The sequence below is a fragment of the Agromyces sp. GQ35 genome (assembly GCF_059758475.1).
The window spans coordinates 624523-737317 of the sequence record NZ_JCAXEO010000001.1; the positions used below are offsets into that span (position 1 = coordinate 624523).

Sequence of the window (112795 nt, forward strand, 5' to 3'; positions counted from 1 at the left end):
GATCTCGATGCCGTCGATGTGCACGGTGCCCGACTGCGGGCGGAGCATGCCGAGCGCGAGGCGCATGAGCGTCGTCTTGCCGGCGCCGTTGAGGCCGACGATCGCATGGATCTCGCCCGGTGCGATGGTGAGGTCGACGCCGTGCACGCCGGCGCCGCCCGCGAACTCGCGCACGAGACCCCGCGCGTCGAGCCGCAGGTCAGTCATGGCGCACGTCGATCACGTCGAGGGCGCGCTCGATCGAGTCGGCGAGGGTGTCGGACTCGCGCTCGGCCCACGAGAACATTCCGGCTACGAGGGCGGCGAGCACGGATGCCGCGGCGACCCGCGCGACCTCCGGCGCCGCGCCATCCGCCACCAGCTGCTCGACGATCGACTGCTCGGTGTTGCCCGTCGAGCGCCACATCGCGCCTCGGAGCGACGGAGTCTGCGCGACGAGACGCACGCGACGCCGGATCAGTGGCGCCTCGGGCTCGGGCACGGCGCGCCAGGCGGCGCGCACCCCGCGAGCAGCGCGCAGGAACGGGGCATCCGTCCGCGGTTGCGTGCCGATCGCGGCGATGAGCAGCGGGTCGTACGGGTCATCGAGGAGCAGGTGCTCCTTCGCCGGAAAGTGCCGGAAGAACGTCATCTCGGTCACGCCGGCGGCGCGAGCGATCTCGTCGACGGTGGTCGACTCGTAGCCCTGGCGTTCGAAGAGTTCGAGCCCCACCTCGATGAGCGCCGCATGTGTTCGCTCGCGCTTCGACGGGCGCGGCGACGGCGCATTCTTCGCGAGGGTCATCCCATAATGTTAGTCGCTCACATTCTCTGGGACAACGGCCGGAGTCCGTATCCGGGCGGGGCTGAGGTTCCGGTCGCCGGCATCGTCGCGACCGGGTACGGCTGGGGATGGGATTCACCGACCCGTTCGCTGTGAGCCCCGGCCGGCCTCGGCGCGGCCCGTCGACCACGCCCAGGCGGCGATCGCGACGCGGTTGGGCGCGTCGAGCTTGCGTCCGATGTTCGCGACGTGGTTCTTCGCGGTGCCGGCGCTGATGAACAGGTCATCGGCGATCTCCGCGTTGGTCCTCCCCTGCGCGACCAGCCGCACCACCTCGAGCTCCCGGTCGCTGAGGTTCGCATCATCGCCGGCCGGAGTCGGCGGGGCCACCACATGGCGGAGCAACCGCACGGTGAGTTGTGGGCTGATCAGGGTGTCGCCCGACATGGCGGCACGGATCGCCTCGACCAGCAGCGCGGGCCCGGAACGTTTGAGGAGGAATCCCGACGCGCCATTGCGCAGCGCGGCATAGACGTACTCATCGAGATCGAAGGTGGTCACCACGATCACGCGAGTGCGCTCGACGACCTCGGGACCGGCGAGAGCCAGTGTCAGGTCCAGCCCGTCGAGCCCCGGCATGCGAATATCGGCGAGCACCACGTCGGGTCGCAGTCGCCGCGCCAACTCGAGGGCGGCGGTGCCGTCGGGGGCCTCGCCGACCACGGCCATGTCGGGCTGGGCGTCCAGCACCATGCGGAAGGCATCCCGGATCCCGCGCTGGTCGTCGGCGATCACGAGCCGAATCGTCACGCTGTCGCTCCTCGGTCGATGTTCTGTGACAGTGGCAGGGCGACGGTCACCTGCCAGCCTCGCGGTGGCCGGGGCCCTGCCTCCACACTGCCGCGGAGGCGCTCGACCCGATCGGCCATGGCGGCGAGGCCGAGTCCGCCGACGGGTGGGCGTGCAGTCGCCGATCGCCCATCACCGTCGTCGATGATCGACACGAGCAGTCGCGCGCCGACTTCGTTCAGAGCGACGGTCACCTGCGTCGCCCCGACGGCATGGCGGCGTATGTTCGTGAGCGCTTCGACCACGGCCCGGTACGCTTCCGCGCCGATCGTCGCGTCGACGTCACTGGTCAGTCGTCGATCGACCACTGCAGCGACCTCACCGGCGGAGGCGAACCTCCGCACCAGTTCGTCGATGTCATCGATGCCACCCCGGGTGAGTCGGACGGGATCCCGGCCTTCGCCCAACGCGTGCACGGTCTGGTCCATCGACTCGAGGGCTCGCAGCCCGGCGGCCTCGATCTGCCCGAGCAACTCAGCCACTCGCGGGTCGCCCAACGGCAGCACCGCGGCACCGGCCTGCGCCCGCGCGACGATCTCGCTGATGTCGTGGGCGACGAAGTCGTGCAGATCCAGCGCGAGTCGCAGCCGCTGCTCCGCCCGCGCGAGGGCGATGGCCCGCGTCCGCTCGGCCGCGGCCCAGCACAGATACCAGGCGACCGTGCCTGCGGCCAGCGAGGGAATCAGCCAGACCGCGCTCGCGAACACCGCATCCAGGGGCGGTTCGTCGGAGAGGAAGCGCTGCACCCACAGCGCCGACCCGGCGGCGGCGAGCGACCCGGCCACCGCCGCCCCTCGCGGAGGCGACCAACGGACGACGACGAACACGAGGCCGGCGAGCACGAGCGGCTCGACGAGAAGCCACGCCGCGCCGTTCTCGGTCCGGCGCGTCGTGAGCAGGCCGGTCCGGACCAGCACGGTGATCACGACCGAGATCGACCCGGCAACAGCCACGGCCACGGTTACGGCTGTGGAAGCGGCGGCCGAGCCTCGTCGATCCATGGAAGACGAGCCTACGGGCTCGGGTCCGGCCGCCACCGTGTCGATCGGCATGAGTTCGCGAGCCGGCGCCGGCGTGATGTGCCGAACGGCATATGGCCTTCGGGGGTCGGCCGGTCGAGGCTTGAACCATGAGACGAACCTGGACTGCGTGGATCGGATACGTCGTGGCCGCGTGGTCGGCCGCGTACGGAGCGCTCGGCGTGTGGTGGTCGCTCGGCGGCGGCGGCTTCCCGTTCGGAACGGGAGACCCCGAGCTGATGGCCGAGCCGAGCGCCGCGGTCAAGGTCTCACTGCTGGGGCAGGCCACCCCTGAGGTCGCAGGCCCGATCATCGCCGCGATCGGGCTCGCCGGCGCGGTCGTCGCGATCATCATGGCGCGAGGCGTTGCCGGACGCTGGGCGCGCCGGCTGCTCCCCGCCTACGCCTGGCTGCTCGCGATCGTCTTGACGGTCGGCATCCAGGACTATCGGACGCTGGTCGTGTTCGCCTACACGCCGATCCTGGCGATCGCCAAGCTGCTCGGGGTCTGGCCCGAGGGAAGCGGATGGGGCGACCTCTACCTGGCACCACGAGTGAACCTGTTGATCTGTCTGCTCGCGGGAATCGGCTGGGCGTTGACCGCGGTCGCCTACCGTCGCCGCGTCGAAGGCTCCTGCGGCGTCTGCGGGCGCACGGGTGCGGACGAACGGTCCTTCGTGGATCGTTGGGGACGGCGCGCCACGTGGATCGCGATCGCCGCGCCGCTGATCTACTGCGCCACCCGGTGGGCATGGGCGCTCGGATTCTCGCTCGGCATGGACCCGGACGCCTACCAGGAGGGCAAGGATCAGGGCCTGTGGATGGCCGGCGCCGCCCTGGCGTCGTTCGGGATCATCGGGGCGGTGCTGACGCTCGGTCTCATCCAGCGCTGGGGCGAGGTGTTCCCGCGGTGGATGATCGGCCTTCGCGGCCGACGGGTGCCGCCGATGCTCGCCGTCGTGCCCGCGATACTCATCTCGGTCCTGGTGACCTCGGCGTCGTTCATGTACCTGCGGATCGTGCTCGTCGACGGGATCACCGCCGAGACCTGGGCGTTCAACCTCCCCGAGGTGTTCTTCTCGGTGTGGGGTGCTGCGCTCTTCGTGAGCGCCCTCGCCTATCGACGCCGGAGGCACGGGCCGTGCGAGGCGTGCGGCCTCGGGGCCGCCCTCGCGCCGAGCGACCCCAGCACCGCCGGTCAGCTCGTCGCGACTCTGCCGCCGCGCGGCGTTCGCTGAGCGTCGGCGACGCGTCGACCTGCGGCTCGGGCGCGCAACCGCGAGGCGCCCGGCCGTTCGCCTTCGAGCCGCTCGGCCAGCATGCGCCGCCGCTCGAGATCACGCGTCAACTGCGCGTCGTGCGCGGCCTGCAGATGGGGGAAGGTGATTTCCGAGATGAACATGTCGACTCCTGTGTGTGTATGTCTCGAGATTCCTCTCTAAGGGGGCCACCGGGCATCCGGTGATCGCCCTATTCATCGCACTGACCTGCCCGGCTCTCTGAGGTAGGGAATGGTCGGATGCCTCAGAGCGCTGTAGTCAAGGTGAAGCAACGCATCGGATTCCTCTCCTTCGGCCACTGGCATCCGTCGCCGCAATCGGGCACGCGCACCGGCGGCGATGCGCTCGTGCAGTCGATCGAGCTCGCCGTGGCGGCCGAGGAGCTCGGCATCGACGGGGCCTTCTTCCGCGTGCACCACTTCGCGCGCCAGCTCGCTTCGCCGTTCCCGCTGCTCGCGGCGATCGGCGCGCGCACGAACCGTATCGAGATCGGCACGGGCGTCATCGACATGCGCTACGAGAACCCGCTCTACATGGCCGAGGAGGCTGCGGCGGCCGATCTCATCAGCGCCCACGCCGGCGGCGAGGGCCGCCTGCAGCTGGGCGTCAGCCGCGGGTCACCCGAGACGGCGCTCGACGGCTCCCACGCGTTCGGCTTCGTTCCGCCCGAGGGTGAGACCGACGCCGATCTGGCCCGTGCCAAGACCGAACTCTTCCGGGCGGCGATCGCCGGCGCGGGCGTCGCCCCCGCAAACCCGCAGATGACCGGATCGAGCGGGCTGTTGCCGATCCAGCCGCAGTCGCCCGGGCTCGCCGACCGCATCTGGTGGGGGTCAGGCACCCGCGCGACGGCGAAGTGGGCAGCCGAGCAGGGCATGAACCTCATGAGCTCGACCCTGCTCACCGAAGACACCGGCGTGCCGTTCGACGAACTGCAGGCCGAGCAGATCCGGATCTACCGCGACGCGTGGGCCGACGCCGGGTGGGAGCGCGCCCCGCGGGTGTCGGTGTCGCGCAGCATCCTGCCGCTCATGAACGACGAGGACCGCAGGTATTTCGGCGAGCGCGAATCATCCGATGCCGAGGATCAGGTCGGATACCTCGACGGCGGCCTCGCCCGGTTCGGCAAGAGCTACATCGGCGAGCCCGACAAGATCGCCGCCGACCTCGCGAACGACGCCGCCGTCGCGGCATCCGACACGCTCATCGTGACCGTGCCCAACCAGCTGGGTGTCGCCTACAACACCCGATTGCTCGCCGCCATCGCGGAGCATGTCGCGCCCGCGATCGGCTGGGCGCCGGCGGACTGACGCGTTATTCATCCGTGAAGATGCCCTCGATCGGCAGGTCGAACAGCTTGGCGAGACGGAACGCGACCGGGAGGCTCGGGTCGAACTTGCCCGTCTCGATCGCGTTGATCGATTGCCGAGAGATGCCGACGCGCTGAGCGAGGTCGGATTGCGTCCACGCGTGTTCGGCCCGGAGTTCCGCGATGCGGTTCTTCATCGGTACCTGATCTTGCCGACGACGACCGAGAGCAGGTAAACGGCTCCGAGGAGCACGGGGAACAGCGCGATGTCGAGGTCGTCGGCGACCAGGCCGGCGGCGTCCGCGACGACGTACGCGAACCCGAGGACCCACCCTGCTCCGAGCGTGACCGCGAGCGCGTCCAGGATGATCTTGCGCCACAGGTCGTCCTGTGTTCGAAGAAAGCGAGCGAAGGCGATGATCCAGGCGATGCCGACGACGACGTTCACGATGACCGCGGCCCAGCTCGCTGCCGGTTGCTCCTGCGCATCCCACACGAGCTCGGGGCCGAACCTGGCCGCAGCGAGGGTCGCCACCCAGGCGAGGGTCCAGAGCGCGAACTGCACGGTGGTTCTGTTCTGGTCCCGGTAGCGTGCCGTCTCGTCGGGTTCGTTCACGGGATGCCTCGTTCCATTCGCCTTGGTCAAGTTCACTTGACACGATAGGCAGCGGACACCATGAAGTCAAGCTTGCTTGACACTTCATCGGCACGGTCGACGACCGCTCCGAGCATGCAGGGATGGATGAAGGCCGGGCCGCGCACCGGGGGATACGCGACCCGACCTTCAGCGCGGGACCGCTACGCGCGGCGGCGGCGGGCCGCGGCCAGGAGCAGCAGCGCGGCACCGAACGCAAGCACGAGCGCCCCGCCGGCCACGGCCGGCACGAGGCCGTCGACGCCCGTCGACGCGAGGCCCGCGGCGGGGTGTCGTTCGAGCGTGTTCGTCAGCACGATCTCCGCGACCGTGCCGTCGCCGATCACGACGACGCCCTCACTGAAGGCGGCGCCGGCCCAGCTGGCACCCTCGACCGCGGCAGGGGTGAGCTCGGTGAGCGTCACCTCCGCACCGAAGGGGATCGCCTCGCTCGTCACGGCGTCGCCGCCGGCCGAGAGGGTGAGCAGGCCGGCACCGCCGGAGAAGCCCGCGCCGGCAGGGTACTCGTAGCGCACGGTGAAGGTCGCGTCACCCGGCAGCATCGAGGCACCGGAGCCGGTGACCGCCTTGCGCACCGAGAGGAACCCGTCGTTCAGGTGCAGCGTGTTCACCGCGAGCAGCTCGGTCTGCTGGTCCTTGCCGATGACGAAGGTGTTCGACTCGGTGAACTGCACCGCACTCCAGGTGCCGCCGACGACGGCCTCGGGGGCGACCTCGAGCACGGTCACGACCGCCCCTGCCGGGATGTCGTCGACCGTCACGCTCGTGCCGTCGGCGGGCACGGTGACCTCGGTCGGCTCGAGGGCGTCGAAGCTCGGGCCGGCCGCGTACTCGTAGGTGAAGGTGTACTCGCGGTCGGAATCGACGAGGTGCGAACCGCTGCCCTCGACCCGCTTCTGCAGGGCGAAGGAGCCGACGTCGCGCGTGATCGTATTGGTGAGTTCGACGTCGACGGTCGTGCCGTCGCCGATCGTCACGGTGTCGGCCGAGAAGACCGGCGTCGCGGCCCAGGTGCCGCCGACCACCGGCTGGGGCGCGAGCTCCGCGAGGTGCAGCACGGCGCCGTAGGGCAGCGGGTTGCTGGTCGAGACGGACCCGTCGGCCGTCACGACGAGATCGCCTTCACCGGCGGCGAAGCCGATGCCGGCCTCGTAGGCGTAGTGGATGGTGAACGTGTCGGTCGCCGGTACCAGCTCCGCACCGGTGCCGTCGATCGCCTTCCGCGCGGAGAAGTACCCGGCATTCAGCGTGAGCTCGTTGTCGAGGTCGATCGTGATGCGGTTGCCGGCGACCACCATGAAGGTCTTCTGGCTGAAGACCGGCTCGGCCCACGTGCCGCCCTCGATCTTCTCGAGCACTTCCTCGAGGGTGACGGTCGCGCCGGCCGGCAGGTGCTCGACGACGGTGGCCGCGCCTCCCGCGGTCACCTCGACGACGCCGCTGCCTGCTTCGTAGACGCCGCGTTCAAGGTCGGCGGGGTACGACCACTCGACGGTGAACGTCGGGTCGTCGACCAGCCCGGCGGCGTTGCCGTCGAGGCGCTTGACGATCTCGAAGTCGCCGTAGTCGCGGGTGAGCGTGTTGGTCACTGCGACCTCGACGTCGGGGCTGGTCTCGTCGACGACGACACGAGCCGGCTCGATCACCGGCGGTTGCCACGTCGCCCCGGGCACGACGGCCGGAGCACTCTCCGAGAACTCGACCACTGCGCCGATGGGCAGGTTCGGAATCTCGACGCGTTCGCCGTCGATCGGCAGCTCGATCGAACCGCCACCCTGGGGGATGCCCTTGGCGGGGTCTGCGGCCCACCGGTAGTTCAGGGTGAAGGTCGTGTCTTCGGGGATGCGCATGCCGTCGTCGTTCACGACGGTCTTGTGGGCCGTGAGCGAGCTCTTCTGCAGCGTCGCGCGATTCTGCAGGCGGATCTGGGTGACCGCGCCGAGGTTGCGGTCGGCCGACGAGAACGTCAACTCGAGTCGCTCGCTCTCCGAGCCGTCGGGCAGCACGAAGACCGGGTCGGCCCACGTGACGTTCGACGGGTCGACGGGCATGATCTCGTCGAGCGTGATCGTGGTGCCCTTGAAGAGCTCCTCGCTGAGGAACGACTGCCCGGCGTGCAGCGCGATGGTGCGCTGCTCGGTCACGGCGCCGTCGAGCGTCGCGGTGTAGTTCACCGTGAACTCGGGGGTGAGCGAGGTGTCACCGGCGAGCTCCTTGGTGAGCTGGAACTTGCCGAAGTTGCGGCCGACCACGGTTCCCGAGCCCGACACACGCGTCGCGGAGCCGGTCGTGGAGCCGGACTCGGCGCCCTCGACGGTGTACTTCGCGGTGTTCTGGTACGTCTTGGCCTTGCCTTCGTCGAGCACCTTCACGGTCCAGACGACCTCGTACATCGAACCGCCGATGCCCTGCTGACCCTCTGGCGCACCGGCGCCGAGCCCGCTCACCGAGGTGAATTCGACACGCAGTCCGTCGGCGGAGACGGTGACCTCCGACGCGGGCTTGGCCGCGAAGACCGGGTTCTGGCGTCCGAGCGAATCGTAGGAGAGCGAACGGGCCTCGTACACGACGGGGGTGCCGATGAGCTCGAATGCGCTGGGGTCGAGCTGATCCTCGACGACGATGTCGCGGCCGGCGGGGATGCCGTCGGCTCCGCCGGGCACGCCGACCCACCAGCTGATGGTGTCCTGCAGGTTTTGGTACGAGCCGCCCTTCCATGCGCCCCAGCCGCCGAACTCGCAGTTCTCGAAGCACCGGCTCGGGTTGGGGCCCACCGTGACGGTGTCGCTGATGTCGCCGAACTCGAACACGTGCTCTTCGGTCTCGAGGTTCTCGAGCCACACGTTCACCCGGAAGTTGAACTCCCCCTGCATGTCGAGCTCGTGCCCGTCGATGTATGCGGGATCGACGGTGCACGTGACGCTCGAACTCGAGACGACGCACTCCCCGGCGGCGTTGCCGTCGGGGTCGAGCATCGCGAATCGGTCCTCGTGGCCGCTGAGGCCTTCGGGCAGGTCGATCGTCACGGCGACCGGGTTCGCAGCTTCACCGGGAACGCTCCACTTGACGGTGACCTCCTGCTGGCTGCCGTCGTCGAATTCGTCGTGCACGAATGCCACGTCGTCGATCGAGATCGGCGTGCCCGCCGCCGCGTGAGCGGCGGAGCCGATCATGAGCACGTTCGCGGTGACCATCAGCACCAGGCAGATTGCGAACGCGAGCACCGCCCGGACGCTGGTCAAGCGTTCACGGGATGACCCGATCACGTCGTTCTTCACAGTGTTTCCCTTTCTCCACGGACGCCTCACGTGGGGCTCGACGCATTGGCGTCGGCTCCACATATCCGGGAGGGAGGCACGACCGACGACTCCTGCGCGCTGGGTGACGCGCAGGCGTGCCGGTGCAAGGGCGCGCAGCGGCGCCGGTGCGGGCGTGTGGGTGCACGCCGGTCGGGCTGGTCCTCTCGGGTGAGGACGGGCGGCTGTTCATTGCCGCCACCTTAGAGATGACGGATGACGCGATTCATGACGCGGCATTCGGCAGAAACTTTCCTGAACGCGTCGCAGCCGCCGAATCCCGCCGCTGCACGACCCGTCACCGGATCGTCCAGCCGCCTGTCGGCGGCGTGCAGCAGAGTGGACGCCATGACCCTCGCCGCACCGCCCGCCGACACCCGCGCCGCCGCCCTCGTCGCCCTGCGCGAACTCGTGGGGCGAGACGACGCCGACTTCCACGACGGCCAGTTCGAGGCGATCGACGCGCTCGTCGAGGGGCGCCGACGCGCCCTCGTCGTGCAGCGCACCGGATGGGGCAAGTCCGCGGTGTACTTCGTCGCGACGCTGTTGCTGCGCCGCCAGGGGGCGGGGCCCACGGTGCTCGTCTCGCCGCTGCTCGCGCTCATGCGCGACCAGATCGCCGCCGCCGAACGCGCCGGGGTTCGTGCCGTGGCGATCAATTCGACGAATGCGCACGAGTGGAGCGACGTGCTCGCCCAGCTCGACCGCGACGAGGTCGACGTGCTGCTGGTCTCACCCGAACGGCTCAACAACCCCGCCTTTCGCGAGCAGCAGTTGCCGGCCCTCGTGCGCCGCATCGGCATGCTCGTCGTCGACGAGGCGCACTGCATCAGCGACTGGGGCCACGACTTCCGGCCCGACTACCGACGGCTGCGCGACCTGATCGCGCAGATGCCGGCCGAGGTGCCGGTGCTCGCGACCACGGCGACGGCGAACAGCCGGGTGGTCGCCGACGTCGCCGAGCAGCTCGGCTCGGCGGGAGAGGTGCTCACGATTCGCGGGCCGCTCGCCCGGGCATCGCTGCGACTCGGCGTGCTGCGGCTGCCCGACTCCCCTAGCCGGCTGGCGTGGCTGCTCAGCCACCTCGACGACCTCCCCGGCTCGGGCATCATCTACACGCTGACCGTCGCCGCGGCCAACGACACCGCCCGCCTCCTGCGCCAGCGGGGGCATGAGGTGCGCGCATACACCGGGCAGACCGACACCGACGAGCGCACCGAGTCCGAGGGCATGCTGAAGCGCAACGAGGTGAAGGCGCTCGTGGCAACGAGCGCGCTCGGCATGGGCTTCGACAAGCCCGACCTCGGCTTCGTGCTGCACCTCGGCGCGCCATCCTCGCCCGTCGCCTACTACCAGCAGGTGGGCCGTGCCGGCCGCGCGAGCGAGAGCGCCGACGTGCTCCTGCTGCCCGGCACCGAAGACGGCGCCATCTGGCACTACTTCGCGACCGCGTCGATGCCCGATCAAGAGCGCGCGGAGCGCGTCATCGGCGCGCTCTCCGACGTGCCCGTCTCCACGCCCGCGCTCGAGGCGATGGTCGATATCCGCCGCACGCCGCTCGAGTTGCTCCTCAAGGTGCTCGACGTCGATGGCGCGGTGCGCCGGGTGCAGGGCGGTTGGGTCGCGACCGGCGAGCCCTGGGTGTACGACGCCGAGCGCTATCGTCGCATCGCGGCCGAGCGCGAGGCCGAGCAGCAGCACATGATCGAGTACGAGCAGACCGGCGCATGCCGCATGGAGTTCCTGCAGCGTTCGCTCGACGATGAAACGGCCGCGCCCTGCGGGCGGTGCGACAACTGCGCGGGCGTCTGGTACCCGCGCGAGATCGAGGCCTCCGCGAGTGCTTCGGCTGCCGAGTCGCTCGACCGCGTCGGAGTGCCGATCGAGCCGCGACGGCAGTGGCCCACGGGAGCCGACCGGCTCGGCGTGCCCGTGAAGGGACGCATCGCTCCCGCCGAGCAATCGGGCGAAGGCCGGGCGCTCGCCCGACTCACCGACCTCGGCTGGGGCGGCACGCTGCGCGAGCTGTTCGCAGCCGGTGCGCCCGACGCTCCCGTTTCACCACAGGTGCTCGCTGCGTGCGTGCGCGTGCTCGCCGACTGGGGCTGGGCCGAGCGCCCCGTCGCGGTCGTCGCGATGCCCTCGCGTTCGCGCCCGCTGCTCGTCGACTCGCTCGCCCGCGGACTCGCCGAGGTCGGGCGGCTGCCCTACCTCGGGGCACTCTCGCCCGCGGGCGACGGCCCCACTGGGCAGCCGGGCGGCAACAGTGCGTTCCGCCTCGCCGGGCTCTGGCAGCGCTTCACCGCCGACGGCCTCGAGGTGCCGACCGGTGGGGTGCTGCTCGTCGACGATCAGGCCGACAGCCGGTGGACCCTGACGATCGCCGCACGCGAGCTGCGCCGCGCCGGAGCGAGCGAGGTGCTCCCGTTCGTGCTCGCGCTGCGCGGCTGACCACCCCGTCGATCGAGTAGCGACCGACGAAGGAGGACGCGTATCGAGACCAGCCCCTGAGGCGCAGGGTCTCGATACGCTCGCTCCTCGACCGGCGGACCCGCTCGCTGGCGCTCGCTCCTCAACCGGCGGTACGCTCGCTGCTCGAGGCACGCCCGCTCTACGCGGCCTCCGGCGCGAGCTCCTTCGCGACGAGCGTGAGCACGTCGTACGCCGCGACGAGCTCGTCGTCCTGGTTCTTCAGCACCGCGTCCCAGCGCACCTCGCCGTATTCGTCGGTCTCGCGCGGAGTGATCTGCTTCGCGGTGAGCTCGACGCGAATGGAGTCGCCGGGCGAGACCGGCGTCATGAAGCGCAGGTTCTCGAGCCCCGAGTTCGCGAGCACCGGGCCGGGCGCGGCATCGACGAAGAGCCCGGCGGCCCACGAGACGAGCAGGTAGCCGTGCGCGACCCGGCCGGGGAAGAACGGGTTCGCGGATGCTGCCTCCTCATCCATGTGCGCGTAGAACGTGTCACCGGTGAACGCCGCGAAGGTCTCGATGTCGTCGAGGGTCACCTCGCGCGAACCCGACACGACCTGATCGCCGATCTTCAGCTCCGCGAGGGACTTGCGGAACGGGTGCACGCCCTCGGGCTGCGACGCCGCCCCCGTGTGCCAGACGCCCGTGAGCGCGGTCAGCATCTCGGGCGAGCCCTGCACCGCGGTGCGCTGCATGTGGTGCAGCACTGCGCGGATACCGCCCAGCTCCTCACCGCCGCCGGCCCGTCCGGGCCCGCCGTGCACGAGGTTCGGCAGCGGGGAGCCGTGGCCGGTCGAGGAGCGCGCGTCGTCGCGATCGAGGAAGAGCACGCGGCCGTTGTACGCAGCGATGCCACCGGCGAGCTCGACGGCGACAGCCGGGTCATGCGTCGCGACGCTCGTCACGAGCGAGCCGCCGCCGCGCGCCACGAGCGCGGCCGCCTCGGCGAGCGTGTCGTAGCCGACGATCGACGAGACCGGGCCGAACGCCTCGACCTCGTGCAGCGCCGAGCTCGAGGCATCCGCGAACCGCAGCAGCATGGGGGCCACGAAGGCGCCGTCGGATGCCTCGGCGGTACCGCCCTCGGGGAGCACCACGCTCGGGGCATCCGTCGACCCGATCACGAGCTCGCCGCCGCCGGCCTCGAGCCTGCCGACCTGACGGAGCACCTCATCGCGTTGCGCGAGCGAGGCCAGCGGGCCCATCGTGACCCCGGCGGCGCGGGGGTCGCCGAGCACGACACGTTCGGAGATGCGGGCGCGCACGGCGTCGACGACCGCATCGACGGATGCCGCGGGCACGATCGCCCGGCGAATCGCCGTGCACTTCTGCCCGGCCTTCGTGGTCATCTCGGCCACGAGCTGCTTCACGTAGGCGTCGAACTCGGGCGTGCCCTCGACCGCGTCGGTGCCGAGCACGCTCGCGTTGATCGAGTCCGTCTCGACCGTGAAGCGCACACCGCCGATCTGGACCGACGGGTGGCGGCGCAGCTTCTCAGCGGTCGAGGCCGAGCCGGTGAAGGCCACGAGGTCGCCGAGTCGCAGGTGGTCGAAGAGATCGGGCACGCTGCCCGACACGAGTTGCAGGGAACCTGCGGGCAGCAGACCCGATTCGACGAGGATGCGCACGAACGCCTCGGCGAGGTAGCCGGTGGGTGTCGCGGGCTTCACGAGCGTCGGCACTCCGGCGAGGAAGGCGGGCGCGAATTTCTCGAGCGAACCCCAGACCGGGAAGTTGAAGGCGTTGATCTGCACGGCCACTCCGGGCAGCCGGGTGTAGATATGCCGCCCGAGGAATGAACCGTCCTTCGAGAGATTCTCGACGGCACCGTCGACGTAGACCATCGAGTTCGGCATCTCGCGGCGCCCCTTCGACGAGTACGTGAAGAGCACGCCGATTCCGCCGTCGATGTCGACCCACGAGTCCTGCTTCGTCGCACCGGTGCGCGCCGAGATCTCGTAGAGCTCCGCCTTGCGTTCGGTGAGCGCGAGCGCCATCTGCTTGAGCAGCACCGCGCGCTGGTGGAACGTGAGCCTGCCGAGCGAGGCCTGCCCGACGGTGCGTGCGTACTCGAGCGCAGCTCCGAGGTCGAGCCCCTCGGTGGAGACGTTCGCCACGAGCTCCCCGGTCGACGCGTCGCGCACTTCCTGCGCGGCGGTCTCCGCGGCATCCGGCACCCACCACTCGCCATTCACGTAGCTCGGAAGCATCTCGGTCATCGTCTTCTCTCTCTCGTCAGCCCGCAGGTTCCATCGAATGGGCGATCTTGGTCGTGCGATGCGGCGCTGCATCGCCAAGATCGCCCACTCGCGTGACATGAAGGCATCATCACGGGGCATCCCACAGGTAGAAGCCCTCGCCGGTCTTGCGGCCGAGCTTGCCCTCGGCGACCATGCGGCGCAGCAGGGCGGGCGGGGCGAAACGCTCGCCGAGCGTGTTCGAGAGGTACTCGGCGATGCCGAGTCGCACGTCGAGTCCGACGATGTCGGTGAGGCGCAGGGGCCCGACGGGATGCTTGTAGCCGAGGGCCATCGCAGCGTCGATGTCCTCCGCCGACGCGACGCCGTCTTCGAGCATGCGGATCGCCTCGAGCCCGAGGGCGACGCCGAGCCGTGACGACGCGAAGCCCGGCGCATCCGCGACGACGATGGGCGTCTTGCCGATCGCGTGCACCCAGCCGCGCGCTTGCTCGACGAGCGGGCCGTCCGTCGCTGCGCCGCGCACGATCTCGACGAGCGTCGACGCCGGCACCGGGTTGAAGAAGTGCAGGCCGAGAAAGCGCTCGGGCCGATCGAGCAGCGCGGCGAGCTGGTCGATCGAGATCGACGAGGTGTTCGACGCGAGCGCGGCACCGGGCGCGAGCACCGCTTCGACCCGGGTGAGCGCGTCGATCTTCAGCTCGAGATCTTCGGGTACCGCCTCGACGACCAGGTCGCTGCGGGCGAAGTCCCCGACCTCGGTCGAGACGGCGAATCGCGCCGCGATCGCACTCTCGTCGTCATCGGCGCTGCCGCGGGCCACGGAGGCCGCGACCGACTCGAGCACTCGAGTCGACGCAGCGCCCGCGGCATCCGCGTCGCGCTCGACGATCGTGACCCGTGAGCCCGCGAGCAGGAACGCGTGTGCGATGCCGGCGCCCATTCGTCCGCCGCCGAGCACGCCGACGTCGGCCGGTGCTCCGGTTGCCGTGTCGTTCACTTGGGCTTCCTCTCGAGGAACTCGGTCATGCGCCGTGCCTTCTCGGGGCTCTCGAAGAGCACCGCCTGCGCGTCGAGGTCGATGGCGGGGTGCGCGTCGCGCGATGCGCGGAATACGCGTTTCGTGGCGATCGTCGCCGCTCGGTCGTTGCGGGCGACGCGATCGGCGATGGCATGTGCCGCCGCGAGCAGCTCGGCGGCCGGATGCAGCGCGCTCACGAGTCCGATCGCGAGCGCCTCGTGCGCATCGACGGTGCGGCCGGTGAGGAGCATCTCGATCGCGCGTGCGTCGCCCACGATCTCTTTCAGCCGCCAGCTCGCCCCGGCGGCCGCGATGATGCCGAGCCCGGTCTCGGGGTTGCCGATCTTGAGTTCGGGCGTCGCGATGCGGATGTCGGCGGCGTACGCGAGCTCTGCACCTCCACCGAGCGCGTACCCGTCGAGTGCCGCGATCACCGGCATCGGCAGCAGTGCGAGCCGCACGAAGGCGTTCGCATTGATACCGGCGAGCGCGTCCTCCGCTCGCCGGTCGCGCAGCTGGGCGATGTCGGCGCCCGAGGCGAACACCCCGCCGGCACCGGTGAGGATGAGCGTGCGCGGAATCGCCTCGAGCTCGGCGCACAGCAGGTGCAGCGCGTCGATCGTGGCCTGGTCGATCGCATTGCGCTTCTCGGGCCGGTTGAGCGTGGCGACGACACGGTCGTCGAACCGCTCGATGAGCAGCGGCGTCTCGAGACCCTCGCTCATCACATGCGCTCCACGATGAGGGCGGCGCCCTGGCCGACGCCCACGCACATCGTCGCGAGGCCGTGGCGCGAGCCCTCGCGCTCCATGCGACCGAGCAGGGTGACGACGAGCCGCGAGCCCGACGAGCCGAGCGGATGCCCCAGGGCGATCGCGCCGCCGTCGGCGTTGACCCGTTCGGGGTCCAGGCCGAGCCGGCGCATCGACGCGAGCGACTGCGTGGCGAACGCCTCGTTGAGTTCGATCGAGCCGAGATCGGCGATCGACAGGCCCGATCGGGCGAGTGCCTTCTCGGTCGCGGGCACCGGGCCGAGCCCCATGATCTCGGGCGCGAGCCCGGCGGACGAGCCCACGACGACCCGAGCACGCGGGATCAGCCCGTAGCGTTCGACGGCGGCTGCGCTCGCGACCACGATGGCGGATGCCCCGTCGTTCAACGCGCTCGAATTGCCGGCCGTCACGACCGACCCGCCGGGCACGACGGCGCGCAGCCCCGCGAGCGCCTCGAGCGTGGTCTCGGGTCGCGGCCCCTCGTCGACGAGCACCTCGCCGCGAGCGGTCGCGACACCGACGATCTCTGCTTCGAACCGTCCGGCCGTGATCGCGGCGGCGGCTCGCTGCTGCGAGCGCAGTGCGAACGCGTCGGCTTCGGCACGGGTGATGCCGTCGAGGCGAGCAACCTCTTCGGCGGTCTCGGGCATCGAGAAGGTCGCCTTCTCGCGCGCGAGCAGCTTCGGGTTCGGGAAGCGCCAGCCGATCGAGGTGTCGTACGCGGCGCCCGGTTTCGCCCAGGCCTTCTCGGGCTTGGCCTGCACCCACGGCGCACGCGTCATCGACTCGACGCCGCCCGCGATGATGAGGTCGGCGTCGCCGGCCCGGATCGCCTGGGCGGCCATCGTGATCGCCGACATGCCCGAAGCGCAGAGGCGGTTGACCGTGATGCCCGGCACGGAGTCGGGCAGTCCCGCGAGCAGCACCGACATGCGGCCGACGTTGCGGTTGTCCTCTCCGGCCTGGTTGGCGGCGCCGAGGATGACCTCGTCGATCGCGCCCGCCTCGATGGCCGCCTGCTCCAGGCCGGCGCGCCGCACGGCCTCTCCGACCACGAGCGAGGCCAGGTCGTCGGGGCGCACGCCGGCGAGGGCTCCGCCGTAGCGGCCCACCGGCGTGCGAACGCCTCCGACGAGGTAGGCCTCCGCCACGCTGCTGTTGTTGGGCACTGCCACTCCTGACTGCACTGTCTGTGGTGGAACGCTGCACCCAGCGTAGGCAGGGGCTCGCGGCATCCGACGGTCTGAATTAGTGACCGACCGTTCAGGAAGTAATTATGGCAAATGGATGCCACGCGCGCCACCCGGCCGGAATGCGCCGGGTCGTAGAGCACCTCTATGGCGAGAACACCCGTGAGCACGTCCCGCCGGCGCGCACCGCTGCGCCGCAGAAACGACGACGGCCCGCATCCAAGGGATGCGGGCCATCGTGCGATTCAGCGCGAGCGTCAGCTCAGAGCGAGCGGATGTCTCAGTTCGCGAGCTTCTCGTCGGCGGCGTCGGCCTCGGGCTCGATGACCTCGACGACCTCGACGAGCTCTTCGACGACGACCCCTTCGACGACGACGGCCTCTTCGACGACGACGATCTCTTCGATCTCGGCGTCGGTCACGACTTCGGCCACGAAGCTCAGTTCGTCGACCGGGGAGGCCGCGCCGCGCTCGAGCTCGCCGAGGAAGTCGTCGCCGAGACGCATGTCGATGAACTCGACGTCGATCTCGGCCCGGTCGAGCAGCTCGGTCATGCGACGCTCGCGGTTGCGCGGGATGAGCGTGACGACCTGGCCCGTCTTGCCCGCACGGCCGGTGCGGCCAGAGCGGTGCAGGTAGGTCTTGTACTCGTCGGGCGCGTCGGCCTGGATCACGAGGTCGATGTCGTCGACGTGGATGCCGCGTGCTGCGACATCCGTGGCGACGAGCACGTTGACCCGACCCGATGTGAGCTGCTGCAGGTTGCGCGTGCGGCGCGACTGGTTGAGGTCGCCGTGCAGGGCGACGGCACGGATGCCGTAGTCCTCGAGGTGGCCGGTGAGGTCTTCGGCGAACGCGCGGGTGCGCGAGAAGACGAGCGTCTTGCCCTCGCGGTTGGCGAGCTCGGCGACGATGTCGCGCTTCTCGTGATTGCCGATGACGAACACGCGGTGCTCGATCGTCGAAGAGGCCTGGTCTTCACCGGCGACCTCGTGCACCGCGGGCTCGACGAGGAACTCGTCGACGAGCGTCGCGACGCCCTTGTCGAGGGTCGCCGAGAAGAGCAGCTTCTGGCCGCCCTCGGCGGTGCGACGAAGGATGCGCTGCACCGGCTCGAGGAAGCCGAGGTCGCACATGTGGTCGGCCTCGTCGATGACGGTGACGACGACCTCCGAGAGGTCGAGTCGGCGCTGCTCGACGAGGTCTTCGATGCGACCGGGGGTGCCGATCACGATGTCGACGCCGCGCTGGAGCGCGCCGACCTGACGGCCCTGGGGCACACCACCGTAGATCTGCGTGGTGAAGAGACCGACGCTCTGGGCGATCGGCTGCACCGTGCGGTCGATCTGCAGGGCGAGCTCGCGGGTCGGGGCGAGGATGAGCGCGCGAGGCTTGCGGCCCATCTGGCGCTTGCCGCCGGCCTTGCCGGACTCCGCCCACAGGCTCATGAGGCGTTCGACGGTCGGAGCGCCGAAGGCGATCGTCTTGCCCGAGCCGGTCTTGCCGCGGCCGAGCACGTCGCGGCCCTCGAGCACGACCGGGATGGTCGCGGCCTGGATCGGGAACGGCGACTCGGCGCCGAGTTCCTTCAGCACGCGCACGACGTTGGCACCGAGTCCGAGGTCGGCGAAGGTCACGCCATCGACCTCGGTCGCCTGGATGGCGTCGGCCTCGAGGCGCTCGAGCACGACGTCGTCGTTCGCCGAGTGGCGGTTCCCGGCTGCCTTCGCCGGGTAGAAGCTCGACTCGCGGCGGCCCGACTCCTTGAAGCCGGCACGGTCGACGTCGCGGCGGGGGGCACGCTCGTCGCGATCGTAGGAACGCGCAGGGCGGTCGGTGCGAGCGGGACGGTCGGTGCGGTCGAACGAACGCGCGGGGCGGTCGTCGCGATCGTAGGATCGCGCGGGTCGATCTTCGCGGTGCGCAGGGCGTGCCGGCCGGTCAGTGCGATCGTACGAACGCGCGGGGCGGTCACCGCGATCGTTGGAACGGGGGGCACGGTCGTCACGGTCGAAGGAACGGGCCGGGCGATCGTTGCGGTCGAAGGAACGAGCCGGACGGTCGTTGCGATCGTACGAACGGGCCGGGCGATCGTTGCGGCCACCGGTGCGAGGCGCACGGTCATCACGATCGTACGAACGAGGCGCACGGTCGTCACGATCGTACGAACGAGCCGGACGCTCGTTGCGATCGTACGAACGCGCCGGGCGATCGTTGCGGTCACCGGTGCGAGGCGCACGGTCATCACGATCGTACGAACGCGCGGGGCGATCGGTGCGATCGTACGAACGCGCCGGACGATCGTTGCGGTCACCGGTGCGAGGCGCACGGTCATCGCGGTCATACGAACGAGCCGGACGGTCGGAGCGATCGAAGGAACGGGCCGGACGATCGTTGCGGTCACCGGTGCGAGGCGCACGGTCATCACGATCGTACGAACGCGCGGGACGCTCGGGACGCTCGGGACGCTCGGGACGCTCGGGACGCTCGGGACGCTCGGTGCGATCGTACGAACGCGCCGGGCGGTCGTTGCGGTCGAACGAACGCGTGGGGCGCTCCGTGCGGCCGTCGCGCTCCGAGCGGTGCGGGGCACGGCCGGTGGCGACGCGCTCGTCGCGCGACCAACGGTCTTTGGGCGGTGCATCGACGGGCTCGGGGCGGTAGCCGCGGTGACCCTCGCTGCGCGAGCCGGGCTTGGACGATCCGGCGCGCGCCGGGCCGCCCTTCGAGCCGCCCTTCGCGTACGAGGGATCGAAGTTCTTGGCGGGCCTGCCGCCTTGGGGCTTCTTGTTCTTGGGCATTGTGGCTTCCTGGGTTGTACTCATGTACATGGCAGCGCCACTGCAGGCGCAGCACACTGAGAACCCGGAGCATCGTCGACCGGGGCCGTTCACATACGGTGACTATTCGAGGCCTCTGCCTCGAAACCGGCCCTTTGGACTCACAAACCCATCCGCGCACAGCGCGGTGTCTAGAACCGACTCGGCAACAATACCGGACTCATCTGAGAAAGTCCCGCACGCGGCATCCGACCCTCGCCCGACGAAACACCCGGGAAACGCGACCGACGTACGCTCGCCGGGTGAGCCGCCCCGTGACCGTCGCCGTCGAACCGCCCCGCCAGCCCGAGGTCGAGCGCCTGCTCGACGGCAGCAGCGCGTACGCCGAGAGCCTCTATCCACCCGAGAGCAACTTCCTGCTCGACATCGCCACCCTCGAGCGACCCGAGGTCTCCTTCTACGTGGCGCGCGACGGCGACCGCGCCGTCGGCATCGCCGCACTGGTCGCCGATGCGGATGTCACCCGCGGCGAGTTGAAGCGCATGTTCGTCGATCCCGGCGCCCGTGGCATGGGCGTCGCCGGCGCACTGCTCGGTCGCATCGAGGCGGATGCCGCGAGCCACGGCATCCGCGAGATCGTGCTCGAGACCGGCGACCTGCACGACGCAGCGCAGGCGCTCTACACGCGTCACGGCTACCACGAGATCCCGCAGTTCGGCCAGTACGTCGGTGAGCCGCACTCCGTGTGCTTCGCCAAGTCGCTCGCCTGACCACGGCGAGGCGGGTGCTGTCCCGGGCACGCCGGGAGGGCAAGCGTTTCCACCGGCTGCCGTCCTGAGGTAGCATCGCTCCACCCCTGAACCCGGAGCCCGGTGTGACCTCGAACCGAAGCACAGGCGGCTCCGGCACCCGCGCCAGGCGGGTGGTGTGGGCTGTCACGGCCATCGCAGCCGCCATTGCGAGCGTCGGCGCGCTCTCGGGATTCCACACGGAGCTCCGCGAGATCGACCCGAAGGGCTCCGACGCCGCGAGCGAACTGGCGGGCACCGAGATCGTCGGCATCCGCACCTTCACCGCTCCGGCGGACATCGAAGTCGAGGCCGACCTCGAATACGGCACTCGCGAAGACGGCACCCTGCTCACCCTCGACGTCTGCACTCCCGCCGGGGCGAGCCTCGCCTCCGGGCCCCTGCCCGCGGTCGTGTCGATCCACGGAGGCAGCTGGGCGAGGGGCGACAAGGCCAACGCCGACTGGCGCAACGTCTGCCTCTGGCTCGCGAGCGAGGGCTTCGTCGCTGCATCCGTCAACTACCGCCTCGTGCCGGCGGCGCGGTTCCCCGCCGCGATCGACGACGTCGCACTCGCGGTCGAGTGGCTGCGTGCACCCGAGCAGTCGAAGCGGTTCGGCATCGACCCGGGGCGCATCGGTGCTTTCGGTGGTTCAGCCGGAGGCAACCTCGCGGCGCTGCTCGGCACCACCGGCGATGGTCCCCTCGACGAGGGAGCCCGGGTCGCGGCGGTCGCCGAACTGTCGGGCCCCGTGGGCCTCGGCGCATCCGAGCTCGCGGCCGACGGCGCGTCCGACTGGCTGCGCCGCATCGTCGGCGAGTACCTCGACTGCGAACCCGGCGCCGGCGACGAGCAGTGCGATCGAGCCGCGGAGGCCTCGCCCGGTCGTCACGCCGACGCGAGCGATCCGCCGTTCTTCATCGGTCACGCCGAGAGCGAGGTCGTGCCGCTCGGCCAGTCGCGGCGCTTCGCATCGACGCTGGAGGCCGCCGGCGTACCCGTCGAGTTCGCGACGGTCGCAGGCTCCGAGCATTCGATCGGCATCCTCGACGAGGCCCTCCGTGCGAGAGTCGCCGCCTTCCTGCACTCGCACCTCGACTGATGACGACCACGACACGTCCACTGCCGCGGAGCAAGCCCTGTGCCCGGACGGCCCGCCGCCCATAGGCTCGGGACGTCCACGATCGGAGGCGCCATGGCCGACCACGACTCACCGGTGCAGCTCTCCCGCGACGACTGGCGGGTCATCCTCACTCGCACGGTGCACGAGTACCGCATCAACCAGGCGCACGACATCGCAGCGGCGCTCACCTTCTATGCGCTGCTCGCGGCGTTCCCTGCACTCCTCGCCGTGCTCTCACTCCTCGGCATCTTCGGCAGTGCGGAAGCCGTGGTCGAGGATGCACTGCGCGTCGTCGAGGATCTGGGCGGGGCCACGGTCGTCGATGCACTCGACGAACCCGTCGATCAACTGCTGCACGCCTCGCACGCCGGCCTCGCGTTCGCGACCGGGCTGGTGGGCACCCTGTGGGCGGCGTCCGGCTTCGTCGGCGCGTTCGGGCGGGGCATGAACCGCATCTACGGGGTCGAGGAGGGCCGGCCGTTCTGGGAGGCGCGACCGGCGATGCTCGGCATCTCGGCCGTGCTCGTGGTGCTCGCTGCGGCCGCGGCCCTACTGCTCGTGGCGACGGGGCCGGTGGCCGAGGCGATCGCACGCGTGCTCGGCCTCGACCAGGGGGTCGCGTTCTGGTGGGATCTCGGAAAGCTGCCCGTGCTCGCGGGCATCGGCATCCTCGTGATCGCCGTGCTCTACTGGGCTGCGCCGAACGTCAAGCGCCGCAACCTGCGCTGGTTCAGCGTGGGCGCGATCGTCGCGCTGACGGCCTGGGTGATCACCACGACGCTGTTCGCACTCTACGTGCTGGGTTTCGGCAGCTACCAACGCACCTACGGGGTGCTGGGCGGGGTCGTGGCGCTCCTGCTCTGGGTCTGGCTCTCGAATCTCGCGATGCTCTTCGGCGCGGTGCTCGACACCGAGGTCGAACGAGCCCGCCAGTTGCGTGCCGGCATCCCGGCCGAGGAGCGCGTGCAATTGCCGCTCCGAGACGAACGCCTCATCGTGACGAATCACGTGCAGCGTCAGCGCGATGTGCTCGCCTCGGCGGCGATGCGCCCCGATGCCGTGACCGACGGCATCACGCCGCCGCCCGGCCGACGGCCGCACGGCTGACCAACGCGCGGCTCAGGTGTCGCGTTCGACGGGGGCGTCGTCTTCGCGGTGGTCGTCGTCGCCGCCGGCGGGCATCCCTGCGGCGTCGGGCCGGCTGCGGAGGAACAGCGTGCTCGCGATCAGACCACCCCAGACGAGCACGATCGCGAGGACGAGGAAGACGATGGCGGTCGGTGTCATGATCCCGCTCCCTTCGGGGGCACCCGCGACGGCGCCGCGGATGACTCGCTCACAACGTCAGCACCCGGCGGATACGGTGGCCAGGCCGTGAACCGGTCGGGATCCGCGCGCCAGCGCAGCGAGGTGAGTACGAACGCACCGAGCACGATCGCGAGGATCGCTCCCCAGCCGATCGCCACGAGGTACCACCCGGGCAGATCGGCGTAGCCCTCGACCGTGAGCGTGATGATGCGGGAGACGAGCATGTACCCCAGCACCACCGGGGCGAGCACGCTCACGAGGAAGAGCCAGACCCGACCCACTTGGAAGGTCGACACCGCATTCAGGTGGTAGCGCAGTTCGGAACCGCGGCGGAAGACCCAGAGCACGAGCACGGTCGTGAGCACAGCGGATGCCACGATGCCGACGTTGTTCGCCCACTGGTCGGCGACATCGAGGGCGAGCAGGCCCGTCGTCGTCGAGAAGAGCAGGATCGACAGCACCGCAGCGACACCTCCGACCCGCACGGCGGCCTGCCGTGCGGTGAGCCCGAACTTCTCCTGGAACCCGGCCGAGACGACCTGCAGCACCGAGAGCAGCGAGGTGAACCCCGCCATCGTGAGCGATCCGAAGAACAACGCACCGAACAGCGGGCCGCCTGGCATCTGCGACACGATCGCAGGGAAGGTGATGAACGAGAGCCCGACGCCGGTGAGCCCTTCGAGTTCGTCGATCGCCACTCCCTGCTGGAATGCGAAGAAGCCGAGCGTCGCGAAGACGCCGATACCCGCGAGGATCTCGAACGACGAGTTCGCGAATGCGACGACGAGTCCGGGCGTGGTGAGGTTCGCGCGTCGCTTCCGGTAGGAGGCGTAGGTGATCATGATGCCGAACGCGATCGACAGCGAGAAGAAGATCTGGCTGTACGCCGCGATCCACACGTCGGGGTCGCCGAGTGCCGCCCAGTCGGGTGTGAAGAGCGCGTTGAGGCCTTCAGCGGCTCCGTCGAGGAACAGCGCACGGACGACGAGCACGAGGAATGCGACGACGAGCAACGGCAGGAAGATCACGTTCGCCCGTTGCACGCCCTTCGCGATGCCCGCCCCGAGCACGAACAGCGTGACGACCCACACGATCACCAGGGGGATGAGCACGCTCGGCACGAACTGCAGGCTGAACCCGGGGTCGCTGACCTGGAGGTAGTCGCCGGTGAGGAAGCCGGCCGGGTCGTCGCCCCAGCGCAGGTCGAACGAGAAGACGAAGTAGCTGAGCGCCCAAGCGATGACGACCGTGTAGTAGAGGGCGATGACGAAGGCGATCGCCACCTGGAACCAGCCCATGCCCTCGAGCCACTTGCCGCGCATTCGTCCGCCAAGCCGACGGAACGCCGTGGGGGCCGAGCCGCGGAATCGGTGACCGATCGCGTAGTCGAGGAAGAGGATCGGGATTCCGGCGGTGATGAGCGCCACGAGATAGGGCACGAGGAACGCGCCCCCGCCGTTCTCGTACGCGACGCCTGGGAACCGCCAGATGTTGCCGAGACCGACGGCGGAGCCGATCGCCGAGAGGATGAACCCGACCTGCCCGGTCCATTGTTCGCGCGGTCGCGCCGGCATCGCCGTCTGCTGCGTCTCGGACACCGATCCCCCAACCCGGCGCCATCGCCCGTCCGGCGCGGCCCCATCGCTCGATAGCGGCACGCTATCACCGACGGCATCCCTGCTGCATCCCTACTGCATCCCGCCGCGGCCTGCTTCTCATACCCGGGTAGGGGCGACCAATCGCTCTGCAGAGGGATGTCGCGGCGAGCCGACGCTGGCAGAGTGACTGGCACTATGGACGAGACCCGAAGCACCCATCGAACCGCGCCCGGCGAACCTCCCCGCCCGCCCGCGCCGCCCCGGGTCACGGTCACCTCGGCGTCGGCTGCGATCGGCGTCGAGTCGCATGCCCGCGGTGCCCGCGGCGTTCGCGGCGTTCGCGGCGTCGGCGGGCTGCCCGGGCCGGGCGCCGACGAGCGACAGTTCCGTGCGTGGATGCTGGTCGCCACCTCGCTGCTGGGGTTCATGCTCCTCACGGTCTCCATTCCCCTGGCCGCGACCGTCTACGGGGTGCACCTGCTTGCAGCGTTCGCCGCCTGCCTCGCCCTCGCCGGGGCCCTCCCGCTCTCGGTGCGGTGGCCCTGGGTGGCCGCCGGGCTCTCCGCCGTCGGACTGCTCGTCTTCGCGCTGCTCTCGGCCGGCTCCGACGGTGCGCCGTGGCCGTGGCCGGTCACCTCGATCATCAGTCAGGGGGCCCTGCTCATCGTTCTCGGCCTCATGTACGACTGGAAGGTCGGCGTCAGCGCCTGGGTCGCCGCGGTCGCGGTGACGATGCCCTTCGCCTTCGTGGATGCCGGGGCCGCCTCGAGCATGGTGACCGGCGCCGCGGTCACGGCGCTCGCCTTCGCGGTCGCCGTCGTGCTCGCCCAGTGGCGACTCATCGGCGTCGAGCTCTTCCGCGAGCGAGCGCACTCCGCCTCGGAGCAGCAACGCCGCGTGCTGGTCGAGGAACGCAACCGCATCGCGCGAGAACTGCACGATGTCGTCGCGCACGGCCTCTCGATCATCCACGTGCAGGCGACGAGCGCGCCGTACCGGGTCGAGGGCCTCAGCGACGATGCGAAGACCGAGTTCGCCGAGATCGCCGTCTCGGCCCGCTCCGCGATGACCGAGATGCGGCAGTTGCTCGGCGTGCTGCGAAGCGATGACGCCGCCGCGGAGACCACGCCGCAGCCGGGTCTCGCCGAACTGCCCGAGCTCGCGGCATCCGTCGAACGCGCCGGGGTGCCGGTGCAGCTCACGATCGCCGAGTCGCTGCCCGACACGGGCCTCGCCTCGATGGCTGCGTACCGCATCGTGCAGGAGGCGCTCAGCAACGTCGTGCGTCACGCTCCCGGCGCGCCGACCTTCGTCTCGGTCGAAGTGCTCGCCGATGACCTCGTCGTGTGCATCGAGAACGAGGCGGCGACGGATGCCCCTGTGCCCGACGCGAAGGGCGGCGGGCACGGTCTGATCGGCATCGGCGAGCGGGCGGCGCTCCTCGGCGGGCGCGCCGAGTTCGGCGTACGGGCCGGCGGCGGCTACCGTGTTCTCGCGACCCTTCCCCTCGGGTCGGATGGAGGCACGGTGTGACGATCTCGGTACTCATCGCCGACGACCAGGCGATGGTGCGCGCGGGATTCGCCGCCGTGCTCGCGGCTCAGCCCGGCATCGAGGTGGTCGGGCAGGCCGCCGACGGTGACGAAGCCGTGGCCTTGGCGCACGAACTGCGACCCGACGTGGTCGTGATGGACGTGCGAATGCCGGGCCGCAACGGGCTCGAGGCCACCAAGGCCCTGCAGACGCCGCCGCGTTCGAGCGACTACGTACCGCGCGTGCTCATGCTGACGACGTTCGACATCGACGACTACGTCTACGAGGCGCTTCGCGCCGGCGCGAGCGGCTTCCTGCTGAAAGACGCGACCCCTGAGGAGCTCGTCGCAGCGGTGCGCATCGTCGCCGCGGGCGATGCCCTGCTCGCACCGAGCGTGACCCGCCGACTCATCGAGGATTTCGCCCGCTCCGGGCCCCCGCCGCGCCCGTCGGGCACGCGCCTCGCCGAGCTCACCGAGCGCGAGCGCGAGGTGCTCACCCTCGTCGGTCGCGGCTTCTCGAACTCCGAGATCGCCGCCGCCCTCTTCATCGCCGAGCAGACGGTGAAGACGCACGTCAGCAAGATCCTCTCGAAGCTCGGCTTGCGCGACCGCGTGCACGCCGTCGTGCTCGCGTACGACACCGGCCTCGTGCAGCCCGGGTCCTGAGCCGCCGCCCCGCTACGGGGTCACGATGGCGAACGCCGGGTCACCCGTGTCGAGCACGCCGAGGAGCGTCGGCAGGGCTCCGGTGTCGCCGGAGACCTCGAGGCCCGGCGACGTCAGGTCGCCGCCGAGGAGCGCGATCATGCGTGCTCTCGTGAGTTTCAGGGTGGCATCCGCCGATTCCGCATCGGCCGGCTTCTCGACGGCGATGAAGACTCCGTTGTGCAACGACGCGCGGTAGTTCCTGTCGATGTCCGTGAGCGTGACATCCAGCGCGAGGGTCAAGTCCCACGCCTTCGGCCCGTTCACCGCGATCGCGATGGCGTCGAAGATCTGCTGCGGGCTCAGCTGCGCGACGATCGCAGGCGCGCTCGTCGCGGTCGGCGTCCCGAAGTTGCCGACCCGCAGTTCGGTCGCCCCCGAGAGGAAGAAGTTGCGCCACGTGCCGTTCTCGGCGCCGTACGCGAGTTGCTCGAGCGTGTCGGCGTAGAGCGCCCGTGCCGCTGCGTGCGATTCGTCGGCGAAGACCGCGTGGTCGAGCAGCGTGGCCGCCCATCGGAAGTCGCCCGCGTCGAACGCCGTCTGCGCGACCTCGACGACCCGGTCGATGCCGCCGATCGCGTCGACGTAGCGTAAGGCGAGGTTCGACGGCGTGTGCGCCCAGAGTCGCGCAGGGTTGCCGTCGAACCAGCCCATGTAGCGCTGGTAGATCGCCTTGACATTGTGGCTGACCGACCCGTAGTACCCATGAGCGTTCCACGCGTTCTCGAGCGCCGGGGGCAGCTCCAACATCTCAGCGATCTCAGTACCGGTGAATCCCTGATTCAGGAGGCGCAGCGTCTGATCGTGCAGGTAGGCGTAGAGGTCGCGCTGCGTGGACAGGAAGTCCACGATTCGCTCACGGCCCCAGGTCGGCCAGTGATGCGAAGTGAATACGACGTCGGCGCGGTCGCCGAAGGTCTCGATCGCCTCGGTGAGGTAGCTCGACCAGACGTGCGGGTCGCGCACGAGGGCTCCGCGGAGGGTGAGCAGGTTGTGCAGCGTGTGGGTCGCATTCTCGGCCATGCACAGGGCCCGGTGGCGCGGGAAGTAGAAGTGCATCTCGGCCGGAGCCTCGGTGCCGGGCGCCATCTGGAACTCGATCTCGACCCCGTCGATGGTGTGCGTCTCACCGGTCGTCGTGATCTCGACCGTCGGCACGATCAGGCCGACCTCTCCACTCGAGGTGGTCTGGCCGAGCCCCGCCCCGACCTGGCCCTGCGGACCGCGATCGAGTGCTGCACCGTACATGTAGCCGGCCCGGCGCGCCATGGCGGTGCCGGCGTACACGTTCTCGGCGACGGCGTGCCCGACGAACCCCTCAGGGGCGAGCACCGCGATCGTGCCCGCATCGACCTCCGCCTGGGTCGCGACGCCGAAGACGCCGCCGAAATGATCGACGTGGCTGTGCGTGTAGATGACCGCGACCACCTTCCGGTCTCCCCGGTGCGCGCGATAGAGGCCGAGCGCGGCAGCTGCCGTCTCGGTGGAGATCAACGGGTCGATGACGATCACGCCGGTGTCGCCTTCGACGAAGGTGATGTTCGACAGGTCGAGGCCGCGCACCTGGTAGATGCCCTCGACGACCTCGTAGAGTCCCTGCTTGGCGACGAGCGACGATTGCCGCCAGAGGCTGGGGTTCACCGTCGCGGGGGCGTCGCCCGCGATGAAGGCGTAGCTGTCGTTCTCCCACACGACCCGGCCATCGGCCGCGTGCACGACACCGGGCTCGAGGGCGCCGAGAAAGCCGCGGTCGGCGTCGACGAAATCTCGCGTGTCCGAGAACGGCAGCGAGCGTCGCAGCTCGTGATGCGCCGCCTCGATCGATGCGGATGCGGCCTTCTGGTCCATGATCTCCCCCTGATCGTCGGATGCTGATCCGACTATGCCACCCGCACCCCCTACTTCGGTAGGGTCGCCGAACGGCTCTCCGGAGTGATGACCCTCCGGCCGGCGCCTTCCTAACCTGCCTGCGTGGGCGGAAGGGCCGCCCGGATGGAGCCGGTCATGACCGACGCACTCGTACGCTCGCCCGGGCACGACCGGGCCGGCCACGCGGCTCGCCCCGCGGCCTCCGCGCCCCGCCCTTCCGGCGTCGCCCGCGATTCGAGCATCGACGCGATCCGGGCACTGCTGCTCGTCGTGGTGTTCGCCCTGCACGCGATGATGGTCGGCGTGAGCGTCGGCCCCGACGGCCCCGTGCTCGAGAATGCGCTCGAGGGGCAGGCGTGGTTCGGCCCCGTGAGCTGGGTGCTGCAGATCATGCCCCTCTTCTTCATCGCCGGCGGCTTCTCGAGCTTCCACCACTGGCGTGCGATGCGCTCGCGCAGAGCGAGCGGCGGCGACTACGTACGGGGTCGCGTCGAGCGCCTCGTGCGGCCCGCCATCGCCCTCGTCGCGGTCGTCGCGGCCGCCCTCGTCGCGCTCGGCCTCGCCGGCCTCGCCCCCGAGCTCGTGGCGACCGCCGGCTTCCGCATCGGCCAGCCGTTGTGGTTCCTGGGCGTCTACCTCGTCACCTCTGCGCTCGTGCCGGTCATGGTGCGGGCGCACGAACGGGCGCGAGTGCTCACCGTGGTCGTCCTGCTCGCCGGGGTCCTCGCCGTCGACGCGCTGCGGCTCTCGACCGGCATCGAGGCGATCGGCTTCGCGAACCTGCTGCTGGTGTGGCTGCTCGTGCAGCAGCTCGGCTTCCATCTCGCCGACGGCAGCCTCGACCGTCTCGGGCGCACGAGGCTCCTGGCCCTCGCCGCCGCAGCCCTCGGCACGCTCGCCCTGCTCACCGCGAGCGGCCTCTACGCCGTCGACATGTACGTCAACCTCAACCCGCCGACCGTCTGCCTCGTGCTGCTCGGCAGTGCGCAGCTCGCGCTCTTCCAGCTGGCACGCCCCGCCATCAGGGCCTGGGTCGAGCGAGCGGATGCCTCTCGGCTCGTCTCGGCCGTCGGCGAACGCGCCATGACGGTCTACCTGTGGCACATGCCCGTGCTCGTCGGCCTCGCCGGTGCGCTGCTCGTCGCGAATGCCGGCTTCGGGCTCGCCCTTCCCGAGCCGCTGAGCCTCGACTGGTGGGCGAGTCGACCGATGTGGCTGAGCGTCGCGGCGGCGGTCCTGATTCCCGTCACCCTGCTCTTCAGCCGGTTCGAACGTTCACGGCGGGCTCGCAGCGGTGCGACGGCCGAGCACTCGACGCGGCGCACGGCGGTCGACGCGGTGTGCGGTGTCGCCGGGGTCGCGGTCGTGCTCGTGACCGGCTTCGGGCCGGTTCCGGCGGTCATCGCACTCGCGTTGCTCACGGTGGCGCTGCTGGGCAGCGCCACCGTCGGAGCCACCGTGGCTACCGCCCTCGCCCGCGCTCAGCGCAGGTCGCGTCGGAGCGGAATCGCGATGGCGAGCCACGCCGCAACGGCGGTGTAGCCGAGGAGCACGAGCGCGCCGACGAACGGCGACGTCGTGGTGGCCGTGGTCATCGGCAACTGCTCGGCGATCGCATCGCTGAGGAACGTGAAGTCGGTCAGAGCCGCGGTCGCCCCGCCGGGCAGGTAGGGGTGGATGACGTTGACACCCGGGACGATCATCAGGACGTGCTCGAGGAAGTAGAAGTACCCGAGCACGATGCCGACTGCGAGCAGCTGGTGCCGTGCGAGCGCACCGATCGCGACACCGAGGATCATGTAGACGGCGGCCGCGAGCGCGAGTCGCCCGAGCAGCGCCGCGAGCGCACCGAGTGGCACCCCGAGCTCGACACCTTGCACCGCAGCTCCGGCCACGACCGCGGCGCCGGCGAAGAGCGAGGCGACGAGCCCGTAGGCGATGCCGAGCGCGCCGAAGACGAGCAGCTTGGCTGCGAGTACGCGGCCCCGCCGCGGCGCCGTGAGAAAGGTCGTGCCGATCGTGCGGTGGCGGTATTCGCCGGTCACGGCGATCGTGCCGATGAGTGCGGGCACGAAGAGGAGGAGGCCGCTCATGCCGACGACGATGCCGACCCCCTCGGCGGTGTCGAGGCCCGGCAGCGGCGGCGTCGCGTTCTCGGGGCCGACGAGCGCGAGGAGTCCGGTGAGCCCGCCGCCGCAGCAGGCGGCGATGATCAGCGACCAGACGGGCAGCCGGGTGGCGAAGAGTTTCGTGAACTCGCCGCGGATCAGTCGCGTCATGCGCGGACTCCTTCGGTGTCGGATGCGACGGTGGTGAGCTCGAGGAATGCCGCCTCGAGGCTCGTGCCGCGTTCGGTGAACGACGCGAGCGGGCCGCTCCACGTGACGCGCCCGCGGTCGATGAGCACGAGGTCGTCGATGCCGTGCTGCAGTTCGGTCAGGACGTGGCTCGAGAGGAGCACGGTGCCGCCGCCGGCGGCGAATTCGCGGAGGAATGTTCGCAGCCAGACGATGCCCGCGGGGTCGAGTCCGTTGGAGGGCTCGTCGAGCACGAGCACGTCGGGGTCGCCGAGCAGGGCGGTGGCGAGCGAGAGCCGCTGGCGCATGCCCGTCGAGAAGGTGCCCGCTCGACGGTCGAGGTACTCCGCGATGCCGGTGAGTGCGGCGACTCGTTGGACGCGCGCGGCGTCGTGACCGCCGAGGGCGCAGTAGCCCCGCAGATGCCCGCGCGCCGTCATGGCGGGGTGCGCTGCGGCGATGTCGAGGACTGCGCCGACGGTGCCCGTGGGGTCGGGAAGGTCCTGGTAGCGGACGCCGCCGATGAGCGCCGTGCCGGCATCGGGCCGAGTGAGGCCCAGCAGCATCCGGAGTGTCGTGGACTTGCCCGCTCCGTTCGGCCCGAGGAATCCGGTCACTCGGCCGGGCGCCGCGACGAAGCTCGCATCGCGCACGGCGTCGACGTTGCCGATGCGCTTGGCGAGGCCGGTGACCTCGATCGGCACCCCGATCATCGCCGGCTCCGGCCGATGGTCGTGCGGCGTGCGCCGGCGGTCTGCGGCGACGCGGTGTCGCTCGGTGCGGTGATCATGGCGGGATCCCTTCAGTGGCATACTCGAACGCGAGCAATGAGAATGTTCTCACGCTGAGAATAGTGACTGGGAGGACCGATGCGCAAGCCGTCGCCGATCGCCGACGTCGTGATGCACCCCGTACGACTGCGCATCATCCAGCAGCTCGGCGCCCGCGAAGTCACGACCGCCGACCTACGCACCGCGTTGCCCGACATCCCCCAGGCCACGCTCTACCGGCACGTCGCCGCGCTCGTCGAGGCCGACATCCTCACCGTCGTCGACGAGCGACGCGTGCGCGGAGCCGTCGAGCGCACGTTCGCCCTCGGCGAGCGCATGGCGCACGTCGACCACGCCGAACTGCGCGAGATGGGCACCCGCGAACTGCGGCAGGCATTCCTCACCTACCTCGCCCACGTCGGCGAGAACTTCGATCGCGCGAGCGCCGCCGACGACCCCGAGTTCCGCGAATTCCTCGGCTTCGGCGAGATGCAACTCCACGTGACACGCGACGACCTCGCGGCGATCCAGGCCGGGCTCGGCGAGTTGCTCGCGCCCTACCTCGCCGCTGACGACGGTGACGGTCGACGTACCGTCATCCTCGCGACGGCACTGATGCCCGCCGCCAAACCGGCGCCCCGCGACTGATCCGCGTGCGCGGGTTCAGTGACCGCCGTGCCCGCCCGGCCGCTCCAGGTCACGGTTCGATGAGCCCGGGTCGAGCTGATGCGTGCCGTGCGGAACCGCCTGCTCGCCGGCCTCGGTCGCCGCGAGGGCGGGTGTCGCGAGCGCGGCGACGAGCGCCGCACCCGACACCAGGCCGGTGAGACGCGCAGCGACGGATGCCTCGCGGTGGACGCTCCGCGCTCCGGTGCCGCCCTGGCCGGTCCGCCGCGACGCACGTCGGCCGCGACCGCGCAGTTCGAGCCCTGCGGCGAGCGCCATCACCACGATGAACACGGATGCCGCGGCGAGCGGCCCCGGCGCGACATCCGTCATCGCGGCAGTGCCCGTCGCGACCGCCGCCGCCGTCCCCACGAGCGAGACGGCGGCCGCGACGAGCACGATGGAGGGGGCGAGCACCCGCTCAGCCCGAAGCGCGAGCACGCCCCAACCGAGCGCCGCGACGCCGAGCACGATCAGGGCGGGCTGCGCCGCTCCCCCGGCACCCGCGGCGAGCGCCATCAGCACGAGCCCGGCGCCGAAGGCGGCGAGCATCGGCCAACTGCGCGTCGCCGCGACGAGTGCCTGCATGACCGGCCCCTATGCCGTCGCCACGCGCCCTGAACGCTCGGTGCCGAGCGCGACACCCAGCAGCACGATCGCGCTCGCGAGGTGCAGGAAGTGGTCGGCCGTGTTGAGCGCCAGGATGTTGGCACCGGTGTCGGCGATGAAGAATCCGACGATACCGAGCAGCAGGTAGACGGCGCCGACCGTGCCGTTGACCGCCTTCGCGGCGGATGCCGAGACGATGCCGCCGATGAGCAGCGCAGCGCCGATGAGCAGGTGCGCCACGTTGTGGAGCGGGTTCACCTCGAAGACGCCGAGGAGGAGACCACCCTCGGTCGCGATGAAGGCCACCCCGCCGGTGACGGCGAACCCGAGCAGTCCGACGAGCAGGTAGACCGCACCGAAGATGACCGCAACAATGCGGTTCGGAGAGTTGCGCATGAGATTCCTCCTTCTCACGCACGGCGATCGCCGTGCATATGGAAGTTCGGAGCAGCCGTGCCGCCGGATTGGTCGCGACCGAGTCAGTCGCGAGTCGTCGAGCCGCCGTCGCCGGCTCCAGTCCGATCCATGCCGCGAAGGTATGCCCTCCGCGGGCCGCCGGGTAGCCCTTGCCAAGCCGCCGATCGAGGGGTAGACGACCGCCTGCCGGGCGCTCCGGCCTATGCGCCCGTACACTGATCTGGGGAAACTTCGACGCCGCCACGGTGGCGTGATGCGCGCGCACCGCAGGTCGGGCGCATCGCACGCGGCATCCGAGCCGCGCATCGACGTCGTTTCACCCGCACCGATCGAGGGGAACGTCGTGTCGACATCGACCAATACGCAGGCTGAGGTCACGGTCTTCCTGACCTCCGCCACGCAAGCCGACGTGCACGCCGACGGCGCCGTGATCGGCATTCAGGCCGCCGACAGTGGAGCGCTTCGCGACCGAGTCGTCGCGTTCGTGCAGGATCGCGCGCAGCGGCTCGGCACGGCGGCGACGGCGTCGCTGATCGACGACTCGTCGCACTGGACGCTGACGGTCGAGCCCGACGGGCGGGTGACCGAAGCACCCTCCGGTCTCGCGGACGCCTCGGTCGAGATCACCGAAGCACCGCCGACCTCGACCGCGCCCATCCCCATCGTGCCGCCGCACGTCTCGGTCCCCGTGGCATCCGCTCCGCCGCCCGTGTCCGCTGCGTCGGCTCGGGTCTCGGCCCCGGTCGCGGCTCCTGCGCCCGCGGCGGTTCCGGTGCCGGCCACTGCGCCGGCGGCGGTCGCGGTTCCGCCCGCACCTGCGCCTGCTGCGGCGGCGACCTCGGCCCCCGCACCGACCCCAGTGCCGGTGTCTGCTCCGGTCTCACTCCCGGCCCCGGTAGCTGCGAAGCCGCACCGCCCGACCGTCGACGACCTGCTCTCGAGCCGCCCTCGGGTTCGCCCGCTGAAGGCGACGACCGGATGGCAGGGTCGCGTGCGTCGCTTGAGCGGCGGCCTCATCTCGCCCAAGCCGAGCCCGGCTGAGCAGACGAAGCACGATCAGACCACCCGGGTGCAGAAGCGCCTCGACGGCCCTCGCACGATCGTGGTGCTGAACCCCAAGGGCGGGGCGCACAAGACGACGAGTACTCTCCTGCTGGCAGCGACCTTCGGCCGTCTCCGCGGCGGTTCGACCCTCGCCTGGGACAACAACGAGACCCGGGGCACCCTGGGCTGGCGCGCGCAGCACTCCCCCCATCACCGCACGGCGGTGGACCTGCTGAACGATCTCGACCGGTTCGAGAACCCGAGCGTCGCAAGCCTCAGCCAGCTCGACGAATACGTGCGAACGCAGGTCGATGCCCGTTTCGACGTGCTGGCCTCAGACGAGGATGCCGCGGCGACCTCGACCATCGACGACGCCGCGTTCGATCGACTGCACCGCACGCTCTCGCGCTACTACCGGCTCCTCGTCGTCGACACGGGCAACAACATGCGCGCCTCGAACTGGGTCGCAGCCGTCGCCGCGGCCGACCAGCTGGTCATCGTGTCCACCGTGCGCGAAGACACCGCGGCGAGCGCAGCCTGGCTGCTCGACGGACTCGCCGAGAAGGGCTTCGGCGACAAAGTCGACCGGGCGATCACGATCCTGACGTCGCCCTCGGAGAAGCCCGACCGAGAGCTCGAACAACGGCTCACCGAACACTTCGGGGCGTTGACGGCGGCCGTCACGACGATTCCGTACGACGCCGCGCTCGTCGACGGCGGCACGATCGACTTCGACACCTTGTCGTCGGAGACGCACGACGCGTGGCTCAGGGCCGCCGCCGTGGTCGCCGACCAGCTCTGAGCTGGCCCCGATGCCGAGCCGGACGGTTCGGAACCGGCGGGCCTCGCCGGGGAAGCGGGGCCGACCTACACTCGAACAGCATTCGCTGCATGCACGAGAAGCACCGGGGGTGGCAATGGCTGGTGAACCGATCACCGTCTCGATCCGGCGCGAGGTCGACCCCGCGCGCATCGCGGAAGCGACCGCGTGGGTGCAGACGGGCCTGAACCTCGCCGCGAAGTACCCCGGCTTCCTCGGCTCGGGCTGGGTGCGCGCCGGCGAGAGCTCGCAGGTCTGGTACATGCTCTACCGCTTCACGAGCGAAGAGAACCTCGAGGCGTGGGAGCGTTCGTCCGAACGCAGCTGGTGGCTCTCGATGGGCGAGGGCTTCGTGCGATCCGAGCGCAGCAAGCGCCGCACCGGCATCGAGGGCTGGTTCGACGAGCCGGCGACGGGTTCGGTTCCGGTGACGGATGCCGCGGCATCCGCTTCGCCCGACGAACTGCCGCCGGCGCCGCCGCGCTGGAAGCAGGCCGTGACGATCTGGCTGGGGTTCTTCCCCGTGAACCTGGTCTTCACGCTGCTCGTCACGTCGTTCGTGCCCGGATGGGACGATCTCGCAGTGGTCGCGAAGGTGCTCATCACCACGCTGCTGCTCACCCCCGTCATGACGTTCTGGGCGCTGCCCTTCATCACGCGCATGCTGCGTCGCTGGCTCGCCCCGACTCCGCGCTGACCGGCCCGCCGAGCGCACGCGTCGATGAGATCAGCGGATGCCTCGGATGCGCCGTGACAGCGACGACGCTGCCTCTCGGACCCCTGCGACGGCCTGCTCCTGCAGCTCCGGTCGCGCATCGTCGGGGAACGTGACCGCGATCGCCGCGGCCGGCCAGCCGAGGTGGTCGACGACGGCGACCCCGACCGAGGCGAGGCCGCCGGTGACCTCCCCGTCTTCGGCGGCGAACCCGGCCGTGCGCACCGTCTCGAGCACGCGTTTCAGCCGGCCGTAACTCCACTCCGCGGCATCCGTGTCGCTCGCCGAGACCCGTGCGGCGAACGCCGACCGCTCGGGATAGAGGGCGCGCAATTGGGCCGGTGGCAGCTCGGCGAGCATCGCCCGGCCCGTGGCCGTGAGGTGGGCGGGCAGGCGCACACCGACATCGGTGACGAGCGAGGGTCTCCGGGGGGCGCGTTCTTCGACGAGGTAGAGCACGTCGCGTCCGTGCAGCACCGCGAGGTGGCCGCTCTCGCCGAGGCGGTCGACGAGCGACGCCACGAGCGGGCGGCCGAGCCGGGCGAGCGGCTGCTGCCGCGAGAACCCGCTCGACAGTTCGAACGCGGCGACGCCGAGCCCGTAGCGACGTTCCTCAGGCAGGTGCACGACGAAGCCCCGCTCCTGCATGACGGCGAGCAGGTGGTAGACGGTCGAGCGGGGAAGGCCGAGCGCGTGCGCGATGGTCGCCGCCGGCACCGGCCCGCGCTGCGCGGCGAGGTGCGTGAGGATCGCCAGGGTCTGGTCGGCGGCCGGTACCTTCGACGGCTCGCTCATTCGGCCAGCTTACGCGCACGTCTGGGATACCGGACGCTCGCGCGCCCCGGGCCGTTCCCGCGCGCGCGCGAGCGGTGTGGAATCGGAGGCATGAGCATCTCGCCCACCGCATCCGCCCGCGCCGCGGCGTCCGTCACCGTCGGCACCGGAGCCCTCGGCATCGACGACGTCGTCGCCGTCGCCCGCCACGGGGCATCCGTCGTGCTCGACCCGGCTGCGCTCGACGCGGTCGCCGCGAGCCGCGCGATCATCGAAGGTCTCGCGGCCGACCCCGAGCCCCACTACGGCATCTCGACCGGGTTCGGCGCACTCGCCACGACCTTCATCGCCGAGGACCGCCGGGCCCAGTTGCAGGCGAGCCTCGTGCGCTCGCACGCCGCAGGTTCAGGCGCCGAGGTCGAGGCAGAGGTCGTGCGCGCGCTCATGCTGCTGCGCCTCTCGACGCTCATGACCGGCCGCACGGGCGTGCGGCGCGAGACTGCCGAGACCTACGCGGCGATCTTGAACGCCGGCATCACTCCCGTCGTGCGCGAGTACGGCTCGCTCGGATGCTCCGGAGACCTCGCGCCTCTCGCGCACTGCGCCCTCGTGGCGATGGGCGAGGGCGAGGTGCGCGTGGTTCCCGTCGGTCGAGGAGCGACGCAGGACGCACCCGCCGGTCGAGGAGCGACGCAGGAGCGTATCGAGACCTCCGACATGCAGGGTCTCGAGACGCCTCCTTCATCGGCGACCCGACCGGCGAGTGAGGCCCTCGCTGCGGCCGGCATCACGCCGCTCCGCCTCGGCGAGAAGGAGGGCCTCGCCCTCATCAACGGCACCGACGGCATGCTCGGCATGCTCGCCCTCGCCGTCGACGACCTCCGGATGCTGCTGACCACCGCCGATATCGCCGCCGCGATGAGCGTCGAAGGCCTCATGGGCACCGACGCGGTGTTCGCCGAGGACCTGCACCGGCTGCGGCCGCACGCGGGTCAGGCGGCATCCGCTGCGAACCTGCGAACGCTCCTCGCCGGCTCGCCGATCGTCGCGAGCCACAAGGGCCCGGAGTGCACCCGCGTGCAGGACGCGTACTCGCTGCGCTGCGCACCGCAGGTGCACGGCGCAGCCCGCGACACCCTGGCGCACGCGGCGTCCGTCGCCGACGCCGAGCTCGCGAGCGCCATCGACAACCCCGTGCTCACGCTCGACGGCCGCGTCGAGTCGAACGGCAACTTCCATGGCGCGCCCGTCGGGTACGTGCTCGACTTCCTCGCCATCGCGGTGGCGGATGTCGCGTCGATGAGCGAACGCCGCACCGACCGGTTCCTCGACCGCTCCCGCAACCAGGGCCTGCCGCCGTTCCTCGCCCATGAAGTGGGCGTCGACTCGGGACTCATGATCGCGCAGTACACCGCCGCGGGCATCGTGAGCGAGCTGAAGCGGCTCGCTGCGCCGGCATCCGTCGACTCGATCCCGTCTTCGGCGATGCAGGAGGACCACGTGTCGATGGGCTGGGCGGCCGGTCGCAAGCTGCGCCGGGCGATCGATGGACTCGCCCGCGTCCTCGCGATCGAGGTCATGACCGCCGCGCGCGGACTCTCGTTGCGGGCGCCGCTGCTGCCGGGTTCCGCCACGGCCGCGGTCGTCTCCCTGGTCGCGGAGACCGGCGCGGTCCCGGGGCCCGACCGCTTCCTCTCCCCAGAGATCGAAGCGATCTCGCAGTTGGTCGCGCGCGGCGAGGTCGCCGCTTCTGCGGCCGGGATTGCGGGCGTACTTCACTGATCAGGGGCGCGGTGTACCCCGAACAGGGCGCAGAATCGGCCGAATCGGGTGTTGTGTCGTCCTGCCTGCGCTGCCAGACTGAGGGACAAGTCGGCCCCGAAGCCGATAGCGGACGGAACCCCTATGTCGCTGAAACGAAGCCTGCACGGCACTCATTACCCCTTCGGTGTGCGCCGCGCTCGGCCAGATGGGCTTGCCCTTGCGGCTGCCGCCGCCGCCGTACTGCTCGGAATCTCGGGCATCGGCCCGGCCACCGCCGAAGAGCTCGCGCCCGTTGCGACGGATGCTGCGGTCACGACGTCCGAGCCGACCCCCGAGGTGACGAGCGATCCCGCGCCCGAAGAGCCGCCCGCTCCGGCCGAAGAATCGCCAGCCCCGACCGAAGAACCGCCGGCCCCCACCGAGGAGCCGCCGGCCCCGACCGAAGAACCGCCGGCCCCGACCGAAGAACCGCCGGCCCCCACCGAGGAGCCGCCGGCCCCCACCGAAGAACCGCCGACGCCCACCGAGACACCGATTCCCCCGACCACTGGCACGCCGACTCCGCCGACGACCGGCACGCCGCCGGCGCCGACAGCACCGGTAGCGGCGCCTCGCGGACCGCTGCTCACGGGCACGGGGCCATATGCGCGGGTCACCAGCGGCACAGACCCGCAACTCGGCGCCCTGCTCTCAGCTCGCACGGCGCTCGATCGGGCCACCGCGAGCCTGCGCACCGCCGAGGCGGAACTCAAGACCGCGATCGCGACCCGCGAGGTCGCCCGTGCACTCGCCGAAGGCTTGCAGGCACGGGCCGATGAGGCACGCGCCGACGCCGACACGGCCGCGAACTTCGCGTTCGCCGCGTCGCGCGGCGGCGACTCCTCCCTGAGCTCGATGGCCGCCGCCTTCGGCTCCGGCAAAGACCTGCTCGCGGGCCTCGGCGGAGTCGAACGGGTCGAGCAGATCGCGGGCGACGCCGAGAAGCTGCAGAAGATCGCCGAGAAGCGCGCAGCCGAGGCCGTGCTGGCCGAAGAGCGGGCCGCGGCCGCATGGAGCGACGTCGACGCCGTGCCGGTCGAGGCCGCGCAAGCCGCCGTCGCCGATGCAGAGCGCGCAGTGGCATCTGCTCGCCAAGATCTCTCGGGCCTGCAGACGCGCGTCGCGGCCACGAGCATCACCCTCATCGACTCGCTGCCGCGTGACGCCGGCCAGTTGAGCGAGCAGGGCTGGGCGCCGCCGGTCGCTGGGCGCCGCACCGACGGCTACGGCCCTCGGCCGAACAAGCCGCTCGCCGGCGTCAACGACTTCCACCGCGGCACCGATGTCGCAGCCGGCTGCGGCACTCCCGTCTTCGCCGCTACGAGCGGTATCGTCGTCGAGGCCCGGCGCAACGGCAGCTACGGCAACTGGATCCTGCTCGAGCACGGCGCCGGGGTGTCGACCGGGTACGCCCACCTCGTCGACGGCGGCATCCTCGTTGCGCCCGGCGACTCGGTGGCGGCCGGCCAGTTGATCGGCGCCGTCGGAAGCACGGGCGCCTCGACCGGGTGCCACCTCCACTTCGAAGTGCGTATCGACGGTTCGGCGGTCGACGCCGAGCCGTTCATGGCCGCCCGCGGCATCTCCATCGGCTGAGCTCGCCACCTGCGGGGTTCGAGCGCGCGAATATCAGCGGGTGACTCCGACGACGACGCCACGCGCCCGCCCGGTCGCCACGAGTTCGACTCGCCGTGGCACACGTCTGGGATTCCAGACGGATCGAACGGGGCATCCGTTGCCGCTGCCGTTCGCGTGAGCGAGCATCGGAACATGACCGACGCACCCACTGCAGCCCCCTCCGCCCGGCGCACCGTGCGTGCCGCGCGCGGCACCGAGCTCACCGCCAAGAGCTGGCAGACCGAAGCGCCGCTGCGCATGCTCATGAACAACCTCGACCCCGAGGTCGCCGAGCGGCCCGAAGACCTCATCGTCTACGGCGGTACCGGCAAGGCCGCGCGCAACTGGGAGTCGTTCGACGCGATCGTGCGCACGCTCGAGAGCCTCGAGGCCGACGAGACGCTCCTCGTGCAGTCGGGCAAGCCGGTCGGCGTCTTCCGCACGCACGAGTGGGCGCCGCGCGTGCTCATCGCCAACTCGAACCTCGTCGGCGACTGGGCGACGTGGCCCGAGTTCCGCCGGCTCGAGCAGCTCGGCCTCACGATGTACGGCCAGATGACGGCGGGCTCGTGGATCTACATCGGCACCCAGGGCATCCTGCAGGGCACCTACGAGACGTTCGGCGCCATCGCCCGTGCGTTCGCCGCCCGACAGGGCGGGGCGGACCAGCACAGGGACGGCACGCTCGCCGGCACCCTCACCCTCACGGGCGGGTGCGGCGGCATGGGCGGTGCGCAGCCGCTCGCCGTCACGATGAACGAGGGCGTCGTGCTCATCGTCGACGTCGACGAGACCCGGCTCGCCCGCCGCGTCGAGCACGGCTACCTCGACGAGTACACCGCCGACCTCGACGACGCCGTCGAACGCGTGCTCGCCGCGAAGGCCTCGCGAACCCCGCTCAGCGTCGGGCTCGTCGGCAACGCCGCGACGGTCTTCCCCGAACTCCTCGCACGCGGTGTCGCGATCGACATCGTCACCGACCAGACGAGTGCGCACGACCCGCTCTCGTACCTGCCCGAGGGCGTCTCGGTCGCCGAGTGGCACGAGCTCGCGGCATCCGACCCCGAGCAGTTCACCGACCGCGCCCGCGCGAGCATGGCGAAGCAGGTCGAGGCGATGGTCGGCTTCCAGGAGGCCGGCGCCGAGGTGTTCGACTACGGCAACTCCATCCGCCGCGAGGCCGAGCTCGGCGGGCTCGCACACGAGCGGGCGTTCGCGTTTCCGGGCTTCGTGCCCGCCTACATCCGCCCGCTGTTCGCAGAGGGCAAGGGGCCGTTCCGCTGGGCTGCGCTCTCGGGCGATCCGGCCGACATCGCCGCGACCGACCGCGCGATCCTCGAGCTCTTCCCCGACGACGAGCACCTGCGCCGCTGGATCACGAAGGCCGGCGAGAAGGTGCACTTCGAGGGGCTTCCCGCCCGCATCTGCTGGCTCGGCTACAAAGAGCGGCACCTCGCCGGGCTGAAGTTCAACGAGATGGTCGCCTCGGGCGAGCTGAGCGCGCCCGTCGCGATCGGCCGTGACCACCTCGACTCCGGTTCGGTCGCCTCCCCGTATCGCGAGACCGAGGCGATGGCCGACGGATCCGACGCGATCGCCGACTGGCCGCTGCTCAACGCGCTGCTCAACACGGCATCGGGCGCGACGTGGGTGTCGATCCACCACGGCGGCGGCGTCGGCATCGGCCGCTCCATCCACGCCGGCCAGGTCATCGTCGCCGACGGCACGGAGCTCGCCGCCGAGAAGATCGCACGCGTACTCGTGAACGACCCGGGCACCGGCGTCATGCGGCACGTCGACGCCGGGTACGACCGCGCCATCGAGGTCGCTCGCGAGCGCGGGCTGCGCGTGCCTATGCTCGAAGCATGAGCGACGAGGGTGCCGCGAGGCGCATGCTGCTGACGAACATCGGCGAACTCGTCACCAATGATCCGACACCCGGCCGTGATGGCGGAGAGCTCGGCATCGTGCGCGACGCCGCCCTGCTCGTCGACGACGGCCGCGTCGCATGGATCGGCCCCGCCGCAGAGGCCCCCGATGCGCGCATCGAGATCGTCGATGCCGGCGGGCGCGCCGTCATTCCGGGTTTCGTCGACAGCCACACGCACCTCGTGTTCGGCGGCGACCGCGCCGACGAGTTCGCGGCGCGCATGGCGGGGCGCCGCTACGAAGCCGGCGGCATCCGCTCGACCGTTGCGGCGACCCGCGCGGCGACCGACGATGAGCTGCGGGCCCGACTCGCGGGCTTCGTCGACGAACTGCACTCCCAGGGCACGACCACGTTCGAGATCAAGTCGGGCTACGGGCTGTCGGTCGAAGCCGAGGAGCGGCTCGTACGGCTCGCCCGCGAGGTCACCGAAGAGGTCACCTTCCTCGGCGCGCACGTCGTGCCGGCCGACTACGCCGACGCATCGCGGGCACCCGGAACCGGTGCCGACGCATATGTCGATCTCGTCATCGACGAGATGCTCGCCGCGTGCGCGCCGCACTCCCGCTGGGTCGACGCCTTCTGCGAGCGCGGTGCCTTCACCGCCGAGCAGTCGCGCCGCGTGCTCGAGGCCGGCGCGGCAGCCGGCCTCGGTGTGCGCGTGCACGGCAACCAGCTCGGCGAGGGGCCCGGGGTGCAACTCGCCGTCGAGCTCGGCGCCGCGTCGGTCGACCACTGCACCTACCTGAGCGATGCGGATGTCGCGGCGCTCGCGGCATCCGACACCGTGGCGACGCTGCTGCCGGGCGTCGAGTTCTCGACCCGCCAGCCCTACCCCGATGCGCGCCGCCTCATCGACGCCGGTGTCACCGTCGCCCTCGCGAGCGACTGCAACCCCGGCTCGAGCTTCACCAGTTCGATGCCCTTCTGCATCGCCGTCGCCGTGCGCGACATGGGCATGACGCCGGCCGAGGCGCTCTGGGCATCGACCGCGGGCGGCGCTGCGGCGCTGCGGCGCACGGACGTCGGGACGCTCCGCCCCGGCGCCCGTGCCGACCTCGTGCTGCTCGACGCGCCGAGCCACGTCCACCTCGCCTACCGCCCCGGCGTCCCGCTCATCGCGAGCGTCTGGAACGACGGCGTGCTCATCGCGATGGGGCGAGGGTGACGCCCGTCGCCGCTGGGCCGGTCAGCCCCGCGGCACCTCGATCGCGCTGACGCCGCTGAAGCCGATCCACGCGCGGTCGCCCGCCTCGACGAGGGTCGCGAGCACCTGGTCGCACGAGCCGCAACGCACGACCGTGCCTGCGCCACTGCGGTAGACCAGTGCGCGTGCGAGTTCGGAGATGTTGCCGCATCCGTTGCACCGTGCCGTCGCCGCCGTGATGTCGAAGGTGAAGAAGTCGGCGAGCTGGCCGGCCAGAGAGTTTCCGTCGAGATGCTGCATCACGTGCCTCCGAATCGCTCGGTGCGGATCGAGCCGGCCTCGTGTCCGAGCTCGATGAGCCAGGATGCGACCCGCTCGACGAAGCCGGTCGAGCCGCAGACGTACACGAGCGGCCGATCGGCAGCCGGAATCGCGGCCGACTCGAGCGCCTCGCGAGTGATGCGTCCGGGCGACGTCGGCCAGCCGTCGGGCGTGCGCCGCGTGTAGACGAGATCGAGGCGGAAGGCATCGGATGCCGCGGCGAGCGCCATGAGTTCGTCGGCGAAGTACACGTCGGCCGGCGTGCGCACCGAGTACAGCATGCGGAACGGCGTGAGGTCTTCGGCGTCGGCGTGGGCGCCGGCCATCGCGAAGAGCGGCACGACGCCCGAACCGCCCGCGATGAGCTGCACCGGCCGCACCGGGCCATCGCGTCGAACGGATGCCTCGGCATCGGGCTTCCAGACGAAGAACGCGCCGAGCGGCCCGTGCACCTCGAGCAGGTCGCCCGCGCGCAGTTCGTCGACGAGGAACGGCGACACCTCGCCATCGGGCAGCTTGTCGATCGCGAGCACGACGCGCGGGCCCGGTCCCGACGAGGCGATCGAGTACGAGCGGGTCGCCGTGTACCCGTCGGGCGCCGTCAGCCGCACATCGAGGTGCTGGCCGGCGGCATTGCCGGGCCAGCCGTCGACGTCGAGGTCGAGACGCGCCGCGGTCGGCGTCTCCCGGTGCGTGGCGATGACCGTGGCCGTGTGCCATCCGGCCCGGGACACGGCGCGCGGCACGGACCGCGAAGCTCCACCGGCGACCGCCGGCGCCGCGGCATCCGTCGCCTGGCTCGAAGCATCGTTCACCAGTAGCGCTCTTCCTTCCACGGGTCCCCGTGCAGGTGATACCCGTTCTGCTCCCAGAACCCGGGCTCGTCTTCGCCCTGCATGACGAGGCCGCGCACCCACTTGGCGCTCTTCCAGAAGTAGAGGTGCGGCACGATCAGTCGAGCGGGTCCGCCGTGCTCGGGGTCGAGCGGTTCGCCGTCGAACTCGAACGCGACCCACGCCTTGCCGTCGAGCAGCTCTTCGAGCGGCACGTTCGTCGTGTACCCGCCATAGCTGTGGGCCATCACGTAGTCGTACTGGGTCTCGACGTCCTCGAAGAGCGTGTCGAGCGAGACGCCGCGCCAGCGCGTTCCGAGCTTCGACCAGTGCGTGACGCAGTGGATGTCGGTCTCGACGTCTTCGATCTCGAGCGCCATGAACTCGTCCCAGTTCCAGCGATGCTCCCCCCCGGTCTCGGTGACGATCGAGAACTCCCACTCCTCGGTGTCGACCTCGGGCGTCGGCCCCGCCGACAGCACCGGGAAATCATGCACGAGCGTCTGGCCGGGCGGGAGCCGCTCATCGCGATCGCGACTGCGCCCACTGAATCCCCTCGTGACGAACGACATGACGTCCCCTCCCGTTGGCATCGACCTGGCATCGACCTGGCATCGACACTAGTCACGTGGGCCTGCGCTGTCACCGTCGCGATGGCTGTCGGTGCCGGCGGACCTCGGCGGACGAGTGCCGCCCTACGTCCGCGGCGTCTCCACCCGAACCGCGACCGGGGCGAGCTCGCCGAGGCCGGCCCACGTCTCCACGTCGAACGCGAACTCCGCGACGGCGCCCGTCGGCATCTCGTGATCCTCGTTCGAGAGGCGGTGTACGACGGCGGCGATCTCGGGATTGTGCCCGACGACCATCGCGCACGTCACGTCGTCGCCGAGCTCTCCGATGACGGTGAGCACCTCGTCGGCGGATGCCGCGTACAGCCGCTCATCCGCGACGATGCGCTCGGGGTCGAACCCGAGCTCGCCCGCGAGCAGCATCGCGGTCGTCCGGGCGCGCACCGCCGAGCTCGAGAGCATCGCGTCGGGCACGACGCCCCGCGCGGCGAGCCGCCTGGCCATGTCGGGTGCATCCCGCCGGCCTCGGTGGTTGAGCGGGCGATCGTGGTCGGCGAGGGCGGGCTGGTCCCAGTTCGACTTGGCATGGCGCACGAGCAGCAGGGTCTTCATGTGCCCGAGTCTGCCACCGTCGGGTGCGGGAGCGCCGAGAGTTCCGCGAGTGCCGCGCCGACGTCGACGACGATGGCTCCGGCGACGCGCGGACGAGCGGTCAGCGACCGCGCTCGCGCGGGCGGTCGGGCGCGTCGAAGGTCACGCTCACGGGTGGCGCTGCGTTGTGGCCGGCATACGCGGCGATACGCACTTCCGACCAGGAGGTCGTGTCGAAGCGGAACACGGCGACCGCTGCCGCCGGCATCGCCTCGGCATCGTGGAAGAAGCGAGCCGCGAGTTCCGACATCTCGGGGTTGTGGCCCACGAGCATCGCGCACGCGAGGCGATTGTCGAGCGAGCGGACGACCTTGAGCAGCGCATCCACCGAAGCCGAGTACAGCCGATCGTCAGCGACGATGCGCCGCACGCTGGTGCCGAGCGCCGCGCCCACGAGCACTGCAGTCGATCGCGCACGCTCAGCGGTACTCGTGAGGATCACGTCAGGATCGATGCCGCGTTCAGCGAGGCGGCGAGCCATGCGTGGCGCGTCGCGAACACCGCTCTCGTTCAGTGGTCGGTCGTGGTCGGGGAGCCCCGGGGTCTCCCAGCTCGACGTCGCGTGGCGCATCAGCACGAGGGTCTTCACGTTGCGTCCTTCCCGTCGAAGCGGTCGCGCGCCATGCTGCTCAGCGCAGTACGACGCCCGCTGCGGCCTCCAGCACGCAGAGTGCCGCCAGTCGTACGGTACGCCCGTCTGGCGCATCCGCGGTGGCATCGACCTCGGCGAGGTCGATCGATTCGACCCGCGGGTCGCCTCCGGCTGCACGCGCGGCCTGTCGCAACTCATGCGCCGAGATGCCGCCGGGCACGGATGCCGGGCACCCCGGCGCCACCGCCCGGTCGCACACGTCGACATCGAGGTCGACGTGGATCGGGCCGCCGCCGGCACCCGCGATCTCGAGCGCCTCGGCGAAGATCTCGGCCATCGGGCGTCGATGCAATTCGTCGCGGTGCACCACTGTGATGCCGGCGTCGCGAGCACGATCGGCGTACTCCCGCGAGTTGACGAAGTCGGCGATGCCGATCTGCACGATCCGACGGCCATCGAGGCCCGCCTCGAGCAGGCGACGCACCGGCGAGCCGTTGCTGACGCCGTCGCGCAGGTCGTAGTGCGCGTCGAGGGTGATCAAGCCGGCCGTCGGCAGTCGCTCTCCCCAGACGCCGAGGGCGACGGGCGAGGTGAGCGAGTTGTCGCCGCCGAGCGCGACGACGACGGCTGCGCGAGCGGATGCCTCGGCGACAGCGTCACGCACACGGCGCTCGCCCTCGGGGCCGTCGGGTTCGGAGACGTCTCCCGCGTCGACGAGCACGAGCTCGTCGACGGTGCGGGCATCGGCTCGCGCACGTACGCCGCGATCGGCCATGATCGCCGGGCTGTATCGACGGAGCGCCTCGCGGATCGCCGCCGGCGTCGCGTGTGCACCGGTCGGCGAGAGCGAGGTGCGGAAGGCCGGCACCCCGAGGAGTGCGACGTCGGCGCGCTCTCCCGGGCCCAGCCCGCCGAATGGCGGCCAGTCACCGGCCCTCGGCCAGAGCGGATCGTTCGGTAGCGCGGCGGTGCCCATGACCCGACGCTAGCAATGACGGGTGCCGTGAGCCGAGGCATCCGCCAGGTCTCGCGTCTGTGATGCCAGACGGAGAGGCGGCCGTGCCTCACGACACCGCGGATTCAGGAGACAGTCGCCTATTCAGGACGAAATCGGCCAGATCCTCCTGAATAGGCGACTTTCTCCTGAATTGCGTCCTCGCGGGCGGGGCGCGGCAGGGCGGGCGGCGGCGCAGGGCGGGTGCAGCGGCAGGACGGCGGCAGCGCGGGCGCGCGGCAGGACGGCGGGGGCGCGGCAGGACGGCGGCAGCGCGGGCGCGCGGCAGGACGCCGGCAGCGCGGGCGCGCGGCAGCGCGGGCGCGCGGCAGCGTGGGTGCAGCGGCAGCGCGGGCGCGCGGCAGCGCGGGTGCAGCGGCACGCGGCTCGGTAGCGGCAGGGGCGGCGCGCTCAGCCTCGAAGCGCCGCGAGCAGCTCTCGTTCGCGCTCGGCGCTGAGTCCAGCGCCTCGCTCGCGGTCGAGACCCTGCCCCTTCTCCCACTCCAGCAATTCGCCGAGCAGGTGATCGAGCGGCCGGAGGCGCAGCCCAGCGGCAACCGCCGCGGCGTTCGAGCGGGCGAGGAAGGCGTTCCATTCGGGGTCGACGATCCACATCGGCAGCGATTCGGGTCCCGACCACTCGGCGACCCCCTGCTCGGCGAGCCACTCGGGCGACACCGCGACGACCTCGCCCGTATGCCCGGCGATCGCCCGCGACCGCTCGAGCCAGTGGCCGAACGTCGTGCGATCGCCGACCGCGTTGAACGCACCCGTCAGCTGTCGTTCGATGCCGTCGAGGGTGAATGCAACGAGGTCGTCGACGTGGATCGCCTGCACCGCGTTGTCGAGGATGTCGGGCACGAGCATCGGCTCGTCAGTACGGGCGGAACGCGCCACCCAGTAGCCGCCGCGCCCCGAGGCATCCCCCGGGCCGGTGATGAGACCTGGCCGAACGGTGAGCAGGCGGTCGCCGAGGGCGTCGCGGTAGGCCTGCTCGATCGCCGATTTCGCTTCACCGTAGGTCTCGGCGGTCGCCTCGTCGTCGGCGAGCGGCGTCATCAGCTCGGCCGATTCGTCGGCGTCGGGCTCGTTCTGCGCCGCGTAGACGTTGCAGGAGGAGATGAAGGTCCAGTGCGCCGCATGCGGTGCGAGGTCGGCTGCAGCGCGCCTGGCGGAGCCGGGCTGGCGGGTCACGTCGATGACGGCGTCCCACTTCCGATCGACGACGGCGTCGTATGCGCCGGGGCGGGAACGGTCGGCGACGATGAGCGCCGAGCCCGTGGCAGCCGCGCCGGCTTCACCCCGCGCGAGCGAGGTCACTGCGTGGCCGCGACGCAGCGCCTCCGCCGCGAGTTCGCGCCCCACCCACTGCGTTCCGCCGAGCACCAAGATGTCCATGCGGCCATCACAGCACGAGACGGATGCCGCGCGCACGCCTGTTCTCGCACCGCGAACCGCGCGGCAGCGATCGCGATCGTCGGGAGCGAGCGCGGCGCATGCCACGTGCAGGGAATAGACCAGGTGATCACGCGTTCCACCTCGTGACAGGTACCCCACTGGGGTATAGGCTCGACGCGAGCAGCATGACGGAGGAAGAACGATGAGCGCGACCCACGGCGACCGGCCCGAGCACCACCACGACCATGCTGCAGAGCACGACGGAGGGCACGACAGAGGGCACGACAGAGGGCACGACATGAGCGATCCCCACGCCGGGCACGACATGAGCGCGCACACCGAGCACGATGGAGATGCGGGCCACAGCGAGCACGCAGGCCACGGCGGGCACGGCGACCACGTCGGCCAGTTCCGCCGCCTGTTCTGGATCATGCTCGTCATCGCCGTGCCGACGATCGCCTTCAGCCCGATGTTCGCGTCGATCCTCGGCTACCAGTTGCCCGACAACGCCGTGATCGTCTGGATCTCCCCGGTGCTCGGCACGGTCATGTACTTCTGGGGCGGCAAGCCGTTCCTCACCGGCGCCTGGTCGGAGCTGAAGTCGCGCAAGCCGGGCATGATGCTGCTCATCGGGCTCGCGATCACCGTCGCCTACTTCGCTTCGCTCGGCGCGAGCCTCGGACTGCTCAGCCACCACCTCGACTTCTGGTGGGAGCTCGCGCTCCTCACCGTCATCATGCTGCTCGGCCACTGGATCGAGATGCGCTCGATCATGCAGGCGTCGAGCGCGCTCGACGCACTCGCGGCCCTGCTGCCCGACGAGGCCGAGCGAGTGGGGCCGTCGGGCACTGAGACCGTGTCACCGTCGGAACTCGTCGTCGGCGATGTCGTGATCGTGCGCCCCGGCGGCCGCGTGCCCGCCGACGGCGACGTCGTCGACGGCACCGCCGCGATGGACGAGTCGATGATCACCGGCGAGTCCTCCACGGTCAGCCGCGCACCCGGCGACCACGTCGTCGCCGGCACGGTCGCGACCGACACCGCCATCCGGGTTCGCGTCGGCGCGGTCGGCGATGACACCGCGCTCGCCGGCATCCAGCGCCTCGTCGCGCAGGCGCAGGCCTCGAGCTCACGTGCGCAGCGCCTCGCCGACACGGCCGCCGGCTGGCTCTTCTGGTTCGCGCTCGGCGCGGCCGTCGTCACGGCGATCGCGTGGACACTCCTCGGCGACCCCGACGATGCCGTGGTGCGCACCATCACGGTGCTGGTCATCGCCTGCCCCCACGCTCTCGGCCTCGCCATCCCGCTCGTCGTCTCGATCGCGACCGAACGCGCGGCGAAGGGCGGCGTGCTCGTCACCGACCGTCTCGCGCTCGAGACGATGCGCACGGTCGGCGCGGTGCTCTTCGACAAGACCGGCACCCTCACGAAGGGCGAGCCCGCGGTGACGGATGCCTCGGCGGCGCCCGGTCACGACCTCGACGAGGTGCTCGGGCTCGCGGCATCCGCAGAGGGCGATTCGGAGCACCCGCTCGCCAGGGCGATCGTCGCCGACGCCGAGCACCGCGGCATCCGCACCCGCGTCGCTCGCGACTTCACGGCCTCCGCCGCGATCGGGGTGCACGCCACGGTCGACGGCCGCAGCGTGCAGGTCGGCGGCCCCGGCATGCTCGACCGCGAGGGGCTGCAGCCGCTCGCGGCATCCGTCGCCTGGGCCGAAGCGGGATCGACGGTGCTGCACGTGCTCGTCGACGGCGAGGTGGCCGGCGCCATCGCGCTGGCCGACGAAGTGCGGCCCGAATCGAAGGAGGCCGTCGACGCACTGCACGCGCTCGGCGTGGAGGTCGTCATGATCACGGGCGATGCCGAACCGGTGGCCCGCACGGTAGCGGGGCAGCTCGGCATCGACCGGGTCTACGCGGGCGTGCGCCCCGAAGACAAGTCCGCGAAGGTGCAGGAGCTGCAGGCCGAGGGCCTCAGCGTCGCGATGGTCGGCGACGGGGTGAACGACGCTCCCGCGCTCGCACAGGCGAACGTCGGCATCGCGATCGGTGCCGGCACGGATGTCGCGATCGCCTCGGCCGGCGTGATCCTCGCGTCATCCGACCCGCGCTCCGTCATCTCGGTGATCGAGCTGTCGCGGGCGAGCTACCGCAAGATGTCGCAGAACCTCTGGTGGGCGGCCGGGTACAACCTCATCTCGGTGCCGCTCGCCGCGGGCGTGCTGGCGCCGATCGGGTTCGTGCTGCCGATGTCGATCGGGGCGATCCTGATGTCGCTCTCGACGGTCATCGTCGCGGCCAACGCGCAGCTGCTGCGTCGACTCGACCTGCGACCCGAGGCATCGACGCGCGCAGTGCTCGAGCGCGCGAGTTGACTCAGGGCTGCCGCGGAGATCAGCGGAACTCGTTGAGCCGCTCGATGAGGATGATGCGACGCGCGGCCTCGATGAGCGCCAAGTGCGAGAAGGCCTGCGGAAAGTTACCGAGATGGCGGCCGCTGCTCGTGTCGAGCTCCTCGGCGAGCAGGCCGAGCGGCGAGGCGATACGCAGGAGCCGCTCCATGAGCGCACGGGCACGAACGCCCTCGCCGATGATCGTCAGCGCCGACACGAGCCAGAACGAGCAGATGAGGAAGGTTCCCTCGCGACCCGACAGCCCGTCGTCGGTCTCGTCGGTGCGATAGCGGAGCACGAAGCCGTCATCGGTCAACTCGTCGGCGATGGCGAGCACCGTGCTGCGGAGGCGGGGATCGCCTGCGGGCAGGAACCCGTAGATCGCCGCGAGCAGCGTGGAGGCGTCGAGCGAGTCGGTGTCGTAGTGCTGTCGCAGCACACCGGCCTCGGTCATGCCGTTCGCGAGGATGTCGGCGCTGATCTCGTCGGCCACCGACCGCCAGTCCGCGACGAGTCCGGCGTCGCCGCGGATCTCGGCGAGCTTGGAGGCCCGGTCGAGCGCGACCCAGCACATGAGCTTCGACGACACGTAGTGGCGCGGCGCACCCCGTGCCTCCCAGATGCCCTGGTCGGCGTCGCGCCAGACGGCAGCCGCATTCTCGGCCTGCGCCTGGATGACCGGCCAGAGCGCGCGCGGCAGGCGTTCGCTGCGCCGGGCGTGCATGAGGATCGCGTCGAGCACCGAGCCGTAGACGTCGTTCTGCCGCTGGTCGAACGCGCCGTTGCCGATGCGCACGGGCTTGGCGCCCTCGTAGCCCGAGAGGTGCGGCAGCGTCGACTCGGTGAGGTCACGCCGGCCGTCGATGCCGTACATGATCTGCAGTGCACCGTTCTCGTTCGCCTCGAGACCGGCGATGAACTCGATGAACTCGTCGGCCTCCCAGTCGAGGTCGAGGTAGTGCAGCGCCTGCACGGTGAACGAGGAGTCGCGGATCCAGTTGTAGCGGTAGTCCCAGTTGCGTTCGCCGCCCGGAGTCTCGGGCAGGGAGGTCGTCAACGCCGCCACGGTCGCGCCCGTCGGCAGGTAGGTGAGCCCCTTGATCGTGAGCGCCGACCGTTCGAGCGCTTCGCGCCATGGATGGTCGGGCACACGGGCAGCGCTGAGCCACTCGCGCCAGTAGCGCGTCGTGGAGTCGAGCTGCGCGACCGCCTCGTCGAGGCTCGCGGCACCGCCGAGGTCGACCGCCCACGACAACGAGCTGTACACCTGCTCACCGGCATGCAGCACGTGCCGAGCCCTGGCCCGTCCGGCCTCGATGCCGAGCGACATGTCGGTGCGGAGCCGCAGCGACTGCTCGCCCCCGACGGCGGTCGCGGCGTGTTCGTCATCGCTCGTCCACACGGCGGCCGTGCGGCCGTAGTCGAACACCGGCTCGCAGACGAGCTCGACCTCGACTCGGCCCTCGAGGCACGTGATCGTGCGCACCAGCCCGTGGTACGCGTCGTCATCGGTCGGCGGACGCGTGTGCGGCGTCGTCAGGTCGGCGCCGAGTCGTGGCCCGATCGTGAGCGCATCGCGGACCTCGATCCAGCCGGTCGAGGTGCGCCAGGTGGTGACGAGCGTGTTGGTTCCCGGTTCGTAGGCGCGCGCCGACGGCACATCGAGCCCGAAGGGTCCGACCCTGAAGTAGCCCGCCTGCCGATCGAGCAGCGCGCCGAACACGCTCGGTGCGTCGAAGCGCGGCGCGCAGAGCCATCCGACCGCACCGTCGGGCGAGACGAGGGCGCCCGTGTGGCAGTCGGAGAGGAAGGCGTAGTCCGCGATCGGAGGGAACGGCGAGGGCGCGGCGACGCCATCGAACTGGGTGGGAATCGGCACGGTCACTCCGCCATGACAGCACACCCGCCTCAGAGGCTCGGAGAGGCGCGCCCGCCGCTGACCCCGCCCCGCCGACGGCTGCGGGATGACGCGGACGCCCGTGCACTGGCAGCATGAGAAGGAAATTCTCGAGCGATGTCGATCCGGCCCGCGCTCGTTCGACGCCAGAGTGAGGCGGGCACTTCGGCCCCCTCCCACGAAGGAGAGAACGACCATGAAGTACATGCTGATCATGCGATCCGACGACGCAGCCGTCGAGGCATACGAAGAGCTCGACTTCACCGAGGTGATCGCCGCGATGGGGGCCTACAACGAGTCGCTCATCAAGGCCGGCGTGTTGCTCGCCGGCGAGGGCCTCGCAGACGCCAAGGAGGGCTTCGTCGTCGACTTCGACTCCACGCCCCCCGTCGTCACCGACGGCCCCTACGGTGAGACGAAGGAGCTCTTCAACGGCTTCTGGATCATCCAGGCCTCGAGCGCCGAAGAGGCCGCCGAGTGGGCGAAGCGCTGCCCCCTGGGCCCGGGCTCGAAGCTCGAGGTGCGTCGCATCAACGAGCTCGAGGACTTCCCGCAAGACAACGAGTGGATCCAGAAGGAGGCCGGCTGGCGCGCAGAGGCCGAGGGCCGTCTCGGCACCAAGGCCGAGTGACCGGCTCCGACGAGTGCTGATCGAGGCGTGACCAGATGACCGAGACGGATGACCCGGGCACGGCCGGGCCGGCGACCGACGCCGCCGACCGTGCCCGGCGCGCCGTGGCCGCCGTCTGGCGTATCGAGTCGGCGCGCATCGTCGCGACCCTCACTCGCTTCGTCGGCGATGTCGGCCAGGCAGAAGACCTCGCGCAGGAGGCGCTCGTCGAGGCCCTGCGGCAGTGGCCCGGCGAGGGCGTGCCGAACAACCCGGGCGCGTGGCTGACCGCGGTGGCCAAGCGCCGCGCCATCGACGGTTGGCGTCGCCGCGAGCGGCTCGACGATCGGTACGCCGCGATGGCGCACGATCTCGAGCGCGACGGCGCCGCGGCATCCGACACCTTCTGGGACCCCGACACGATCGACGACGACATCCTCCGTCTGATCTTCGTGTCGTGCCACCCGGTGCTCTCGCGCGAGGCGCAGATCGCGCTGACCCTGCGCATCGTCGGCGGCCTCTCGAGCGACGAGATCGCCCGGGCGTTCCTCGTGCCGACCGCGACGATCCAGCAGCGCATCGTGCGCGCCAAGAAGACGCTCGCGGCCGCGAAGGTGCCGTTCGCGGTGCCGGAGCCCGACGAATACGCCGAGCGACTCGCCTCGGTGCTGCAGGTGCTCTACCTGATCTTCAACGAGGGGTACCTGCCGGCGACGGGCGAGGCGTGGGTGCGACCGGATGTCTCCGCCGAGGCGCTGCGGCTCGCCCGCATGGTGGCGGGGCTCATGCCCCGCGAGCCCGAGGCGCATTCCCTCGTCGCCCTGATGGAGTTCACGGCCTCACGGTTCGCTGCGCGCACGAAGCGCGACGGCACCCCGATTCCCCTCGACGAGCAGGACCGTTCGCGCTGGGACCGCTCGCAGATCGCTCGCGGCAGCGACGCGCTCGAACGTGCCGATCGGATCGGCCGGGGGCGGGGGGCGTACGGACTGCAGGCGGCGATCGCCGAGTGCCATGCGGTCGCGGCATCCGTCGACGACACCGACTGGGCGCGCATCGTCGTGCTGTACGAGGCGCTCGGGCGGCTCGCGCCGTCACCCGTGGTCGAGCTCAATCGCGCCGTCGCCGTGGCGATGTCGACGGGCCCGGCCACCGGGCTGCGCATCGTCGATGAGCTCGTGGCCGGCGGCAGGCTCGCCGGCTACGCACCGCTGCCGGCCGTGCGCGGCGAGCTGCTGCGTCGGCTCGGTCGCACCGGTGAGGCACGCGGCGAACTCGAGGCCGCCGCGCGGCTCACCGGCAACGAGCGCGAGCGCGCGTCGTTGCTCGCGAAGATCGCCGGCCTCGCGGCCGCCTCGGAGTAGCCCGGCGCGGCGGGCTCGCCCTCTGCTCGGCTCATCTCGCGAGGCGGAGGGTGAGCAACGCCGCTCGGGCCGCCTCGACGTCGCCGCCATCGCAGGTCGCGAGCACGGCGGCGCGCCACGCAGCGGCGAGCACTCGCCCGAGCGGGGCGGCCGCCGGAGCGACGAGCGTGTCGAGGAGCTCGGCCAGGGCATCGCTCCCGGCCTCGGGGGGCGCGTCGGCGAGAATACGCTGGAAGTTCATGCGCACGGCGAAGTCGAATCCGACCCCGAGCACCGCGGCGATCGAATCACGGTCGCCGGCGACCGAACTCGCCGCTCCCGCCATTCGATCGAGCAGTCGCTGCTCGACGTCGCGGCGCACGAAGTCGTAGAGCGCGAGCTTGCTGCCGAAGTGGTGGTAGATCGCGCCGGTCGTGACCTTCGCCTCGGCGGCGAGCTCTCCGACCGAGACGGCATCGAACGCACGCGACCCGAACGCGCCGACCGCTGCGAGGGCCAGGCGCCCCTTGGCCGACGTCGATACCGGAATCCACTCGCGCATGGTTACATAATGGCGTTATGCTGTGCGCAAACGCAATTACGACACGAAAGGCCTCTCATGAAACTCGAGTTCCTGTTTGCGCCGACCTCCGATCTCGAGGCCTCGCTCGCGCTCTACCGTGACGGGTTCGGCTGCGAAGAGGTCTGGCGCGAGGGCGAGACGACGATCGCACTCACCATGCCCGGCACCGACGTGCAGCTCATGCTCGACGCCAACGACCCCACCGCGCCGTTCGGCCCGCTGTTCATCGTCGACGACGTGCGAGCGTTCCACGAGGCTCGGCCGAGCCGCCTCAGGGTGGTCGAGGCGCCCTCCGAGATTCCCGGTGGCTACTCCGCGAGCTACACCGACCCCGGCGGCATGACCATCTACGTGATGGACCAGTCGACCGAAGCCGGGTAGCCGACCGGTCAGCTCGCGGCAGAGCCGACCGCGGCGTCGCTGCCCGCCGCGCGCTTCGCCCGCCGACGCTCGCGCCCGCCCTCGACGAGGTCGTAGAGCACAGGCAGCACGACGAGCGTGAGCGCCGTCGACGACACGAGGCCGCCGATCACGACGAGTGCGAGCGGTTGCGAGATGAACCCGCCGTGTCCGGTGATGCCGAGCGCCATCGGCAGCAGCGCGAAGATCGTCGCCAGCGCGGTCATCAGGATCGGCCGCAGACGCCTCGACGACCCGTGCACGAGGGCGTCGCGCACGCTCATGCCGCGATCTCGATACTGGTTCACGAGGTCGACGAGCACGATCGCGTTCGTCACGACGATGCCCACGAGCATGAGCACGCCGACGAGCGAGGCGACGCCGAGCGGGATGCCGGTGATCACCTGCAGTGCGATCGCACCGGTCGCCGCGAACGGCACCGACACGAGCAGCAGCAGCGGCTGCAACAGCGAACGGAACGTCGCCACCATCACGATGTAGACGATCAGGATGGCCGCGAGCAGCGCGAGGCCGAGCTGCGAGAACGACTCGGTCTGGTCTGCGGTGACCCCGCCGATCGTCGCGGTCGTGCCGGCGGGCAGCTCGAGTGCGTCGACCGACGCCGCCACCGCGCCGCTCGCGGTGCCGAGGTCGTCGCCCGAAGGCGTCGCGGAGACGGTCGCACTGCGGAGGCCCTGCACGGTCGTCACGGATGCCGGTCCGTCGACGTTCTCGACGGTCGCGAGCGAGTCGAGCCGCACCAGGCCGGCGGGCGTCGGCACCTCGAGGGCGGAGAGCGCGTCGACGGTCGTCGGCGGATTCTCGGCGGCGAGGTAGATCGTCAGGGTCTTCTCGTCGATCACGACGGAGCCGGCGCTCTGCGGCTGCATCGCCGCCGACACGAATCCGCCGAGTGCGACCTCGGAGTAGCCGGCGGCTGCGGCATCCGTTCGGTCGACCTCGACGGCCACGTACGGCTGGGACGCCGACAGGTTCGACGACACCTGCGCGAGCGAGTCGACGCCCTCGAGCTCGTCGACGACGGTGTCGGTCGCCGCCTGCAGGTCTTCGGCGTTCGATGCCGTGATGTCGACCTCGATGTCGCTCGAGGCGCCGAAACCGCTCGACGCTGCGAGGGTGACGTCGCCGACGTCATCGAGTCCGTCGAGCTCCTCGCGCACCGTCGCCTGCAATGCGTCCTGGTCGGCGCCCTCGTCGGTGGTGACCGAGTATGTGATGGTCGACCCTGCGCCGCCGAACGCCGCGGTGAGCCCGCGCCCGGAGCCGATCGACGTCTGCACGGTCTCGACACCCTCGGTGCCGCGGATCGCCTGCTCGACCGGTTCGGAGGCGGCATCCATGGCGTCGAGGCTCGTGCCGACCGGCAGCTCCTGCGTCACCTGGAAGGTGTTCTGGCCCGAGGAGCCGAGGAAGTTCGTCTTCATGAACGGCGTGAGGGCGACCGTGCCGCCGAGGATGAGTACCGCGATGATGAGCGTCACCGCACCGTGCTTCAGCGTCCACTCGATGATCGGCAGGTAGCCGCGCTGCAGTCGCGACGGATGCTCGAGCTCGTCGACGGCACTGGCGCGGGCGGCGGAGGCTGAACCCGCAGCCGAGGCCGGTCGGGCGGATGCCGCGGGCACCGTCGAGTCGGCTGCCGGTGCACTCGCCTCCGGCGCGCGGGAGGCGAGCCCAGGCGCTCCGGACGCGTCGCGAAGCTCGGGCGCGAGCCACACGTCATCGACGAACGCCGCCCCGGCGGCCTCCGCCGGATCTTCGTGCTTGGCGAGCTTCGCGGGCTTCAGGAACCAGTACGCGAGCACCGGCACGATCGTGAGCGAGACGAGAAGCGATGCGACGAGCGCGATCGTGACCGTGAGTGCGAACGGGCGGAACAGCTCACCCGTCACGCCCTCGACGAGCGCGAGCGGGAGGAAGACCGCGACAGTCGTGATCGTCGACGCCGTGATGGCGCCGGCGACCTCGCGCACGGCGTGCACGATCGTCGCGGCCCGGTCGACGCCCTCGACGAAGTGCCGCTTGATGTTCTCGATGACGACGATGGAGTCGTCGACGACCCGGCCGATCGCGATCGTGAGCGCGCCGAGCGTGAGGATGTTGAGGGTGTAGTCGGCCGCCTGCAACCCGATGAAGGTGATCAGCACCGAGGTCGGGATGGAGATCGCGGTGACGATGGTCGCGCGGATCGAGAGCAGGAAGACCAGGATCACGATCACGGCGAACACGAGGCCGAGCAGTCCCTCGGTCGCGAGCGACTCGATCGACTGCTCGATGTACGGCGCCTGGTCGAAGACGACCGTGAACGTGGCGCCCGCATTCGTGGTGTCGAGCGAGGACTCGAGGTCGGGCAGCAGCGCCGTCACGGCGTTCGAGACATCGACGGTGTTCGCGGCCGGCAGCTTCGTCACCGAGATCGTGAGCGCCGGTTCGCCGTCGACCCGCGAGATGCTCGAGATCGGGTTGTCGGTGAGCTCGACGGATGCCACGTCGGCGATCGTCGCCGCGACGGGCACCGCGATCGTGGTGGCGAAGGCCTGCGCACCCTGCTCGGCCCCACCGGGCGACTCGGCGCCGGGCTCGCCGGCGCCGGGCACCTCTGTGCCCTCGGCGGGCGTCTCCACTGGGACATCCGGAGCCTGCTGCTCGGTCGCACCGAGCACCGGCAGGCCGGCGATGTCGTCGACGCTGCCGAGGCGTGCGCCGGTCTGCACCGCGAAGGTGGAGTCGCCTTCGGTGATGGTGCCGGCCGGCACCAGCAAGCCGTTCTGCTGCAACGCGTCGCGAATGGCCTGCTGGCTGAGGCCGAGTGCGGCGAGCTTCGCAGGGTCGGGCGTGATGGTCACGCGCTGGCCGACCTCGCCGACGAGGTTCGCATCGCGGACTCCGTCGACATCGGTGATCTCGCCGAGGGTCGTGCGTTCGATCTCGTCGGAGAGGGCGCTGATGTCGTCGACGCCGGTCACCGCGATCTGCAGCACCGGGAAGTCGTCGAGACTGAGCGCGAGCACCTGCGGGTCGACGTCGTCGGGGAGCTGACCGCTGATGCGGTTGACGGCCGACAGCAGCTTCTGCTCCGCGAACGCGAGGTCCGTTCCGTAGGTGAAGCTCGCGGTGACGCGGGAGACACCGGTCGAACTCGTCGTCGACGTCGACTCGAGCCCGGTGATGCCCTGGATCGCGGTCTCGATCGGCGTCGAGACATCCGTGTTGACGATGTCGGGTGATGCACCCGGATAGCTCGTCACGATCGACAGTTGCGGGAACTCGATCGACGGCGCCAGCTCCTGCTTGAGGCTCGTGAGCGAAATGCCACCGAAGATCGCGACGACGACGGTGATGAGGGCGATGAGCGCGCGGTTCTTCATGCTGAGCGCAGCGAGCAGGTGCATTGCTCGATTCTTGCAGGCGGGGGCGTCGTCGATATCACGAACCGGTGAAATCCGATCGCCTTCGGGGTACGTGTCTCGGTCGCGTTTCGAGCCCGATCATTCCCCCGTCCGGGGGGTCGACTGACGTGCTGACCGCCCGTAGTCTTTCCAGCAAGGGAATCGAGGGTGGTGACCATGAGCTCCGCGGATGCCGCACGGCAGGTGCCGTGGCTCCGCTACGCCCTCCTCGCCTCGGCCCTGTCCGCCGTATGGCTCGTCATCAGCCTCTTCTCGAGCGCCCCGAGCGCCTCGGCCGACGAACGCGATTCGGGCGGTCTGCTCGGTGCGGTCGGCTCGTTGCTCGGCGGCGTGACGAACGTCACCGGGGCGGTCGGCGGCGTCGTGGGCGGCGTCGTCGAGACGGTCGCTCCCCCGGTGAACCAGGTCGTCGAACCGGTCGTGGCACCGGTCGTCGAGGTACTCCCCGAGCCCATCGCAGAACCGGTCGCCGAAGTCGTTCCCGCGGTCGTCGGCACCGTCACCGAGACCGCGAACACCGCGATCGGCGGCACGAACTCCACGGTCGGCACGGTGGTCAACGGTCTCACCGGCACCCTCTCCGGCATCGCCGGCGGCGGCACGGTCAGCGGCATCACGACCCCGGTCACCGGACTCGTCGACGGCCTCGTCGGCAAGCTGCCGATCGTCGGCGAGCTCCTCCCGGCCGGCACCGTGGGCGGAGTGCTCGGACCGGTCGTCGGCGTCGTCGACGACACGCTCGGCACGGTCGTCGGCTCCGCGCCCGCGCTGCCCACCGACGGCAGCGGCGTACTGCCCCAGTTGCCGTCGATCCCGCTGCTTCCGGGTGGCTCCGACGGCTCGGAGCCCGGCGAGCCCCTCGGCCCTGCACTTCCTGAACCCGGCGGTTCGCCGGGTCAGGCTGCTTCGATCCCACCACCCGGCGTCGTCGCGCTCCAGGCACCTGTCGTGCACCGTGCCGATGCCACGAACGCCACCGTACTCGGTACGGCGTCGCCCAGCGCCTCGGGCACGATTCTGCCCACTGACGGCGGAGCTCCGCCCGGAGACGGCGCACCCGTTCCCGCCGCGCCGGTCGGCACCAGCGGCGCAGGCCACGGCGCGGGCGCCTCGGGTTCCGGCGCCGGTGGCACGGCGTCCGACTCGGCGTTCGCCGCCCTCGAACTCGACGCACTCGCGTCGCTCGCACTTCACTCGGTTGACGACGAGCTGCCGTCGTCGCCGATCTACGCCACCGACTCCACCCCTGACTGACGGGGGCCGTTCCGCCTGCACGTGAGGCGGAAGACGGTCATCTCTCCCTGCGCGGGAGCGATATTTCCCATCAGTTCAGGAGGACTGGATCATGAAGAAACTTCTGTTGAGGGCGCTGTACGCGACCCTCTTCGCCGGAGGGCTCACGCTCCTCGGGGCCGGTGTCGCCCATGCGTCTGAGACGACCGGCGACGACGGCATCCTGTCGGGGACCCAAGCCGGCCTCTCGATCGACCTGCCGATCACGCTCGGCGGCAACGCCATCTCGGTCATCGGCGACTCGTCGTCGGAGGACGCCACCACCGTATCCGCCCCGGCACCGGCACCCGCCGCGGCCGAGGCACCCGAGACCAGCGGGTCGGACTCGGTACTCGGCGGCACGCAGGGAGTCGTCGACGTGTCGATTCCCATCACCCTCGGCGGCAACGCCATCTCGGTCATCGGCGACTCGTCGACCGAAGACGCGAGCACCGCCGTCGCCACGGGCGGCTCGAGCGGCGCGGGCAGCGCGTCGACGTCGGGTGAGGACAGCATCCTCGGCGGCACCCAGTTGCTCGGCGGGATCAGCGCTCCGATCACGATCGGCGGCAACGCCGTCTCGGTCATCGGCGACAGCAGCAGCAGCGGCGCCGTCACCGTGGTCGAGTCGAGCACGGCACCGGGCGGGGCTTCCTCGGCCGAGACCAGCGGCGAGGATTCCCTCCTCGGCGGCACTCAGGCGATCATCGGCGGCTCGCTGCCGGTGACGATCGGCGGCAACGCCATCTCCGGCATCGGTGACAGCGACAGCACCGATGCGACGACCGTGGTCGATTCGGGCTCCGGCCCGGGCGGCGGTTCGGCGGAGACCAGCGGCAACGACTCGATCCTCGGTGGCACGCAGGTGCTGCCGTCGCTCAGTCTGCCGGTGACGGTCGGAGGCAATGCGATCTCGGGAGTGGGCGACAGCACGTCGACCGATTCCGAGACGGTCGTGACGCCAGGAACCGGGGGCGGTTCGGCGACGACGGATGGTGACGGCGCGCTGCTCGGAGGAACACAGCTGCTGCCGAACCTGTCCCTGCCCATCACGATCGGTGGCAACGCGATCTCGGTGATCGGCGACAGTGAGACGGATGGATCGACGACCATCGTCGGCCCGGTCGACCCCGTCGACCCCGTCGATCCGGTCGACCCCGCCGATCCGGTCGACCCCGTCGACCCGGTCGACCCGGTCGACCCCGTCGATCCGGTCGATCCGGCGAACCCGACGACGCCCGCCGGCCAGGGTGCCGGCTCGACGATCGTCGCCTCCGGCGCCGGTTCGAGCGGCGCGGATGCGTCGAAGCTCGCGTCGACGGGAGTCGACACGGGAGTCCTCGGGCTCGCAGCCCTCGCGCTCCTCGCGGGCCTGCTGCTCGTCGGCTTCCGCCGGTTCGCGATGCGCCGGTAACACCGGGATGTGCCCGGCGCCGACCTACCCGGCGCCGGGCCCACGCCCCGGCAGATCACTTCCCTCAGACTCCGTGCCGTCGACCCGTTCGGCACGGCCCGGCCGCGGCACCCCCGCCGCGGTCAGCTGGGGCGGCGGACGAGCGCAGTCGTCCGCCGCCCGTACAAGAACTCCGTGCCGTCGACCCGTTCGGCACGGCCAAGCCGCGGCGCCCCACGCCGCGGTCGTGTGGGGCGGCCGACGAGCGCAGTCGTCCAGGGCCGCCCCACACGTTCACCCGACTCCGGGCGTTCTAGACCACCGATGCGAGCAGGCTCTGATCCGGAGCCGGCGCCGCCCCCGAGAGGGAGCGCCACGCGCGAGCCAGCGCCTGCACCGCGGCATCCGTCGTCTCGGCCGGGTAGCAGATCGGAAGCCGCAGGAACCGCTCGAACGCACCATCGATGCCGAACCGCGGCCCCGCCGCGATGATGAGCCCCTGGGCCCGGGCGGCGAGCGCGAGCTGCGAGCTGACGGGCGCGCCGAGCCCGACCCAGGTCACGATGCCGCCATCGACGTGCGGCACGCGCCACTCGGGGAACGACTGGGCGAGCAGTTGCTCGAGTCGGCCCCGCCCGGCGCGAAGTTGCTCCCTGCGCAGTTCGAGGATGTCGTCCATGCGCGCCAGCGCATGGGTCACGAGCAACTGCTCGATGATCGGAGTACCCAGATCACCGGGCGACCGCACCGCGAGCAACCGCCGGATCAGGGGGCGGTCGGCGCGGATCCAGCCGACTCGCACCCCGCCCCATACGGTCTTGCCGACTGAGCCGACCATGACCGCCGGACCGTATGCCGCCATCGGCAGCAGTGACTCGGAGCGATCGATGTCGAGCTCGCCCGTCGTCTCGTCGGCGACGATGACGGTGCCCTGTCTGGCGGCGGCGTCGAGCACCCGCTCACGCGTCTCGGCGCTCATCGAGCGCCCCGTCGGGTTCTGGAAGTCGGGCATCAGGTAGCCGGCAACGGGATTCGAATGCGCGATCGCGCGCGTGAGCGCCTCGGTCTCGGCCTCCCCGCTCCACTCGGGTTCGTCGTGCGGAGCCACGCCGACCGGCACGAGGCGGGCCCCCGCCGCACGCAATGCCTCATAGGCGTGCGGGTACGTCGGCGCCTCGATGATGGCCCGGTCGCCACGGCCGATCAGCGCTCGCGAGAGCAGGGCGATCGCGTGCTGCGCGCCGATCGTGACCATGACCTGCTCTGGCATCGTCGGCAGCCCGCGCGCCGTGTAGCGGTCCGCGATCGCCGCTCGGAGGGCCGGTGTGCCGATCGGGTCGAAACCGGCGTCGCCGAGGTGCTCGGGCAATCCGTCGACGGCCTGCCGCGCGAGGTCGGGCAGCCAGGGCAGCGCGGGCGGCGCGGCCTTGGAGAAGTCGATGTAGTCGGCGGTGGGCGGCGCCGGCAGCATCGTCGGTGCACCCGGAAGCCGGGCGACACTGCCCGACCCGCGCACACTCGACACGAGGCCCTGCTCACGCAGGTGGCGATAGGCCGCGGTGACCGTCGTGCGGCTCAGTCCGAGCCGCTCGGCGAGGTCGCGTTCGGCGGGCAGCCGGGTGTCGACGGGGATGCGCCCGTCGAGCACCAGCAGCCGGATGCGTTCGGCGAGTGCGTGGTACGCACTGGGCGCACCCGTGCGCCAGTCGCCGAGCAGGTTCTCGAGCGATCGTGCGCTCAGTGTGGACTCCGCCATTCGAGCCACTTTACTCGAATTGGATCTTTGCGAACAGGCCAATCATGCAATTGGATTGCAGAATGCCCCGGCCCACGCGCTTCACCTCTCCTGATTCGACACCAGTGCTCGTGCGCCGGTTCGTGCAGCTCTTCGTGGGCCTGTTCCTCTACGGCATCGCCATCGCGCTCATCGTGCGCGGCGAACTCGGCGTCGGCCCTTGGGACGTGCTCACGCAGGGCATCGCGAAGCACACGGGACTCGGCTTCGGACTCATCACCGTCATCATGAGCGGCATCGTGCTGCTGCTGTGGATCCCGATCCGTCAGCGCCTCGGCTTCGGCACCGTCATGAACGCGCTTCTCGTCGGTCCCGCCGCCGACGTCGGACTCTGGCTCATCCCGGCCGGCCTCGACCTCTGGATTCGTGCGCTGCTGCTGCCCGCGGGCATCGTCGTTCTCGCCATCGCGACCGGCCTCTACATCGGCGCGCACTTCGGCCCGGGCCCGCGCGACGGCCTGATGACCGGTTTGCACCGTGTCACCGGCTGGAAGATCTGGATCGTGCGCACCGGCATCGAGCTCGTCGTGCTCGCGGCGGGCTGGCTGCTCGGTGGCAACGTCGGCATCGGCACCGTCGCGTTCGCGCTGCTCATCGGGCCGCTCTGCGGCTACACGATCCCGCTCTTCGCCATCAAGCGCGCGCCGGTCGGCCCGGTCGTTCCGAGCGCCCGGCCAGCGGATGCCGCTGCGCTCACCCCGGTTTCTCCGGCACCCGCGACGTCGCCGACGCCCGCCGTCTGATCGACGCCCGAACGGCAGTCGCCCCCGAGGCCGGGACACCTCGGGGGCGACTGCACGCGGTGCACGCTGGGAGGACGAGCTAGAGCTCGCGCTCGGCGTATGCCGTCATCGCGTCACGCACGAACCGGGCGCCGTCCTGGCCGCCGTAGTTCGCACCGAAGCGGTCATCGGCCACGTACATCTCGGCGAGGCCGAGGAAGTACTCCTTGCTCGGGCCTGCGCCGCCGCCGCCCGGCGTGCCGGGCACTCCGCGCAGCCACTCGAAGTGCCGCTGCGCGAGCGCCTGCGCTTCGGCGCCCGCGGGGTCGACGCCCCGCTCGAACGCCGCGGTCCAGTCGCTGCTCAGCTGCGAGACGCGCTGCTGCCATGCGGCCTTCTCCTCGGCGCTCATCGAGCGCCACCACGCGTCGCTCTTCGCGTACGCGTCCTTGCCCCAACGCTCCTCGACCTCCTCCTTGTACTGGGTGTGGTCGAAGCCGTCGAACATGTTCTCTGCCATGAGTTGTTCACCTCCTTCCAGTGCTCCGATGGTGTGCACGACCGACGCGATCTGCCGCGTCAGCCGGTCCTGCTCGCCACGCAGCCACTCGAGGTGGCTGCGCAGCGCATGCGGGGCGCTCGCCTCGCGGTCGAGCACCTCGCCGATCGCGGGGAGCCCGAGCCCGAGTTCCCGCAGCAGCAGGATGCGCTGCAGGCGCACGAGCGCGGCGTCGTCGTAGTGGCGATACCCGTTCGAGCCGATGCGCGTCGGCGGGAGCAGCCCGATGTCGTCGTAGTGACGCAGGGTGCGGCTCGTCGTACCGGCGAGCTTCGCGATCTCTTGGATCGACCAGTCCACGGCGACCTCCTCTCGTGATGGGCGAGGCTCCTGCCTCACGTCACCGACGATAGAGGTTGACGTTGCGTCAATGTCAACCTCGTCACGGGACCCGCGACTTGCGTTGAGCACAAACGCGATATATCGTGACTACATCACCACTCGCGATATATCGCGATACAGACTTCGAGGGCGGCGGATGCCGCGGCATCCGCACCTCGTACCAGGCGTCGACGACGCGACAGCAGCAGACGCGTCGACGACGCGACGGCAACAGAAGGAGCACCGCATGTCCATCGAGAAATGGGTCATCAACCCGGGCGAGAGCCGCACCATCGACCTCGAACTGGTCCGCAAGCTCAAGGTGAGCCTCATCGGCGGCAAGGTCGACGTGATCGCCCACGACGAACCGGGTGCCCGCGTCGAGATCTCGAACGTCACCGGCAAAGACCTGAAGATCGAGATCGACGGCGACTCCCTCGAGATCGACCACCCGCAACTGCGGTGGGACAACTTCGTCGACGTCTTCAAGGGCTTCATGGGTCAGGCCAAGGCCGACGTCTCCATCCTCGCGCCGCGACACATCGTGATGAAGCTCGGCATGGTCTCGGGCGACACGCTCGTCTCGGGATTCACGACCGACGCGAAGCTCAGCACCGTCTCCGGCGACCTCGTGCTCGACAACCACGAGGGCGACGTCGAGCTCTCGACCGTCTCCGGTGAGGTGTCGGCCGGCAACCACACGGGGCGCATCACCGCGCACTCGGTCTCGGGCGACGTCGTCGCCACCGGCGACGTGCGTTCGTTCAACGCCGACACGGTGTCGGGCAACATGATCCTCGACGCGTTCGGCACGCCCGACCGGGTCGACACCAACACGGTGGCCGGCGACCTCACCGTGCGCTTCGACACGGGCTCCGGCGCACGCTACCGCATCAACACCGTCGGCGGCACCGTGCTGATCGACGACACGAGCATCAAGGGCATGCTCGGCAAGGGCTTCGAGCGCGTCACCGGCGAGCTCTCGGGCACGTGGCTCGACCTGGGCGCCAACAGCGTCTCGGGCTCGATCTCGGTCATGCGCCGAGAGGCCGGCAGCGACCCGGCGACCACGGATGCCGCGGGCGCAAGCCACGACGACGCATCGAGCGCCTCGGACTCCAGTGACCACGAGGCCTCCCTCGGGCAGACGCAGGGCGGCACGGCATGACCCCGCCCGTCTTCGCCCACGGCAGCCTGCGCCTCTACCTGCTGGCGCTGCTCGAGGAGCAGCCGCGTCACGGCTACGAGCTGATCCAGGCGCTCTCCGAGCGCTTCGGCGGCACATACAGTCCGAGCGCCGGCACGATCTACCCACGCCTCTCGAAGCTCGAGGAGGAGGGCCTCGTCTCGAAGTCGACCGATGGCCGCAAGACCGTCTACGAGATCACGGATGCCGGTCGCGCCGAACTCGAGGGTCGCCGAGGCGAGCTCGACGGCATCGAGAACGAGGTGACCGACTCGGTCCGGCGCCTCGCCGACGGCGTGCGCGCCGAGGTGAACGGTGCGATGCGATCGCTCCGCGCCGAGCTCGCGAGTGCAGCACGCGAGGCCAAGCGCTCGGCCACCAAGATGCCGGCGTCCGCGGCGTCCGGCGAGAGTTCGACCGGTTGGGGCGGCGACGCCCGAGCCGAGACGAGCCGCGCCGTGCACGAGGCCGACCTCGTGCTGAGCGAATTCCGGCAGCAGCTGCGCACCGACCTGCGCACTCACGCGAGCCGCGGTCGAGTCAGCCCCGAGTCCGTCACGCTGCTGCGGGCGCGCCTCGCACAGGTGCGCACCGACGTGCTGGCGACGCTCGCCGAGGACTGAGCGGATCACGAGCTGGGCGGCGCCTCCCCCGGGGCGCCGCCCTTCGCCGTCACCTGACGCGCGGAGCCGTGCGGCACGGCCGCGGTGCCGATGTCGCCGGCTGCTGCTTCGATGGGCGCATGCCCGAGATCGAGTTGCTGCCGTGGACCGAAGACGACCTCGCGCTGCTGCACCGTGCGAACACGCCCGAACTGATGGACCAGCTGGGCGGCCCCGAGAACGACGAGCAGGTGCTCGCACGCCACGAGCGGTACCTTCGCCTGCAGCGCGAGGGCACGGCCCACCAGTTCCGCATCGTGATTCCCGGGCATCCCGCCGGCGTCGGCGTCGTCGGCTACTGGCAGCACGATCGGCATGGCGAGCCCGCCCTCGAGAGCGGCTGGTCGGTCGAGGCCGAGTACCGCGGCCAGGGCATCGCGCCCGCCGCGGTCGGCGCCATGCTCGAGATCGCCCGCTCGCGCGGCGAGACGTTGCCCGTGCACGCCTACCCACGCGTCGACAACCCGGCGTCCAACGCCGTCTGCCGCAAAGCCGGATTCCGGCTGCTCGGCGAAGAGGAGTTCGAGGTGAAGCCGGGGCTCGTGCTGCACACGAACGACTGGGTCTACGACCTCTCCCAGCCGTTGCAGGCGTAACCTCTGGGAGTGCGCTCGTATCTCGCCGTCGCCGTCGGCGGCCTCATCGGCACCGGCCTCCGCCTCGCCTGCGACCTCGCGTTCCCGCACGCAGACGATGCCTTCCCGGTCGAGACGCTCATCGTGAATCTCGTCGGCGCATTCGCGCTCGGGTGGCTGGTGGGCGGTCTCTGGACCCGGCCCGGCACACCTCCTTGGCTGAAGGCCGGCCTCGGCTCCGGCATCATCGGCTCGTTCACGACGCTCTCCGCGGTGATCGCGTCGCTCCTCGTGCTCACCCGAGAGAGCGAGATGTGGCTCGCCGCGCTCTACCTGCTCATCACCGTCCCGGGCGGTCTCGCCCTCGCCGCAGCGGGACTCCGGCTCGGGTCGAGGCTCGCGCACCGGCCGATGCCCCACGCCGTCAGCGACGCAGGGGAGACCCTGTGATGACCGTCACCCTCAGCCCCCTGGTCGTCGCGGCCGTGCTCGTCGCGGGTGCCGTCGGCGCGGTGCTCCGCTACGCGCTGTCGCGCGCGTTCCCGGTGCGCCCCGGGCACCTGCCCGGCGGCATCCTGATCGTCAACGTGCTCGGCTCCGGCCTCGCCGGTGCGCTCATCGGCCTGGCCGAACTCGCGGCCCTCGACGGCGAGCTGCGTCTCGTGCTCGTCACGGGCTTCTGCGGCGGCCTGACGACGTTCAGCACCTGGACCGTCGAGACGATCGAACTGCTCACGGGCGGGCGATGGCGGGCGGCGATCCTCAACGTCGTCGTGACCCTCGTGCTCGGCATCGCTGCCGCGGCGGCCGCCTATCTCGCCGTGCGCTGAGGCCAGACGACGCGAGTCGGCAGTCGCCGGCCTGCGACAGCGCGAGCGGATGCCTCGTGGCCCGAGGCATCCGCTCGCGCGGATCGGGTCGAGGTCAGGCTGCGTCGCCGCCGTTGCCGGTGGGGTCGCCGCTCGCGCCGGGGCCGGCGCCGGGCCCGGCGCTCTTGCGTCTGGCGTTCACGATGAGGGCGGTGACGAGCGCGAGGATGCCGAGTCCTCCGACGATGAAGCCGGCGACCGCCCAGCCGTCGGGGCCGCTCGCCGCGGTCTCCTCGGCGTGGTCGGTGCCGTCGGCGTTCTCGCCCTCGTCGGAGTGGTCGCCCTCGGCCGCGGGCTCGTCATGCGCCGGCTCCTCGGTCCAGACGCCGGTCGCGTCGGCGCCGACACCGAAGTCGATGGTTCCCTCGATGGGGTGCCCGTCGCTCGAGACGACACGCCAGCGCACCTGGTACTCGCCCTCGAGATCGGCGGGGAGGGTCGCGACGACCTGCGGGCCCGTGACGACGGGGTCCCCGACGGCGACGTCGCCGCCGTGGTGGTCGACCACCTCGACGGCGGTGCCGGTGTCGAGGATCTCGTTCGAGAAGTCGAGCGAGACCTCGGTCGGCGGGGTGTCGAACACCTGGCCGGGTTCGGGGCTCGAGCCGAGGAGTTCGTCGTGGGCGAAGGCAGGTGATGCGCCCGCCAAGGCGATGCCCGCTGCGACGGTGAGTGCTGCGGCGGCGAGCACCACGGTGCGGAGGCGATGCGTGCGGGTCGCCGACGAGTCGACGGTGGTGGCGATGGTCATTGCGGTTGGGAGTCTCTCTCCTCGGTCCGGTGCCGCGGCGAGCCCGGCGAGCGCGGCACGTGCGGTCGCGGTCGCTGCGGCATCCGGAGATGTCTGTTCCGCCGATCGGCGGAGATTACGCGGGGGCGAACAGGGGCGGAGGTCCCCGATATCCGAACGCCGCGAACCGCAGCCGCGAACGCAGCGGCGCAGCCGGTGCGTCGATGGGCCGCAGCCTCGACGGCACGGCGACGTCGACCGGCTGCGTCGACGTCGTGAGCCGCAGCACGAATCGGCGGGCGGCGGTGCCGGCCGCGTGCCAGACCGCTTGCTCGACGGCGAGAAGGTAGACGATGGTGAGGGCGGCGGCGATCGCGTGCCCGATCAGCATGGCGCCGTCGGTGTGGGCATGGGCACCGGCCGAAGCGCCGCCGTCGACGAACGCGATCGACTGGTGATGGCCGCTGCCGCTCACGACGAACGACCCGGTCGACGTTCCCGCACCGACGCCGAAGAGCAGGTGGAACGCCCCCTGGCTCGCCAGCACCGCGAGCGCCGTGCGCAGCGGCGACGAGCGCCGGCCGACGAGGACGATGGATGCCGCGAGGGCGACGAGACTGGCGAGCACGAGGCCGACCCCACCGGGCGCCTCACCACCGGCGAACCCGTGCGAGAACGCTGCGAGGAACACGGCGACGATCGCGGTGGCGGAGCCACGCGCGAGCTGCGTCGCACGGTTCACGGCAGGCCCCCAAGTTCGAACGGTCGAGAAATCGACACAACTCTACAAGGCGAGCCTGGCGGCCCCCGGCGAGCCCGACGGCGCCGACGGCCGGACACCCGACGTGAATCCGCGGCATCCGGTCGAACTCGAACGCCGACTTGACACGCCCGGCGGCGAGAGTAATGTCAACCGCCGTGACGAATGAGGCGGACACCCCGCCAGCCGAGTTGAAGTCGCCGAAGCACTGGATCATCGGCGACCCGCTGCCCACCGAGAAACTCGAGGGGCAGCTCCTTCCGAAGCACCTGGCGCTGCCGATCTTCGCGAGCGACCCGCTCTCCTCGGTCGCGTACGCACCGCAGGAGCTGCTCATGATCCTGATGGTCGGCGGCCTTGCGTTCCTGAGCTTCGCGCCATGGGTCGCCCTCATCGTCATCGTGCTGCTCGTGACGGTCGTCGCGAGCTACCGGCAGCTGATCCGCGCCTACCCCTCGGGCGGTGGCGACTACGAGGTGGCGCACAAGAACCTCGGTGAGAAGTCCGGTCTCGTCGTCGCCTCGGCACTCCTCGTCGACTACGTCATGACCGTCGTCGTCTCGGTCGCATCGGGGGTCGACAACATCATCTCGGCGATTCCCGAGTTGAACCCCTTCCGCGTCGAGATCGCGATCGGCTTCGTGATCATCCTCGCGGCCGTGAACCTGCGCGGGGTCTCGGAGTCGTCGAAGGCGTTCGCCGTGCCGACCTACCTCTTCATCGGCAGCGTCTTCGTGATGGTCGTCGTGGGTCTGACCCGAACGTTCCTCGGCGATGCACCGGTGGCCGAGTCGGCGACGTTCAGCGTGCAGGCCGAGTCGCTCACGCAAGCGGGCGTCATCCTCCTGCTGCTGCGATCCTTCGCGAGCGGATGCTCCGCCCTCACGGGTGTCGAGGCGATCTCGAACGGCGTGCCCGCGTTCCGCCGGCCGAAGGTGCGCAACGCGCAGATGACGCTCGTGCTCATGGGCGGCATCGCGATCGTGCTCTTCGCCGGCCTCACCGCCCTCGCGCTCGTCTCGCAGGTGCACTACGCAGAGGACCCGTGCCATCTCATCGGCTGGGCGGAGTGCGCGACAGAGCCCCAGCGCAGTCTCATCGCGCAGGTCGCGGCGGCGACGTTCGGCGATGCCACCGTCTTCTTCTACGTCATTCAGGCGGCGACGGCGCTCGTGCTGCTGCTCGCGGCGAACACCGCGTTCAACGGCTTCCCGCTGCTCGGCTCGGTGCTCGCCCGCGACGGCTACGCTCCGAAGTCGCTCTCGACCCGGGGCGACCGCCTGATCTACTCGAACGGCGTGGTGATCCTCGCACTCGCGGCTTCCCTCATCCTCCTGATCTTCCAGGCGAACCTGACGGTGCTGATCCAGCTCTACATCATCGGGGTGTTCGTCTCGTTCACGATCGGCCAGACGGGAATGGTTCGGCACTGGATCAGGGCCCTCCGAAAGCCGGGCCGGCCGTCCGGCGCAGCCACCATGGCGAAGGATGCCGACGCGAAGCCGCTCACCCGCGGCGCGATCGGCCGTGCGCTCGTCATCAACGCGATCGGCGCGACGATGACGGCCGTCGTCCTGATCGTGGTGACGGTGACGAAGTTCACGCACGGTGCGTGGATCGTCTTCGTGATGATGCCGATCCTCTTCCTGCTCATGATGGGCGTGCACCGGTACTACCGCGATGTCGAGAAGGAGATCGAGGTCGACCCCACGACGACGTTCGGCTCCGCCGGCGACCACGCGATCGTGCTCGTCGGCCGCATGCAGAAGCCGACGCTGAAGGCTCTCGACTACGCGATCGCCGCCCGGCACGACTCGATCGAGGCGGTGCACGTCTCACTCGACGACGACGAGACGAAGCGCCTGAAGAAGCAGTGGGTGAAGCAGAACATCCATGTGAAGCTGCGCATCCTCTCCTCGCCCTACCGCGATCTCAGCCACCCGTTGATCACGTACATCAAGTCCCGGCGAGAGGAGCACGGCTCCGAGGTCGTCACCGTGTACATGCCGCAGTACGTCGTCGGGCACTGGTGGGAAGGCCTCCTGCACAACCACAAGGCCCGCCGCATCCGCCAGAAGCTGCTGCTGGTGCACGGCGTCACGGTCGCGCTCGTGCCGTGGCTGCTCGACTCCTCCGACCTCCTCTACGGTCGGCGCTCTCGGCCCCTGCCCGGGCAGGATCGCCGCGGCGAGCCCGTGCGCCCCGTGCCACGGCGCCCGATCGCCGAGAGCGCGCAGAACCCGAAGAGGTAGCATCACGGCATGGTCACTGAACCGACGGATGCCTCGGTGCACGAGTTCATCGACAAGGTCCCCCACCCCGTGCGTCGACGTGACGCCGAGACGCTGCTCGAACTGTTCTCGCGGGTGACGGGCGAACCCGCGCGCATGTGGGGCCCGAGCCTCATCGGATTCGGCGAGTACCACTACGTCTACGAGAGCGGGCGTGAGGGCGATGCCGGGGCCGCGGGCTTCTCACCGCGCAAGGCCGCGACGACCGTCTACCTCCCCGATGGCGTCGCGGCATACTCCGAGGCACTCGCGAAGCTCGGCCCGCACACCACGGGCCAGGTCTGCCTCTACCTGAAGAACCTCGACGACGTCGACCTCGACGTGCTCGAGGGGATCGTGCGCGATTCGTACCGGGTCGTCTCCGCCGAAGGCTTCGGTCAGCACGGCCACGGCGGGGCTGCGGGCTAGAGCATCGCCATGATCTGGCGGGCGATCATGCGCCCCGCCCGGCTCGCGCCGATCGTCGAGGCCTGGGGACCGTAGCCGGCCAGGAAGACCCTCGGGTCGTTCCATGCCGCGCCCTGGCCGACGGTCACACCGCCGGCCTTCTCGCGGAGCTTCAGCGGCGCGAGGTGACGCAGATCGGGGCGGAATCCTGTGGCCCAGATGATGACATCGGCACGGGCGAGGCCCGAGTCCTCACCCTCCCAGACGACCCGGTCGCCTTCGATGCGGTCGAACATCGGCCGCGCGACGAGCAGCCCGCGTTCGATGCCCGCCGAGATGCGGCGACTACGCGGCACTCCGGTGCCACTCACGATCGATGGCAGCGCACGGCCCGATCGTGCAGCCTCGTCTTGCATCGCGACGGCGGCGGATGCCCCTTCGAGGTCGAGTTCCTGCCGGTCGAGCCAGTCGATCGGGCGGCGCGAGACCCAGGTCAGTCCCGCCGCGACATCCTCGAGTTCGAGCATGAAGCCGATCGCGGAGGTGCCGCCGCCGACGACGACGACGTGCTTGTCGCGGAAGTCTTCGGCCTCGGTGTAGTCGGAGGTGTGCACGTGCCGGCCGGCGAACTCGGCCATGCCGGGGTAGTACGGCACGAACGGCGAGCCCCAGGTGCCCGTGGCGTTCACGAGGAACTGCGTGGCGATCTCGTGCTGCGGCACCGCCGGCGTCGCCGGCTCCTCGAACGTCTTGCGGCGGCGGCCGAAGAGCCCGCGCGCAACCTTCTGCTCTTCGAGGGGCTGCGGTGCGAGGTCTTCGTACCGCACGAGCAGGTCGACGCCCGCGTTCACGACGCGTCGCACGTTCATCGGCCGGCGCACGCGCAGGTCGAAATGCTGCTCGAACCGGTCGTAGTAGTCGGCGACGACGTCTTTCGCCGGCAGGTTCCGGTCTGCGGTGTCGAAGCTGATGTCGAGCTCGGCCATGCCGGGCAGGTCGTTCACGCGATGCGCAGTGCCGAGTCGCAGCGACGACCACCGGTGCTGCCAGGCACCGCCGGGGCCGGGCGCGCGGTCGAGCATGACGAAGTCTTCATCGGCCACGAGCTCGAACCGACGCAGATAGAAGGCGACCGACAACCCGGCCTGACCGGCGCCGATCACCACGACCTTCACGCGTTCGGGGCTCGTCATCACCTGACAATCTCAGCATGGGTTGCTGTGTGCTCGCAGCAGGCGAGCCGAACGCCCACGATACGCCTTCGGCACGCCTGTGAAGGGAGCCATACCGCCTCGAACGCGGTGCTAAACTGGCGGTCGGACGAATTCATTTATCAGATGAGCGCCGGGTGACGACACAATCCCACCCGGCCAGATGTCGTAAGGGGGTCACGCATGGGGCGCGGCCGTCAGAAAGCCAAGCACACCAAAGTCGCTCGGGAGCTGAAGTATTTCAGCCCGAACACCGACTACAACGCGCTTGAGCGCGAGCTCACCACGAGCTCTCCGCAGCACGAGTACAGCGAAGAGGCGGCGAAGTGGGCGGAATATTCCGCTGACGACGACGACTCGTACGTCGCTGGTGACGAACAGCGCGCCTGAGCGCGTTCCTCGTCGTACTTCGCTCCTCCTCACCCCTCACGCTCCGGTCTCATCGGTGTGCGCCAGCCAACCCGCGGCCCGATCGATGAAGTTCTCGAGCTCGGCGAGTGATCCCGTCGGCGTGATGGCGCGAAGCACCACTTCGTCGACGACGTCGAACTCGCTGAGACGACCGCCGTCGGCGAGCGTCGTGTCGAGGGCTCGCATGCCGAGCCGTTCGAAGTTCGCCGCGTACGACGGCACCGCCTCGTAGCGTTCGGCCTCCCGTTCGAGTGCGGGCTGCGCGTCAGGGTCGGTGATCGTACGCACGTAGAGCACGCTGCGCACCCGGCGCGCTCGGGCGCTGGCACGCAGCTCGCGGCTCGCCTCGGCTGCCGCCCCCGGCGTCAGCCAGTTGAGGAGCACCCCGTCGGCCTGCTCGGCCGCGAGGCGACGCATGCGCGGCCCGAGCGCGCCGACCACGATCGAGGCATCGCTCGCCTCGCGGAGCTTCGCGATGCTGTGCTCGACGAGACCGACGGGATGCGCGGCACGGCCCGAACCGATGCCGAGGCTCGTACGCCCGGTGGGCAACCCGGTCAGGTCGAGCGAGTCGGCCGGGCGCCGGTCGAGCGGGATCACCCCGGTCGCGAGCCGCAGCGCGTCGGTCGCCTCGGCCGCGACGCGAAGCCCTGCGAGCGAGTCGCCGCCCGGCACGTCGTTCAGCCAGAGCGCCGAGAACCCCAGGCGCTCGATGCGCGGTGCGAGCGAGCGCACGATGGACGCGTCGGTGCTGCCAGCCAGCCCGATCGAAACCGCTGCGCGCACGAGGTCAGCCCGCGTACGCGCCGACGAGTCGTACTGCGCCGCCGTCGACGCCCTTGGCGCCCTGTTCCCAGCCGTCGCCGCCGGCAGCGGCAGGGGCAGGGGCATCGCCGATCGTCACGGTACCCGTCTGCCAGGCCGGGAGGCCGAGGGCGCCGAGCGCCGAGACGACGGATGCCGCGGCATCCGCCCGCACGACGGCGAAGAAGCCGATGCCGAGGTTCCAGGTGCCCTCGGTCGACTCGAGCGTGGTGCCCGCGAGGTCGTTGAGCACCCGGAACACGGGGGCCGGCGACCAGGTGGCGCGGTCGAGTTCGACCCACGAGCCGAGCGGCAGCACGCGTGCGAGGTTCGCGGCGATGCCGCCGCCGGTGACGTGCGAGAGCGAGTGCACGGCGTCGCCGTGCGGGCCGGCGAGCAGCTCGACGAGCTGGCCGGAGTAGAGGCGCGTGGGTTCGAGCAGCGCCTCGCCCCAGGTCGAGCCGAGTTCGGCCGAGGCATCCGCGTACCCGATGCTCGCGCTCGACAGAATGTGCCGCACGAGCGAGAAGCCGTTGGAGTGCAGGCCGCTCGAGGCGATCGCGATGACGGCGTCGCCCGATTCGACCTTCTCGGCGCCGAGCAGGCGGTCGGCCTCGACCACGCCCACTGCGGCACCCGCGACGTCGTAGTCGTCGATGCCCATGAGGCCGGGGTGCTCGGCCGTCTCGCCGCCGACGAGCGCCGTGCCCGTCTCGGCGCACGCGCGGGCGATGCCCGTGACGATCGAGGCGATGCGCTCGGGTACGACCTTGCCGCAGGCGATGTAGTCGGTCATGAAGAGCGGCTTCGCGCCGACCACGACGATGTCGTCGACGACCATGCCGACGAGGTCTTGACCGATGGTGTCGTGCTTGTCGAGCGCCTGCGCGATCGCGATCTTCGTGCCGACGCCGTCGGTCGAGGTCGCGAGCAGCGGCCGCGCGAAGTCTTTGGCGAACGAGAGGTCGTAGAGGCCGGCGAAGCCGCCGACGCCGCCGAGCACGTTGGGGCCGTGCGTGGCGGCCACCGCCGACTTCATGAGTTCGACGGCGAGATCACCCGCGCGCGTGTCGACTCCGGCAGCGGCATAGGACGAGTTCGAGGTCACCGGTCAAGCGTACCCGCGCACCGCGTGCCGAACCCTGCCGCTGCGCGATTCGAGGACTAAAATGCAGCCATGCAGCCCGAGGGCACACCGTCGTGGGTGATCCGTGAGAACGCGAGTCGCCCGGTGCTCCTCGCCCTGTATCTGCGCGAGGTGCTCGCGATCGCCTCGCCCGTCGAGCTGCCGCGACTGCGCGACGTGGGCGCGGTCGGCGACCGGCTCGAGATGGACCAGCACGACCTGCTCGAGCGGCAGTGGCGGGCATGGTGGGCGATGACCGTCGAGCCCGAGGCGCATCCGTCGCCCGTACCGCTCGAACTCGTCGATGCGTTCGAGACCGACGTCGCTCTGCCGACCGCCGAGGCAGAGGTGCTCGCCGCCGCGATCGTGCCGCACGCCGAGGCCGCGCGCGCCTGGGCCGCGTGGGCGCATGAGGGCTATCGCACGGCATCCGCCACTCGGCGCGGCGACTCGTATCGCGCCTACGCCGGCACGATCGCGGAACACGAGCGCGAGGTCGGCCGTCGCGCGCACTCCTTCGAGTTGAACGTCGAGATCGTGCCGTTCACGGCACCGGGCGTGTGGTGGATCGGAGCGATGACCGTCGCGGTCACCGATTCGCTGCGATCGGATGCCGCGGCATTCGACGACGCCATGCATCCGATCATCGCCGAGCTCGCGTAGACGCCGGTCGAGGAGCGACGCAGGAGCGACTCGAGACCACGTGCGAGACTCGAACCCATGAGCATCTGGTTCGGCGAGCCCTCACTGGAGTGGGCGAATTCACGGGACGACACCATGATCCGCGCGATCGGCATCGAGATGACCGAGGTCACGGAGCACTCGCTGAAGGGCCGCATGCCGGTCGACCACCGCACCCGCCAGCCCGGCGGGGTGCTGCACGGCGGGGCATCCGTCGCCTTCGCCGAGACGCTCGCGAGCTGGGGCGCGAGCTTCACCGTCGACCCCGAGCAGAACTACTGCGTCGGCATGGAGATCAACGCGAACCACGTGCGCCCCGTCGCCGACGGCTGGGTGTACGGCGAGGCGACGCCGCTCACTCGCGGCCGCACCACGCAGGTCTGGGACATCAGAATCACGGATGCCGCGGGCAAGCTCGTGTGCGTCTCGCGGTGCACGATGGCCGTGCTCGCGAAGCCGTCGGAGTACTGAGCCGCTGCGACATTCGCGGGTCGCCTCGCTCGCGCCTCGATCACGCCAGATCGCGACAGGGCGCGCGCTCAGCCCGCGAACACCGGGGCGAGCTCGTCCCAAGCTGACGCCCTGACGTAGACCGCCGCCCGGTCGATCGATACCTCGCGCTGCAGCACCGCGGGCCCCTCGACCGCTTCGCCGGTCCACGCATCGCGCCACGCCCCCGGTGGCAGCGCGACCTCGTGCTCGGTCTCCCCCTCGACGAGCACGGGTGAGACGAAGAGGTCGCGCCCGAGCATCCACTGCAGCGGATGCGTCCACGCCGTGTCGAGCGTCGGGTGGTCGAAGTACACCGGCCGCATGAGCGGCGACGACGTGCGGATGCTCTCGGCGGCTTCGGCGGCGAGGTACGGCACGAGCCGCTCCCGCAGTTTCGCGAACTCGCGGAAGACCTCGAGCACCCGCTCGTCGCCGCTCTGCTCGGCGACGTTCCACGGCGTGCGGTCGCGCGACGGAGTGCGGTGATGGTTGAACTCCGAGTGGTACTGCATGATCGGCACGAACGTCGATGCCGCGGTCGCCCGCAGGTAGAGCTCGGCGTCGGGCAGGTCACCCGAGAATCCCGCGAGATCCCAGCCCCAATAGAGGATGCCGCTCGCCGCCGCCGAGAGCCCGGCGAACATCGACCAGCGGAACGCGTCCCACGTCGAGTTCTCGTCACCCGCCCAGAACGCGCCGTGCGCCTGCGAACCGGTGAAGCCGGCACGACTGAACGTGACGGGCGCCTTGCCCGAGGAGCGGAGCAGGTCGCCGTACACCTTCGCGTACGCGACGGGGAAGCGGTTGTTCCCCTCGTCGCCGCGCGTGCCGTCGAGGTACTCGAGCTCCCGGCCCCAGGCGTGCTCGCCGCCGTCGGTCTTGAAGCCGTCGATGCCGACCTCGTCGACGAGGTACCGCCGTTTCTCGGTCCACCACCTCGCGGCGCGTTCGTCAGTGAGGTCGGGCATGTACGAGAGCGGGAACCACCAGCCGCGATTGCGGTACGGACGCAGCGCGCTCCTGGCGTCGGGCTCGCGGATGAGCACACCTTCGCGCACAGCCGCGCGGGCGTCGGCCTTCGCCTGGCCCTCGGGGTGCGGGCGAAGCTTCATGAGCGGGATCTGCCAGAGGTGCACCCGGATGTCGCGGGCATGCAGTTCGTCGACCATGCCCTTCGGGTCGGGCCACGCGCCGTCCTCGGGGAACTCGAAGTCGGCGAGTCGATGCGGCGCACCATCTTCGGTGACGGCGTAGCGGGCGTCGCGGAAGGCCGTGAACGTGCTCTCGTCGCTCCACGCCTCGATCACGAGCGAGCCGACCGGAACATCGTGCTCGCGGTGCAGGTCCATCTGCCGCATGACCTCGGCTTGCGTGTTCCACTCGTTGCCGCTCGCCCAGAGCCGGAACACCCAGTCGGGCAGTTCTTCGGGGCGGCCGACCTCGCCGAGGAACGCGTCGAGCACCTCGGTGGGCGTGCCGTCGTAAAACGCGGTCGTGACGGCGGGCTCGCCGGTCGCGGCATCCGTCTCGACCTCGACGATCATCGTGTCGGGGGTGCTCGCGCCGAGGTCGAACCACGCCCGGCGCGAGGTGCGCACGTGGAAGCCCCAGCCGTCGCCGCCCACGACGTGCGCGAACGGCATCGGCAGGTACGTCTTGCGCTCGGCACCCTGGCTCTTGTACTGCTCGAACACGACCGAGTCGAGCTCACTGCTGCGGTGGTCGAGCGCGTCGAACCGCTCGCCGAAGCCGGTGGCGTGCTCGCCCGGCGCGAGCGGCAGCGCGAACCGCGCTCGTCGCACGCGCTCACCGTCGGTGAGCATGCTGACGCTGCCCGGCACGACGCGACGCGTGCCGGTCGACCCGACGACCTCATCGGGCGCGGACCGCCAGCCGAAGACACCCGTCTCGAACCAGCGCGTGCGCTGCACGGCGCCCTCAGCGCTGCGCCCGGCGAGCCGGTAGCGGAGGCGGCTGCCTGCCTCGGGCGCGTCGATCGTCAGCGCCCAGCCGCCTGCCGCGCGCGCGAGGCGCGCCTGTGCGGACGCGAGGTGGCCACCGTCGACCGCCTGGCCGCGCGAGGTGCGGGCGACGCGGGCGAGGGGCATCCGCCGACGCTCTGCTTCGCCGCTCGGGGCGACGACGACGAGTTCCGCCTCGACGACGACGAGGTCGGGGGTTGCGCGGGCGCCGATCGTCAGCGACTCCCCGGCGACCGGATCGACGGGCCAGCGCTGCTCGGTGTCGACCGAGTACGGGTGGCCGGAGCCGAACGGGCGATGGCGGATCATGCGGATGCCTCCGCATCGACGGATGCCTCGACTGCGAGCTCGACGGCGAGGCGCATCACCATCGCATGACTCCAGAGCAGCGGCTGCGCCACCGGCCCCCAGCGCTCGACCCACTCGTCGACGCGATCGGGTGCGAGGAGGTGGCCGCCGACCTGTTCGGGCAGAGAGCCGTCGTCGCCCGCAGTCGCCACCGCCCAGTCGAGGAGCTCGCGTGCCCGGTCGACGTTGCCGGCGCGGAGTTGGGCGATCCCGAGCATGCACGACAGCAACGGCCACCGGCCACCGCCGTAGAACGTGTCGTCGAGGTAGCGGTGCACGCCGCTCTCGACAGTGAGGTCGCGTTCGATGGCCGCGATCGTCGCTCGCCCGAGCTCGGAGTCGCCCGGGACGACCTCGAGCAGGCCGACCACCGCCGCAAGACTCGCGTCAACCGCGCCCGAGCCGATCCACTTCGACAGCCGGCCGCCGACTGCGCCCTCGGTACGCAGCAGCCGGAGGATCTCGACCTCTGCGTCGATCGCGTCCGCTTCGCGCCCGGCGTCCAGCACGCCGAGCGCGACGGCCTCGCGGAGACCGGCCGCGATGCATCCGAGCGTGGACACGTGCACGTGCATCGCGTGCTCCTCCCACCAGTCGAAGCACGGCCGGCGCCACGAGACGCAGAGATAGTCGACCGTGAGCGCGATGGCGTTCGCCCAGCGCGACGCATCCGATCCGTGACGGCGCACGTGCTGGCCGGCCGCCCAGAGCCACGTGCCGTAGCCGTCGAGCTGGAAGTCCCACCACTCCTCGTCACCGGCGCGGCCGTCGAAGGTGAAGCGGGTCGGCAGCATCGCGGCGTCGGCGACAGGGTCTCCGGCGCGCGCCGCCGCGATGATCGCCTCGACATCGGCGCTGCGTGCGTCGAGCACTGCGGCGCACCAGTCGAAGAACCGCTCGGCGGATTCGATCCTGCCGTAGCTCGACATGCCGTCGGCGATGAACGCGCCGTCACGGAACCAGCTGTAGCCGGCGTACGCCGAGAATGTGGGGCTCGCCGGGTACGCGCCCGTCACGTCCTGGAGGGCGGCGATGAGCTCGGCGCTCGATTCGCTGATCTCGGTGGTCGCGGTGGTCGTTGGGGTCGCGGCGGCCGCGCTTCGCGGTCGGTCGGTCTTCGACTGGGTCATCCGTGTGCTGCTTTCGTACTCGTGCGTGCTGGTGGTCGGGAGGCGGGCCCAGGCTGGTGAGCCCGGGCTCGCCTCGGCGGACTCAGCCGCCGATGGCCGCGTTGATGCGCTCCTCGGCGGACGCGAGCGCGTCTTCGACGGACTTGCGGCCCGACTGCGCCTCGACGAGTTCCTCGGTCATGATGTCCTGCATCTCCTGCTGGCCCTCGGCCACGACGGGCGGAAGCGCCACCTGCTCGAGCGAGTCGAAGACCGCCTGGCGGTTCTCGGGGTTACCGAGGTCGAGGTAGCTCGCGAGCGCCGTCTCGTCGGAGGTCGCCGGGAGCTCCCAGCCGGAGTCGAGCCGAGCCTCCACCATGACGTCGCTCGAGGTGAGGAACTCCGCGAACTTCGCGGCGGCCTCGACGTGATCCGACGCGGCGGAGACGCCGACGGCATTCGAGAAGAGCGCGCTGGCCTGCTCGGTGTTGCCGGGCTCGACGGCGATATCCCAGCCGAAGGGCAGTTCGGCGAAGGCACCGAACATCCAGATGCCGGTGTGCAGCATGCCGAGCTTGCCATCGGTGAAGAGGGTCGTGTCGAAGTCGGGGGTGCCCTGACCCTCTTCGATCGTCGGCATCACGGTGCCGCTCTTGCCGACGAGCCATTCGGCCGCCTCGATGCCCTCGGGGGAGTTGAACGCGACCTTCGTGCCGCTCTCGTCGAGGAACTCGCCGCCGTTCTGCGCGAGCACCTTGTAGTACTCGTAGAAGCTCACCGGCTGGTGGTCGCCCCACACTCCGGCGGCCTGGTCGGTCAGCTTCGCCGCGGCAGCCTGCTCTTCGGCCCAGGTCCAGTCGGCGGTCGGGTATTCGACACCGGCCGCGTCGAAGAGGTCGCGGTTGTAGAAGAGCACGACCGTCGAGAACGAGCTCGGCAGCGCGTACTGCACGCCGTCGGTCTGGTACGCCTCGAGCACGCTCTGCCGGTACGCGTCGGGGTCTTCGACCGGCAGCTCGGCGAGCACGCCGTTCGCCTGGTATTGGGCGTAGTTCGAGTACTCGATGTCGAACACGTCGGAGACGGTGCCTGCCGCGAGGTCGGTCTGCAGTGCGGTGCCGTAGTCGGCGTACGGCAGCGTCGTGACGTCGACCGTGATTCCGGCGTTCTCCTCCTCGAACGCGGCGATGATCTTCTCGAGGTTCTCCTCGTTGCCATCGTTCGAGATGAAGTTCGTGTACGTGATCGTGACGTCGCCTGAATCGTCGGCGCCCGCGGCGCAGCCGCTCAGGGCGAGTGCGGCCGCGGCGGCGAGGCCGACGGTCGCGAGTGCTGTGGTCCTCATGGTGGGTATCTCCTTCGATATGGGTGAGGTCGAACGGGTGGAGCGGAACGGATGGTGCGCGAGCGGATGGTGCGCGAGCAGAGGCCGGCGCGCCCGGCCGGTCATTTCAGGCCGGCATTGGCGACACCCTGGATGACGTACTTCTGTGCGAAGAGGTAGATCGCGAGCATCGGCAGAATGCTGATGACGGAACCGGCCATGACGATGTCCCACTGCGTCGTGAACTGGCCCTGCAACCCGGCGAGCGCGACGGGAAGCGTCTGCAACTCTGGCGAGCGCAGCACGACGAGCGGCCAGAGGAAGCTGTTCCAGCTCCCCATGAACGCGAACACCGCGAGCGTGGCGAGCGCCGGCCTGATGTTCGGCAGGATCACCGTCCAGAAGATCCGGAAGTGGCCGGCGCCGTCGAGGGCGGCGGCTTCGTCGAGCTCGACGGGGACCTGGTTCATCGCCTGGCGCAGCAGGAAGATGCCGAACGCCGCCGCGAAGGTGGGCAGGAGCGCGCCGAGGTAGGTGTCGACGAGCCCGAATGCCTTGAGCTCGGCGAAGAGCGGCACGACGAGCACCTGCAGCGGGATCATCATCGTCGCGAGGTACACGCCGAACACGACGGTGCGCCCAGGGAACGGGAGGCGGCTGAATGCGTAGGCCGCAGTCGCACTCGTGAACAACTGCACGAGTGTCGTGATGACGGCGAGCAGCATGCTGTTGCCGACGACCCGGGCGAACGGCACCTGCTGGAAGAGCTGCACATAGGCGTCGAAGCCGGGGTTCGCCGGCACGAGCGACGGGGTCGTGCCGAGCCCCGACCCGGGGGTCAGCGAGGTGACGAGCGTCCAGTAGAAGGGGAAGAACATCACGAGGGCGCCGATCACCACGACGGTGTGCAGCAGCACACTGCGGCCCATCGCAGCACGTGCCGCAGCGGTGCGCGCAGCGATGGCACGGGGGTGCGTCGGTCGGAGGGTCGTCTCAGCCATAGTTCACCCACTTGCGCTGGCCGCGGATCTGTACGACGGTGACCGCGAGGATCACGATGAAGAGCAGCCACGAGAGGGCGGATGCCTCACCGGCCTTGCCGTACCTGAAGGTGAGGTCGTAGATCTGCTGCACGACCACCTGGGTCGCGCCGCCGGGGCCTCCGCCGGTCATCGCGTAGACCTGATCGAAGACCTGGAACCCGTTGATGAGCGAGATCACGACGACGAAGAACGTCGCGGGCGAGAGCAGCGGCAACGTGATCGAGAAGAGCCGCCGCCACCAGCCCGCGCCGTCGACCCGGGCGGCATCGAGCAGTTCGGGGTCGATCGCCTGAAGTCCGGCGAGCAGGATCACCATCACGAAGCCGAGGTCCTTCCACGCCGACGCGAGGATGATCGACGGCATCGCCCAGGCCGGATCCGACCACCATCCGGGCCCGTCGATGCCGAAGAAGCCCAGCACCGTGTTCACCACCCCATTGCTGGGGTTCAGCAGCCATCGCCAGACGAGGGCGACGACGATCCAGCTCGTGATCACCGGAAGGAAGTAGATCCCGCGCAAGAGCGTGCGGCCGCGCAGTGCCGAGTTCAGCGCGATCGCGAGCGCGAGGCCGCCGACGTAGACGAGGGGCAGGTAGCCGACGATGTAGTACACCGTGTGCACGAAGACGTCGGCCGTCTCGGGGTCGGTGAGCAGCGTCACGTAGTTGTCGAGCCCGACCCATTTCGCGGGCGAGAGCAGATTCCACTCGGTGAGACTGATCCACGCTGCCGCGACCATCGGCCCGAGCACGAAGAGCACCAGCGGGATGGCGCTCGGAAGGAGGAACGCGAGCACGGTCAGGGCATAGCGACGCCTCGATCGGCGAGCGCGGTGTGCACGGCCGGCCGGCGGATGCCCCGGGACTGCGCCCGCGGACGACACGGGCTTCCCCCGGGCATCCGCGACCGCCTCGCCGACGAGCGACGTCATGATCGGCCGGCCTGTTCGACGAGCCGTGCGCGGATCAGCCGGCCCTGGTCGCCCGATGCCCCGGCGGAGTCGAAGGGCGTCGCGAGCACGAGGGCGGCCGCACCCTGAGCCCAGCTCTCGTCCTGCCACGTCTCGATCTCGACCGGGAGGCTTCGCCGGTGGCGCAGGAGGTGCGAGCGGAAGGCCGGCTCGAAGCCGGGAGACCAGTGCTGCCACGAGGCGGTGCCCTCGCCGAGCACCACGACGAGCCCCGGATCGATCATGTGCACGACGCCCGCGAGGGTGCGACCCAGCAACCGACCCGCGTCTCGGAAGACGCCGATCGCCCGCTCATCGCCCGACTCGGCGGCGGCGTGCAACTCGACGATGCCCCCGCCCGCAGGGATGACGCCCAGTTCGCGCCCGTGAGCGACGAGGGCCGTTTCGCCGATGTACGCCTCGAGGCATCCGTCATTGCCGCAGCTGCACCGCGGCCCGTCGTCACTGATCGGGATGTGGCCGATCTCGCCGGCGCCCCCCGAGGCGGCCCGCAGCACGCTGCCGTCGACGACGATGCCGGCCCCGATGCCCGTGCCGATCGTGACGACCAGGAAGTTGTCGTGGGCGCGGCCGAGCCCGAAGAGCCGCTCTGCGACGGCCAGCGCATTCACGTTGTTCTCGACGATCACCGGCAGGTCGAGCGCGCGTCGGAGCGCGCGGCCGAGCTCGACACTCGTCCATCCCAGTTGGGGCGCGTCCACGATGCCGTCGCCCGGCTGGTCGACGGTGCCCGGGACGCCCACCCCCACGCCGAGGAGCGTCGCGCCGGAGCCGTCGGAGATGAAGCCCCTGATGCGCTCGACGAGATCGGTGAGGTAAGTGCTCGACGACGCGTCGAACGGCTCGCTCGCGGAGCGCAGCACGCGGCCGTCGATACCGACCTCGACGAAGGCGACGTGGTCGGCGACGACCTTCACGCCGATGGCCCGGCCCGAGGACGTCGCGAGTCCGAGCATCCGCGCGGGCCGGCCGCCGTTCGAGGGCGCCTGCTCGAGTTCGACGACGAGCCCGTCGGCGATCAGGTCCTTCACGAGCTGGGTCATGAGGGCCGGGGAGACGGCCAGCACCCGTGCGAGGTCGGCGCGCGAGGCGGGGCCGTTGGCACCCAGCTGCGCGAGGATCGCCGATCGATTGAGATCGGTGCGGATGGTGGAGCGGATCGCCATTGAGTCCTCGGATGAATCGGTCGTGCAGGTCTGGAGTTAATTTAGACCTAAATTAACTCCAGAAGCAAGACCTCGAGGCGAACCGATCCCGTGGAACCGAGCCCGAGCGCCCGGCGCCGCGCGCCGGCGGCTCAGGCGCCGAGCAGCGCGACGACCGTCGCCGCGACCACGCGGTCGGCGTCGCGTTCAGCGAGGCGACCGCCGCGCAGCTCGCCTGCCGCGGTGTGGAGCAGCGCGGTGACGCAGCTCGACAGCCACGCCGCGTCGAGTTCGGCGCGAATCACCCCGTCGCGCTGACCTCGCTCGATCAGCGCCTCGAAGCGCGCCATCGGCTGCGCGTGATGCGCGAGGATGCGCTCGTTCGAGAGCGATTCCTCAGCCGCGCCGAGCAGGCGGTGGAAGCGATCGACGATGCGCCACGAACGGTGCACCAGTCGTTCGACCGCGGCGAGCGCGTCGCCTGAGACGTCGACGGCGGCGAGTTCGGCCTCGGACCGTTCGATCGTGCGCACGAGCACCGTCTCGAGCAGCTCGTCACGGGATGAGAAGTGGCCGTAGACCGTGACGCGGCCGACTCCGGCGGCCTTCGCGACGTCGCCCATGCTCGCCTGCGGGTTCTCGGTGAAACAGCCGACGGCGGCTTCGAGGATCGACTCGCGATTGCGCACGGCATCGCTGCGGAGGGGTCGCGCCGAGGATTCGCTCACCACTTGACCTTATCTCAAACAGTGCTGTATGACTTAAAACCCGTACACGACTGTTCGAGATCGGATCCCACGATGCCCACGCCCTCTCACCCGCACGACACCCACGTCGAACCCGAGCCGCCTGCTCTGCCACAACAGCAGCAGCACGAGCACGTCGGCCACGGCGACTCCGGCGACTCCGGTTCGATCCGCGGCGGTCGCCTCGCCCTCACCGTGCTCGCGATCGCCCAGGCGATGCTCGTGCTCGACGTCACCGTCGTGAACGTCGCGCTGCCCATGCTCAGTCGCGAGCTCGCCCTGACGACGGCGATGGCCGGCTGGGCGATCGCCGCGTACGCCGTGCCGTTCGGCGGCCTGCTCATTCTCGGCGGCCGCATCGCCGATCTCTTCGGCACCCGCCGCACGCTGCTCATCGGGCTCGGCATCTTCACGATCGCCTCCCTCGCCGCAGGCCTCGCCACCGAATCGACCACCTTCCTCATCGCACGGGTTGCGCAAGGGGTCGGCGCCGCGCTCATGTCGCCCGCCGCGCTCGCCGCGCTGCTGCACCGATTCACCGGAGGCGCACGCCATCGCGCCCTCGCCGTCTGGGGCGCCGTCGGCGGCTCGGGCGCTGCCGTCGGCGTGCTCCTCGGCGGACTGCTCGCGGGGGGACCCGGATGGCGGTGGATCTTCTTCATCAACGTGCCGGTCGGTCTCGCGCTCGCCATCGCGCTGCCGCTCGTGCTCGGCGCAGCGGCAACGCCGAAGAGGTCAGCATGGCGCAGGCCGCTCGTGCGCCTCGGCCTGCTCACCTCCCGCCCGGTCGCGACGGGCTCCACGCTCATGTTCGTGGCGACCGCACTGCTCGTCGGCGGCTTCTTCCTCTTCTCATTCCAGCTGCAGGATGCCGCGGGCTGGTCGCCGATCGCGACGGGGCTGGCATTCCTGCCGATCTCCGTCTCGGTGATCGCCGGCTCGCACCTCGCCGGTCGCCTCGTCGGTCGTGTCGGGGCCCGACGGATCGCGCCGATCGCCCTGCTCATCGCAGCGGTCGGACTCGTCGCGACGACGGTCGCGATCGCCGGACTCGACAGCAGCGTGCTCGCCATCGCCGGAATGACGATCGCATCCGCCGGGCTCGGCGCGACGTTCGTCTGCGCGAGCACCACCGCCCTCTCTCACGTCGACCATGCGGAGGCGGGCACGGCATCCGGCGTGCTGAACTCCTTCCACGAGCTCGGTGCCGCGGTGGGTGTCACGGCTCTCGGCGCCATCGCAGCATCCGGAATCGGGTTCGGATTCGCGGCCGCGATCGTGCTCGCCGTGCTCGCCGCCGTGGTGGCCGCCATCGCGCTCCCGGCCGGCGTTCCGGCACCCGGGTCGGAACGACTCGTCCACTGATCAGGCTCACCCGGGTGCTGCGACGTCGCCGTCGCGGCACCCGTCGGCGCACCAGCCGACGCCCGGCGTTCCCGCATCCGAGGTATGGGAAGATTGTCTCGTCCTGCTCGGACGCTTCCCCCACCTTCGAGGAGCCATCGCTCGCATGTGCGGCATTGTCGGCATCGTCTCCACTGAACCGGCCAACCAGCAGATCTACGACAGCCTGCTGCTCCTGCAGCACCGCGGCCAGGATTCGACCGGCATCGCGACCGCCGACGGGCCCGTGTTCCACATGGCCAAGGCGCGCGGGCAGGTGCGCGAGGCGTTCCGCACCCGTGACATGCGCTCGCTCATCGGCAACATCGGGCTCGGGCACGTGCGGTACACGACCAAGGGCGCCGCCGAGCGCGAAGAAGAGGCGCAGCCGTTCTACGTGAACGCGCCCTACGGCATCATCCTCGTGCACAACGGCAACCTCACGAACACCCGCGAGCTCTCCGAAGACCTCTTCCGCATCGACCGTCGCCACGTCAACTCGACGAGCGACACCGAGATGCTGCTCAACGTGCTCGCCACCGAGCTCCAGGGCCAGATCACCGGGCTCGACCTCGATCCCGACCAGGTCTTCACGGCGGTCGAGCAGGTGCACGAGCGCGTCGAGGGTTCGTACGCCGTCATCGCGCTGATCGCCGGCTACGGACTCCTCGCGTTCCGCGACCCCTTCGGCATCCGCCCCCTCATCCTCGGCCGGCGCACCGCCGACAACGGCAGAGACGAATGGATCGTGGCATCCGAATCGCTCGTGCTCGAGTCGGGCGGCTACGAGATCGTGCGCGACGTACGCCCCGGAGAGGCGATCTTCATCGGGCTCGACGGCCAGATGATCTCGAAGCAGTGCGCGAAGAACACGCAGCTCGTGCCGTGCTCGTTCGAGTACGTCTATCTGGCACGCCCCGACTCGATCATGAACGGCATCTCGGTCTACGAAGCACGTCTGCGCATGGGCGACCGGCTCGCGACGACCATCGAGACCCATATGGACAAGGGTGACATCGACGTCGTCATGCCGATCCCCGACTCCTCACGCCCCGCGGCGATGCAGGTCGCGCAGAAGCTCGGCATCGAGTACCGCGAGGGCTTCTACAAGAACCGCTACGTCGGCCGCACGTTCATCATGCCCGGCCAGGCCGAGCGCAAGCGCTCGGTGCGCCAGAAGCTCAACGCCATGGGCACCGAGTTCAAGGGCAAGAACATCCTCATCGTCGACGACTCGATCGTGCGCGGCACGACCTCGAAGGAGATCGTCGAGATGGCCAGGGCCGCCGGGGCGAACAAGGTGACGTTCACCTCGGCCGCTCCCCCGGTGCGCTACCCGCACGTCTACGGCATCAACATGCCGAGTCGGCAGGAACTCATCGCCTACGACCGCAAGATCCCCGAGATCGCCTCCGAGCTGAACGCCGATCACATGATCTTCCAAGAGGTCGCCGACCTGCAGGCGGCGATCACCCAGGGCACGTCGATCGAGCAGCTCGACCTGTCGTGCTTCACGGGCGAGTACGTCACCGGCACGGTGAGCGAGGAGTACCTCGGCTGGGTGGAGCGCACGCAGCTCTCCTGAGTCGTCGCGCCTCCCGAGACGGATGCCGCGTGGCGGCATGGCTCTCCACAGAGGCGCGCCGCTACTGGTCGACGGGGTGGATCGTCTCGTGCTCGACGGTCACCGAGGCGGCACGACGCGAAGTCGCACGGTCGATGATGAGCGCGATGACCGCGCCGAGCGCGACGCCGACCGTGGCGCACGCGAGCAGCAGGAAGCCGAAGATCTGCCCCTTGTCGAACTCGTCGTTGTCGGGGAAGGCGACGGTGAGAATCAGCGCCACGACGACGCCGACGAACGCGCCCAGCAAGATGAACCGCGAGTAACGGGGGGCCCGGCGCACCGTCACGGTGTCACGAGCGACCTCGGTCTCGATCGGGTCGCGTGCGCCCTCGACGGCGCCCGCATCGCCGGGCACACCCGGTGCTGGGCGGCGGTCGACGGGTTCGGCGGCGTTCGAGGGATCGGTCACCCTTCCATTGTCCCGCACCCGTGCTGAATCGGCGACGGGAGGCTCACCCGGCGGGTGAGCCTCCCGTCTCTCGAGATTCCCCGGCGAGCCGGATCACCTCAGGCGGTGGCGCGGCGCTTCCGCAGAACCACGAACGCGATGATCGCCACGATCGCCAGCACCATCAGTACCGCAGCGAGCCAGATGAGCCAGTTCGCCGACCCGTCGGCCGCTGTGGTCTGCGCTTCGAGCTGCGTGGAGGCTGCGGGCTGCACCTCGGGCTTCGCGGCATCCGCCTTCGCTTCGATGCCGCAGTCGGCGGGGAGGGTGATCGAGAACGACACCGGGTCGAGCTCCTCGCCCGCGGTGTAGGTGCCGAAGGCGGCGGCCCCCTCCTCGGTGAAGACGGCCGGAGCCGCCGTCGCCACGAGCGCAGCTCCCTCACGCGAGAGCGCACCCGCGAGATCGAGCGTCGCGAACCGCACGGACTGCACGGTGACGGGCTGACCGTCTTGCGTCGTGCCGGTCACGTCGAGGCGCAGGTAGCCCTCGTCGCCGCCGGCGAGTTCGACCACGGGATTCGTGATCGTCGTGTCGAGCGCGCCATCATGGCCGGTGAACTTCACGGAGCCGGGGAACGTGACGAGCCCGCGGCCCGTGTTCCCTTCGATCGATCCGGTGCCGCTCGCGAACGAGAAGACGCCGTCGGACTCGCTCACGCCGGTGACCGTCCACTCGCCGTTGGCGATACCGCCCTCGAGGTACTGCAGGAACGACTCCTTGAAGCCCCAGTCGAGCGTCGCGGACGTGACGGCGCACATCCCGGCGGCGGTCGCGAGCGTGAAGCGGATGCCCTTCGCGATCGAGCCCTGGAAGGTGAGCGTGTGCTCGCCGGCTTCGAGGCCGGCGGGCAGGCTGCCCGTCCAGCTGACCACGCCGTTCGCGTCGGCGCCGAGGTCGCGCGCGAGCACCGTCGGCGTCGAGTAGACGACGACCATGATGCCGGTCTCGTCGGGCTGGAAACCATCGGCGGTCACCGTGACCGGCTTGCCCTCGATGAGCGCGGCGAGCGTCGCCGCATCGAGTTCGATGCCGGTCGTGGCGGGCGGGGTCGGCGGCACGACCGTGGGCGAAGCGGCACGTGCCGCGGATGCCACCGTTCCCGAGTTGCCGGCGGGTGCAGATCCTGGCGTGCCGACGACCGCGGTGAGCGGGTCGAGCAGCTTGCCGGCCGAGTAGTAGCCGTCGAAGGCGGTCGCACCGGCCGCGGTGAGTGTCACGGGCGCCCCCGCGAACCTCGTCGCCCCGCTCGCGATGGACTTCGATGCCGCTCCGAGATCGACGGTCGCGAAGTCGACCCGGGAACCGTCGACCGTGAGTTCGAGCACTCCGCTGGTCGCGGTGACCGCACGCAGGGTCGGGTTCGCGAAGGTCAGGTCGAGCAGCCCGCCGTGGCCGGTGAACCGCACCGATCCGGCGTAGCCGGCAGTACCGGTTCCCGTGATCGGACTGTACGTGCCTCCCGTCTGGCCGAACTGGAAGGCCCCGGCCGACTGCGTCGCGCCACCTCCGACCGAGATCGAGCCCTTCGCGGTCGTGCCGAGGATGTAGTCGCGGAAGTCGCCCGACACTCCCCATGAGAGGGAGCCGCTTGCGACCGGAGCACTCGTGCCCGGCGAGGTCGGCGGGGTCGTCGGCGGAGTGGTGGGCGGCGTCGTCGGCGGCGTGACCTCGTCGGCGAAGGAGATCGGCGTGTAGGTCTCGAACGCGGCGACCTTCGCTCCGCTGCCCGCGTAGGTGTACACGCCGTAGTTGCCGTCGGCGAGCGCCGTGTCGAACTCGCGCACCGTCAGTTCCACCTCGAACGAGCCGTCGGCGCCGACCGCGATCGCGCCGGCGGCGGCACCGCCGATGGCGGCGACATCCGCCGCATCGACGGCCCACCTCTGCGAGGCGGCCGCTCGTGCCGACGACGGCGCACCCGCGCTGGGCTTCCAGTTCTCGAGGAACGAGCCGAAGACCACGTAGGCACCGGCGAACCTGCCGGCGAGCGGCGGACGCACTCCGTCGGTCGCCGGCGCATCGGGAACGAACCCGACGCCGGAGACCGTGACGGTCTCACCCGAGGCGTTCAGCTTGCTCGTCTTCGAGACGGTCACGGTCGGCGTCACGGGCTCCGGCTCCGGCTGGGCGATGGCGATCGGCGCGAAGGCATCGAGCGAACGGTCGGTGACCGAGAGCCCGTGCGCAGCGGATGTCGCGACGACGTACTGCTTCGCCGGATCGAAGGAGCCTGCCGGCACCTTCATCGTCGTGGTGAAGGCGCCGTCGACCATCCTCGCCGCGGGCACCCATGCCATGCTCAGCCAGCCCTCCGCCACGAGCGGACCCTCGCCGTTCCAGATGCCAGCCTCACCGAGCAGCACATAGGCGCCGTTCGCAGCACCAGGGCCGACGTATCCGGCGCCGGACACCGTGAACGTGTGCTCGACGGCGGGATCGACGTCGGTCGCCGGGGTGACGCTCAGCACCGGCTCGGCAGCGGCGGCGACGGAGACGGGCGATTCGGTGGCCACGGGTGACTCGGCGACGACGGGCGCCACTTCCTGCGCTGCGTCCTCTGGCGCAGCCGCCGGCGCTTCGGCTTCCTGCGCCGCCTCTTCCGGTGTCACCGGATCCGCCACCGGTGCAGCGAGTTGCGGCGCAGACTCCTGCGAGACGGTCTCCGGCGCGAGTTCGTCGGCGAACGCCGGTGCGCCGGCGAGCGTCGAGCCACCGAGGGCGAGCAGCGCCGCGAGGGCGGCAGCGAGCCAGCGCCCTCCCGAGTGGGTGGATGTCGATGACGGTGTCTTCACGACGCGGTCCTCCAGGCAGGGCGAAGCAGCGGTGCGCGCAGTGCGCTCCGAGCGTCGCGAAGGGGTGATCAGGGATGGCCGAGTTAGGTAAGCCTCAGCTAAGAAGGACGCTAGAGTGATCACGCCGCGCTGTCAACTTTAAGGTAAGGCTAACCTCACTTGGCTCTCTCTCCGACTCACACTCCTGCTCACCGGCGCACTCCGCGCTCGATGATCGCCGCCCTTCTGGTCGTCGCCGCGATGCTCACGAGCGGCTGCGCCACCGCTGCATCCGGATCCGTCGCCGAGCCGCAGTGCCAAGCGAGCGCGGTGCCGTTCGCAGCACTTTCGATCGACGAGGCCCCGCGCACTGTCGAGGGCCCGTCGACCGCGTGCCTGGCCGACGCCGCGCTGCCGGTGATCTCGTCGGACGAGTCGCCGAAGCTGCCGACGACCGTCACCGACGACGAGGGCACCGAGGTCACGGTGACGGACGCCTCGCGGATCCTCGCCCTGGATGTCGCAGGGTCGCTCGCGGCCACGGTGTTCGGCCTCGGCCTCGGCGACCGCGTCGTCGGACGTGACAGCTCGACGGGGTTCGCCGAGGCATCCGCTCTGCCCGTGGTAACGCAGGGCGGGCACAACCTGACCGCCGAGGCGATCCTCGCCCTCGACCCGAGCATCGTGATCACCGACACGACGCTCGGTCCGCTCGACGTACTCGACCAGCTGCGCGACAGCGGCATCCCGGTGGTCATCACGACCTCGGAGCGCAGCCTCGACAACATCGACGAGCTCATCGGCCAGGTTGCGTCGGCGCTGGGCGTGCCCGAGCGCGGGCGGCGACTCGCCGAGCAGGTCGACGCCGAACTCGCCGGGGTGCTCGCCGACATCGAGTCCGCGATCCCCGAAGACCCGGCCGTTCGGCCGCGCATCGCGTTCCTCTACGTGCGCGGCTCGGCGAACGTGTACTACCTCTTCGGCGCCGAGTCCGGCGCCGACTCGCTCATCGAGTCGATCGGCGGCGTCGACATCGCGAGCGAGATCGGCTGGCAGGGCATGCGGCCCGTCACCGCGGAGGCACTCGTGGCGGCACAGCCCGACCTCGTGCTGCTCATGAGCGGCGGTCTCGACTCGGTGGGCGGCGTCGACGGACTCCTCGAGCGCGTGCCGGCGCTGGCCTCGACGCCCGCGGGAGTGCACCGCCGGTTCGTCGACATGGCCGACACCGAGATCCTGAGCTTCGGGCCCCGTGCGCCGCAGGTGGTCGAGGCGCTCGCCCGGGCGGTGTGGGCGCCGGCGCAGTCGGGTTTCCTCGATGAGTGAGTCCGGCATCGTCGCCGCCGCGCCGACCGCGGACGAGGTGCTGCCCGCGATCGGCGCCCGGCCAGGCCGGAGCGACCGGGGCGGAAACGGCGGCCTGCGCTCGAGACGCGCACTGCTCTTCGGCGGGCTCGCGCTCGCCCTCGCCGCGGGGGTGATCTTCTCGGCGGGCGCCGGCCAGCTGCCGGTCGCACCGCTCGAGGTCTGGAACTCGCTGCTGCGCGCGCTCGGCATCGGCGATGCACCCGAGGCGCTGCCGAACACGGACTCGGCGCTCTGGAACATCCGTTTCCCGCGCATCGCCATGGCCCTGCTGATCGGCGCGGCGCTCGCGATGGCCGGCACGGTCATGCAGGCGATCTTCGCGAACCCGCTCGCCGAGCCCGGCGTGGTGGGCGTCTCCGCGGGCGCCGCCCTCGGCGCCGCCGCGGCGATCGTGCTGGGCTGGACCGCCCTCGGCGACTGGGTGACCGCGAGCGCCGCCTTCATCGCCGGACTCGGGGCGACGCTCGTCGTCTACCTCGCGAGCCGGGCCGGCGGCCGCACCGAGATCGTGACGCTCGTGCTGACCGGCATCGCGATCAACGCCTTCGCCGGCGGTGCGCTCGCGTTCCTCACGTTCATCGGCGACACGGGTTCTCGTGAGGAGATCGTGTTCTGGCAGCTCGGTTCGCTGAACGGCGCACGCTGGCCCGAGGTCGCCGTCATGCTCCCGCTCGTCGTCGCCGCCGGCATCGCCGCGCTCGTGCTCGGCCGCACCCTCGACCTCTTCTCCCTCGGCGAACGTGGCGCGCGACACCTCGGCGTGCGGGTCGAGGCAGTGCGCATCATCGCGATCGTCGTCGTGGCCGTGCTCGTCTGCTCGGCTGTCGCCTTCGCGGGCATCATCGCCTTCGTCGGGCTCATCGTGCCCCACCTCATGCGCATGGTGATCGGCCCAGCGCATCGTCCGCTGCTCGTCGCGAGCGCGCTCGGCGGCGCGCTCCTGCTGCTGCTCGCCGACCTCGCCGCACGCACGATGGTGCCGATGGCGGACCTGCCGATCGGCATGCTCACCTCGCTCATCGGCGGGCCGTTCTTCTTCTGGTTGCTGCGCCGCACGCGCCGACGCTCGGGAGGCTGGGGATGAGCCGCCTGCAGCAGATCGACCGCTCCCGCGCGGGCGCACGCACGGCGACGGATGCCCGGGCGAACCTCGCCCTGACCGCCACCGGCCTCGCCGTCGAGATCGACGGCGTGCGGCTGCTCGACGAGGTCGACTTCACGGCGGTTCCCGGTCGCGTCCACGCGCTCATCGGACCGAACGGCGCCGGCAAGTCGACCCTGCTCGCGGCACTCGCGGGCGATCGCGCGCCGGCGGCCGGCGGCGTGCTGCTCGACGGCACCCCGATCGCGCGCCACTCGCCGAAGGTGCTCTCGCGGCTGCGTGCCGTGCTGACGCAGGAGCACACCGTCTCCTTCCCGTTCCCGGTTCGCGAGATCGTCGCGATGGGCCGGCACCCGTGGGCGGGCACGGATGCCGCGGACGACGACGACCTCGCGATCGACGCGGCACTGGCGGCCACGGATGTCACGCATCTCGCCGACCGCACCGTGCCGTCGCTCTCGGGCGGCGAGCGGGCCCGGGTCGCCTTCGCGCGCATCCTCGCCCAGTGCACACCGGTACTGCTCCTCGACGAGCCGACTGCGGCGCTCGACCTGAAGCACCAGGAGGACGTGCTGCGCCTCGCGCGCGCTCACGCCGCCGCGGGCGCGACCGTCGTGGTCGTGCTGCACGACCTGAATCTCGCGGGCGCCTACGCCGACGACGTCACGCTGCTGCGGCTCGGCCGTGTCGTCGCGACGGGTTCACCCGCCGACGTCCTCACGGCGGAACGCATCGAGGCGGTCTACGGGCAGCCCGTCGACGTCGTGCCGCACCCGCGCACCGGCGCCCCGCTCGTGCTCCCGGTGCGATGAGCCGCGGCGTCGACGAAGCGTCGGCCGGTTCAGCGAACGATCGGCAGCACCTCGGCGAGGTCGGCCCGCTGCCCGGAGGCGTGCACGCGACCACCGGCTCGGGCGTCGGCCCACGACAGCTCGCCCGTCGCGAGGGCGAGCCACGTCGTGACATCCGTTTCGACGACGTTCGGCGGTGTGCCCCGCGTGTGCTTCGGGCCCTCGATGCACTGCACCGCGCCGAACGGCGGCACGCGCACCTCGACGGTGCCTCCGGGCGCCTGCTCGGCGAGCAGCTGCAGCGAGTAGCGCACTGCGAGCGCGAGGGTCGATCGGTCGACGGATGTCGCGGCATCCGCCCCGTCGGCCGTGACCGACTGCACGAAGGTCATCGCCGCACGTCCGATGTCGTCGCCGATCCTCACGCGTGCCATGTCACCCATTCTCCCACCGGAGCGCGCCCCGCGCTCAGGCGTCGGCGGTGGTGCGCCCGCCCTTGACGGCGATGCCCATGAACGTCAGCACGAGGATCATCACCGCGCCCGCGAAGATCGCGATGTCGGCGACATTGCCGATGAAGAGGTCGCCGTAGCCGATGAAGTCGACGACGTGGCCGCGGCCGAAGCCCGGCTCCCGGAACAGGCGATCGCCGAGGTGGGTGATCGCGCCGCCGAGCAGCAGGCCGAGCGCGACGGTCCATGCCACGGAACCGACCCGCCACGCGAACCACGCGACGACGATCGCGCCGACTCCCGCGAGGACCGCGAAGATCCAGGTGAAGCCCGCGCCGATCGAGAAGGCGGCGCCCGGGTTGTACACGAGCACGAAGCGGATGAGGTCGCCGATGACCGGAACCGTGCGACCCTCGCCGAGTTCGGCCACAGCCCACCACTTGCTGCCCTGGTCGAGCAGCACGACGAGTGCTGCGATCGCGAGCACCCACCAGAAGAGGCGGCGCCGGCCGGTGCGGGGCTCGGGAGCGGACTCCGTGCGGTCTGCCACGGTGGCGTCGGACCCCGCGTCGTCGGTGCCGGGCAGGTCTCGCGCATCGTCGGCGCCGGGGCTCACTGAGGTCACCCGCACATTCTCGCAGCCCGCCCGCCTGCAGCGGCCGCCGACCTGACGCACGGCATCGCGCGGCGGCCCGACGGGGTAGCCTGAACCGGTGAGAATCCTGGTCCTCGGCTCGGGCGCGCGCGAGCACGCCATCATCCTCGCGCTCCTCGACGAGGAGGCGGGCCACGAGATCATCGCCGCTCCCGGCAATGCCGGCATCGCGGCATCCCACACCTCGTCGGCTCGTGGCAGCGTCACGACCATCGCCCTCGACGCCGCCGACCCCGGCCTCGTCACCGACTACGCACTCGACAACGACATCGAGTTCGTCGTCATCGGCCCCGAGGCGCCACTCGTCGCCGGTGTCGCCGACGCCCTGCGCACGCGCGGCATCGCGGTATTCGGTCCGGGTAGGGCGGCCGCAGCACTCGAGGGCTCGAAGACCTTCGCGAAGCGCATCATGGAGACGGCCGGAGTGCCGACCGGGCGCGCGAATCTCGCCAACACCATCGATGCGGTCGAGTCGACGCTCGACGAGTTCGGTGCCCCCTACGTCGTGAAGGCCGATGGCCTCGCCGCGGGCAAGGGGGTGCTCGTCACCGACGATCGCGCGGCCGCCGTCGCGCACGCCACCCACTACCTGCAGCAGGGCCCCGTGCTGATCGAGGAGTTCCTCGACGGCCAGGAGGTCTCGCTCTTCCTGCTCTCCGATGGCACGAACGTGCTGCCACTCTCGCCCGCGCAGGATTACAAGCGCCTGCGCGACGGCGATGCCGGCCCGAACACCGGCGGCATGGGCGCGTACTCGCCGCTGCCGTGGCTCGCCGACGCCGACGACGGGCGCGGCGGACGCTTCGGCAGCGAGCAGGCGTTCGTCGACGAGGTCATCGAGACGATCGCACTGCCCACGGTGCGCCAGCTCGCGGCCGAGCAGACCCCGTTCATCGGGCTCCTCTACGCGGGGCTCATCCTCACCTCTCGCGGCATTCGCGTCATCGAGTTCAACGCTCGCTTCGGCGACCCCGAGACGCAGGTCGTGCTCCCCCGCCTCGAGACGCCGCTGTCGGGCCTGCTCTACGCCGCCTCGACCGGCGGGCTCGGCTCGCTGCCGCGTCCGGTGTTCCGGGCGGATGCCGCGGTCACGGTCGTGCTCGCGAGCGAGGGGTATCCCGAGGCGCCCGAGACCGGTCGGGCGATCGAGGGCATCGAGGCTGCGGCATCCGTGCCCGGCGTGCACCTGGCCCATGCCGCGACCGCGATCGGCGCTGCGAGCGAGACCGGCACCGCGACGGACGACCTGCCCCTCATCGCCACGGGCGGTCGCGTGCTCAACGTGGTCGCCGTCGGCGACGGATTCGCCGAAGCGCGCCGCCGCGCGTACGAGGCCCTCTCGCACCTCAGCCTCGATGGCGGCCAGTACCGCACGGACATCGCGGCGCGCGTCACCGAGTAGCGCGCGCTGCGCCCACCGCCCACGCACGCCCGAGTACCCGATGCGCGCGCAGTCGATTCGCGCGAGCATCGTCGGCCCTCGTGCGCACATCGGGTACTCCGGCGCCAGCGAGACGCTCGTAAGCTGGCAGGGTGAGCGAATCGCAGGAGCACCCAGGCTGGACCCACGTCTACTCGGGCAAGGTGCGCGACCTCTACGTGCCCACCGCGCTGCTCGTCGATGACGACAGCTGGACGGGCGACCCGCTGAGCCTCTCGCCGGTCGTGCTCGTCGTGGCGACCGACCGAGTGAGCGCCTACGATCAGGTGCTCTCGCCCGCCATCCCCGGCAAGGGCGCGATGCTCACGAGCCTCACGCGCTGGTGGTTCGACCAGCTGCCCGAGGTGCCGAACCACTTGGCGCAGCCGCTCGACGACCGGTTGCAGGCGCTCGACCTGCCTCCGGTGCCGGCGGAGCTCGCCGAGCGCGGCACGCTCTGCCACACGCTCGACATGTTCCCGATCGAATGCGTCGTGCGCGGCTTCATCACGGGCGGCGGCTGGAAGGAGTACCAGCAGACGGGCGCGATCGGCGGCATCCCGTTGCCCGAGGGGCTCTCGAACGGCGACCGGCTGCCTGAGCCGATCTACACGCCGGCATGGAAGGCTCCCGTGGGCGAGCACGACGTGAACGTGTCGTACGAGCGCACCGTCGAGCTGGTCGGCGAGGTCGCGGCGGCGCAGCTGCGCGAGCTCTCGCTCGAGATCTTCACGCGGGCGTCGGAGATCGCCGAGACGCGCGGGCTCGTGCTCGCCGACACCAAGTTCGAGTTCGGCGCCGACCGCGCGACGGGCATCGTGACGCTCGCCGACGAGGTGCTGACGTCGGATTCTTCGCGGTACTGGGACGCAGAGGCCTACGCGACCGCGACAACGCCCGAGCTGCGCATGGCGAGCTTCGACAAGCAGATCGTGCGCGACTGGCTCGCGACGAACTGGGATCAGGATGTCTCGGAGCAGCCTCCGACCCTTCCGCACGAGATCGTCGAGCAGACGGCGGCGCGCTACCGCGAGCTGCTCGAGCGCTTGACGCTCGGCGCTTGACGCTCGGCGCCTGACGGAATACGAGCGCCGCGGCATCCGTTATCATTAGTTGTGATTACAACTAACGGTCAGCCCGCCGGCGCGGGCCTGCTCGCCGCCGACACCGGCATGGGTGCCGTGACGCTGCGCGTCGGCGACCTCGACGCCATGATCCGCTACTACCGCGACGGCGTCACGCTCGACCTGCTGAGCCACGACGGCCCCGTCGCCGTGATGGGGCGGGGCGCGACGCCGATCGTCATCCTCGAGCACGCGCCCGAGCTGAAGCACGCCGGGCCGCGCAGCGCCGGGCTCTTCCACACGGCAATCCTCTTCGACACGCGCGAGGCGCTCGCGACCGCGATCGCCTCGGTCGCCTCGAAGCACCCCGGCACCTTCACCGGCAGCGCCGACCATCTCGTGAGCGAGGCGTTCTACTTCACCGACCCCGAGGGCAACGGCGTCGAGCTCTACTTCGACCGCGACCGCTCGCAGTGGAGCTGGACCCACGGCTCCATCGAGATGGCGACGATCTTCCTCGACCCGAACGAGTACCTGCGCGACCACCTCACTGAGCGCGCAGCGGATGCCGCGGCATCCGTCACCGCCACGGCCACCGACCGCCTCGGCGACGCCGTGGTCGGCCACGTGCACCTCTCGGTGGGCGATGTCGCGAGCGCCCGCGAGTTCTACGTCGACCGGCTGGGGTTCGAGACGACGGCGAGCATGGGCGACCAGGCCCTCTTCGTCTCGGCGGGCGGCTACCACCACCACATGGCGATGAACACGTGGAACAGCCGGGGCGCCGGCCGTCGCGGCCTCGCGCTCGGACTGGGCAAGGTCGAGATCGTCGTGCCGAGCACCGACGACCTCGGCGCACTCGGCGAGCGCATGGCGCACTTCCGCGTCGCGACCCGCGATGACGGGCGCACGCTCGCGTTCGACGACCCGTGGGCGAACCTCGTCGAGGTGCGCACCGCGCACTGAGCGAGCACCAGCCGCCGGCCGGGATCGAGCGCGAGGGGAGGACGACTTGCGTCTCGAACAACAGTGAGTGTACAGTCACTCATATGGCAACCAAGCTCTCCACCGCCGAGGAACGGCGACCGCTCGTCATCGCCGCCGCGATCGCCGCGTTCGCTCGCACGGGCTACCGCGGCACCACGGTCGCCGACGTCGCCGCCGAAGCCCGCATCTCCTCTGCGTACGTCTTCAAGCTCTTCCCGAGCAAGGAGCAGCTCTTCGTCGGCGCGCTCGACACCTGCTACGACCGCGTCGTCGACTCCCTCGCCGACGGGGTCGAGCATGCCACCACGACGACGCCCGACGGGATTCTCGACTCGATGGGCGGCGCGTACGCCGAGCTCATCGCCGACCGCGACCTGCTCATGCTGCAGGTGCACGCGCAGTCGGCGGTCGAGGTGCCCGAGATCGGCGCGGCGCTGCGGCGCGGCTACCAGCGGGTCACCGAGTTCGCGTCGACGAGGTCGGGTGCGACGGATGCCGCGGTGCAGCGCTTCGTCGCCTTCGGCCAGCTCTGCCACCTCGTGGTCACGCTCGGCATCGACGACTCCTCCGAGGCCTGGGCCGCGACCCTCGCGGACGGCATCCGCCACCCCGACTTCGCGGCGACCGGTCCCCGACTCGAAGCCGCATCCGACTCCAGGTCCGGCTCCGCCCGCCGCGGCACCGACGCCTGACCATCCCGTACCACCCGACCTCGTGAAAGGAGGTGCTCCATGAAGTCCGAACGCGCCATGCGCCGGGTCGCACTGATCCCGCTCGTGCTCCTCGACCTCGCCACATTCTCCGCCTGGTCGTAGTCGACGCCATCGCCCACGAGCCGACGCGCCGTGGGCTGCTCTTTCCCGTTTTTAGTGACTGATTGGTCACTCACGACAACGATTTGGAATCCACATGAACGACACGACTCGCCTGCCCGCGCCCATCGAGGGCACTCTCGCATCGACCGTGGCGGCAGCGCCGACCGGTCCGGCGTCTCGAATCAACACGACGCCGCCCGGCCGAACCCACCTGCGATGGTGGGCGCTCGGCGCACTCGCGCTAGCGCAGTTCCTCGTGGTGCTCGACGCCTCCATCGTCAACATCGCGATCCCGAGCCTCGGCGGCGACCTCGGCCTCGATCAGGGCGCGCTCGCCTGGGTCATCACCGCCTACGTGCTCCCCTTCGGAAGCCTCCTGCTCCTCGGCGGCCGACTCGCCGACCGGTTCGGGCATCGCAACGTCTTCCTCATCGGCACGATCGGCTTCGTCGCTGCATCCGTCGCCGCCGGCCTGGCACTCGACGGCACCTGGCTGCTGGCGGCACGCGCCGTGCAAGGGGCATCCGCTGCCCTGCTCGCGCCGGCGTCGCTCGCCCTCGTGACCCGGCTCTTCACGACCTCTGCCGACCGCGCGAAGGCGCTCGGCATCTGGGGCGCCGTGGCGGGAGCCGGCAGCGCAGCGGGCGTGCTCGCCGGCGGTCTGCTCACCGGCGCGTTCGGTTGGGAGGCCGTGTTCTTCGTGAACGTGCCGATCGGCGCGATCGTGCTCGCCGCCATCCCGTTCCTCGTTGCCCGAGACCGCCGCGGTGCCGAGACGACCCTCGACCTGCCCGGTGCCGCAACCGTCACCGCCGGCCTCGTCGCCCTCGTCGCCGGCCTGTCGAATGCCGAAGCGCTCGGCTTCGCGCATCCGCTCGTCATCGCGCTGCTGAGTGCCGGCGCCGCGCTGCTCGCCGCATTCGTCGCGATCGAGCGACGCACGGCGGCGCCGCTCGTGCCGCTCGTACTCTTCCGCAATCGTGCGGTCACGGCGGGCAACCTCGTCATGCTCCTCGTCGGTGCGGCGATGGTGGCGCTGTTCTTCGCGCTCTCGGTCTTCCTGCAGGAGCAGCTCGGCTTCGACGCACTCGCCGCCGGCCTCTCGCAGCTGCCGCTCGCCGGTGCGCTCGTAGTCGTCGCCGGAGTCGTGCCGCCGCTCGTCGCCCGATTCGGCATCCGCCCGGTGCTGACCGTATCGCTGCTCGTGCTCGCCGGCGGTCTCGCCTGGCTCGCTGCGGCGCCGAGCGATGCGGCGTTCCTCGTGCACGTGCTCGGCCCGAGCCTCGCGATCGGCGTCGGCCTCGGCGGTGCCTTCGTCACGGCGACCCAGCTCGCAGTCGACGGGGTCGACGGCGGCGAATCCGGCCTCGCCGGCGGTCTCGTGAACACGAGCCAGCAGATCGGCGGCGCGCTCGGTCTCGCCGTGCTCGGCGCCGTCAGCGGCGCGGTGTCGGCCGCACTCAGCGACAGCGGAGCGAGCGCCGAGGTCGTCGCGGCCGGCGAGTTCCGTGCGATCTTCCTCGGCGCGGGGGTTGCTGCGGTGCTCGCCGCCGCGGCCGTGGTGACGATCCGCTCCCGGCGCACAGTCCCGACCGCCAACGCCGCCTAGCCTGCCCTGAGATGACGCAGATCGACCTCCGGGTGCGCTCGGAGGTCGATCTGCGTCACGTCGACGGCGTGATCGGCCCTTTCGCGTGCGACATGTCGTGGAATGCCGCGAAACTCTGCGCCGGAGCCGGCATCGGCGAGGTGCCGGGCCGCGCTCGAAGGCCGTCGAGCACGATCGTGAGTTGACGCCGCCAGTACGGCAGATATTCGCGACCGTACTGCCCGAGCGAACCCAGCATGTCGACGAGCATGCCGAGATCGACCGCGGTGACGTCGGCTCGAAGGGCGCCTTCGGCCTGCGCCCGCGCCACGAGCCCCTCGACGACCTGCTCGAATTCGGCCCCCGGCCGGTGCGACGGGTCGAGCTCGGCGACGCGCCGCATCACCGCGGGAAGGTAGGGCGCCTCGGCGACCCAGGCCCCGAGGAGTTCGACATAGAGCTCGACGGATCGCCACGCCGTCTCGGCGCCGAGGATCTCGGGGGCGAGGTCGTGCAACTCGCCCACCGCGGTGTCGTAGAGCTCTCGCACGAGCGCATCGCGATTCGGGAAGTGGCGGTACACCGTGCCGGCGCCGACGCCGGCGCGTGCGGCGAGTTCGTCGAGTGGAGCGTCGATGCCGCGTTCGGCGAAGAGGCGCCGCGCTTCGCCGAGCAGGCGTGCGTGGTTCTGCCGCGCATCACGGCGAGACGAGGTCGACGAGGTCACGGGTTCACTGTACGCGCGGTATCGCGTATGATTCGGAGAGTCGTCTCCGTTTACCCGAGCGGACGACGTTCCCTCGGGGAGAGAGGGAGCGCTGCGCGGCGGGCAACGAGCCGGTTCGTCCGGGACGGGGGCGCCCGCCGCGTCAGCGCCTCGCAGACGCAGCGTGGCTAGGCTGGTGCCGTGACTACTGTGCCAACTGAAGCCGGCGATGGCGCGGTCGACGGCGTCGAAGCGAACACCCGCACGATCGAAGCATCCGTCGTCACCGATTTCAGCGACCGCATGAGCTACGGCGGCTACCTCGACCTGCCGACGCTGCTCTCCGCACAGCGACCGATCTCGCGCCCCGAGCACCACGACGAGCTGCTGTTCATCATCCAGCACCAGACGACCGAGCTCTGGCTGAAGCTCGTGCTGCACGAGCTCGAGACGGCCCGCGACCTGCTGCGGGCCGACGAACTCGCGAAGGCCCTCAAGGCCGTCGCACGGGTCAAGCACATCCAGAAGACGCTCACCGAGCAGTGGTCGGTGCTCGCCACCCTCACGCCCGCCGAGTACGCGCAGTTCCGCGGGGTGCTCGGCAACGCGAGTGGATTCCAGTCGTACCAGTACCGGGCGGTCGAATTCGTGCTCGGCAACAAGAACGCGAAGATGATGCAGGTCTTCGAATCGGATGCCGCGGCGAGCGCGACCCTGCGCCACGCCCTCGAGTCGCCGAGCCTGTACGACGAGTTCCTGCGCCTGCTGGCTCGCACGGGCTATCCGATCCCGGCGGCGATCCTCGAGCGCGACGTCACCCAGGCGTGGACGTTCCAGCCCGAGCTCGTGCCGGTCTTCGCGACGATCTACGCCGACACCTCGGAGCACTGGGCGGCGTACGAGACGTGCGAAGAGCTCGTCGACCTCGAAGACAACTTCCAACTCTGGCGCTTCCGCCACCTGAAGACGGTCGAGCGCATCATCGGGTCGAAGACCGGCACGGGCGGTTCGAGCGGCGCGACGTTCCTGCGGCGAGCGCTCGATCTCACCTTCTTCCCCGAGTTGTACGCCGTGCGCACCGAGATCCCGGGCTGATCATGCCGGCGCCGCTCGACCTCGGACCGCTCGCCCGACCGGTGCGCCGCTCGATGAACGGCGATCACCCGGGCGAGCTCGGCACGATGCTGCCGCCGTTCGTCGACCATCACGTGCACCTCATGATCGTGGGACCCGACGCCCTGCGCGACACCGCGATCGCGGGCGTCGTCGACCTCGGCGGCCCGCTCGACACGATCGCGGCGTTCGCGCGGCGCGGCGGCATGCCGCGGGTCGCGTTCGCCGGCAGCTTCCTCACCGCGCCGGGCGGCTACCCCGTGGGCCGCGCGTGGGCCACCCCGGGCAGCGCACGCGAGCTCGCCGCCGACGCGGGCGACGGCCGCGCCGCCCTGCCGACATCGGCTGAGACGGCGGTCGCCGAGCAGCTCGCGTTCGGGGCATCCGTCATCAAGGTCGCGCTCAACTCGGCAGCCGGCCCGGTGTTCGACACGGCGACGCTCGAAGCCGTCGTCGCGAACGCGCACGCGCACGGACTGCCCGTGGTCGCGCACGTCGAAGGCGAGGGGATGTCGCGGCGCGCGATCGACGCCGGCGTCGACGCCTTCGCCCACACCCCGTTCACCGAGCGGCTCGACGACGCGCTCATCACCCGAGCCGTCGCGGCGGGACAGTACTGGATCTCGACGCTCTTCGTCACCGGGTACGGTCAGCCGACCGTCGAGACCGACATCGCGCTCGACAACCTGCGTCGCTTCCACGCCGCGGGCGGGCGAGTGCTCTACGGCACGGATCTCGGCAACGGCGAACAACCTCTCGGCGTGCACCCGGCCGAACTCGCACTGATGCTCGAGGCGGGGCTCGGGGCATCCGAGCTCGTCGCGTCTCTCACCGACGCGTGGCCCTCGACGGGCGCGATCGAGGGCCACGGGGTCGCGACCTTCGTGCCCGGGCCACCGCCCGCGGCGCTCGACGAGCTGCCCGCCTGGCTCGCGACGGCCGACCTCTCACCCGTCGAGAACCTCGAGCCGCGCGACGGCCGCCCCTCCCCCGACCGAACCCGAACCGATCTGGAGTCCTCGTGACCCTCGACCCGCATCTCGCCTTCGCCCGCCGCATGGATCGTTCCGACGGGCTCGCCCACTACCGCAAGCGATTCGCCGGCGCCGAGACCGACCTCGTCTACTTCGACGGCAACTCGCTCGGCCGACCGCCGGTCTCGGCGATCGAGCGGGTGGAGCGATTCCTGCGCGACGACTGGGGCGGGCGCCTCATCCGGGGCTGGGATGAGGCGTGGCTGCAGCTGCCCACCGAGATCGGCGACCGCATCGGCCGATCCGTCATCGAGGCGAAGGCCGGCCAGACGGTGATCGGCGACTCGACGACCGTGCTGCTGTACAAGCTCGCCCGCGCGGCGGTCGACGCCCAGCTCGCCCGCGACCCTGCACGCCGCGAGATCGTCGTCGACACCGACAACTTCCCGACCGACCGCTACGTGCTCGACGGCATCGCGAAGGAACGCGGCATGCGACTGCGCTGGATCGAGGTCGACACCTCGTCGGGGGTGACACCGGAGCAACTCGCCGAGGCGGCCGGCCCCGAGACGGCGCTCGTCGTCATCTCGCACGTCGCCTACCGTTCGGCCTACCTTGCAGACGCCCCCGAACTCACGCGCATCGCCCACGATGCCGGGGCGCTCATCCTCTGGGACCTCTGCCATTCGGCCGGGTCGGTGCCCGTGAAGGCCGACCTCTGGGGCTTCGATCTCGCCGTGGGGTGCACCTACAAGTACCTGAACGGCGGCCCGGGTTCGCCCGCGTTCGCGTACGTGCGCGACGACCTGCAGGCCGTGCTCGCCCAGCCGATCCAGGGCTGGTGGGGCACGACCGACATGTTCACGATGGGGCCGGACTACGAGCCGGTTCCCGACATCCGCCGGTTCCTCTCGGGCACGGCGCCGATCGTCGGCATGCTCGCGATGGAGGACACCCTCGCGATGATCGAGGAGGCCGGCATGCCGGCGCTCCGCGCGAAGTCGGTCGCGCTGACGTCGTACGCCCTCTCGCTGGCCGGCGACTGGCTGGCGCCGCTCGGCGTGACGCTCGCGTCTCCGGCCGATGCCGAGGAGCGCGGAGGTCACGTCACCCTCCACCACGACGCCATGCGCGAGGTGACGGCCAGGCTCTGGCAACAGGACGTGATTCCCGACTATCGCGACCCCGGCGGCCTTCGCATCGGCCTCTCACCGCTCTCGACGAGCTTCGAAGAGGTGCACCGCGGGCTCGCCGCCACACGCGACACCCTGAAGACCGTGCTGCTGGAGCGCGCCGGACTCGCGTAGCGACGCGCGGTCGCGCCCCGATAGCACCCGCGCCGCGCTGTGACAAGCCCACCCGGTGATCCGGGCCGCTCCCGGACGGCGAGCGTACGATGACTCGATCACCGGCGAAGGGAGCCCCCATGTCCGACACCGACCGCACCATCACGAACGCCAAGAACACCGCCCAGAGCAGCGCCGCCCGAGCGAGCGATGCTACGAGCGACGCGGCGAAGCGAGCAGCGGATGCCGCTGCAGACGCGTCGACGACGGCAGCGAGAACCGTGGCAGATGCAGCCGACGCGACTTCGGATGCCGCGACCGACGCCGCCGCTGCCGCACGCGACGCTTCCGCCAAGGCCGCCGACACGGTCCAGGAGCTGCTGAGCGACGCGAAGGACAATGCCGCCGAGGCGATCGAGACGATCTCCGAGCAGGCGAGCACCGCAGCCGCCGCTGCCAAGGACGCCGCGAATGACGGCGTCGCCTACGTCAAGGCGCAGTACCGCGAGAACCCCGGGCGGGTCATCGCGATCGGCGCAGCGGCGGTCGTCGGCATCGGGCTGATCCTCCGAGGGCTCCGACGCCGCTGAGCAGGCGGGCCCGGCGGTCGACCCGAACAGCTGAGCCGGGCGACCGTGCTGAGCGGTCGACCCGGCGCACCGGCGAGCGCCTGAACAGCGCTCGGCGGCCGATGCCCGGGCACCGCGTTTCTCCCCGGTAGAATCGACGCATCCACACTTTCGACACCGGACGGAGAACCGCGGTGCCCACCATCGTCGTCGACGTGATGCCCAAGGCCGAACTGCTCGACCCCCAGGGGAAGGCCGTGGCCGGCGCGCTCGCCCGCACCGGTCGTGCCGGGTTCAGCGGCGTGCGCATCGGCAAGCGTTTCGAACTCACCGTCGACGGCCCCGTCGACGACGCCCTCAAGGCGAGCGTCAAAGAGATCGCCGAGGAGATCCTCTCCAACGGCGTCATCGAAGACGTCGTCGGCATCCACTACGAGGTGACGAACGCGGAGCTCGCCGAAGAGGCGTCCGGCGCGGCGACGGTCACCGACGACGGCTTCGGCGCCCCCGCCGGCGAAACGCACTGAAGGCCGCGGGCGATCACATGCGCATCGGCGTCATCACCTTCCCCGGCTCGCTCGACGACCGCGACGCGCAGCGCGCCGTGCGCATCGCGGGCGGCGAACCGGTCGCCCTGTGGCACGGCTCGCACGACCTCGAGGGCGTCGACGCCCTGATCCTGCCGGGTGGCTTCAGCTACGGCGATTACCTGCGCTGCGGCGCGATCGCCTCGCTGAGCCCGATCATGACCGAGGTCGTCGCGGCCGCGAACGCCGGCATGCCGGTGCTCGGTATCTGCAACGGCTTCCAGATGCTCACCGAGGCCGGCCTGCTCGAGGGCGGACTCATCCGCAACGACCACGGCGGTTTCATCTGCCGCGACCAGGTGCTGCGCGTCGAGAACACGTCGACCGACTGGACCGGCGAGTTCGCGGCGGGCCAAGAGATCACGATCCCGCTGAAGAACGGCGAGGGCGGCTTCATCGCCTCCGATGAGACGCTCGACCGGCTCGAGGGCGAGGGTCGCGTGGTCTTCCGCTACGTCGACGTGAACCCCAACGGTTCACTCCGCGACATCGCGGGCATCTCGAACGAGCGCGGGAACGTCGTCGGCCTGATGCCGCACCCCGAGCACGCGGTCGAGCCGGGCTTCGGGCCCGACACCACCCTCGCGATGCGCTCGGGTGTCGACGGCCTCGGCTTCTTCACGAGTGTCATCCGGCGCACGCTCGTCGAGGCGTAGCGGCACGCAGCTGTCGCCGCGCAGCACAACGCGACGCATCGAGGACCGGTGTCGTTCGCGACGTCAGCGGTACTCGGGGTTCGCCTCGAAGCCGTAGTGCTGGCCGTCGTCCCACTCGGCGCGGAGGTTGCCGCCGACCGGGAAGCCGCCGGCGTCCTTCAGGAGCCGGGCGAGGTGCATCAGGTTGTACGTCATGAAGGTCGTGTTGCGGTTCGTGAAGTCGTTCTCGGGCCCGCCCGAGTCGTCGTCGAGATAGCTCGGACCGGGGCCAGCCTCGCCGATCCATCCGGCATCGGCGCCCGGCGGAATCGAGTAGCCGATGTGCTGCAGGCTGTAGAGGATGTTCATCGCACAGTGCTTGACACCGTCTTCGTTGCCGGTGATGACCGCCCCGCCGACCTTGCCGTAGTAGACGTACTGGCCCCGCGAATTGAACTCGCCGCTCATCGAGTAGAGCCGCTCGATGAACCGCTTCGTGACCGAGGAGTTGGCGCCGAGCCAGATGGGACCGCCGACGACGAGGATGTCGGCGGCCTCGACGAGCGGCCAGACCTCGTCGGGCCACGCGTCGACGGGCCATCCGTGTTCGCGCATGTCGGGGAAGACGCCGGTCGCCACGTCGAGGTCCACGAACCGCAGCGACTCGACCTTCACGCCGTTCTCCCGCATGAGGTCGATGCTCGCGTCCATGAGCCCCTGGGTGTTGCTGACCTCGGGGCTTCGCTTCAGCGTGCAGTTCACGTAGAGGGCGCGCAGGTCGGAGAAGTCGGGCAGCTCGGCCATGGGGGCGATGCTACTCCGGCGACGTGACGGCCGACAGGGTCGAGGATGTCATCCGCCGCGCGCTCATCGAGGCGTCGCCGACCCGGTCAGGCCACTTCGCTCCGGCCGTGGCGCTCGCCCTTCGCACGAACCTCCTCCACGTCGTCGTCCCCCCGCACCGGGTTCGCCTGGGTGAACTCCGAGGCCCGCTCGTCGCCGTCACGGGTACCCGAGAACAGGCCGGCACGGGCCGGGTCGGAGGCGCCCGGCTCGGAGGCATCCGTCGCCAGCGCACCTGTGTCGACGACGCTGCCGACGAGCACCCGCTGGCGCGGCAATGCGTCATCGTCGTTGCCGCGCACCCACTCGACGATCGCTTCGCGAACCAGGCACCGCAGGTCCCACAGCGCGGCGGAGTCGTCGGCGCTCACGAGCACCCGCACCCGCACGAGGCCGCCGGTCGCCTCGGTCACCTGGAGCACCGACGTACGCCCGTCCCACAGTTCGGTGCCGGCGAGGACGCGGTCGAGCTCGGCGCGCATCGCATCGGTGGACACCCGCCAGTCGAGGTCGAGCTCCACCGAGCCGATGAGCGCGCTCCCGTACTTCGTCCAGTTCTCGAACGGCTGGGTCGTGAAGTACGTGCACGGGAGCATGACGGTGCGCTCGTCCCAGGTGACCACCACGACGTAGGTGAGGGTGATCTCGCGGATCCGTCCCCACTCCCCCTCGACCACGACCACGTCATCGACGCGGATCGCCTCGCTGAACGCGATCTGAACGCCCGCGAAGACGTTCGCGAGCACCGATTGCGCCGCAAGGCCGGCGACGATCGACGCGATGCCGGCTGAAGCCAGCACCGATGCACCGAGTGCACGCACTCCCTCGAAGGTGAACAGGATGATGCCGGCAGCGAGCACGATGATCACGACGACGACCAGCCGGCGCAGGATCTGCAGTTGCGTGCGCGCGCGTCGCGCCACGCGGTTGTCGGCGACGCTGATGTCATAGCGACGCACGCCGAGGTCGGCGAGGAACAGGAACACCTGGCATGTCAGCCACGCTCCCGATGCGATGAGCGCGATGAGGAACGCATGGTCGACGGTGGTGCGCCATGCCGCGTCCGGGAACGTGGCCGCGGCCGCGATCCACAACCCGGTGATGAGCACGACGGTGCGGAACGGCCAACGGAGGCGGGCGATGAGGATGGATGCCCACTCCCGGCGGTTCGCGATCGACCGCACGACGACCGATGCGATCCAGGAGAGGACGAACGTCGTGACGGCGGCCGCTGCAACCGCGATGGCGAACGCAGACCAGGCTTGCCAGTTCGAAGTCATCATTCCAGCGTTGCATCGATCGATGCGTGAGCAAAACTCGGCGCCGGCGAGCGGTGCCACGAATGCCGGGCCGTCGGCAAGCCCTCGCGTGGGCGCGTTCGATGCGAGTACGGTCCCGAGTACTGCAGAGGAGGGTGACGATGGCACCGACCGGCGGCAACGGGTTTCGGCAGCGATGGGCGATGCTGACCGAGGCGATCGCCTCGCGGCTCTGGCCGATTCCCCTGGCGGCCGTCATCGTCGGCGTCGGGCTCGGAGTCGTCATCCCCGAGATCGACCGGGCGATCGACCAGTCGCTGCCCACGGGCATCACGGCGGTGCTCTTCAGCGGCGGAACCGACGCAGCACGTGCGGTGCTCTCCGCCATTGCAGGTTCGCTCATCACGGCGGCCTCGCTGACCTTCTCGCTGACCGTCGTCGCCCTGCAACTCGCCAGCAGCCAGGCATCACCCCGACTGCTCCGGCTGTTCGCCTCGGATGGCATGGTGCACGCCACTCTGGGGCTCTTCCTGGGCACCTTCGCCTACTCGCTCGCGGTGTTGCGCACCGTTGCGGATGCCGACGGCGAGCCGTTCGTGCCCCGTATCGGCGTGACGATCGCCTTGTTGCTCACGCTCGCGAGCGTGGTCATGCTCACGGTCTTCCTCGGGCACCTCGCCCGTCAGCTGCGGGTGGAGACGATGATGCGAGACGTCCACGCGGAGACGCAGCGCTCGATGCGGCTCGCCGCCGACGCCCCGCGCGCCGCGGCGGTCGGCACGCCGCCCGCCCCGCGGGACGGCACGGAGGTGGTCGGAGCGCCGCGCTCGGGGTTCATCACCGGCATCGAGCGGGAGACGATCGTCGAGATCGCGATGGAGCACGACGTCGTGGTGCGCGAGCTGCTCACGGTCGGAACGAGCGTCATCGCCGGCAGCCCGCTGCTCGAGTGGTGGTGGCGCACGCCGGGGGGAGTGCAGGATCGACCCGCCACGGAGCAGGTCGCCGACCGGTTCGCGGGCACGATCAGGATCGGTTACGAGCGCACGCCGACCCAGGACATCGCATTCGGGCTGCGCCAACTCATCGACATCGCCGTGCGTGCGCTCTCGCCGGGGGTGAACGACCCGACCACCGCGGTGCACGCCCTCAGCCATGTCTCCGCCCTCCTGGCGGAGTTCGATCGGATGCTGCCGGAGCCGCCGGCGCTCGCAGACGACGACGGCGAGCCCCGGCTCGTGCAACTCCGGGTCCAGTTCGACGAGTTGCTCGACCTCGCGATGACGCAGCCGCGGCGCTACGGCGCATCCGACCCCGATGTCGCGGCCCGGCTGTACCGCCTGCTCGAGGAACTCGGCGAGCGCGTGCAACAACCCGAGCGTCGCGCGGCCGTCGCGATGCAGTTGGAACGGCTCGAGGCATCCGTCACCGATGCCGACTACGACGGCACGGAGCGGGAACAGTTCTCGCGGATGTCGGCGCGGGCCCGCGCTGCACTCGAGCGCTGACGACTCGCACGCCGTGACGAGCGGAGCGGAGCGGCCGTCCAGCCGCCCCGCCCCTCAGCGCATCCGTGTCGAGGGCTACGCGGCGTCTTCGTCTGCCTCGGGCTGCTGCGGCGCATCGGAGTTCACGCCGGCCGCGTACGCCGCGCGCAGCGCGGCACCGAGTCCGGCGTCGACGTTCGTCCAGTACTGGAAGAAGCGCTCGCGGATGTCGTCGATCGTGATCGCGTGCGCCTGACCCGAGAGGGTCTCGAGGAAGCGCGCCTTCGCCTCGTCCGTGAACACATCGCGGTAGAGCGTGCCGGGCTGACCGAAGTCGGTGTCCTCGGCGCGCAGGGTGTAGGCCGAACGCACGAGTTCGCCGTCACTCTCCCATCCACCCTCGGCAGCCAGCTGCGCGTCGGCGACCGGGCCGCCGAACGAATTCGGTGCGTAGACCGGCGTGGTGGGCGCGTTGTGGTGGTGGCGCTGCGCTCCGTCTTGCGAGTAGTTGTGCACGGATGCCGCGTGCGGCGCGTTCACCGGAAGCTGGTTGTAGTTCGTGCCGACCCGGTATCGCTGCGCGTCGGGATAGCTGAACACGCGCGCCATGAGCATCTTGTCGGGGCTGATCTCGATGCCGGGAACCGTGTTCGCGGGCGAGAACGCGGCCTGCTCGATCTCGGCGAAGAAGTTCTGCGGGTTGCGGTCGAGGGTGAGCGTGCCGACCTCGATCAGCGGGTAGTCGGCGTGCGGCCACACCTTGGTGAGGTCGAACGGGTTGAAGCGGTACGTCTTC

The 112795-nt window shown here is 70.6% G+C and carries 102 protein-coding genes and 1 pseudogene (2 of these 103 running past the window's edge); 50 read left to right on the forward strand and 53 right to left on the reverse strand.

The annotated features are described in order from the left end of the window. The 4 genes from AC6CH0_RS02890 to AC6CH0_RS02905 all read right to left on the reverse strand — a co-directional run. A protein-coding gene (locus AC6CH0_RS02890; RefSeq protein ID WP_498098186.1) for an ABC transporter ATP-binding protein crosses the window boundary here: on the reverse strand, window positions 1-207 show its start. The gene continues 528 nt to the left of window position 1, outside the view; 207 of the gene's 735 nt are visible here — the first part of the coding sequence; the start codon lies at window positions 205-207; the stop codon falls past the left edge of the window. Then, window positions 200-784 carry a TetR/AcrR family transcriptional regulator gene (locus AC6CH0_RS02895; RefSeq protein WP_498098187.1) on the reverse strand — a complete coding sequence of 195 codons (585 nt, stop codon included), beginning with the start codon at window positions 782-784 and terminating at the stop codon, window positions 200-202. Before AC6CH0_RS02895 ends, AC6CH0_RS02890 begins: the two co-directional genes overlap by 8 nt. A gap of 114 nt (window positions 785-898) precedes the next feature. Beyond that, window positions 899-1558, reverse strand: a complete 660-nt coding sequence (locus tag AC6CH0_RS02900; protein WP_498098188.1) for a response regulator — start codon at window positions 1556-1558, stop codon at window positions 899-901. 11 nt (window positions 1559-1569) lie between these two features. Then, on the reverse strand, window positions 1570-2613 hold the full coding sequence (locus AC6CH0_RS02905) for a sensor histidine kinase (protein ID WP_498098189.1): 1044 nt from the start codon (window positions 2611-2613) through the stop codon (window positions 1570-1572). A gap of 128 nt (window positions 2614-2741) precedes the next feature. Between AC6CH0_RS02905 and AC6CH0_RS02910 the strand changes: the two genes are divergently transcribed. Continuing rightward, a complete protein-coding gene (locus AC6CH0_RS02910; RefSeq protein WP_498098190.1) occupies window positions 2742-3869 on the forward strand; it encodes a hypothetical protein in 1128 nt (375 codons plus the stop codon). Here the strand turns inward: AC6CH0_RS02910 and AC6CH0_RS02915 are convergent. Continuing rightward, entirely contained in the window at window positions 3830-4033 is a 204-nt protein-coding gene (locus AC6CH0_RS02915) for a hypothetical protein (RefSeq protein WP_498098191.1), read from the reverse strand. The genes AC6CH0_RS02910 and AC6CH0_RS02915 overlap by 40 nt on opposite strands. Before the next feature lie 117 nt (window positions 4034-4150). Between AC6CH0_RS02915 and AC6CH0_RS02920 the strand changes: the two genes are divergently transcribed. Beyond that, window positions 4151-5221: an LLM class flavin-dependent oxidoreductase gene (locus AC6CH0_RS02920; RefSeq protein ID WP_498098192.1), complete on the forward strand. Its 1071-nt coding sequence runs from the start codon at window positions 4151-4153 to the stop codon at window positions 5219-5221. A gap of 4 nt (window positions 5222-5225) precedes the next feature. On the opposite strand, the gene AC6CH0_RS02925 is transcribed toward AC6CH0_RS02920, so the two are convergent. The 3 genes from AC6CH0_RS02925 to AC6CH0_RS02935 all read right to left on the reverse strand — a co-directional run bounded on the left by AC6CH0_RS02925 (window position 5226) and on the right by AC6CH0_RS02935 (window position 9117). Beyond that, window positions 5226-5417 (reverse strand): helix-turn-helix transcriptional regulator, encoded by a 192-nt coding sequence (locus AC6CH0_RS02925; RefSeq protein WP_498098193.1) that lies wholly within the window; start codon window positions 5415-5417, stop codon window positions 5226-5228. After that, a complete protein-coding gene (locus AC6CH0_RS02930; protein ID WP_498098194.1) occupies window positions 5414-5836 on the reverse strand; it encodes a hypothetical protein in 423 nt (140 codons plus the stop codon). The genes AC6CH0_RS02925 and AC6CH0_RS02930 overlap by 4 nt, the downstream gene beginning before the upstream one ends. Before the next feature lie 182 nt (window positions 5837-6018). Beyond that, a complete protein-coding gene (locus AC6CH0_RS02935) occupies window positions 6019-9117 on the reverse strand; it encodes a DUF5979 domain-containing protein (protein ID WP_498098195.1) in 3099 nt (1032 codons plus the stop codon). A 402-nt stretch (window positions 9118-9519) separates the two neighbouring features. Between AC6CH0_RS02935 and AC6CH0_RS02940 the strand changes: the two genes are divergently transcribed. Continuing rightward, window positions 9520-11622 carry a RecQ family ATP-dependent DNA helicase gene (locus AC6CH0_RS02940; protein ID WP_498098196.1) on the forward strand — a complete coding sequence of 701 codons (2103 nt, stop codon included), beginning with the start codon at window positions 9520-9522 and terminating at the stop codon, window positions 11620-11622. 160 nt (window positions 11623-11782) lie between these two features. Here AC6CH0_RS02940 and paaZ read toward each other — a convergent pair whose 3' ends face one another. The 5 genes from paaZ to AC6CH0_RS02965 all read right to left on the reverse strand — a co-directional run bounded on the left by paaZ (window position 11783) and on the right by AC6CH0_RS02965 (window position 19624). Further along, window positions 11783-13861 carry a phenylacetic acid degradation bifunctional protein PaaZ gene (paaZ, locus tag AC6CH0_RS02945; RefSeq protein WP_498098197.1) on the reverse strand — a complete coding sequence of 693 codons (2079 nt, stop codon included), beginning with the start codon at window positions 13859-13861 and terminating at the stop codon, window positions 11783-11785. Window positions 13862-13970: 109 nt separating this feature from the next. Next, complete coding sequence (locus tag AC6CH0_RS02950; RefSeq protein WP_498098198.1) at window positions 13971-14840, reverse strand: 3-hydroxyacyl-CoA dehydrogenase family protein; 870 nt, start codon at window positions 14838-14840, stop codon at window positions 13971-13973. Further along, window positions 14837-15586, reverse strand: a complete 750-nt coding sequence (locus tag AC6CH0_RS02955; RefSeq protein WP_498098199.1) for an enoyl-CoA hydratase/isomerase family protein — start codon at window positions 15584-15586, stop codon at window positions 14837-14839. The genes AC6CH0_RS02950 and AC6CH0_RS02955 overlap by 4 nt, the downstream gene beginning before the upstream one ends. Then, window positions 15586-16785, reverse strand: coding sequence for an acetyl-CoA C-acyltransferase (locus tag AC6CH0_RS02960; RefSeq protein WP_498101000.1), 1200 nt, complete (start codon window positions 16783-16785; stop codon window positions 15586-15588). The genes AC6CH0_RS02955 and AC6CH0_RS02960 overlap by 1 nt, the downstream gene beginning before the upstream one ends. A gap of 319 nt (window positions 16786-17104) precedes the next feature. Next, window positions 17105-19624, reverse strand: coding sequence for a DEAD/DEAH box helicase (locus tag AC6CH0_RS02965; RefSeq protein ID WP_498098200.1), 2520 nt, complete (start codon window positions 19622-19624; stop codon window positions 17105-17107). Between the two features lie 281 nt (window positions 19625-19905). On the opposite strand from AC6CH0_RS02965, the gene AC6CH0_RS02970 reads away from it, so the two are divergent. From AC6CH0_RS02970 to AC6CH0_RS02980, 3 genes are all read left to right on the forward strand, one after another. Continuing rightward, window positions 19906-20373, forward strand: coding sequence for a GNAT family N-acetyltransferase (locus AC6CH0_RS02970; RefSeq protein ID WP_498098201.1), 468 nt, complete (start codon window positions 19906-19908; stop codon window positions 20371-20373). 104 nt (window positions 20374-20477) lie between these two features. After that, window positions 20478-21494: an alpha/beta hydrolase gene (locus tag AC6CH0_RS02975; RefSeq protein WP_498098202.1), complete on the forward strand. Its 1017-nt coding sequence runs from the start codon at window positions 20478-20480 to the stop codon at window positions 21492-21494. 93 nt (window positions 21495-21587) lie between these two features. Continuing rightward, window positions 21588-22622, forward strand: a complete 1035-nt coding sequence (locus tag AC6CH0_RS02980; RefSeq protein ID WP_498098203.1) for a YihY/virulence factor BrkB family protein — start codon at window positions 21588-21590, stop codon at window positions 22620-22622. 12 nt (window positions 22623-22634) lie between these two features. On the opposite strand, the gene AC6CH0_RS02985 is transcribed toward AC6CH0_RS02980, so the two are convergent. Both AC6CH0_RS02985 and AC6CH0_RS02990 read right to left on the reverse strand, forming a co-directional pair. Continuing rightward, window positions 22635-22802 (reverse strand): methionine/alanine import family NSS transporter small subunit, encoded by a 168-nt coding sequence (locus AC6CH0_RS02985; protein ID WP_498098204.1) that lies wholly within the window; start codon window positions 22800-22802, stop codon window positions 22635-22637. Beyond that, on the reverse strand, window positions 22799-24397 hold the full coding sequence (locus AC6CH0_RS02990; RefSeq protein WP_498101002.1) for a sodium-dependent transporter: 1599 nt from the start codon (window positions 24395-24397) through the stop codon (window positions 22799-22801). Before AC6CH0_RS02990 ends, AC6CH0_RS02985 begins: the two co-directional genes overlap by 4 nt. A gap of 219 nt (window positions 24398-24616) precedes the next feature. Between AC6CH0_RS02990 and AC6CH0_RS02995 the strand changes: the two genes are divergently transcribed. Next, the gene (locus AC6CH0_RS02995) at window positions 24617-25954 is read left to right on the forward strand and encodes a sensor histidine kinase (protein WP_498098205.1); all 1338 of its coding nucleotides are present in this window, start codon (window positions 24617-24619) and stop codon (window positions 25952-25954) included. Further along, window positions 25951-26622, forward strand: a complete 672-nt coding sequence (locus AC6CH0_RS03000) for a response regulator (RefSeq protein WP_498098206.1) — start codon at window positions 25951-25953, stop codon at window positions 26620-26622. The genes AC6CH0_RS02995 and AC6CH0_RS03000 overlap by 4 nt, the downstream gene beginning before the upstream one ends. Before the next feature lie 12 nt (window positions 26623-26634). Here the strand turns inward: AC6CH0_RS03000 and AC6CH0_RS03005 are convergent, their stop codons facing one another. Continuing rightward, window positions 26635-28509: an alkyl/aryl-sulfatase gene (locus AC6CH0_RS03005; RefSeq protein WP_498098207.1), complete on the reverse strand. Its 1875-nt coding sequence runs from the start codon at window positions 28507-28509 to the stop codon at window positions 26635-26637. Window positions 28510-28665: 156 nt separating this feature from the next. Between AC6CH0_RS03005 and AC6CH0_RS03010 the strand changes: the two genes are divergently transcribed. Further along, window positions 28666-30072: an acyltransferase family protein gene (locus AC6CH0_RS03010; protein ID WP_498098208.1), complete on the forward strand. Its 1407-nt coding sequence runs from the start codon at window positions 28666-28668 to the stop codon at window positions 30070-30072. On the opposite strand, the gene AC6CH0_RS03015 is transcribed toward AC6CH0_RS03010, so the two are convergent. Continuing rightward, a complete protein-coding gene (locus AC6CH0_RS03015) occupies window positions 30012-30809 on the reverse strand; it encodes an ABC transporter permease (RefSeq protein ID WP_498098209.1) in 798 nt (265 codons plus the stop codon). The genes AC6CH0_RS03010 and AC6CH0_RS03015 overlap by 61 nt on opposite strands. Then, window positions 30806-31639 carry an ABC transporter ATP-binding protein gene (locus AC6CH0_RS03020; protein ID WP_498098210.1) on the reverse strand — a complete coding sequence of 278 codons (834 nt, stop codon included), beginning with the start codon at window positions 31637-31639 and terminating at the stop codon, window positions 30806-30808. Before AC6CH0_RS03020 ends, AC6CH0_RS03015 begins: the two co-directional genes overlap by 4 nt. 57 nt (window positions 31640-31696) lie before the next feature. Between AC6CH0_RS03020 and AC6CH0_RS03025 the strand changes: the two genes are divergently transcribed. Then, on the forward strand, window positions 31697-32245 hold the full coding sequence (locus AC6CH0_RS03025) for a helix-turn-helix domain-containing protein (RefSeq protein ID WP_498098211.1): 549 nt from the start codon (window positions 31697-31699) through the stop codon (window positions 32243-32245). A gap of 15 nt (window positions 32246-32260) precedes the next feature. Here AC6CH0_RS03025 and AC6CH0_RS03030 read toward each other — a convergent pair whose 3' ends face one another. Further along, window positions 32261-32851 (reverse strand): hypothetical protein, encoded by a 591-nt coding sequence (locus AC6CH0_RS03030; RefSeq protein WP_498098212.1) that lies wholly within the window; start codon window positions 32849-32851, stop codon window positions 32261-32263. Window positions 32852-32860: 9 nt separating this feature from the next. Continuing rightward, window positions 32861-33268 carry a DUF4383 domain-containing protein gene (locus tag AC6CH0_RS03035; protein ID WP_498098213.1) on the reverse strand — a complete coding sequence of 136 codons (408 nt, stop codon included), beginning with the start codon at window positions 33266-33268 and terminating at the stop codon, window positions 32861-32863. A gap of 274 nt (window positions 33269-33542) precedes the next feature. On the opposite strand from AC6CH0_RS03035, the gene AC6CH0_RS03040 reads away from it, so the two are divergent. Together AC6CH0_RS03040 and AC6CH0_RS03045 are read left to right on the forward strand one after the other, a co-directional pair. Further along, window positions 33543-35135 (forward strand): MinD/ParA family ATP-binding protein, encoded by a 1593-nt coding sequence (locus AC6CH0_RS03040; protein WP_498098214.1) that lies wholly within the window; start codon window positions 33543-33545, stop codon window positions 35133-35135. A gap of 115 nt (window positions 35136-35250) precedes the next feature. After that, complete coding sequence (locus AC6CH0_RS03045) at window positions 35251-35850, forward strand: antibiotic biosynthesis monooxygenase (protein ID WP_498098215.1); 600 nt, start codon at window positions 35251-35253, stop codon at window positions 35848-35850. 30 nt (window positions 35851-35880) lie between these two features. Here the strand turns inward: AC6CH0_RS03045 and AC6CH0_RS03050 are convergent, their stop codons facing one another. Next, on the reverse strand, window positions 35881-36663 hold the full coding sequence (locus AC6CH0_RS03050; RefSeq protein ID WP_498098216.1) for an IclR family transcriptional regulator: 783 nt from the start codon (window positions 36661-36663) through the stop codon (window positions 35881-35883). Between the two features lie 90 nt (window positions 36664-36753). On the opposite strand from AC6CH0_RS03050, the gene hutH reads away from it, so the two are divergent. The 4 genes from hutH (at window position 36754) to hutI (ending at window position 43157) form a co-directional block, all read left to right on the forward strand. Then, a complete protein-coding gene (hutH, locus tag AC6CH0_RS03055; protein WP_498098217.1) occupies window positions 36754-38424 on the forward strand; it encodes a histidine ammonia-lyase in 1671 nt (556 codons plus the stop codon). 123 nt (window positions 38425-38547) lie between these two features. Further along, window positions 38548-40041 carry a M23 family metallopeptidase gene (locus tag AC6CH0_RS03060; protein ID WP_498098218.1) on the forward strand — a complete coding sequence of 498 codons (1494 nt, stop codon included), beginning with the start codon at window positions 38548-38550 and terminating at the stop codon, window positions 40039-40041. Window positions 40042-40215: 174 nt separating this feature from the next. Next, window positions 40216-41931, forward strand: coding sequence for a urocanate hydratase (hutU, locus tag AC6CH0_RS03065; RefSeq protein ID WP_498098219.1), 1716 nt, complete (start codon window positions 40216-40218; stop codon window positions 41929-41931). Continuing rightward, the gene (hutI, locus tag AC6CH0_RS03070) at window positions 41928-43157 is read left to right on the forward strand and encodes an imidazolonepropionase (RefSeq protein WP_498098220.1); all 1230 of its coding nucleotides are present in this window, start codon (window positions 41928-41930) and stop codon (window positions 43155-43157) included. The genes hutU and hutI overlap by 4 nt, the downstream gene beginning before the upstream one ends. Before the next feature lie 21 nt (window positions 43158-43178). Here hutI and AC6CH0_RS03075 read toward each other — a convergent pair whose 3' ends face one another. From AC6CH0_RS03075 to AC6CH0_RS03105, 7 genes are all read right to left on the reverse strand, one after another. Further along, on the reverse strand, window positions 43179-43436 hold the full coding sequence (locus tag AC6CH0_RS03075) for a DUF6510 family protein (RefSeq protein ID WP_498098221.1): 258 nt from the start codon (window positions 43434-43436) through the stop codon (window positions 43179-43181). After that, on the reverse strand, window positions 43436-44272 hold the full coding sequence (locus AC6CH0_RS03080; protein ID WP_498098222.1) for a ferredoxin reductase: 837 nt from the start codon (window positions 44270-44272) through the stop codon (window positions 43436-43438). Before AC6CH0_RS03080 ends, AC6CH0_RS03075 begins: the two co-directional genes overlap by 1 nt. Then, window positions 44269-44862, reverse strand: coding sequence for a sulfite oxidase-like oxidoreductase (locus AC6CH0_RS03085; protein ID WP_498098223.1), 594 nt, complete (start codon window positions 44860-44862; stop codon window positions 44269-44271). The genes AC6CH0_RS03080 and AC6CH0_RS03085 overlap by 4 nt, the downstream gene beginning before the upstream one ends. Window positions 44863-44985: 123 nt before the next feature. Beyond that, window positions 44986-45471, reverse strand: a complete 486-nt coding sequence (locus tag AC6CH0_RS03090; RefSeq protein ID WP_498098224.1) for a SixA phosphatase family protein — start codon at window positions 45469-45471, stop codon at window positions 44986-44988. Window positions 45472-45571: 100 nt separating this feature from the next. Then, window positions 45572-46099 (reverse strand): SixA phosphatase family protein, encoded by a 528-nt coding sequence (locus AC6CH0_RS03095; RefSeq protein WP_498098225.1) that lies wholly within the window; start codon window positions 46097-46099, stop codon window positions 45572-45574. A 40-nt stretch (window positions 46100-46139) separates the two neighbouring features. Beyond that, a complete protein-coding gene (locus AC6CH0_RS03100; protein ID WP_498098226.1) occupies window positions 46140-47078 on the reverse strand; it encodes an arginase family protein in 939 nt (312 codons plus the stop codon). A gap of 429 nt (window positions 47079-47507) precedes the next feature. After that, the gene (locus tag AC6CH0_RS03105) at window positions 47508-48494 is read right to left on the reverse strand and encodes an NAD-dependent epimerase/dehydratase family protein (RefSeq protein ID WP_498098227.1); all 987 of its coding nucleotides are present in this window, start codon (window positions 48492-48494) and stop codon (window positions 47508-47510) included. Window positions 48495-48696: 202 nt separating this feature from the next. Between AC6CH0_RS03105 and AC6CH0_RS03110 the strand changes: the two genes are divergently transcribed. After that, window positions 48697-50871: a copper-translocating P-type ATPase gene (locus AC6CH0_RS03110; protein WP_498098228.1), complete on the forward strand. Its 2175-nt coding sequence runs from the start codon at window positions 48697-48699 to the stop codon at window positions 50869-50871. Window positions 50872-50890: 19 nt separating this feature from the next. On the opposite strand, the gene AC6CH0_RS03115 is transcribed toward AC6CH0_RS03110, so the two are convergent. Further along, entirely contained in the window at window positions 50891-52768 is a 1878-nt protein-coding gene (locus AC6CH0_RS03115) for a glycoside hydrolase family 15 protein (protein WP_498098229.1), read from the reverse strand. 214 nt (window positions 52769-52982) lie between these two features. Between AC6CH0_RS03115 and AC6CH0_RS03120 the strand changes: the two genes are divergently transcribed. Both AC6CH0_RS03120 and AC6CH0_RS03125 read left to right on the forward strand, forming a co-directional pair. Further along, entirely contained in the window at window positions 52983-53417 is a 435-nt protein-coding gene (locus tag AC6CH0_RS03120; RefSeq protein WP_498098230.1) for a YciI family protein, read from the forward strand. 35 nt (window positions 53418-53452) lie between these two features. Continuing rightward, complete coding sequence (locus tag AC6CH0_RS03125) at window positions 53453-54760, forward strand: RNA polymerase sigma factor (protein ID WP_498098231.1); 1308 nt, start codon at window positions 53453-53455, stop codon at window positions 54758-54760. A 31-nt stretch (window positions 54761-54791) separates the two neighbouring features. Here AC6CH0_RS03125 and AC6CH0_RS03130 read toward each other — a convergent pair whose 3' ends face one another. Continuing rightward, on the reverse strand, window positions 54792-55301 hold the full coding sequence (locus tag AC6CH0_RS03130; RefSeq protein ID WP_498098232.1) for a TetR/AcrR family transcriptional regulator: 510 nt from the start codon (window positions 55299-55301) through the stop codon (window positions 54792-54794). A gap of 57 nt (window positions 55302-55358) precedes the next feature. Here AC6CH0_RS03130 and AC6CH0_RS03135 point away from each other — a divergent pair, with 57 nt between their 5' ends. Then, entirely contained in the window at window positions 55359-55703 is a 345-nt protein-coding gene (locus AC6CH0_RS03135; protein WP_498098233.1) for a VOC family protein, read from the forward strand. An 8-nt stretch (window positions 55704-55711) separates the two neighbouring features. Here the strand turns inward: AC6CH0_RS03135 and AC6CH0_RS03140 are convergent, their stop codons facing one another. Further along, on the reverse strand, window positions 55712-59134 hold the full coding sequence (locus AC6CH0_RS03140) for an efflux RND transporter permease subunit (RefSeq protein WP_498098234.1): 3423 nt from the start codon (window positions 59132-59134) through the stop codon (window positions 55712-55714). A 174-nt stretch (window positions 59135-59308) separates the two neighbouring features. Here AC6CH0_RS03140 and AC6CH0_RS03145 point away from each other — a divergent pair, with 174 nt between their 5' ends. Then, entirely contained in the window at window positions 59309-60406 is a 1098-nt protein-coding gene (locus AC6CH0_RS03145) for a hypothetical protein (protein ID WP_498098235.1), read from the forward strand. Window positions 60407-60497: 91 nt separating this feature from the next. Next, window positions 60498-61838 carry a hypothetical protein gene (locus AC6CH0_RS03150; RefSeq protein ID WP_498098236.1) on the forward strand — a complete coding sequence of 447 codons (1341 nt, stop codon included), beginning with the start codon at window positions 60498-60500 and terminating at the stop codon, window positions 61836-61838. A gap of 292 nt (window positions 61839-62130) precedes the next feature. Here AC6CH0_RS03150 and yczR read toward each other — a convergent pair whose 3' ends face one another. Beyond that, complete coding sequence (gene yczR, locus AC6CH0_RS03155; protein ID WP_498098237.1) at window positions 62131-63573, reverse strand: MocR-like transcription factor YczR; 1443 nt, start codon at window positions 63571-63573, stop codon at window positions 62131-62133. 62 nt (window positions 63574-63635) lie between these two features. Here yczR and yczE point away from each other — a divergent pair, with 62 nt between their 5' ends. Beyond that, window positions 63636-64355, forward strand: a complete 720-nt coding sequence (yczE, locus tag AC6CH0_RS03160) for a membrane protein YczE (RefSeq protein ID WP_498098238.1) — start codon at window positions 63636-63638, stop codon at window positions 64353-64355. Between the two features lie 79 nt (window positions 64356-64434). Here the strand turns inward: yczE and AC6CH0_RS03165 are convergent, their stop codons facing one another. Further along, complete coding sequence (locus AC6CH0_RS03165; protein WP_498098239.1) at window positions 64435-65193, reverse strand: MerR family transcriptional regulator; 759 nt, start codon at window positions 65191-65193, stop codon at window positions 64435-64437. Window positions 65194-65461: 268 nt separating this feature from the next. Here AC6CH0_RS03165 and AC6CH0_RS03170 point away from each other — a divergent pair, with 268 nt between their 5' ends. From AC6CH0_RS03170 to crcB, 5 genes are all read left to right on the forward strand, one after another. Continuing rightward, on the forward strand, window positions 65462-66382 hold the full coding sequence (locus tag AC6CH0_RS03170; RefSeq protein ID WP_498098240.1) for a DUF4097 family beta strand repeat-containing protein: 921 nt from the start codon (window positions 65462-65464) through the stop codon (window positions 66380-66382). Further along, window positions 66379-67023, forward strand: coding sequence for a PadR family transcriptional regulator (locus tag AC6CH0_RS03175; RefSeq protein ID WP_498098241.1), 645 nt, complete (start codon window positions 66379-66381; stop codon window positions 67021-67023). The genes AC6CH0_RS03170 and AC6CH0_RS03175 overlap by 4 nt, the downstream gene beginning before the upstream one ends. A 119-nt stretch (window positions 67024-67142) precedes the next feature. Further along, window positions 67143-67658, forward strand: coding sequence for a GNAT family N-acetyltransferase (locus tag AC6CH0_RS03180; protein ID WP_498098242.1), 516 nt, complete (start codon window positions 67143-67145; stop codon window positions 67656-67658). Between the two features lie 9 nt (window positions 67659-67667). Next, on the forward strand, window positions 67668-68087 hold the full coding sequence (locus AC6CH0_RS03185) for a fluoride efflux transporter FluC (RefSeq protein ID WP_498098243.1): 420 nt from the start codon (window positions 67668-67670) through the stop codon (window positions 68085-68087). Beyond that, window positions 68087-68467 (forward strand): fluoride efflux transporter CrcB, encoded by a 381-nt coding sequence (gene crcB, locus AC6CH0_RS03190; RefSeq protein WP_498098244.1) that lies wholly within the window; start codon window positions 68087-68089, stop codon window positions 68465-68467. The genes AC6CH0_RS03185 and crcB overlap by 1 nt, the downstream gene beginning before the upstream one ends. Window positions 68468-68561: 94 nt before the next feature. Here the strand turns inward: crcB and AC6CH0_RS03195 are convergent, their stop codons facing one another. After that, window positions 68562-69257, reverse strand: coding sequence for a copper resistance CopC family protein (locus AC6CH0_RS03195; RefSeq protein ID WP_498098245.1), 696 nt, complete (start codon window positions 69255-69257; stop codon window positions 68562-68564). A gap of 115 nt (window positions 69258-69372) precedes the next feature. Further along, window positions 69373-69978 carry a hypothetical protein gene (locus AC6CH0_RS03200; RefSeq protein ID WP_498098246.1) on the reverse strand — a complete coding sequence of 202 codons (606 nt, stop codon included), beginning with the start codon at window positions 69976-69978 and terminating at the stop codon, window positions 69373-69375. Between the two features lie 164 nt (window positions 69979-70142). Here AC6CH0_RS03200 and AC6CH0_RS03205 point away from each other — a divergent pair, with 164 nt between their 5' ends. Then, a complete protein-coding gene (locus AC6CH0_RS03205; RefSeq protein ID WP_498098247.1) occupies window positions 70143-72248 on the forward strand; it encodes an APC family permease in 2106 nt (701 codons plus the stop codon). 9 nt (window positions 72249-72257) lie between these two features. Further along, complete coding sequence (locus AC6CH0_RS03210; protein ID WP_498098248.1) at window positions 72258-72695, forward strand: DUF1801 domain-containing protein; 438 nt, start codon at window positions 72258-72260, stop codon at window positions 72693-72695. Here AC6CH0_RS03210 and AC6CH0_RS03215 read toward each other — a convergent pair. Further along, the gene (locus tag AC6CH0_RS03215) at window positions 72692-73867 is read right to left on the reverse strand and encodes an FAD-dependent oxidoreductase (RefSeq protein ID WP_498098249.1); all 1176 of its coding nucleotides are present in this window, start codon (window positions 73865-73867) and stop codon (window positions 72692-72694) included. The two genes, AC6CH0_RS03210 and AC6CH0_RS03215, sit on opposite strands and share 4 nt — an antisense overlap. A gap of 201 nt (window positions 73868-74068) precedes the next feature. Here AC6CH0_RS03215 and AC6CH0_RS03220 point away from each other — a divergent pair, with 201 nt between their 5' ends. Next, window positions 74069-74275: a DUF3073 domain-containing protein gene (locus tag AC6CH0_RS03220; protein WP_498098250.1), complete on the forward strand. Its 207-nt coding sequence runs from the start codon at window positions 74069-74071 to the stop codon at window positions 74273-74275. Between the two features lie 36 nt (window positions 74276-74311). On the opposite strand, the gene AC6CH0_RS03225 is transcribed toward AC6CH0_RS03220, so the two are convergent. Then, entirely contained in the window at window positions 74312-75082 is a 771-nt protein-coding gene (locus AC6CH0_RS03225) for an LLM class flavin-dependent oxidoreductase (RefSeq protein ID WP_498098251.1), read from the reverse strand. Between the two features lie 4 nt (window positions 75083-75086). Next, complete coding sequence (gene purM, locus AC6CH0_RS03230) at window positions 75087-76208, reverse strand: phosphoribosylformylglycinamidine cyclo-ligase (RefSeq protein WP_498098252.1); 1122 nt, start codon at window positions 76206-76208, stop codon at window positions 75087-75089. Between the two features lie 69 nt (window positions 76209-76277). Between purM and AC6CH0_RS03235 the strand changes: the two genes are divergently transcribed. Both AC6CH0_RS03235 and AC6CH0_RS03240 read left to right on the forward strand, forming a co-directional pair. Next, a complete protein-coding gene (locus AC6CH0_RS03235; RefSeq protein WP_498098253.1) occupies window positions 76278-76889 on the forward strand; it encodes a zinc-binding alcohol dehydrogenase in 612 nt (203 codons plus the stop codon). A 57-nt stretch (window positions 76890-76946) separates the two neighbouring features. Next, entirely contained in the window at window positions 76947-77378 is a 432-nt protein-coding gene (locus AC6CH0_RS03240) for a PaaI family thioesterase (protein ID WP_498098254.1), read from the forward strand. 68 nt (window positions 77379-77446) lie between these two features. On the opposite strand, the gene AC6CH0_RS03245 is transcribed toward AC6CH0_RS03240, so the two are convergent. The 7 genes from AC6CH0_RS03245 to AC6CH0_RS03275 form a co-directional block, all read right to left on the reverse strand. Continuing rightward, window positions 77447-79690: a glycoside hydrolase family 31 protein gene (locus AC6CH0_RS03245; protein ID WP_498098255.1), complete on the reverse strand. Its 2244-nt coding sequence runs from the start codon at window positions 79688-79690 to the stop codon at window positions 77447-77449. Next, window positions 79687-80859, reverse strand: coding sequence for a glycoside hydrolase family 15 protein (locus AC6CH0_RS03250; RefSeq protein WP_498098256.1), 1173 nt, complete (start codon window positions 80857-80859; stop codon window positions 79687-79689). Before AC6CH0_RS03250 ends, AC6CH0_RS03245 begins: the two co-directional genes overlap by 4 nt. 82 nt (window positions 80860-80941) lie before the next feature. Beyond that, window positions 80942-82183: an ABC transporter substrate-binding protein gene (locus AC6CH0_RS03255; protein WP_498098257.1), complete on the reverse strand. Its 1242-nt coding sequence runs from the start codon at window positions 82181-82183 to the stop codon at window positions 80942-80944. 101 nt (window positions 82184-82284) lie between these two features. Beyond that, window positions 82285-83163: a carbohydrate ABC transporter permease gene (locus AC6CH0_RS03260; protein WP_498098258.1), complete on the reverse strand. Its 879-nt coding sequence runs from the start codon at window positions 83161-83163 to the stop codon at window positions 82285-82287. Continuing rightward, window positions 83156-84136 (reverse strand): carbohydrate ABC transporter permease, encoded by a 981-nt coding sequence (locus tag AC6CH0_RS03265; RefSeq protein ID WP_498098259.1) that lies wholly within the window; start codon window positions 84134-84136, stop codon window positions 83156-83158. Before AC6CH0_RS03265 ends, AC6CH0_RS03260 begins: the two co-directional genes overlap by 8 nt. After that, window positions 84133-85341 (reverse strand): ROK family protein, encoded by a 1209-nt coding sequence (locus AC6CH0_RS03270; protein ID WP_498098260.1) that lies wholly within the window; start codon window positions 85339-85341, stop codon window positions 84133-84135. Before AC6CH0_RS03270 ends, AC6CH0_RS03265 begins: the two co-directional genes overlap by 4 nt. 131 nt (window positions 85342-85472) lie before the next feature. Next, on the reverse strand, window positions 85473-86048 hold the full coding sequence (locus AC6CH0_RS03275; RefSeq protein ID WP_498098261.1) for a TetR/AcrR family transcriptional regulator: 576 nt from the start codon (window positions 86046-86048) through the stop codon (window positions 85473-85475). Window positions 86049-86120: 72 nt separating this feature from the next. Between AC6CH0_RS03275 and AC6CH0_RS03280 the strand changes: the two genes are divergently transcribed. Together AC6CH0_RS03280 and purF are read left to right on the forward strand one after the other, a co-directional pair. Next, window positions 86121-87431 (forward strand): MFS transporter, encoded by a 1311-nt coding sequence (locus AC6CH0_RS03280; RefSeq protein WP_498098262.1) that lies wholly within the window; start codon window positions 86121-86123, stop codon window positions 87429-87431. A gap of 145 nt (window positions 87432-87576) precedes the next feature. Further along, the gene (gene purF, locus AC6CH0_RS03285) at window positions 87577-89034 is read left to right on the forward strand and encodes an amidophosphoribosyltransferase (RefSeq protein ID WP_498098263.1); all 1458 of its coding nucleotides are present in this window, start codon (window positions 87577-87579) and stop codon (window positions 89032-89034) included. Window positions 89035-89095: 61 nt separating this feature from the next. Here the strand turns inward: purF and AC6CH0_RS03290 are convergent, their stop codons facing one another. Together AC6CH0_RS03290 and AC6CH0_RS03295 are read right to left on the reverse strand one after the other, a co-directional pair. Next, the gene (locus tag AC6CH0_RS03290; protein ID WP_498098264.1) at window positions 89096-89485 is read right to left on the reverse strand and encodes a hypothetical protein; all 390 of its coding nucleotides are present in this window, start codon (window positions 89483-89485) and stop codon (window positions 89096-89098) included. Window positions 89486-89583: 98 nt separating this feature from the next. After that, complete coding sequence (locus tag AC6CH0_RS03295) at window positions 89584-92319, reverse strand: HtaA domain-containing protein (protein ID WP_498098265.1); 2736 nt, start codon at window positions 92317-92319, stop codon at window positions 89584-89586. 210 nt (window positions 92320-92529) lie between these two features. Between AC6CH0_RS03295 and AC6CH0_RS03300 the strand changes: the two genes are divergently transcribed. From AC6CH0_RS03300 to AC6CH0_RS03310, 3 genes are read left to right on the forward strand one after another with little or no spacing between them, the layout of a single operon-like run. Next, window positions 92530-93624: a heme/hemin ABC transporter substrate-binding protein gene (locus AC6CH0_RS03300; RefSeq protein ID WP_498098266.1), complete on the forward strand. Its 1095-nt coding sequence runs from the start codon at window positions 92530-92532 to the stop codon at window positions 93622-93624. Then, window positions 93617-94750 (forward strand): FecCD family ABC transporter permease, encoded by a 1134-nt coding sequence (locus AC6CH0_RS03305; protein WP_498098267.1) that lies wholly within the window; start codon window positions 93617-93619, stop codon window positions 94748-94750. Before AC6CH0_RS03300 ends, AC6CH0_RS03305 begins: the two co-directional genes overlap by 8 nt. Continuing rightward, the gene (locus tag AC6CH0_RS03310) at window positions 94747-95580 is read left to right on the forward strand and encodes a heme ABC transporter ATP-binding protein (protein WP_498098268.1); all 834 of its coding nucleotides are present in this window, start codon (window positions 94747-94749) and stop codon (window positions 95578-95580) included. The genes AC6CH0_RS03305 and AC6CH0_RS03310 overlap by 4 nt, the downstream gene beginning before the upstream one ends. 29 nt (window positions 95581-95609) lie before the next feature. On the opposite strand, the gene AC6CH0_RS03315 is transcribed toward AC6CH0_RS03310, so the two are convergent. Next, on the reverse strand, window positions 95610-95993 hold the full coding sequence (locus AC6CH0_RS03315) for a sterol carrier family protein (protein ID WP_498098269.1): 384 nt from the start codon (window positions 95991-95993) through the stop codon (window positions 95610-95612). Window positions 95994-96027: 34 nt separating this feature from the next. Next, on the reverse strand, window positions 96028-96636 hold the full coding sequence (locus tag AC6CH0_RS03320; protein WP_498098270.1) for a signal peptidase II: 609 nt from the start codon (window positions 96634-96636) through the stop codon (window positions 96028-96030). An 88-nt stretch (window positions 96637-96724) separates the two neighbouring features. Between AC6CH0_RS03320 and purD the strand changes: the two genes are divergently transcribed. The 5 genes from purD to AC6CH0_RS03345 all read left to right on the forward strand — a co-directional run bounded on the left by purD (window position 96725) and on the right by AC6CH0_RS03345 (window position 102561). Continuing rightward, the gene (gene purD, locus AC6CH0_RS03325) at window positions 96725-98068 is read left to right on the forward strand and encodes a phosphoribosylamine--glycine ligase (protein WP_498098271.1); all 1344 of its coding nucleotides are present in this window, start codon (window positions 96725-96727) and stop codon (window positions 98066-98068) included. 131 nt (window positions 98069-98199) lie between these two features. Further along, the gene (locus AC6CH0_RS03330) at window positions 98200-99150 is read left to right on the forward strand and encodes a phosphoribosylaminoimidazolesuccinocarboxamide synthase (protein WP_498098272.1); all 951 of its coding nucleotides are present in this window, start codon (window positions 98200-98202) and stop codon (window positions 99148-99150) included. Between the two features lie 108 nt (window positions 99151-99258). After that, on the forward strand, window positions 99259-100116 hold the full coding sequence (locus AC6CH0_RS03335) for a VOC family protein (RefSeq protein ID WP_498101004.1): 858 nt from the start codon (window positions 99259-99261) through the stop codon (window positions 100114-100116). Window positions 100117-100199: 83 nt separating this feature from the next. Then, the gene (locus AC6CH0_RS03340; RefSeq protein WP_498098273.1) at window positions 100200-100829 is read left to right on the forward strand and encodes a TetR/AcrR family transcriptional regulator; all 630 of its coding nucleotides are present in this window, start codon (window positions 100200-100202) and stop codon (window positions 100827-100829) included. A 217-nt stretch (window positions 100830-101046) separates the two neighbouring features. After that, window positions 101047-102561: a DHA2 family efflux MFS transporter permease subunit gene (locus AC6CH0_RS03345; RefSeq protein ID WP_498098274.1), complete on the forward strand. Its 1515-nt coding sequence runs from the start codon at window positions 101047-101049 to the stop codon at window positions 102559-102561. 55 nt (window positions 102562-102616) lie between these two features. Here AC6CH0_RS03345 and AC6CH0_RS03350 read toward each other — a convergent pair whose 3' ends face one another. Then, window positions 102617-103267, reverse strand: coding sequence for a TetR/AcrR family transcriptional regulator (locus tag AC6CH0_RS03350; protein ID WP_498098275.1), 651 nt, complete (start codon window positions 103265-103267; stop codon window positions 102617-102619). 180 nt (window positions 103268-103447) lie between these two features. Here AC6CH0_RS03350 and kynA point away from each other — a divergent pair, with 180 nt between their 5' ends. From kynA to purQ, 6 genes and pseudogenes are all read left to right on the forward strand, one after another. Further along, entirely contained in the window at window positions 103448-104341 is an 894-nt protein-coding gene (gene kynA, locus AC6CH0_RS03355; protein ID WP_498098276.1) for a tryptophan 2,3-dioxygenase, read from the forward strand. A 2-nt stretch (window positions 104342-104343) separates the two neighbouring features. Continuing rightward, the gene (locus AC6CH0_RS03360) at window positions 104344-105384 is read left to right on the forward strand and encodes an amidohydrolase family protein (protein ID WP_498098277.1); all 1041 of its coding nucleotides are present in this window, start codon (window positions 104344-104346) and stop codon (window positions 105382-105384) included. A 32-nt stretch (window positions 105385-105416) separates the two neighbouring features. Then, a complete protein-coding gene (locus AC6CH0_RS03365) occupies window positions 105417-106640 on the forward strand; it encodes a kynureninase (RefSeq protein ID WP_498101006.1) in 1224 nt (407 codons plus the stop codon). Between the two features lie 119 nt (window positions 106641-106759). Next, window positions 106760-107209, forward strand: coding sequence for a hypothetical protein (locus AC6CH0_RS03370; RefSeq protein ID WP_498098278.1), 450 nt, complete (start codon window positions 106760-106762; stop codon window positions 107207-107209). Window positions 107210-107382: 173 nt separating this feature from the next. Beyond that, window positions 107383-107616: pseudogene (gene purS, locus AC6CH0_RS03375) on the forward strand (phosphoribosylformylglycinamidine synthase subunit PurS); the annotation flags it as partial. 116 nt (window positions 107617-107732) lie between these two features. Further along, window positions 107733-108431, forward strand: coding sequence for a phosphoribosylformylglycinamidine synthase subunit PurQ (purQ, locus tag AC6CH0_RS03380; RefSeq protein ID WP_498098279.1), 699 nt, complete (start codon window positions 107733-107735; stop codon window positions 108429-108431). 63 nt (window positions 108432-108494) lie between these two features. Here purQ and AC6CH0_RS03385 read toward each other — a convergent pair whose 3' ends face one another. Next, window positions 108495-109214, reverse strand: a complete 720-nt coding sequence (locus AC6CH0_RS03385; protein WP_498098280.1) for a flavodoxin family protein — start codon at window positions 109212-109214, stop codon at window positions 108495-108497. A gap of 86 nt (window positions 109215-109300) precedes the next feature. Further along, window positions 109301-110533, reverse strand: coding sequence for a mechanosensitive ion channel family protein (locus AC6CH0_RS03390; RefSeq protein WP_498098281.1), 1233 nt, complete (start codon window positions 110531-110533; stop codon window positions 109301-109303). Window positions 110534-110673: 140 nt separating this feature from the next. Here AC6CH0_RS03390 and AC6CH0_RS03395 point away from each other — a divergent pair, with 140 nt between their 5' ends. Further along, window positions 110674-112020 carry a DUF2254 domain-containing protein gene (locus AC6CH0_RS03395; RefSeq protein ID WP_498098282.1) on the forward strand — a complete coding sequence of 449 codons (1347 nt, stop codon included), beginning with the start codon at window positions 110674-110676 and terminating at the stop codon, window positions 112018-112020. 75 nt (window positions 112021-112095) lie between these two features. Here AC6CH0_RS03395 and AC6CH0_RS03400 read toward each other — a convergent pair whose 3' ends face one another. Beyond that, window positions 112096-112795: the final stretch of a catalase gene (locus AC6CH0_RS03400; RefSeq protein ID WP_498098283.1), read on the reverse strand. The gene runs 809 nt beyond the window's last position; 700 of the gene's 1509 nt are visible here — the last part of the coding sequence; its start codon lies off the right edge, out of view — the gene reads right to left on this strand; it ends in the stop codon at window positions 112096-112098.

Excerpts from the sequence above, each read along its gene's own strand:
- crcB (WP_498098244.1), top strand. The coding sequence starts at position 68,087 with ATGACCGTCACCCTCAGCCCCCTGGTCGTCGCGGCCGTGCTCGTCGCG.
- AC6CH0_RS03170 (WP_498098240.1), top strand. The coding sequence starts at position 65,462 with ATGTCCATCGAGAAATGGGTCATCAACCCGGGCGAGAGCCGCACCATC.
- AC6CH0_RS03300 (WP_498098266.1), top strand. The coding sequence starts at position 92,530 with ATGATCGCCGCCCTTCTGGTCGTCGCCGCGATGCTCACGAGCGGCTGC.
- paaZ (WP_498098197.1), bottom strand. The coding sequence starts at position 13,861 with ATGACCGAGATGCTTCCGAGCTACGTGAATGGCGAGTGGTGGGTGCCG.
- AC6CH0_RS03125 (WP_498098231.1), top strand. The coding sequence starts at position 53,453 with ATGACCGAGACGGATGACCCGGGCACGGCCGGGCCGGCGACCGACGCC.
- AC6CH0_RS03180 (WP_498098242.1), top strand. The coding sequence starts at position 67,143 with ATGCCCGAGATCGAGTTGCTGCCGTGGACCGAAGACGACCTCGCGCTG.
- AC6CH0_RS03205 (WP_498098247.1), top strand. The coding sequence starts at position 70,143 with ATGTCAACCGCCGTGACGAATGAGGCGGACACCCCGCCAGCCGAGTTG.
- AC6CH0_RS03060 (WP_498098218.1), top strand. The coding sequence starts at position 38,548 with ATGTCGCTGAAACGAAGCCTGCACGGCACTCATTACCCCTTCGGTGTG.
- AC6CH0_RS03260 (WP_498098258.1), bottom strand. The coding sequence starts at position 83,163 with ATGGCTGAGACGACCCTCCGACCGACGCACCCCCGTGCCATCGCTGCG.
- purQ (WP_498098279.1), top strand. The coding sequence starts at position 107,733 with ATGCGCATCGGCGTCATCACCTTCCCCGGCTCGCTCGACGACCGCGAC.
- AC6CH0_RS03240 (WP_498098254.1), top strand. The coding sequence starts at position 76,947 with ATGAGCATCTGGTTCGGCGAGCCCTCACTGGAGTGGGCGAATTCACGG.
- AC6CH0_RS03270 (WP_498098260.1), bottom strand. The coding sequence starts at position 85,341 with ATGGCGATCCGCTCCACCATCCGCACCGATCTCAATCGATCGGCGATC.
- AC6CH0_RS02985 (WP_498098204.1), bottom strand. The coding sequence starts at position 22,802 with ATGACACCGACCGCCATCGTCTTCCTCGTCCTCGCGATCGTGCTCGTC.
- AC6CH0_RS02995 (WP_498098205.1), top strand. The coding sequence starts at position 24,617 with ATGGACGAGACCCGAAGCACCCATCGAACCGCGCCCGGCGAACCTCCC.
- AC6CH0_RS03130 (WP_498098232.1), bottom strand. The coding sequence starts at position 55,301 with ATGCGCGAGTGGATTCCGGTATCGACGTCGGCCAAGGGGCGCCTGGCC.
- AC6CH0_RS02940 (WP_498098196.1), top strand. The coding sequence starts at position 9,520 with ATGACCCTCGCCGCACCGCCCGCCGACACCCGCGCCGCCGCCCTCGTC.
- AC6CH0_RS03090 (WP_498098224.1), bottom strand. The coding sequence starts at position 45,471 with ATGAAGACCCTGCTGCTCGTGCGCCATGCCAAGTCGAACTGGGACCAG.
- AC6CH0_RS03010 (WP_498098208.1), top strand. The coding sequence starts at position 28,666 with ATGACCGACGCACTCGTACGCTCGCCCGGGCACGACCGGGCCGGCCAC.
- AC6CH0_RS02915 (WP_498098191.1), bottom strand. The coding sequence starts at position 4,033 with ATGTTCATCTCGGAAATCACCTTCCCCCATCTGCAGGCCGCGCACGAC.
- AC6CH0_RS03100 (WP_498098226.1), bottom strand. The coding sequence starts at position 47,078 with ATGGGCACCGCCGCGCTACCGAACGATCCGCTCTGGCCGAGGGCCGGT.
- AC6CH0_RS03250 (WP_498098256.1), bottom strand. The coding sequence starts at position 80,859 with ATGACCCAGTCGAAGACCGACCGACCGCGAAGCGCGGCCGCCGCGACC.
- AC6CH0_RS02955 (WP_498098199.1), bottom strand. The coding sequence starts at position 15,586 with ATGAGCGAGGGTCTCGAGACGCCGCTGCTCATCGAGCGGTTCGACGAC.
- AC6CH0_RS03175 (WP_498098241.1), top strand. The coding sequence starts at position 66,379 with ATGACCCCGCCCGTCTTCGCCCACGGCAGCCTGCGCCTCTACCTGCTG.
- AC6CH0_RS03050 (WP_498098216.1), bottom strand. The coding sequence starts at position 36,663 with ATGAGCGAGCCGTCGAAGGTACCGGCCGCCGACCAGACCCTGGCGATC.
- AC6CH0_RS03235 (WP_498098253.1), top strand. The coding sequence starts at position 76,278 with ATGCAGCCCGAGGGCACACCGTCGTGGGTGATCCGTGAGAACGCGAGT.
- AC6CH0_RS02925 (WP_498098193.1), bottom strand. The coding sequence starts at position 5,417 with ATGAAGAACCGCATCGCGGAACTCCGGGCCGAACACGCGTGGACGCAA.
- AC6CH0_RS03210 (WP_498098248.1), top strand. The coding sequence starts at position 72,258 with ATGGTCACTGAACCGACGGATGCCTCGGTGCACGAGTTCATCGACAAG.
- AC6CH0_RS03245 (WP_498098255.1), bottom strand. The coding sequence starts at position 79,690 with ATGATCCGCCATCGCCCGTTCGGCTCCGGCCACCCGTACTCGGTCGAC.
- AC6CH0_RS03255 (WP_498098257.1), bottom strand. The coding sequence starts at position 82,183 with ATGAGGACCACAGCACTCGCGACCGTCGGCCTCGCCGCCGCGGCCGCA.
- AC6CH0_RS03280 (WP_498098262.1), top strand. The coding sequence starts at position 86,121 with ATGCCCACGCCCTCTCACCCGCACGACACCCACGTCGAACCCGAGCCG.
- AC6CH0_RS03145 (WP_498098235.1), top strand. The coding sequence starts at position 59,309 with ATGAGCTCCGCGGATGCCGCACGGCAGGTGCCGTGGCTCCGCTACGCC.
- AC6CH0_RS03315 (WP_498098269.1), bottom strand. The coding sequence starts at position 95,993 with ATGGCACGCGTGAGGATCGGCGACGACATCGGACGTGCGGCGATGACC.
- hutU (WP_498098219.1), top strand. The coding sequence starts at position 40,216 with ATGACCGACGCACCCACTGCAGCCCCCTCCGCCCGGCGCACCGTGCGT.
- AC6CH0_RS03005 (WP_498098207.1), bottom strand. The coding sequence starts at position 28,509 with ATGGACCAGAAGGCCGCATCCGCATCGATCGAGGCGGCGCATCACGAG.
- AC6CH0_RS03135 (WP_498098233.1), top strand. The coding sequence starts at position 55,359 with ATGAAACTCGAGTTCCTGTTTGCGCCGACCTCCGATCTCGAGGCCTCG.
- AC6CH0_RS03345 (WP_498098274.1), top strand. The coding sequence starts at position 101,047 with ATGAACGACACGACTCGCCTGCCCGCGCCCATCGAGGGCACTCTCGCA.
- AC6CH0_RS03140 (WP_498098234.1), bottom strand. The coding sequence starts at position 59,134 with ATGCACCTGCTCGCTGCGCTCAGCATGAAGAACCGCGCGCTCATCGCC.
- AC6CH0_RS03150 (WP_498098236.1), top strand. The coding sequence starts at position 60,498 with ATGAAGAAACTTCTGTTGAGGGCGCTGTACGCGACCCTCTTCGCCGGA.
- AC6CH0_RS03390 (WP_498098281.1), bottom strand. The coding sequence starts at position 110,533 with ATGACTTCGAACTGGCAAGCCTGGTCTGCGTTCGCCATCGCGGTTGCA.
- AC6CH0_RS03335 (WP_498101004.1), top strand. The coding sequence starts at position 99,259 with ATGGGTGCCGTGACGCTGCGCGTCGGCGACCTCGACGCCATGATCCGC.
- AC6CH0_RS03105 (WP_498098227.1), bottom strand. The coding sequence starts at position 48,494 with ATGGACATCTTGGTGCTCGGCGGAACGCAGTGGGTGGGGCGCGAACTC.
- AC6CH0_RS03015 (WP_498098209.1), bottom strand. The coding sequence starts at position 30,809 with ATGACGCGACTGATCCGCGGCGAGTTCACGAAACTCTTCGCCACCCGG.
- AC6CH0_RS03385 (WP_498098280.1), bottom strand. The coding sequence starts at position 109,214 with ATGGCCGAGCTGCCCGACTTCTCCGACCTGCGCGCCCTCTACGTGAAC.
- yczE (WP_498098238.1), top strand. The coding sequence starts at position 63,636 with ATGCCCCGGCCCACGCGCTTCACCTCTCCTGATTCGACACCAGTGCTC.
- AC6CH0_RS02965 (WP_498098200.1), bottom strand. The coding sequence starts at position 19,624 with ATGCCCAAGAACAAGAAGCCCCAAGGCGGCAGGCCCGCCAAGAACTTC.
- AC6CH0_RS03340 (WP_498098273.1), top strand. The coding sequence starts at position 100,200 with ATGGCAACCAAGCTCTCCACCGCCGAGGAACGGCGACCGCTCGTCATC.
- AC6CH0_RS03220 (WP_498098250.1), top strand. The coding sequence starts at position 74,069 with ATGGGGCGCGGCCGTCAGAAAGCCAAGCACACCAAAGTCGCTCGGGAG.
- AC6CH0_RS03360 (WP_498098277.1), top strand. The coding sequence starts at position 104,344 with ATGCCGGCGCCGCTCGACCTCGGACCGCTCGCCCGACCGGTGCGCCGC.
- AC6CH0_RS02905 (WP_498098189.1), bottom strand. The coding sequence starts at position 2,613 with ATGGATCGACGAGGCTCGGCCGCCGCTTCCACAGCCGTAACCGTGGCC.
- AC6CH0_RS03085 (WP_498098223.1), bottom strand. The coding sequence starts at position 44,862 with ATGTCGTTCGTCACGAGGGGATTCAGTGGGCGCAGTCGCGATCGCGAT.
- AC6CH0_RS03075 (WP_498098221.1), bottom strand. The coding sequence starts at position 43,436 with ATGCAGCATCTCGACGGAAACTCTCTGGCCGGCCAGCTCGCCGACTTC.
- AC6CH0_RS02980 (WP_498098203.1), top strand. The coding sequence starts at position 21,588 with ATGGCCGACCACGACTCACCGGTGCAGCTCTCCCGCGACGACTGGCGG.
- AC6CH0_RS03035 (WP_498098213.1), bottom strand. The coding sequence starts at position 33,268 with ATGCGCAACTCTCCGAACCGCATTGTTGCGGTCATCTTCGGTGCGGTC.
- hutH (WP_498098217.1), top strand. The coding sequence starts at position 36,754 with ATGAGCATCTCGCCCACCGCATCCGCCCGCGCCGCGGCGTCCGTCACC.
- AC6CH0_RS03305 (WP_498098267.1), top strand. The coding sequence starts at position 93,617 with ATGAGTGAGTCCGGCATCGTCGCCGCCGCGCCGACCGCGGACGAGGTG.
- purF (WP_498098263.1), top strand. The coding sequence starts at position 87,577 with ATGTGCGGCATTGTCGGCATCGTCTCCACTGAACCGGCCAACCAGCAG.
- AC6CH0_RS03370 (WP_498098278.1), top strand. The coding sequence starts at position 106,760 with ATGTCCGACACCGACCGCACCATCACGAACGCCAAGAACACCGCCCAG.
- yczR (WP_498098237.1), bottom strand. The coding sequence starts at position 63,573 with ATGGCGGAGTCCACACTGAGCGCACGATCGCTCGAGAACCTGCTCGGC.
- AC6CH0_RS03030 (WP_498098212.1), bottom strand. The coding sequence starts at position 32,851 with ATGCAGGCACTCGTCGCGGCGACGCGCAGTTGGCCGATGCTCGCCGCC.
- AC6CH0_RS03310 (WP_498098268.1), top strand. The coding sequence starts at position 94,747 with ATGAGCCGCCTGCAGCAGATCGACCGCTCCCGCGCGGGCGCACGCACG.
- hutI (WP_498098220.1), top strand. The coding sequence starts at position 41,928 with ATGAGCGACGAGGGTGCCGCGAGGCGCATGCTGCTGACGAACATCGGC.
- AC6CH0_RS02920 (WP_498098192.1), top strand. The coding sequence starts at position 4,151 with ATGCCTCAGAGCGCTGTAGTCAAGGTGAAGCAACGCATCGGATTCCTC.
- AC6CH0_RS03395 (WP_498098282.1), top strand. The coding sequence starts at position 110,674 with ATGGCACCGACCGGCGGCAACGGGTTTCGGCAGCGATGGGCGATGCTG.
- AC6CH0_RS03265 (WP_498098259.1), bottom strand. The coding sequence starts at position 84,136 with ATGACGTCGCTCGTCGGCGAGGCGGTCGCGGATGCCCGGGGGAAGCCC.
- AC6CH0_RS03120 (WP_498098230.1), top strand. The coding sequence starts at position 52,983 with ATGAAGTACATGCTGATCATGCGATCCGACGACGCAGCCGTCGAGGCA.
- AC6CH0_RS02895 (WP_498098187.1), bottom strand. The coding sequence starts at position 784 with ATGACCCTCGCGAAGAATGCGCCGTCGCCGCGCCCGTCGAAGCGCGAG.
- AC6CH0_RS03020 (WP_498098210.1), bottom strand. The coding sequence starts at position 31,639 with ATGCCACTGAAGGGATCCCGCCATGATCACCGCACCGAGCGACACCGC.
- AC6CH0_RS03110 (WP_498098228.1), top strand. The coding sequence starts at position 48,697 with ATGAGCGCGACCCACGGCGACCGGCCCGAGCACCACCACGACCATGCT.
- AC6CH0_RS03040 (WP_498098214.1), top strand. The coding sequence starts at position 33,543 with ATGCGCGCGCACCGCAGGTCGGGCGCATCGCACGCGGCATCCGAGCCG.
- AC6CH0_RS03195 (WP_498098245.1), bottom strand. The coding sequence starts at position 69,257 with ATGACCATCGCCACCACCGTCGACTCGTCGGCGACCCGCACGCATCGC.
- AC6CH0_RS03365 (WP_498101006.1), top strand. The coding sequence starts at position 105,417 with ATGGATCGTTCCGACGGGCTCGCCCACTACCGCAAGCGATTCGCCGGC.
- AC6CH0_RS03215 (WP_498098249.1), bottom strand. The coding sequence starts at position 73,867 with ATGACGAGCCCCGAACGCGTGAAGGTCGTGGTGATCGGCGCCGGTCAG.
- AC6CH0_RS02910 (WP_498098190.1), top strand. The coding sequence starts at position 2,742 with ATGAGACGAACCTGGACTGCGTGGATCGGATACGTCGTGGCCGCGTGG.
- AC6CH0_RS02990 (WP_498101002.1), bottom strand. The coding sequence starts at position 24,397 with ATGCCGGCGCGACCGCGCGAACAATGGACCGGGCAGGTCGGGTTCATC.
- AC6CH0_RS03025 (WP_498098211.1), top strand. The coding sequence starts at position 31,697 with ATGCGCAAGCCGTCGCCGATCGCCGACGTCGTGATGCACCCCGTACGA.
- AC6CH0_RS03045 (WP_498098215.1), top strand. The coding sequence starts at position 35,251 with ATGGCTGGTGAACCGATCACCGTCTCGATCCGGCGCGAGGTCGACCCC.